General features: G+C 58.5%; 76 protein-coding genes and 2 tRNA genes (1 of these 78 cut by a window edge). 28 read left to right on the top strand and 50 right to left on the bottom strand.

From position 1 onward, the window contains the following. Positions 1 to 74 precede the first annotated feature (74 nt). Positions 75 to 149 (bottom strand) — tRNA-Met (locus QEH54_RS18980). Positions 150 to 237: 88 nt separating this feature from the next. Further along, the gene (locus QEH54_RS18975; RefSeq protein ID WP_309020285.1) at positions 238 to 831 is read right to left on the bottom strand and encodes a TetR/AcrR family transcriptional regulator; all 594 of its coding nucleotides are present in this window, start codon (positions 829 to 831) and stop codon (positions 238 to 240) included. Positions 832 to 925: 94 nt separating this feature from the next. Between QEH54_RS18975 and QEH54_RS18970 the strand changes: the two genes are divergently transcribed. After that, positions 926 to 1,963 (top strand): lipid A deacylase LpxR family protein, encoded by a 1,038-nt coding sequence (locus QEH54_RS18970; RefSeq protein WP_309020284.1) that lies wholly within the window; start codon positions 926 to 928, stop codon positions 1,961 to 1,963. 146 nt (positions 1,964 to 2,109) lie between these two features. Here QEH54_RS18970 and QEH54_RS18965 read toward each other — a convergent pair whose 3' ends face one another. The 4 genes from QEH54_RS18965 to QEH54_RS18950 form a co-directional block, all read right to left on the bottom strand. Next, complete coding sequence (locus tag QEH54_RS18965; RefSeq protein WP_309020283.1) at positions 2,110 to 3,828, bottom strand: tetratricopeptide repeat protein; 1,719 nt, start codon at positions 3,826 to 3,828, stop codon at positions 2,110 to 2,112. Positions 3,829 to 3,869: 41 nt separating this feature from the next. Beyond that, positions 3,870 to 5,156 (bottom strand): VCBS repeat-containing protein, encoded by a 1,287-nt coding sequence (locus QEH54_RS18960; RefSeq protein ID WP_309020282.1) that lies wholly within the window; start codon positions 5,154 to 5,156, stop codon positions 3,870 to 3,872. Between the two features lie 161 nt (positions 5,157 to 5,317). Beyond that, positions 5,318 to 6,607, bottom strand: coding sequence for a glycosyltransferase (locus QEH54_RS18955; protein WP_309020281.1), 1,290 nt, complete (start codon positions 6,605 to 6,607; stop codon positions 5,318 to 5,320). 109 nt (positions 6,608 to 6,716) lie between these two features. After that, positions 6,717 to 7,376: a nitroreductase family protein gene (locus QEH54_RS18950; protein ID WP_309020280.1), complete on the bottom strand. Its 660-nt coding sequence runs from the start codon at positions 7,374 to 7,376 to the stop codon at positions 6,717 to 6,719. Positions 7,377 to 7,508: 132 nt separating this feature from the next. On the opposite strand from QEH54_RS18950, the gene QEH54_RS18945 reads away from it, so the two are divergent. The 3 genes from QEH54_RS18945 to QEH54_RS18935 all read left to right on the top strand — a co-directional run bounded on the left by QEH54_RS18945 (position 7,509) and on the right by QEH54_RS18935 (position 14,707). Next, a complete protein-coding gene (locus QEH54_RS18945; RefSeq protein WP_309020279.1) occupies positions 7,509 to 13,142 on the top strand; it encodes a DUF6531 domain-containing protein in 5,634 nt (1,877 codons plus the stop codon). Positions 13,143 to 13,145: 3 nt separating this feature from the next. Next, positions 13,146 to 13,880 (top strand): hypothetical protein, encoded by a 735-nt coding sequence (locus QEH54_RS18940; RefSeq protein WP_309020278.1) that lies wholly within the window; start codon positions 13,146 to 13,148, stop codon positions 13,878 to 13,880. A 203-nt stretch (positions 13,881 to 14,083) separates the two neighbouring features. Next, complete coding sequence (locus QEH54_RS18935) at positions 14,084 to 14,707, top strand: DUF3793 family protein (protein ID WP_309020277.1); 624 nt, start codon at positions 14,084 to 14,086, stop codon at positions 14,705 to 14,707. A gap of 218 nt (positions 14,708 to 14,925) precedes the next feature. On the opposite strand, the gene QEH54_RS18930 is transcribed toward QEH54_RS18935, so the two are convergent. From QEH54_RS18930 to QEH54_RS18910, 5 genes are all read right to left on the bottom strand, one after another. After that, complete coding sequence (locus QEH54_RS18930) at positions 14,926 to 15,117, bottom strand: 4Fe-4S binding protein (RefSeq protein ID WP_309020276.1); 192 nt, start codon at positions 15,115 to 15,117, stop codon at positions 14,926 to 14,928. Between the two features lie 432 nt (positions 15,118 to 15,549). Further along, the gene (locus QEH54_RS18925; protein ID WP_309020275.1) at positions 15,550 to 16,536 is read right to left on the bottom strand and encodes an ATP-binding cassette domain-containing protein; all 987 of its coding nucleotides are present in this window, start codon (positions 16,534 to 16,536) and stop codon (positions 15,550 to 15,552) included. 206 nt (positions 16,537 to 16,742) lie between these two features. Beyond that, on the bottom strand, positions 16,743 to 17,432 hold the full coding sequence (locus QEH54_RS18920) for a GTP-binding protein (RefSeq protein WP_309020274.1): 690 nt from the start codon (positions 17,430 to 17,432) through the stop codon (positions 16,743 to 16,745). Beyond that, positions 17,423 to 18,463: an ABC transporter substrate-binding protein gene (locus QEH54_RS18915; RefSeq protein ID WP_309020273.1), complete on the bottom strand. Its 1,041-nt coding sequence runs from the start codon at positions 18,461 to 18,463 to the stop codon at positions 17,423 to 17,425. Before QEH54_RS18915 ends, QEH54_RS18920 begins: the two co-directional genes overlap by 10 nt. A 262-nt stretch (positions 18,464 to 18,725) precedes the next feature. Continuing rightward, entirely contained in the window at positions 18,726 to 19,028 is a 303-nt protein-coding gene (locus tag QEH54_RS18910; protein ID WP_309020272.1) for a tetratricopeptide repeat protein, read from the bottom strand. 211 nt (positions 19,029 to 19,239) lie between these two features. Between QEH54_RS18910 and QEH54_RS18905 the strand changes: the two genes are divergently transcribed. Together QEH54_RS18905 and QEH54_RS18900 are read left to right on the top strand one after the other, a co-directional pair. Next, positions 19,240 to 19,806 carry a DUF2975 domain-containing protein gene (locus tag QEH54_RS18905; protein WP_309020271.1) on the top strand — a complete coding sequence of 189 codons (567 nt, stop codon included), beginning with the start codon at positions 19,240 to 19,242 and terminating at the stop codon, positions 19,804 to 19,806. A 3-nt stretch (positions 19,807 to 19,809) separates the two neighbouring features. Beyond that, the gene (locus QEH54_RS18900; RefSeq protein ID WP_309020270.1) at positions 19,810 to 20,016 is read left to right on the top strand and encodes a helix-turn-helix transcriptional regulator; all 207 of its coding nucleotides are present in this window, start codon (positions 19,810 to 19,812) and stop codon (positions 20,014 to 20,016) included. 100 nt (positions 20,017 to 20,116) lie between these two features. On the opposite strand, the gene QEH54_RS18895 is transcribed toward QEH54_RS18900, so the two are convergent. From QEH54_RS18895 to QEH54_RS18865, 7 genes are all read right to left on the bottom strand, one after another. Next, complete coding sequence (locus QEH54_RS18895) at positions 20,117 to 22,222, bottom strand: helicase C-terminal domain-containing protein (RefSeq protein ID WP_309020269.1); 2,106 nt, start codon at positions 22,220 to 22,222, stop codon at positions 20,117 to 20,119. A gap of 168 nt (positions 22,223 to 22,390) precedes the next feature. After that, on the bottom strand, positions 22,391 to 23,467 hold the full coding sequence (locus QEH54_RS18890) for a putative Ig domain-containing protein (protein ID WP_309020268.1): 1,077 nt from the start codon (positions 23,465 to 23,467) through the stop codon (positions 22,391 to 22,393). A 43-nt stretch (positions 23,468 to 23,510) separates the two neighbouring features. Next, positions 23,511 to 23,738, bottom strand: a complete 228-nt coding sequence (locus QEH54_RS18885; protein WP_309020267.1) for a DUF4266 domain-containing protein — start codon at positions 23,736 to 23,738, stop codon at positions 23,511 to 23,513. Continuing rightward, positions 23,735 to 24,739: an FAD:protein FMN transferase gene (locus tag QEH54_RS18880; RefSeq protein ID WP_309020266.1), complete on the bottom strand. Its 1,005-nt coding sequence runs from the start codon at positions 24,737 to 24,739 to the stop codon at positions 23,735 to 23,737. Before QEH54_RS18880 ends, QEH54_RS18885 begins: the two co-directional genes overlap by 4 nt. Continuing rightward, a complete protein-coding gene (locus QEH54_RS18875; RefSeq protein ID WP_309020265.1) occupies positions 24,736 to 25,908 on the bottom strand; it encodes a DUF3570 domain-containing protein in 1,173 nt (390 codons plus the stop codon). Before QEH54_RS18875 ends, QEH54_RS18880 begins: the two co-directional genes overlap by 4 nt. Positions 25,909 to 26,132: 224 nt before the next feature. Further along, positions 26,133 to 26,939 (bottom strand): penicillin-binding transpeptidase domain-containing protein, encoded by an 807-nt coding sequence (locus tag QEH54_RS18870; RefSeq protein WP_309020264.1) that lies wholly within the window; start codon positions 26,937 to 26,939, stop codon positions 26,133 to 26,135. Positions 26,940 to 27,045: 106 nt separating this feature from the next. Next, the gene (locus QEH54_RS18865; RefSeq protein ID WP_309020263.1) at positions 27,046 to 27,582 is read right to left on the bottom strand and encodes a L,D-transpeptidase; all 537 of its coding nucleotides are present in this window, start codon (positions 27,580 to 27,582) and stop codon (positions 27,046 to 27,048) included. A gap of 6 nt (positions 27,583 to 27,588) precedes the next feature. Here QEH54_RS18865 and QEH54_RS18860 point away from each other — a divergent pair, with 6 nt between their 5' ends. Beyond that, the gene (locus QEH54_RS18860; RefSeq protein ID WP_309020262.1) at positions 27,589 to 28,587 is read left to right on the top strand and encodes an aspartate-semialdehyde dehydrogenase; all 999 of its coding nucleotides are present in this window, start codon (positions 27,589 to 27,591) and stop codon (positions 28,585 to 28,587) included. A 448-nt stretch (positions 28,588 to 29,035) separates the two neighbouring features. On the opposite strand, the gene QEH54_RS18855 is transcribed toward QEH54_RS18860, so the two are convergent. Then, entirely contained in the window at positions 29,036 to 31,759 is a 2,724-nt protein-coding gene (locus tag QEH54_RS18855; protein WP_309020261.1) for a response regulator, read from the bottom strand. Positions 31,760 to 32,090: 331 nt separating this feature from the next. After that, positions 32,091 to 32,166: transfer RNA gene (locus QEH54_RS18850), tRNA-Lys, on the bottom strand. Between the two features lie 409 nt (positions 32,167 to 32,575). Here QEH54_RS18850 and QEH54_RS18845 point away from each other — a divergent pair. Then, positions 32,576 to 33,178: a sigma-70 family RNA polymerase sigma factor gene (locus QEH54_RS18845; RefSeq protein ID WP_309020260.1), complete on the top strand. Its 603-nt coding sequence runs from the start codon at positions 32,576 to 32,578 to the stop codon at positions 33,176 to 33,178. Further along, positions 33,175 to 33,927 carry a hypothetical protein gene (locus tag QEH54_RS18840; RefSeq protein WP_309020259.1) on the top strand — a complete coding sequence of 251 codons (753 nt, stop codon included), beginning with the start codon at positions 33,175 to 33,177 and terminating at the stop codon, positions 33,925 to 33,927. The genes QEH54_RS18845 and QEH54_RS18840 overlap by 4 nt, the downstream gene beginning before the upstream one ends. An 85-nt stretch (positions 33,928 to 34,012) precedes the next feature. On the opposite strand, the gene ruvA is transcribed toward QEH54_RS18840, so the two are convergent. From ruvA to dapA, 3 genes are read right to left on the bottom strand one after another with little or no spacing between them, the layout of a single operon-like run. After that, positions 34,013 to 34,633 (bottom strand): Holliday junction branch migration protein RuvA, encoded by a 621-nt coding sequence (gene ruvA / locus QEH54_RS18835; protein ID WP_309020258.1) that lies wholly within the window; start codon positions 34,631 to 34,633, stop codon positions 34,013 to 34,015. Continuing rightward, a complete protein-coding gene (gene dapB / locus QEH54_RS18830) occupies positions 34,633 to 35,364 on the bottom strand; it encodes a 4-hydroxy-tetrahydrodipicolinate reductase (protein WP_309020257.1) in 732 nt (243 codons plus the stop codon). Before dapB ends, ruvA begins: the two co-directional genes overlap by 1 nt. 9 nt (positions 35,365 to 35,373) lie before the next feature. Further along, entirely contained in the window at positions 35,374 to 36,282 is a 909-nt protein-coding gene (gene dapA, locus QEH54_RS18825) for a 4-hydroxy-tetrahydrodipicolinate synthase (RefSeq protein ID WP_309020256.1), read from the bottom strand. Positions 36,283 to 36,383: 101 nt separating this feature from the next. Between dapA and QEH54_RS18820 the strand changes: the two genes are divergently transcribed. Continuing rightward, positions 36,384 to 37,487 (top strand): PilT/PilU family type 4a pilus ATPase, encoded by a 1,104-nt coding sequence (locus QEH54_RS18820; protein WP_309020255.1) that lies wholly within the window; start codon positions 36,384 to 36,386, stop codon positions 37,485 to 37,487. A gap of 144 nt (positions 37,488 to 37,631) precedes the next feature. Here QEH54_RS18820 and hemA read toward each other — a convergent pair whose 3' ends face one another. From hemA to QEH54_RS18805, 3 genes are all read right to left on the bottom strand, one after another. Beyond that, complete coding sequence (gene hemA, locus QEH54_RS18815; RefSeq protein ID WP_309020254.1) at positions 37,632 to 38,669, bottom strand: glutamyl-tRNA reductase; 1,038 nt, start codon at positions 38,667 to 38,669, stop codon at positions 37,632 to 37,634. Next, positions 38,666 to 39,568, bottom strand: coding sequence for a cytochrome c biogenesis protein CcsA (gene ccsA / locus QEH54_RS18810; RefSeq protein ID WP_309020253.1), 903 nt, complete (start codon positions 39,566 to 39,568; stop codon positions 38,666 to 38,668). The genes hemA and ccsA overlap by 4 nt, the downstream gene beginning before the upstream one ends. A 150-nt stretch (positions 39,569 to 39,718) precedes the next feature. After that, positions 39,719 to 39,841: a hypothetical protein gene (locus QEH54_RS18805; protein WP_309020252.1), complete on the bottom strand. Its 123-nt coding sequence runs from the start codon at positions 39,839 to 39,841 to the stop codon at positions 39,719 to 39,721. An 8-nt stretch (positions 39,842 to 39,849) separates the two neighbouring features. Here QEH54_RS18805 and QEH54_RS18800 point away from each other — a divergent pair, with 8 nt between their 5' ends. Further along, positions 39,850 to 41,637 (top strand): CHASE domain-containing protein, encoded by a 1,788-nt coding sequence (locus QEH54_RS18800; RefSeq protein ID WP_309020251.1) that lies wholly within the window; start codon positions 39,850 to 39,852, stop codon positions 41,635 to 41,637. Positions 41,638 to 41,675: 38 nt separating this feature from the next. On the opposite strand, the gene QEH54_RS18795 is transcribed toward QEH54_RS18800, so the two are convergent. Beyond that, positions 41,676 to 42,062 (bottom strand): ApaG domain, encoded by a 387-nt coding sequence (locus tag QEH54_RS18795; protein ID WP_309020250.1) that lies wholly within the window; start codon positions 42,060 to 42,062, stop codon positions 41,676 to 41,678. A gap of 382 nt (positions 42,063 to 42,444) precedes the next feature. Between QEH54_RS18795 and QEH54_RS18790 the strand changes: the two genes are divergently transcribed. Beyond that, positions 42,445 to 45,315, top strand: coding sequence for a PEP/pyruvate-binding domain-containing protein (locus tag QEH54_RS18790; protein WP_309020249.1), 2,871 nt, complete (start codon positions 42,445 to 42,447; stop codon positions 45,313 to 45,315). Positions 45,316 to 45,356: 41 nt separating this feature from the next. On the opposite strand, the gene thiS is transcribed toward QEH54_RS18790, so the two are convergent. From thiS to QEH54_RS18775, 3 genes are all read right to left on the bottom strand, one after another. Next, positions 45,357 to 45,593 carry a sulfur carrier protein ThiS gene (gene thiS / locus QEH54_RS18785; RefSeq protein ID WP_309020286.1) on the bottom strand — a complete coding sequence of 79 codons (237 nt, stop codon included), beginning with the start codon at positions 45,591 to 45,593 and terminating at the stop codon, positions 45,357 to 45,359. A 25-nt stretch (positions 45,594 to 45,618) separates the two neighbouring features. Next, complete coding sequence (gene thiH / locus QEH54_RS18780) at positions 45,619 to 46,767, bottom strand: 2-iminoacetate synthase ThiH (RefSeq protein WP_309020248.1); 1,149 nt, start codon at positions 46,765 to 46,767, stop codon at positions 45,619 to 45,621. Between the two features lie 64 nt (positions 46,768 to 46,831). Beyond that, positions 46,832 to 47,629, bottom strand: a complete 798-nt coding sequence (locus QEH54_RS18775; protein WP_309020247.1) for a thiazole synthase — start codon at positions 47,627 to 47,629, stop codon at positions 46,832 to 46,834. Between the two features lie 142 nt (positions 47,630 to 47,771). Here QEH54_RS18775 and QEH54_RS18770 point away from each other — a divergent pair, with 142 nt between their 5' ends. Further along, a complete protein-coding gene (locus QEH54_RS18770; RefSeq protein ID WP_309020246.1) occupies positions 47,772 to 49,217 on the top strand; it encodes a hypothetical protein in 1,446 nt (481 codons plus the stop codon). Between the two features lie 290 nt (positions 49,218 to 49,507). Here QEH54_RS18770 and gnpA read toward each other — a convergent pair whose 3' ends face one another. The 3 genes from gnpA to QEH54_RS18755 form a co-directional block, all read right to left on the bottom strand. Then, positions 49,508 to 51,688 (bottom strand): 1,3-beta-galactosyl-N-acetylhexosamine phosphorylase, encoded by a 2,181-nt coding sequence (gnpA, locus tag QEH54_RS18765; RefSeq protein WP_309020245.1) that lies wholly within the window; start codon positions 51,686 to 51,688, stop codon positions 49,508 to 49,510. Between the two features lie 191 nt (positions 51,689 to 51,879). Beyond that, positions 51,880 to 53,187 (bottom strand): BNR repeat-containing protein, encoded by a 1,308-nt coding sequence (locus tag QEH54_RS18760; RefSeq protein WP_309020244.1) that lies wholly within the window; start codon positions 53,185 to 53,187, stop codon positions 51,880 to 51,882. Positions 53,188 to 53,208: 21 nt separating this feature from the next. Continuing rightward, the gene (locus QEH54_RS18755) at positions 53,209 to 53,934 is read right to left on the bottom strand and encodes a GPP34 family phosphoprotein (RefSeq protein ID WP_309020243.1); all 726 of its coding nucleotides are present in this window, start codon (positions 53,932 to 53,934) and stop codon (positions 53,209 to 53,211) included. A 24-nt stretch (positions 53,935 to 53,958) separates the two neighbouring features. On the opposite strand from QEH54_RS18755, the gene QEH54_RS18750 reads away from it, so the two are divergent. Then, positions 53,959 to 55,332 carry a dipeptidase gene (locus QEH54_RS18750; protein ID WP_309020242.1) on the top strand — a complete coding sequence of 458 codons (1,374 nt, stop codon included), beginning with the start codon at positions 53,959 to 53,961 and terminating at the stop codon, positions 55,330 to 55,332. 28 nt (positions 55,333 to 55,360) lie between these two features. Here the strand turns inward: QEH54_RS18750 and QEH54_RS18745 are convergent, their stop codons facing one another. Beyond that, positions 55,361 to 56,266, bottom strand: coding sequence for a hypothetical protein (locus QEH54_RS18745; RefSeq protein WP_309020241.1), 906 nt, complete (start codon positions 56,264 to 56,266; stop codon positions 55,361 to 55,363). Between the two features lie 157 nt (positions 56,267 to 56,423). Next, positions 56,424 to 57,362, bottom strand: a complete 939-nt coding sequence (trxB, locus tag QEH54_RS18740) for a thioredoxin-disulfide reductase (protein ID WP_309020240.1) — start codon at positions 57,360 to 57,362, stop codon at positions 56,424 to 56,426. A gap of 174 nt (positions 57,363 to 57,536) precedes the next feature. Here trxB and QEH54_RS18735 point away from each other — a divergent pair, with 174 nt between their 5' ends. After that, positions 57,537 to 58,334, top strand: coding sequence for a TatD family hydrolase (locus QEH54_RS18735; protein WP_309020239.1), 798 nt, complete (start codon positions 57,537 to 57,539; stop codon positions 58,332 to 58,334). 132 nt (positions 58,335 to 58,466) lie between these two features. Here the strand turns inward: QEH54_RS18735 and QEH54_RS18730 are convergent, their stop codons facing one another. The 5 genes from QEH54_RS18730 to QEH54_RS18710 form a co-directional block, all read right to left on the bottom strand. After that, positions 58,467 to 59,966 carry a NapC/NirT family cytochrome c gene (locus QEH54_RS18730; protein WP_309020238.1) on the bottom strand — a complete coding sequence of 500 codons (1,500 nt, stop codon included), beginning with the start codon at positions 59,964 to 59,966 and terminating at the stop codon, positions 58,467 to 58,469. 184 nt (positions 59,967 to 60,150) lie between these two features. Next, positions 60,151 to 60,486, bottom strand: coding sequence for a cytochrome c (locus QEH54_RS18725; protein WP_309020237.1), 336 nt, complete (start codon positions 60,484 to 60,486; stop codon positions 60,151 to 60,153). A gap of 130 nt (positions 60,487 to 60,616) precedes the next feature. Then, positions 60,617 to 62,704, bottom strand: a complete 2,088-nt coding sequence (locus QEH54_RS18720; protein WP_309020236.1) for a hypothetical protein — start codon at positions 62,702 to 62,704, stop codon at positions 60,617 to 60,619. Positions 62,705 to 62,727: 23 nt separating this feature from the next. Beyond that, entirely contained in the window at positions 62,728 to 63,519 is a 792-nt protein-coding gene (locus QEH54_RS18715) for a cytochrome c3 family protein (protein ID WP_309020235.1), read from the bottom strand. A gap of 409 nt (positions 63,520 to 63,928) precedes the next feature. Continuing rightward, the gene (locus tag QEH54_RS18710; RefSeq protein ID WP_309020234.1) at positions 63,929 to 64,228 is read right to left on the bottom strand and encodes an HPr family phosphocarrier protein; all 300 of its coding nucleotides are present in this window, start codon (positions 64,226 to 64,228) and stop codon (positions 63,929 to 63,931) included. Positions 64,229 to 64,324: 96 nt separating this feature from the next. Here QEH54_RS18710 and kdsB point away from each other — a divergent pair, with 96 nt between their 5' ends. Continuing rightward, on the top strand, positions 64,325 to 65,065 hold the full coding sequence (gene kdsB, locus QEH54_RS18705) for a 3-deoxy-manno-octulosonate cytidylyltransferase (protein WP_309020233.1): 741 nt from the start codon (positions 64,325 to 64,327) through the stop codon (positions 65,063 to 65,065). Positions 65,066 to 65,124: 59 nt separating this feature from the next. Here the strand turns inward: kdsB and carA are convergent, their stop codons facing one another. Beyond that, a complete protein-coding gene (gene carA / locus QEH54_RS18700; RefSeq protein WP_309020232.1) occupies positions 65,125 to 66,288 on the bottom strand; it encodes a glutamine-hydrolyzing carbamoyl-phosphate synthase small subunit in 1,164 nt (387 codons plus the stop codon). 129 nt (positions 66,289 to 66,417) lie between these two features. On the opposite strand from carA, the gene QEH54_RS18695 reads away from it, so the two are divergent. Continuing rightward, positions 66,418 to 67,614, top strand: a complete 1,197-nt coding sequence (locus tag QEH54_RS18695; RefSeq protein WP_309020231.1) for a KamA family radical SAM protein — start codon at positions 66,418 to 66,420, stop codon at positions 67,612 to 67,614. A 53-nt stretch (positions 67,615 to 67,667) separates the two neighbouring features. On the opposite strand, the gene QEH54_RS18690 is transcribed toward QEH54_RS18695, so the two are convergent. Then, positions 67,668 to 68,228, bottom strand: a complete 561-nt coding sequence (locus QEH54_RS18690) for a sugar O-acetyltransferase (protein ID WP_345785678.1) — start codon at positions 68,226 to 68,228, stop codon at positions 67,668 to 67,670. Positions 68,229 to 68,310: 82 nt separating this feature from the next. Here QEH54_RS18690 and QEH54_RS18685 point away from each other — a divergent pair, with 82 nt between their 5' ends. Beyond that, on the top strand, positions 68,311 to 68,928 hold the full coding sequence (locus QEH54_RS18685) for a hypothetical protein (protein WP_309020229.1): 618 nt from the start codon (positions 68,311 to 68,313) through the stop codon (positions 68,926 to 68,928). Between the two features lie 54 nt (positions 68,929 to 68,982). Here QEH54_RS18685 and QEH54_RS18680 read toward each other — a convergent pair whose 3' ends face one another. Continuing rightward, the gene (locus QEH54_RS18680; protein ID WP_309020228.1) at positions 68,983 to 69,765 is read right to left on the bottom strand and encodes an EI24 domain-containing protein; all 783 of its coding nucleotides are present in this window, start codon (positions 69,763 to 69,765) and stop codon (positions 68,983 to 68,985) included. Positions 69,766 to 69,885: 120 nt separating this feature from the next. After that, entirely contained in the window at positions 69,886 to 73,731 is a 3,846-nt protein-coding gene (locus tag QEH54_RS18675) for a two-component regulator propeller domain-containing protein (RefSeq protein ID WP_309020227.1), read from the bottom strand. Between the two features lie 265 nt (positions 73,732 to 73,996). On the opposite strand from QEH54_RS18675, the gene QEH54_RS18670 reads away from it, so the two are divergent. The 3 genes from QEH54_RS18670 (at position 73,997) to QEH54_RS18660 (ending at position 76,138) form a co-directional block, all read left to right on the top strand. Next, complete coding sequence (locus QEH54_RS18670) at positions 73,997 to 74,386, top strand: hypothetical protein (protein ID WP_309020226.1); 390 nt, start codon at positions 73,997 to 73,999, stop codon at positions 74,384 to 74,386. A 38-nt stretch (positions 74,387 to 74,424) separates the two neighbouring features. Continuing rightward, a complete protein-coding gene (tal, locus tag QEH54_RS18665) occupies positions 74,425 to 75,585 on the top strand; it encodes a transaldolase (RefSeq protein ID WP_309020225.1) in 1,161 nt (386 codons plus the stop codon). Between the two features lie 103 nt (positions 75,586 to 75,688). After that, positions 75,689 to 76,138: a hypothetical protein gene (locus QEH54_RS18660; protein ID WP_309020224.1), complete on the top strand. Its 450-nt coding sequence runs from the start codon at positions 75,689 to 75,691 to the stop codon at positions 76,136 to 76,138. 258 nt (positions 76,139 to 76,396) lie between these two features. On the opposite strand, the gene QEH54_RS18655 is transcribed toward QEH54_RS18660, so the two are convergent. The 3 genes from QEH54_RS18655 to QEH54_RS18645 form a co-directional block, all read right to left on the bottom strand. Further along, positions 76,397 to 76,900 carry a flavin reductase family protein gene (locus QEH54_RS18655; protein ID WP_309020223.1) on the bottom strand — a complete coding sequence of 168 codons (504 nt, stop codon included), beginning with the start codon at positions 76,898 to 76,900 and terminating at the stop codon, positions 76,397 to 76,399. A gap of 199 nt (positions 76,901 to 77,099) precedes the next feature. Next, a complete protein-coding gene (locus QEH54_RS18650) occupies positions 77,100 to 77,903 on the bottom strand; it encodes a PRC-barrel domain-containing protein (protein ID WP_309020222.1) in 804 nt (267 codons plus the stop codon). Between the two features lie 192 nt (positions 77,904 to 78,095). Next, positions 78,096 to 78,590, bottom strand: a complete 495-nt coding sequence (locus QEH54_RS18645; protein WP_309020221.1) for a ferritin-like domain-containing protein — start codon at positions 78,588 to 78,590, stop codon at positions 78,096 to 78,098. Positions 78,591 to 79,071: 481 nt separating this feature from the next. Here QEH54_RS18645 and QEH54_RS18640 point away from each other — a divergent pair, with 481 nt between their 5' ends. After that, positions 79,072 to 80,868, top strand: coding sequence for an SLC13 family permease (locus QEH54_RS18640; protein ID WP_309020220.1), 1,797 nt, complete (start codon positions 79,072 to 79,074; stop codon positions 80,866 to 80,868). A 42-nt stretch (positions 80,869 to 80,910) separates the two neighbouring features. On the opposite strand, the gene QEH54_RS18635 is transcribed toward QEH54_RS18640, so the two are convergent. Further along, positions 80,911 to 82,329 (bottom strand): MBL fold metallo-hydrolase, encoded by a 1,419-nt coding sequence (locus tag QEH54_RS18635; RefSeq protein WP_309020219.1) that lies wholly within the window; start codon positions 82,327 to 82,329, stop codon positions 80,911 to 80,913. A gap of 286 nt (positions 82,330 to 82,615) precedes the next feature. Between QEH54_RS18635 and QEH54_RS18630 the strand changes: the two genes are divergently transcribed. Then, positions 82,616 to 83,353, top strand: coding sequence for a glutaredoxin (locus QEH54_RS18630; protein ID WP_309020218.1), 738 nt, complete (start codon positions 82,616 to 82,618; stop codon positions 83,351 to 83,353). A gap of 11 nt (positions 83,354 to 83,364) precedes the next feature. Here the strand turns inward: QEH54_RS18630 and QEH54_RS18625 are convergent, their stop codons facing one another. Beyond that, positions 83,365 to 83,826 (bottom strand): MarR family transcriptional regulator, encoded by a 462-nt coding sequence (locus QEH54_RS18625; protein ID WP_309020217.1) that lies wholly within the window; start codon positions 83,824 to 83,826, stop codon positions 83,365 to 83,367. A gap of 103 nt (positions 83,827 to 83,929) precedes the next feature. Here QEH54_RS18625 and QEH54_RS18620 point away from each other — a divergent pair, with 103 nt between their 5' ends. Together QEH54_RS18620 and QEH54_RS18615 are read left to right on the top strand one after the other, a co-directional pair. Further along, positions 83,930 to 84,370: a cupin domain-containing protein gene (locus tag QEH54_RS18620; RefSeq protein ID WP_309020216.1), complete on the top strand. Its 441-nt coding sequence runs from the start codon at positions 83,930 to 83,932 to the stop codon at positions 84,368 to 84,370. A gap of 18 nt (positions 84,371 to 84,388) precedes the next feature. Continuing rightward, positions 84,389 to 85,126, top strand: coding sequence for a hypothetical protein (locus tag QEH54_RS18615; protein ID WP_309020215.1), 738 nt, complete (start codon positions 84,389 to 84,391; stop codon positions 85,124 to 85,126). A gap of 89 nt (positions 85,127 to 85,215) precedes the next feature. On the opposite strand, the gene QEH54_RS18610 is transcribed toward QEH54_RS18615, so the two are convergent. Further along, positions 85,216 to 87,624, bottom strand: a complete 2,409-nt coding sequence (locus tag QEH54_RS18610; protein ID WP_309020214.1) for a glycoside hydrolase family 88 protein — start codon at positions 87,622 to 87,624, stop codon at positions 85,216 to 85,218. 244 nt (positions 87,625 to 87,868) lie between these two features. Here QEH54_RS18610 and QEH54_RS18605 point away from each other — a divergent pair, with 244 nt between their 5' ends. From QEH54_RS18605 to QEH54_RS18595, 3 genes are all read left to right on the top strand, one after another. Continuing rightward, positions 87,869 to 90,781: a glycoside hydrolase family 2 TIM barrel-domain containing protein gene (locus QEH54_RS18605; RefSeq protein ID WP_309020213.1), complete on the top strand. Its 2,913-nt coding sequence runs from the start codon at positions 87,869 to 87,871 to the stop codon at positions 90,779 to 90,781. A gap of 80 nt (positions 90,782 to 90,861) precedes the next feature. Continuing rightward, positions 90,862 to 91,410 carry a sigma-70 family RNA polymerase sigma factor gene (locus QEH54_RS18600; RefSeq protein WP_309020212.1) on the top strand — a complete coding sequence of 183 codons (549 nt, stop codon included), beginning with the start codon at positions 90,862 to 90,864 and terminating at the stop codon, positions 91,408 to 91,410. Then, on the top strand, positions 91,407 to 92,301 hold the 5' portion of the coding sequence (locus QEH54_RS18595; protein ID WP_309020211.1) for a LamG domain-containing protein. Its footprint extends 755 nt past the window's final position; 895 of the gene's 1,650 nt are visible here — the first part of the coding sequence; it begins with the start codon at positions 91,407 to 91,409; its stop codon lies off the right edge, out of view. Before QEH54_RS18600 ends, QEH54_RS18595 begins: the two co-directional genes overlap by 4 nt.

Below are 92,301 nucleotides of genomic sequence, written 5' to 3'. Positions count from 1 at the left end.
CCTTTGGTCGGCAGTTCAAGGGGTTGAGACACAAAAAAGCCGATCCCGCTGGCTGGAATCGGTTGAAAGGAGAGTGGTGCCAGAGGGCAGATTTGAACTGCCGACCAAAGGCTTATGAGTCCTCTGCTCTACCACTGAGCTACTCTGGCGTCCTTTGAAAGAGGAAGCACAAGGTGTAATGCGACTAAGTCAAGTCAAGCCTTGTTTCGTCGGTTTTTTGCCTGCTTGAATTTTACTCTAGCGGGGCTTGAGGCAAGCGATGAAGAGTTCTCGCAGAGCCTCGGTGGCTTTCGCCCGGTCAAGCTGGGTTCCCGCTTCGTCGGCCATGCGCATGCCGTTGATGGCTCCGATGATCACGGTGGCGAACCCGTCGGGAGCGATGTCGGGATTGATGTTTCCCGCTTGCTGGGCTGAGCGAATCATAGAGGCAAACTTATCACGCAGTCGGGCGTCGTGTTCGCGAATGATCTTCGAGATTCGCGGATTGCGGCTGGCTTCGGCCAGCACTTCGGCGTTCAGGGCGGCTCCCATGCGATGATCGTTGTCCCAGATCTCGTGCACGCGAGAGATCATGGCCCCGTAAAGGTCGTCCTCCTGCAGGAGGCTGCTGAGCTTTTCCTCGAGCTGCAGGCTGTCTTCCTGAACGATGGCCTGGATGAGGTCTTCCTTGGCGGAGAAGTAGTGATATAGGTGTCCGGGACTCATCTTGGCCCGTTTGCAGATGGCCGACATGGCAGCCCCGTGGAACCCCTTCTCTCGAAAGCAAATCAACGCGGCGTCAAGAATTTGGCGTCGCCGTTCGTTCAATAAGGCAGGGTCGACTGTTCGCATCAGTTTCGGACTCTGGGGGAAAGACTTGGACCGTGGGATCTTGAATATGTTGACGCAAGACGTTTGTTATAAATAGACTAATCATTCTAAGAAAATGAGGGAAAGAGGGAAATTCGTATCCGCGAGTGTGGGGCTCGCGGCGACGGTGGCGATGCTGGGGACGTGGGCCTCAGCGCTGCCGTTGGAGGATAGATTGAGTTTTGATTTCTATCCGGAGAACCAGAAGGAGATCGTCACTGTGACCATGGAGAACGATGTGGTGAGCAATGCCGATCGTCACTACACGAGTGGGCTGCGAGTCGCTCGCTTGCTGAAGAATGGTGGTGAGCCTGACTGGATGCGCCGTGTTTTGAGGCGAATCGCGGGCGACGAGAGTCCGCTTTATCGTTATGAGGTCGCCTTCGGCCAGCAGCTTTACACGCCTGAGGATCTATTGGCGGAAGAGCGCATCGAGGGCGATCGTCCCTACGCTGGCTGGATCTACGCGTCGATTGGCAGGGTGGAGCGTCGTGGACGTGTGGTGGACCAAGTGGAACTGTCGCTTGGAGTGGTCGGCCCGGCGGCCTTGGGGGAGGAAACGCAAAAGCTCGTGCACGAGTTTTTCGCCTCCAAGGATCCGCAGGGCTGGGACAACCAGCTCGAAAACGAACCGACTTTGCAGCTGTATGGCCAGCGAAACTGGTGGCTGTTGCGAGGGGCGCGTACGGGACCGGTGCAATGGGACCTGGTGCCATACGCGGGGGGAGCCATCGGAAACGTGCACCTCTACGCCAACGGCGGGGTGACGGTTTCGGTGGGCGTTGGAGATCGCGAGCGCTTTGGCACGCCGCGACTCGGAATGCTGTTACCAGGAAATGGATACTTCACGCAAGGTGACGGCATGACCTGGCAGCTCTTCGCTTCCGCCGGTGGGGCGGCGATCGGCAGAAATCTGTTTCTCGATGGTAACACGTTTCGCAGCGAAACCTCCACGGTGGAGAAGGAGCGCTTTGTCAGCGAGGCGCAGATCGGACTGCAATTCATTTGGGGAAACAACCGCTTGTCCTTCGTGCACGTCTATCGGTCCAAAGAATTCGAGCGACAGGAGCGCGCCGAGTCCTACGGAGCGTTGAGCTACTCGCTGGCGTATTAGGTCGGATTCGCTAAACGGCAAATTGGTAGGGTTCGGGCGCCGTCGTGGAGCTTCCCAAAGTGGGGAATTGTTAGGCGTGACTCGGCGGCCACGCTCTACCTGTGGGAATTTGTGTAGTTGAGTGGTCTGGCGATTCGATTTGGAGGTTACTCCACGGTCGCCAGTCTCGCTTTGAGGCTCTCGAGGATCGTTGGATTGCCTCTCGCTTCGGGCAATCGAGCCGCCTTTTCCCAACTCGCTTTCGCGTCGGCGATTTTAGAAAGCTTAAACTGGACGTCGCCCAGGGTTACGAGTAACTGAAGCTGGTCTCCGGCGATTTCAATCATGGCCTGCAAAGTCGATTCAGCCTCTTCGAATCGTTCCAATGAGAGTAGTAACTTCAATTTGGACACAAACGCTTCTTGGGAGGCTGGCCAGATTTCGAGGGCTTGGTTGTATCGATTGACGGCAGAATCGAACTGTCGCTTTAGGAGATCGGCGTCGCCTTGCTGGGCGTAGGCGGCGGCGAGCAGTTCTCGTATATCGTCCTGGGGTTCGATGTCGAAGGCTTCCTGCAAGGACGGGATGGCGTTCTCAGGTTGGCGCTGGTCAAGGTAATGCGCTCCTATCGCCACGCGCGGGTAGAGGTCTCTTGGGGAGACGCGACGCAGGCGTTCTAGGCTCTCGAGCGCTTTTTCTGTTTGGCCGGTGCGGCGGTAGATGCTGGAGAGCATCTGGTTCGCCAAAGCGTGATATGGGTCGAGCTGAGTGGCTCTCTCCATCAGCGACACGGCGGATTCGATGTTGCCGAGGTCCATCTGCACGCCGGCGGCTTCCATGAGGATGTCCAGTGAATCTGGATACGCGTTCAACGCTTCTCTCGCCACGTTCTCCGCTTCGGCTAACTCGCCGATGTGTACCAAAGCCTTTAGAAGGTAGGTGTATGCTCCTTCGGGGGCGTCAGGATTTTGTATCGATTTTCTGAATGCGTCGCGAGCTAGAGCGTAGCGCTCCGTTTCTAGGTAAACTTGTCCCCGCATCATGTGGGCGCGGGCTTCGTTTCCGCTTAAGTTGACAAGGCGATCGAGGATGGCGAGGGCTGCATCGTAGTCTTTGATGCGAATCAAATCTTCGAACTCAACGCCAAGCTGGCGTGGATCGTAGCATCTCTGCCAAACGTCTTCTAGCCAGGGATCGTCGGGCTTCGCGTCCCAAACGCTTTTGTTTTCGTCGCGTAGGGTCTTTGCACTGCTACGATCCCCGCTTCGTTCGTAGAGCTGAGCGAGAAAGGCTCGGGCGGCGACGAAGTCTGGTTGGTCAACGACGAGTTTTTTCAGTTCGGGAAGGGCGGTCTCCGCTTGATCGTTTTGCACGAGGACGCGGATTCGACCGAGCTCGGCGAAACGATTGTCAGGGGCGATCGCGAGGCAGTTGCGGTAGCAGTTTTCAGCGTCCGCCAGCGAACCACGCTTGAGGGCTAAGTCACCCGCTCTCAACCATGCGGGAGCGTAGTCGGATTTTAATGACACGCACGTTTCGAGCAGCTCGGCGCCTGTGGATGCGTTGCCTTTTGAAAGAGCGATGTCGGCCAAGTAGTAGTAAATCTTAGCTTGCTCGCCCATTGTCGAGGTAAGCTGGAGGGCGATCTGGTAGGCCTGTTCTGCTCGCTCCAAGAATCGGTTGGCGTGGTAGACTTGACCGAGTTGCACCCAAGTGGAGTGCGACGAGGGTTCTGCGATGGAGTCGTTTCTTGTTTCCTCTAAGACTTCGAAGAATTTTTGGTGAGCTTGATCAGGCTCGGGAACGCTCGGAAGCGATTCGGTACCCGATTGGGCGGATAGGAAGAAAGCGAGGGATAGGGTCGCGATACCTGTGACGATTTTCAAAACGCGTGGGAGTGATACTGATCCAAAAAGCGGATACATAGCTATTCGGCGGACTCCATGTCCCAAAGCGTAATGCGGCTTAGCCGATCGTAGGGAGGGTAGAAGTGGAAGGCCCCGGTGACGAGTTCGATTTGACCATCAGCGTCGATGTCTGCGGCATCGACCACTACAAGGTGGGTCGGAGAGCTAGCCAGGGTGCGGTGTTCGAAGCGGTTTTCGCCTACGTTTTCGAAGCAAAGCAGCGAAGCTTCCTGAGGATCGGCCCAATCACCAAACCAGACGCAAGCCACCACGTCGTTGTCTCCATCATTGTCGATGTCCACCACGGTCGGGCTGTAGATGCCTCCTTGGTCGCCGATGCGATGGAATTCGAATTCCGCGTCGCCGAGGTTTTCCAGCCATTGCATGCCATGCCAAGGGCGGGAGCCAGGAGTAGCGTAGTCGAAGCCGTCACCGTTGGTGTAGACGATGTCCAGATCGCCATCGAGGTCGAGATCGGCTAGGGTGAGACCGCTGCTGCCGAAGTCGCGATTGGTGGAACCGGAGAGGATCTTCCGATCGAAGGTTCCCGAGCCGTCGTTGACGAGGCAATGAACCTCCTCCCAATCCTGGCTGATCAGCGCCACGATATCGAGATCCCCATCGCCATCAATATTGCCGATAGGGCTATGCACGGTGCCGGCCAAGTCGAGCAAAGGATGTTGTTTGAAGGTCCACCCGCCCAGATTCTCCAGCCATTGGACCTCGCCTTGGAAGTAGCCGAACTGTCCCGCCACCAGATCGAGGTCGCCGTCTCCGTCCAGATCTCCGGCCCGCAGGTCGTTCACCCGCCAGACGTCTTTGAGTATCTCGTGTTTTTCGAAGCTTTGGTCACCTCGGTTTTCCAAGATGGTGACGGTGCCGATCTGCTGGTCGTTTGGAGTGACGATACCCATTTCAGAAATGAGCAAGTCAATGTCTCCATCCTGATCGAAGTCGACCGCTTCCACGTGCACGGGACCGGCCACATTGTCTTCGATCACGGTTTCCTCGAATACGCCGGGTTCGGTCTGGCGGAGCCAGAGGATAAGATTGAGTTTTCCCTCGCAGGCGATCACGTCGAGCCGTCCATCCTGGTCCAAGTCGGCAATGGTCAGATCGGTGATCCATGGCATGCCCTCCACGGGAGCTCCGATCGGTTTTCCGGTGAAGGTGGAGCGATCAATGATCGAGGCGACCCCGGATGCAAGCAGCACGGGGAAGAATGCGAGGACTCCGAAGCGAAGGACTGCCCGAAAGGTGCGCAACGTCGTTGCGGGTGGGGTTTGGACGAGAGAAAGAAAGTTCACGATGCCCAGCATAGGGAGTTGGAAAGGCGGGGAAGTTCAATGGAAAAGAGGTAGGCGTTGAAACGGATTCGTAAGGCGAGCGCTCGCAATTAGCGTCGCTGCTGGTCGCTTGGGCGTGTCTCCTCGTGTCCAAGCAGGCAGGGGAGAGAGGCTGGCTGTTTTTAGAATTCCTCGTCTGGATTGAGGAACTCGCCGATGAGCTGGCTCTTATGGTCGAGGAAGAGCTCGATTTGGTGAACCGCTTCGGCTGGTCCGTCTTCCGTCTCGAGCGTAGCGAGAGCTTCGCGTGCCGCGTCGAGGTAGGCCGGGTCGGACTCGATCTTCTCCACCTTGGCCGCCAGCTTCTCGGGCCAGGTTTTCTTGCGTGCTTTGATGCCGCAGCCGAGCCGCTTCACTTCGGCGCTGAAGAAGTCCTGATCGCCGATGTGCGGCACCACGATGTGGGGTTTGCCTGCGTGCAGCACGGAAGCGGTGGTGCCCGCTCCGCCATGATGGATGACGACGCTGGCGTGCTGGAAGAGCTGGTCGTGCGACATAGCGTCGACTTCGAGAATGTTGGTGGCGGATTCGGGGATTTCGAAGCCGGACCAGCCCGGCTGCACGATGAGTTTCTTGTCGCTCGGCCAATTCGCGATGAGGCGATCGATGAACTCCTTTGGCTTGTCGTAGACCATGCTGCCGAAGGTGAGGATCGGCACTAGCTGGTCGCCGCGAAAAGCCCGGATCTTGGCCTCCGCTTCGTCGCTAGTGGGCGATTGCCAGCGGCAGTAGCCGGTGAACTGGAAGCGCGGATGGAGCTTGATCTTTGGGCGCATGAGGCCGGGTGAAACGGCGACGAGCACCAGCTCCGCGGATTTTGAAAAGAAGTCCTTCACGCCAGGAAGTCCCTTCTTTTTGAAGGAGCGGGAGATGGTGGAGTTGATCGCTGTATCCACTACGACATTACCCATTTTCCAACAGAAACGGTTCCAGCGCAGCTGTATCCAATCGGGCAGACCGCGCAGGCGCGGAAACTCATGCGGTGGATAGAAGCGCGAGGGCACGGTGTTGTGAGCGAAAGCGTAGGAGATGAAAGGGATGTCGTGCTTTTCCGCGATGGCTTTGTTGATGGGAAAGAGGTACGAAGAGATGAGGCAATCCGCTCCGTCGATCGCTTCCTCCATGCCATCGATGATGGCTTCGAGGTGTGGGGTGGCGGCTCGGTACATTTCCTTGAGCTGGGAAACGGGGGACTTCAGTTTCTGCAAGCGTCCCATCCAGTATTGCAGTTCGGACTTCTCCCAATCAGGCGGTATTTGAAAAAAGGGTACGCCCGCGGCTTCGACGTCGGGCTTGAAAGGGCGACTAGTGGCGAAGCGAATGGTATGGCCTGCTTTCTGGAGCTCCAGAGCGAGGCGGATCAGTGGGTAGATGTCTCCGGTAGAACCGTGGGTCGTGATGACGATGGTCATGAATGGACCGCACGATTATGCGGGGGGCTCGGCTTGTCGATAGATGCTGGGTTACGTTTGGGTTAAGAACATCCGAGGGAGGGCGCGAGCTGGCGGATTGCCTGCGCCGTTAGATCGCTATCCATCGAGACCATTGGGAAGGGGCGCCGCGTTTGTCGCGGAGCTTGCCTCCACTGACTTCGGTTTTGCTGAGATCGCTTGGGAAGAGGAAAAGGGCGCCGATGAGGATTTCGCGAGGGGGAATGCCTAGCCACTGGAAAACCTCTGGCGAACGCAGGGCGCCGCCGCTGGACCAATAGTTGGGGAGATCGTGCGCGGTGGCCGCTAGCAGGATGTTTTGGGCCGCGGCTGAGGCGGCGGCTATATGCTCCATGTTTTCCAAGGTCGGGGCGAAGAGCTCTCCCGCTGCCGGCATGGGCTCGGAATTTGGAAGCCAGGTGATCTGTATCAAGATGCTGGATGCAGCGAGAAGCTGGGGGATTTTCGTTTCGTCACCGATTTCGATAAGGCGTTTCCGCAGGTTTTTGCAGGCGGTTTCGTCAAGCAGGTAGGCTCGCCAAGGCACGTTGGAGTTCAGGTCGCGCTTTCCGCGGTGCTCGCGAGACGCCGGTTTGTGAAAAGGAGCCCACGCGGCCTGGGCCACGATTTCCTCCGCGATGGAGCGATCCAGTGGGGCTGGAACGGGCTCGGAAGCGAGGGCTTTGGTGGTGCGTCGCTTCGCGATCACCGACTTCAGGACGGAGAATGAATCAGAGTCTTGGCGTTGCATAGGTTTGGCGTCTGGAAAGATTGGCCGCGATGGCGAGGGTCGCAAGTCTGATGCTGGGAGTGGCGTCGCGTCGTTACGGCTCGACTTAGCGGGCTGAGGCGGTTTTTCTGTTTTTGCCTAACCCTTCCAACTATGCGTATCCCGTTCCTCTTGGGGCTGCTTGTGCCCTGTTGCGTCCTCGCGTCTCCGCGCTCCGGTACCATTCTCGTTGATCAGCTTTTCGGAGGCAACGCCCCGACTGACATCAACTTATCCCTTTCTCCTTCCAGCTCCGAGGGCATTGTGATCGATGAGCAGGCAAGCAATCGAGGCGACTATTGGATTCGATTGGAGGGCGGAAACATCGCCGAAACGGGGGCGTTGATATCCACCCTGGCGGAACATGCCCGCGACAATTCGTCCGTTGGCGGACCGTCTGGAGCCATTTTATCCACCACCGCGATTGTACCGGTGGGACCGGATGCGTATTCGATCGGACTTTTTCGCTTGGGAAACAATGACGAGTTCAACGCCAACGTCTCCTTCGGTCACTTCCCCTTCGATGAGTTTTTAGCAGGAGTGGCATCGGGATCGGTGGATCCGGTCGTGCTCGATACGCTGGTGGCTTCGCAAGGGATCGAGCTAGGGCCAGGCGAACAGGTTCAGCAGCTCTCGGACGGCGATGTGTTGATCGACCTTCGTGAGTTGGGGGGTGATGCGGACAAGGGTGTGCTGCTGGCGTCCAACGCGGAAAACGACGACAACGTGGCCTTGGTTTCCCCCAATGACGATGGCACCTTCACTATCAGCCTGAGAGACAACAATACCAACGCCACCGATGCCTTGGAACCCGGGGCGGTTTCGTTTGCCTACGTGCCTTTTGCGGAAGCGGGCGTTGCGGGCAGTCATGTGCTGGCGGCCGCTCGGATCGCTTCCGGTTCCACGGCGGTGAAGCATGGCGGCAGCTTCTACCTGACAAAAGGAAACACCGGGATTTGGTACCTGAACGTTCCGGGCTACGACGCTTCGAATGCCACGCTCTTAGCGACGCATATTTGGGACAAGAGCGGGGCGAATTCGATCGACAATTTCATCACGACCCGATGGCTGGAGGATGAGAACAGTTGGGAAATCGTCAGCCATGACCTGCCCAATGGCGAAAACCAGAACGGCTCGTCGGACGCGGAGCGGATGTTTTCCTTCGTCGTATTGGCCAAGGATGCTCCTAGCCAGGACCTTGGACCCGAACTCCTCGAGAGCCCGCTGGTCAGCGAGATTCGCCCGCATAGCGATAGCCTGATCGGAAACGGAATCGACACCGCCACCGGCTCCTTCATCCAAGGGCGCGAGCTGCTAGCAGTGGAAGGCGTGCGTCCGTTGTCGTTCGATATCAACTACAACTCTCGATTGACCACGGCATCTGGTCCTTTGGGGACGAGTTGGAGCCACAACTACGAGGCTCGCTTATGGGGGACGCTGGGTACCGACATCGTAATCAAGTGGGATGCTCACCGGTATTCGCGCTTCAGATACATCGAGGAGAAAGTTAACGGCTTGAACTATGTCGGAGTAGACGAGGATGTGCGCTATGCTTCGCTTGCTCCGCAAATACCGCATCCCGCCCTGCCACCGGGAAGTTGGCGGCTCGCGTTGGAAGACGGGACAACGTACTATTTCGGCAAGGACGGTCGTCTGACCGCGGAGTACAACGTGGTGCGCCAAGGGATCGAATGCTACTACGACGAAAACGGACGCTTGGACGAACTGTTGGAGCCCTATTCGGGTGTGCGCGTTTTTCTTGGATACAACGATGACGGCTTGATCGAAACGGTGAGCGACGACCTCGGCCGGATGGTTAATTTGAGTTACGACGAGCAAAGTCGACTCCTCACCGTGCCCGCTCCTTTCTATCCGGAGGAGGATGAATATGAAACGAGTTTCGGGGTGACCGCTATCCCGGATGACGATGGCGACGGAGCGACAATCTATGTGGACGTGGAGGAAGGCGGATCGATCGGCGGCATAGTGACTACGGCCTTCAGCGTATATCATCCACGTGAGACCGATCTGGCCATCACTATCACCTCGCCGGAGGGAACGGTGCTCGAGGTGCCGGCTGTGGCGTCAACCGACGATTCTCGCATCAATTACGATGGAGAGTTCTTCGAAGGTTTCGAGGGCGAGGACCGTCGCGGTCGCTGGTACCTGACGGTGAAAGACGAGGAAGCGGGCGTGACTGGTTCTATCGAGGCCTTTTCGCTCAGTTTCAGCGATTCGACCCGAGCAGTTGCCTACAGCTACGATGAGGCCAATCGCATTTTATCGGCGGAGGATTCGGTCGGCGAAAGCCTTTTAGGCGCGGACTACGATCAGCTCGGTCGCATCGTAAGGCAGAGTGATGGGAGAGTGGATACGCCGGATATGACGGTGGAGTATCTGGAAAACCAACAAGAGGGCACGCTTGAGACGACCTATTACGATCCCCTCGGAGAGCCATGGAGTTTCGTGCACGACGAAGGGTTTCATCTTCTGCAAGCCACCGATCCGCTCGGGAACTCGACCGCGTTCACCTACGATGAAAACGGAGCTCGCCTGTCGGTAGTGGATGCCAAAGGGCGAACGACAAGCTTCACCTACAGCGAGAACGGGGATGTCGCCAGCATGACGGATCCGGCTGGGTATACGACGCAGTTCAACTACACGGGCGAGCACCTAGTGGTGGAGATCATCGATGCGCTTGAGCGCGAGACGAGCATGCTCTACATGAACGGACGCTTACAGGCGGTGACCGATGAGCTCGGAAATCAGGACAAAAAGGAGTACCACAACAATGGCCAAGTCTCCAAGGTGATCGCTGCGGACAACGCTTTCGTCGACTACAAGCTCGATGAGCAAGGCAGAACGGGGAGGATCTCGAATCCAGAATATGGAGACATTGAGCAGAACCTAAACTACGACCTCGCGGGTCGACTGATTCGACGCACCGATTTCGGCGGAAATGAAACGCAGATTTTTTATAACGCTGCAGGCGAGATACGAAAGCAGATCGATCCGGAGGGCAACGTATCCAGATGGGAATACGACAATCGGGGCCGCTTGACCAAGCGCATCGATCAGCGGGGATTCGCGACGACCTTCGAATACGATGGAAACGGGAACATGATTTCTTCGACCAACGCCATCGGAGAGACCACCACCTACACTTACGATGCGGATGATCGCTTGTTGACGACCGTCGATGCCCGTGGCGCCACCGTGACTCGTGAATACGACAAGCTAGGGCGGGTGGTCGCCATCACCGACCCTCTTGGTCGCACCACCAGAACCGAATATGACGAGGTAGGAAATGTGGTGAGAACCATCGACGCCAACGGAGAGACCAACCTGCGTATTCAATATGACGAACGCGACCTGCCAGTGAAGATGACGGACGCCATGGGGCACAGCGTTACTACGACTTACGATGCCATGATGCGGCGTACTCAAACAGTCGATGAGTTGGGACGCGTAACACGCTACGAATACGATGAGCTTGATCGCATCGTGACGGTCACCGGCCCGTCGGGTCGAACCAGTACTGCGGAGTATGCGAAGGACGACATACTGGTTCGCTTGGATCCACCAGGGGAACGGCCAGTCTCCTTGGGTTACGACCGTTCCAACAACCTGACTCGAGTCCTGCTCTACAACGGTTCGCGAACGATTTTCGAATACAATGCCCGCGACCTGCTCTCTCGCAAGTTGACCGAAGGAAACCACAATATCAACTACACCTACGACGATGTCGGGCGCTTGTCGGAGGCGGATCCGACTTCCTCTCCACTCGCTATCCGTGGCTACGAATACGACCAAGCCGGAAACCTGCTGCGAGTCGGCACACGTTTGAGCAACGGGGGCGACCTGAATCCGACAATCACCCGAACCTATGATTCGGTTGGTCGATTGGCGACCTACACCAACGAGCGTGATGAAACGCTTGTCTATGCCTATGACAAGTCGGGCAACCTTTCTGCTTTGATCTATCCCGACGGTAGCGAAGTGAGCTACAGCTATGATTTGGCGAGCCGTTTGACCTCAGTGGAGGACTGGGAAGGACGGGTGACTAATTTTACTTGGGACGAACGCGATCGATTGACGAAGATCGAGTTTCCCAACGGCGCTCGGCGCGAGCTGAACTACGACTCTGCAGGGAATATTCGGATACGAAACGACTATGATGCGAATGGTGAGACCATCCTCTCGTATTTGTATAGCTATGACGCTGCAGGGCAGCTACAATCCGAGTTGACTTCACCCGAGCTGGAGCCCGCCATTCCCACTCCGGCCACTTACACTTACAGCAACGAAGGGGAGATCGAGACGCTCAATGGAGAGGGGCTAGGCGTCGGGAGAGACGGCGAGCTAAACAGAGGTCCGGCGGGAACGCATCTGGAATCGCTCGCTTACAATGTCTGGGGGCAACTGTATCGAACGGCCGACTACTTCCATTTCTATGACGAAGAGGATCAGCTGATCGGTTGGGAACCGCGTGGTGCGGCATCGGTGGCGGAAGGCAACCAGCTCTTCGTCAATCCCGCCTCTGGTCTAAGTCAGATTTTGAGCAACAAGGGTCCAGACGAGGCTTCGAAACGCTACGTCTACGGGGTAGGGCTTTTGTACGAGGAAGATGGGAACACTGGTGAAATACGCGTCTTTCATTACGATCATCGCGGCAGCGCTGTCGCCTTCAGCGGAGACGATGGGCTGCTTCTCGGACGAGTCGGGTATACGCCCTATGGCGAAATCGCTTGGCGTACTGGAGATACGGATACGATTTTCCTCTTCAACGCGTTGTACGGTGTGGTCACCACTCCCGAAGGACTGGTGCACATGCGCTATCGCTGGTATTCGCCCATTGTGAGGCGCTTTTTGACCCGCGACGCTCATTTGGGCAACGTGACCGCTCTCAGTTCCATGAATCGTTATGCCTTCGCGGGAGGAAATCCCGCCATGCGCATCGATCCGGAAGGCGAGTTCTGGTGGGTCGCCGCAGGGGCGGCTATTGGGGCGGCGGTCAATGTGGGAATCACCTTCGCGGTCGACATCAGCGACGGTTCCATCGACGAGTCCGCTGCGACCTATCTCGCCTCCGCTGCCTCGGGCGCGGTCTCTGGGGCCATCATCGCTGCGACGGGTGGACTGGGCGGGGCTGTGGCGGGAGGCATAGCTGGTTCTTTGACCGAGGATCTGGTGTACGCCGGGCTTTCCGGCGAATCGCTGGATGGTCGAGAAGTCGCCACCGGAGCGGCTTTGGGAGGCCTGTTTGGAGCGGCCGGGCACGGAGCGGGCAAGGTCGCCGGAAAGCTGGGATCGAAGGCTTATGCCAAGACGTTCGGCAAGCCGGGCAATTTCGCGAAGTTCGTCAACAAGATGACCATTCCGGACAAAGTGGCCCGCCGTCGGGCGGTGGGAAGCCTGCAAGAGCTCGTGGTGAGAAGCGGCAAGAGGGAGGCGTCCGACGCTCTCAAAAGCTTCGCCTTGGGCGTTGGTGGCCGTTTTCTGGGGCAAGTCGGCGGTACGGTTGTGGAGCAGCTCTCAGGCAAACTATTCCCTTCCAGTGGCGGCGGCAATGGAGGCTCGCAAGGTCAAGGGCATTATTCGGTCACGGTGCGGGCCAATCGAGGCATCAACGCGAACCGCCATCGAGCTTATGGGGAGTACGTCCACTACGACCTCTTTTTGGACGCGGTCCGGCTGGCGGACCGTCCGGTGCCCAATCATCCGAACAACACTCTATCGGGATTCTAGGAAATGAACGCGCGACTCCTCTACAGTTTTGGCCTAGCAATCTTCCTCTGCTCCCTCACGCAGGCTCAGACGAACCTCTACGACGAAGACGGGCGTCTGGTGCAGAGTATCCATCCGACGGGTACAGCAGTGCTCTACGAATACGATGCGGCGGACAACATCATATCTGTCAGCACGGCTGAGGCTCCGGTGGCTCCGACGAACCTATTGGCTGAATTGGAAAGCGCCACCGCCGCTCGCGTGACTTGGGCTGATCAGGCGACATTAGAAACTGGATACAGGATCGAACGACGAAGCGCTTTCGGATATAAATGGTCGGTAGTGGCGGAGCTGGATGCGGACGTTTCCTCGTACCTTGATACGACCTTGTCGGAATATGGAAGCTATGTTTACCGGATCCATGCGTTGGGGAACGATGGCTTGCGTTCGGCCTATTCCGCGGAAGTCGCCGCGGCGGGGGCGGGAAGTTTCACTCCCTTCAAATTAAGCAAGGTGACCTTTGCCGGGGAGTCCGCCAACAATCCACTGGAGGTCGCGTTCGTGAGCGAGGCAGGTGTCGCCTACTCGGTAGAGACCAGCGCCGATTTGAGCGCCGATTCGTGGACTGCCATCACCTTCGCGTTGAGCCCCGATGGTCAGCAGTCCCAGACTGCTATCGAGGGCTCGGGAGGCGCGCTGCTGATCTATCTGCCGGTCGAAGATGGTCCTGTCTTCTATCGTCTGGTGAAGGTCGAGTAGGTAGGCCCCGCTGAGGTGACGAAACCTCCGCTCATGAGGGAACGCGATTTCACTCCGAACGGTTTCCTGCATCCAAGAGCTCCCACGTTTTCAGTAGCCCGACCTACGCGTTTCTTAAAAAAACCGTTCTTCCTTCGCCTCGAGGCAGATTAGGCTTGCGGTTTTTTCTGAATGAGCGATAGCAAGACTCAGTCTCAATAGCTATGACGGCACTGCTACAGAACGTTCCTCAACTGACACGCTTTCTCCCTTGGCGGAAGCGCTTGGAAGTTTTGGGTGAGAAGGGCAAGCGTTTCGAGCAGTGGATGTTTCTCAACGCTTCCAGCGTGCTGCTCAGCGAAAAGACGGGCGAGCTGCTCGCACTCAGTCTGCTTGAGATGGAGATGAGCTTAGCGGAGGTGGAAGCGGGGCTTCAGCGCTTGGCCGATGAATGGGGAATTCATTTTCGTTTACTCTTCGAGAGCAACGGTTTGCTCAAGTTTATCGTGTACCAGGAGGACCGGTTGCAAGAGGTCTTGGACGAAGCTCCCTTCTGCGTAATGGGGGCCCAGCTCAACTACCGCTACCCGTTGCGGGCGGATTCCTTCATCGAGGAGGTGAAGGAGCGCTGGGAGGATTTCGGAACGGTGCCGCATGAGATCGGAATCGCTCTCGGTTATCCGCTCGATGATGTCTTTGGCTACATGGGGCTGCTTCCGCTGGCCTGCAAGGGCGTCTGCGGCTGGCGTGTCTACGGCTGCATGAAGGAATCGCAGCGTCGCAGCAGCGCCTTTAGCAACGCTCGCTGCCAAGCCTTGGCCTTTATCATGAGCCCTAAGGTCGCGTAGGGCTTTTTATCCGCAGAGAACGCGGAGCGGGAAGCTGATGAGGGGAGGCGACTTCTGGGCGGACCTCGTTGCAGGATCGGGGTTGGGCTAAGGCTCGCCCGGAGGTCGAGCCCCACCTGTGGCGGGTGGGTGACGTTTGACCGGGGAGAGGGCGCGAAAAACCGCGAACCCCTCGAGGGAATTCGCGATTTTATGAAAGGTTTGGACGCGTCTGCGTTCTAGCTCTTAGCGATGGCGTCGGTCGGGCACTGCGGCACGCAGCGCACGGCTCCCATGTTGGTGCAGTCGTTGCAGAGATCGCTGTCTATTTCGTAGGTCTTGGCGCTGGCGGCGGCGCTGATGGCGTTGCGAGGACAAACAGGGCGACAGGCGTCGCACATGACGCAGAGGTCTGGCTTGATGAAGTGCATGGTTTCAGTGGGTTGTTTTCGTTTTCTACAGTTGAGATTAGGACTTCGGATACAGTCTCCATTTATGAAGACGAATCAACCCGTTGAGAGCGAAAAATGCGCCATAAGTCGTTAATCAGCTGAATGTTAAGCGGTTTTATCGGCAAATGAGACTCAGTATCTCTCATCTCTTGCTATTGAGACTGAGTTTCGAAGCCCGGCCTGGATGTTCGTTCGATTCGCCTCCAGCGCGAACCGTGCCGAGAGCTGGTATTTGATTCGTTTTGGGTCCCATCCCTCGCCGCTTGCGGCGTTCTGTAGGTCGCCGCAAGCGGCGACAAGCCAGAGTGGCGGGTCAGCGCCCCGCCCTACAGAAGGGCTTGCTTCAAATGTGTAATTGAATTTCCCGCTGCTTGCGGCGGGGATGTTTATGGGGAAAACGCGTCGACGGGTTCAAAGCGTCACGCGTTCGCCGCGTCGCAGGCGTTCGCGGGCGTCGGCGATGGCCCGGTCGAGTGCTTGCAGCTTCTGGCAGGCGCGGCGTTCGGCTTCGTCGGGTATGATGACTTTGCTAACGGCGCCGTTGGCGATGATGAGGCGCTTGTGACCGCTGAGGGCGAGAATCGGGTCGTGGGTGGAGAGCAGCACGATCTTGCCTTTTTCGATGAAGAGTTTGAGGGCGCGATTGCGGTCCACTCCGGCGTTCTCGATTTCGTCGATCAGCACGATGGGCTTGGGGCTGAGGAAGGCGGCGTCGGCGATCATCAGCGAGCGGGATTGGCCGCCGCTAAGCTGGGTGATCTGGCTATTCGGACTGAAGGGCTCGCCGGACATGGAGATGGCTTCCTGCAGGACTTGGGCGACTACCTCTTCGCAGTTTTCGATGCCGCGGCTCTCGGCGTGCATCGTCAGGAAATCGTCGGCGCTGAGGTCCATGATGAAGTTCATGTTCTGAGTGATCTGGGCCACCAAGCCGCTCTCGCCGTTGAATCGGTCGAGGGTTTCCGGCGACGCGCCGTTGATGCGTATCCGACGGCCGGTGGGTGTGTCACCCTGGGCGAGGCACTCGATGTCCGCCAGGAAACGGCTTTTGCCCGAGCCGGTGGGACCGACCAGACAGACGACGTCGCCGGGCTCGAAGCGAAGGTTGTGAGGCTCTGGATTACGGTCCTTGTCGAAGCCGGCCAGCACCTCCAGGGAGGTGAGCGAGCAATCGTCTTCCGTCGAATCGGCGAGCTGCTGATGCTGGAGGCAGGCGTTTTGCAGTCCGTCAAGTGAGAGTCCGCTGGCTTGTTTCGTTTCCCAGGGAAGGGCTTCCCAATAGGCGCTGAGCGAGGCGGGCAACTCGGGGCTGGCGGGCAAGTGCTGCAGTCGCAAAAACGCGTTGAAGGTCTCGAGGGAGGAGAAGGGGAATTGGCTGATTTTGGGCTCGGGATTCATCACTTTGTAGCGGAACGTTGGGCGAGAGGGGCCGAGTAGAGGCGTTTAGGTCGCGGCGTTGGGTTCATGTAGGTCGCCGCGCTGAGGCGACGAGCGAGGTTTGAGCGTCCGGCGGTTCGGCTTCTGTGGTTTCGGCGGCTCGGCGCGCCGCTTTGCAGGATCGTGCTTGGAATTGGCGGCTCGGCGCGCCGCCCTACAGGGGGCGCTCATTCGGGAATACGGATCTTGCGCACCGTGCCTTGCTGGTGTTCTTCGCCGATACGGGTCTCGCCGAAGCAGTAGGAGCAGACCGCGGTGGGTACCGAAAAGCGCATGCGGCCGCCTTCCAGCGTATCGGCGGAATGGGCGCCTTTCCAGATTCGGCTAATCTCCCAGGCGCCTTGTCCGGTGATGCCATTGACGAACTGGATGCGGGCCTTGGGATTGGCCTGACGTATCCTGAAGGCGAATACTTCGCGTTCCGCCTGGCTGACGATGTCGCCTTTGGTGACCGCTACCATATCGGCGGTCTTCAGCATGGGACCCACTTTTCGCGGCGTATTGACGCCCGAGAGGTTGTCCAGCACGCAGACCGAGAGAAAGCCTTTGATATGCGGGGCGCAGCGGTTGCACAGGCCGGCGCTTTCGCTGACCATGAGATCCAGCTTCTCGCGTTGTCCCCAAGCGAAGCAGTCCTCGATATTGGTCACGAAGTAATGGTCCGGGCAGAAGTTCGCCGAAATCCCGGTCAGCACCGGAATGCCCGCCGCATCGAAGGTTTCGGCGTCCTGGGTGCTGAGGCAATCGAACTTGACCACGCCAACGCGCACGCCGTCGTCGACGATGTGCTTGAGCGTCTTTAGGATGACGCTGGTTTTGCCGCACGAAGGCGGTCCTCCCACAGTGATCAGCTGCATGACGTCTGTCTTGCTTCTTTGAATACGGCGTTGAGCTCGTCGCGCAGGGCTTCCAGGTCGTTGTTTCGCAGAAAGTCCCATCCGGTCCAGCTCAGCTTGCCCGGAAGTGGCTTTTGCCCCGGGTAGCTGCGCACGGCGGGAAAGCCTACCGAATCGAGGTACTGGGCCCAGTCTTCGCTGTAGAGATAGTCGATGGGGAGCTGGCTGACGGGACGGCGGCCACGTTTTCCCATCACCATCAGCGGCTGGAAGAAGGCGCCTTCCTCAGGCCAGAGGATCTCCACCTTTTCCGAGCGCCGGCGGCCTTTGGCGAAGAAGTAGTTGAGGCAGTAGATGGAGGTGCCGTCGGGATGGCGGGCTCCGGCTGCTTTCACCATTTGGGCGGGAGACCAGAACTGCTTGGCATTGCGGGCCAGGGCTTCAAGTCCCTCGTTTCCGAAACGTATCCAAGTATTGAATAACATGTTGTCGGAGAGCTTGGAGTCGTCGTGTCCGGCCAGGGTGATGTCGCCTCGATAGATAGGATCGGCGAGGTCCTGCCAGCGCTTGGGAGCGGGCTTGTCGCCCAGCTTCTCGCGGTCCACTAGCAGCACGGTGGGAAAGGTCGCGTAGAGATTCATGGCCCCCAGCGGGTCGTCGATGCCGGCCTCTACGATTTCCGGGCGTAGTTCGAAGCTTGGTTTCTCGATAGGGCCGTAGATTTCGGAATCGATCCAGCGCTGGCGGCCGATGGTTGTGAAGAAGTCGCTGCTGCCGCCGTCGCTCATCACTCCCGGCATTTCCTCTTCCGAGCCGGTTTTCCAGGTTTCGTCGTAAGGGTCATTGTCGGAACCGCCGTGAAAACAGCCATCGGGGGAAAACCAGTCGACCTGCCCGAATTCCGCCTCATGCGCTCGAAAGTAAGCATGCATGCGCCGCTGCATCTCCTTGCGGATGGGACAAGGGGCGTAGCCCAGATAGTCGAGTTTGCGAGGGAGCCCGTCTTCGTTCTCTGGGAAAGAGGGTTCTTCGTCTAGAAGCTCTGTTTGCATGCCACGTCGGGCAGCAGGATATGTTCCCCTAGACGGGATCGGAACCGGTGTGAACTAGGCGTTATGCAGGGTAGAAAGAAGGGTAATGGGAGAGGTGAGAAGGAGGGATGAGAGGCTTAACCACAAAGTTCACGAAGAACACAAAGCTTGGGGAGAAGGCAGAGGGAGGTGTAGGCGCTTGAGATCCGAAAAACCGTCACCGGGGCGAGCATAGTAGGTGGGATGCGGTTGGACGGGCTCGCCCGGAGGTCGAGCCCCACCTTTAGAGGTCCGCGAGGAGTTTGCGGACTTCGGCTTCGGGCGTCTCGTGGTGTTGCTCTACGGCGAGCTGCAGGGCTCGTTCGAGCGTTTGCTTGGCGTCGGTAGGACGCTGCAGGGCGAGCAGGCTCTTGCCTTTGAGAATCTCCGCTACCATCCAGTCCGGCTTCTTCTGGATACAGGTGTCGAGGTGCTCGATGGCTTCCTCGTGGCGATCTTCTTCGATGAGGGCCTGGGCGAGGGAGAAGCGAAACAGCTCGTTGTCAGGATTCTTGGATACGAGGTCTTGGAAGCGTTGGGTTTTCATGGTGGTACGAGGGAAATGAGTCGCCCACGAATTGCACGAATTTTCTCGAATAGGTACAGATCGAAAGGGAGATGAAATTTATCGAGAAACGATAAAAGTTGTTGACGCGGCGGGGGTTATTATCGAAAAACGATAAATGGATGCACGACCTCTTTCCTTTCGGCTACTTAATTTCGTCCTCGGGTTCTGTTGGTGGGGAGCGATTGTTTTGGTGATTTTGTTCCTTCTGGCCATTTCGGTGGAAGTATTGGCGAGTGACGGCTCGTCGGCAGAGATTAGCTACTTCGCTGCTGCCTCCAATGTGGATACCTCGGGATTGAAGGTCTTCGACAAGGACGGAAGGGAAGGAAGAGTGAGCTTCGAGGAGGGAACGGTTTTGATGTTTCACTTTCCTCTCGATTCGCTGGAAGTGAAAGTAAGGATGATGGTCTTGGCGCTTTTCTTTGCCGCGATCGTTCTGGCTCTGTTTCTGCCTCTTGTGAAGCAGTTGAGGGAGATTATGAAGACGGTGTACGCGGGGGACCCGTTTGTGGAATCGAATGCCAAGCGGGTTCGGTGGATCGGGCTGATATTGATCATCGCGACCTTTGCCGAAGCGATTAGCGAGTTAGTCGTTTATGGATACGCGGATGCGACCTTCGTAACCAAGGGCTTCGATCTCGATGGTCGTCTCTCCTTGGACTTCATTCAGCTGATCGCTGGCATGTGCGTGCTGGTTCTTTCGGAAGTGTTTCGACAGGGAACGAGGATGCGCGAGGAACAGGAGCTCACTGTATAAGCTATGCCGATACGTGTGAAGTTGGACGAGCGAATGCGCGAGAAGGGCATGTCGCTGACGGAGCTGGCAGAGCGAGTGGGGCTGACCTTGGCGAATCTTTCGATTCTGAAAACGGGGAAGGCGAAGGCGGTGCGGTTTTCGACGCTGGAGGCGATCTGCGCGGCGTTGGAGTGTAAGCCGGGGGATTTGCTGGATTACGAGGAAGAATGATGGCACCGCGGTGGGAATGGTTCTTCCCACGAATGACACGAATCGACTCGAATCGTTTTGAGGATAATTCGTGAAGATTAGTGGAATTCGGGAGCGGTTCTCATCTCGTCATAGGTGGTTCGTTCCCGAGGTCGCGGCGGCTGGGGAGCGATTCGTTTATATCGACGAAGCGGGCTTCACGGTCGGCTTGGCTGATGCGGATGAATTTTTGCTTGGGCAGGCTTTGCAGGAATTGGCGACCGTAGCTTTTCTGGAGTATCCGAGAGTCCAATACGGTGATGAGGCCTTTGTCGTCCTTGGTGCGAATGAGTCGGCCGATGCCTTGACGGAAGCGGACTAGGGCTTCGGGTAGGGTGAGGTCGGAAAAGGGATGGCCGCCGCGTTCCTTGATGTATTCAGATTTCGCTTCGGTGATTGGATGGGTTGGGACGTCGAAGGGGAGGCGCGTGATGATGACTTGGGAAAGGGCGGGCCCGGGCACGTCGACGCCGGTCCAGAAGCTTTCCGTGCCGAAGAGCACTCCGTTTCCAGCTTCGCGGAAGGCGGCGGTGATGTCGCTGCGGGAGAGGCCTTGGCCTTGGGCGAAGAAGGGGCGGCCGGCGGCTTGGAATTCGGTCTCGAGAGCGGCGGCGACTTGTTTCAGCACCGCGTAGCTGGTGAAGAGAACCAGGCTGCCTCCTGAAACTTTGGATACGCAGAAGCGGACGTAGTCGGTGAGGACTTCGACGGAGCGACTGGCGTCCTGGGGCGAGGGAGCGGGCACGTCGGTGGCGACGTAGATGCGGGTATGGTTTTCGTAATCGAAAGGCGAATCGACGCTCTCGGCCTGCTCGTGCTCAGCCCCCACCTTGAGCTGGAAGGGCTTCATGTCGCGGGCGATGGACAAGGTGGCGCTGGTTAGGGTGACGGAGATCTCCTTATTGAAGAGCTCCTCGCGCAGGTAGGGGGCGATGTCGATGGGGGCGGTGCGCAGGGTACAGATGTGCCCGTGGCGGCCGCTTTTTTCCAACCAATGCACGTGGTCTTCCTCGGCTAGGCCGATGAAGCGGTTGATGTTGGCGTAATAACTATGCAGGCGTCCGCGCTGGTCCTTGAGCTCGTCGTGCATGGGACCGTCCTCGATCTTGGAGAGAATGGAGTCCATGGTTTGCACGGCGGCTCGCAGAGGAGCGATTATTGTGGGTTCGCACCAGCCTTCCTCCGATATGCGGACGACGGGGCGTTTAGCGAGATAGGTGGCGATGAGGTAGCCGAAGAACTCCTGGGCGGCTTCCTGGGCGTCGATGATGGCCTGGATCTGCTGCGGGTAGGCGAACTTGGAGATCATGCCCTTCTTGCGCTTCGGGTTGAAGAGGATCTTCAACTGGCGATCCAGGCCGTAGGAGCTGATGCGGGCCCCGAAGTGCTCGGTGGCGACCTCGGCGGTGGTGTGGCCTTCGTCGATGACCAGAAAGTCGTCCGGCAAAAGGATGCCCTTGGCCCCGGGAGCCAGGCCGCCCGCGTTGATGAGGGCGAAGAGCAGGCTGTGGTTGACGATGACGATCTGGGCCTTGCGGATTTCCGCCCGGGCCCGCTGGTAGTGGCAGCTTTCGTGGGAGCAGTTCTTGCGGTTGCAGGCCGAGCCTTCGGCGTTGACCTGTTCCCAGACTTCCCAGCTCGGCTGCGGGTTGAGCTCCTGGCGCAGACCGGTCTTGGTGTACTCGGCCCAAGCGGCGATGCGTTGCAGCTCCTCGAACTCGTCGGTGGGGAAGAGCTCGGTCTTGTTGCGCACCGCGTTGGCCAGGCGGGTGGGGCAGAGGTAGTTTCCTTTTCCCACCAGCACGGCGGATTTGAATTCGGCGTACTTCTCCAGCTGGGGGATTGAGCCGAAGAGGTTGCGACAGATTTTGAGGTCCTTTTGCTCCAGTTGCTCTTGCAGGGCGATGGTGTTGGAGGAGATGACGCAGGGGCGCTGGGTCTCGGTGGCATGGATGATGCCCGGCAACAGGTAGGCCAGGCTCTTGCCCACGCCAGTGCCCGCTTCGAAGATCAGCGGTTCGTCGAGATGCATACCCGCGGCCACTGAGCGGGCCATCTGCTCCTGCTGGGGACGATGCTCCAAGCCCATGGCGCTTTGCAGCCAGCCGCCCTCCTTGAAGATGCGGGCGACCAGGTCCGGCAGGAAGACGGAGGACTGGGCGCTTTCGCGATCGTTGGGAGAAATCATGGGCGACGTTTCGTTTGGACGCCGCTAGTAGATGAGAATTGGACGCGAGGGGGCGAGGGAAAAGGCGTGCGATTTTTTGACCACGATGAACGCAAAGAACGCGACGGAGGATTCGTGACGGAGTGGGAAAGTAGGGTTCGTCTAGAGGTCGTGCCCTACCTTGACCGTTTAGTCGGTGTCGCTGGTAGAGACGCGCAAGAAGATGGAATCGGGCAGGGAGCCGAGCTCGAGTTCGGCGCGTTGCTGGTCGTTTTCGGTGATAACGTCCGTTTCAAGCGGGGCCCAGCTTTGAGGGTCGATCGGGTTGCTGGTCATTTCGAGGGTGTAGAACAGTCCGTCCACGATGGACCATTTGGCCAGCAGGGTGTTTCCAATGCGTTCCAAAACGAGATCGGTTGCGACGAGGTCGATGGGTTCGGTCACGCTAAGGGAAAACTCGTCCTCGGCGCTCAGCTCGCCGTCGGAGGCAGTGACGCGGATGAGGACGGCTCCGACGTCGTTCGCGCTCGGCGTGCCTGAGAGCACGCCTGTCGAGGGAGTGATTGAGAGCCAGTCTGGAAGGTCGCTTCCATCTGTTTGCTCGGCAGAATAGCTCAGCTCGTCGTTGGGGTCGGGATCGGAGAAGCTGGCGGAGATGTCGAGGCTGAAGCTTTGCCCGGTCGTCGCGCTTTGGTCTTCGATCGGGGCGTCGAGGATTGGCGAGTTGTTGTCCGAATTGATTGTGATGACGAGTTCGTAGGCCTCCGCGGTGGGTCCTGACATTTCGGCGTCGCGCCAGGGCTTGAGAAAGATGGTGAAGGCGCCCGCTACGGTGGGAGTGCCCGAAATGAGCCCGAACTCCGCGTTGAAGTACGTGCCGTCGATCATCGGCTCTCCTTGGGAGCCGCTCACCGCGAGCCCTTCTGGAACAACTCCGCTCACGGACCATGAGGAGGCTCTGGCCATGGTGTTCTGCACTGAGAACGTGAGACTGAAGGGTTCGCCACGGTTAGCGCTGACCGGGGCCTCGGGATTGGTGACGTAGACGGCAGTGGTGGCGCCGCTGATCGCCTGGTAGGAGCCTAGTCCGGCGATGGCGACGGTGGCCTTTTGCGTGATGCGAGCCAAGGGGGCTAGGACCGAACGGTCGAGCTTGGTCAGCGCTTGTATCACCGGGCTTTTCTGTAGCAGCGTGATGAGGGCGATAAGGGCGGTGTTGGCTCTCCAGGAAGCGAGCTTGAAAAGGCTTGGAGCGTATTTGTTCATGGGGCGTTCCGTTGAAGGTTAGCGAGTGGGGGCTCGGGGAAGGTCAGTTGCAGCCGCAACCGCCGCCGCCGAGCCCGCCGCCTCCATGGGTGGCTTCGCGCGAGAAGTGAATGTGGCTAGTCATGGCGTCCTCGAGCGGGTCGCGATCCTCGCGCATGGTGTAGTCGGCGAAGCGGGCTTTCTCCCAAGGCTCTACGGAGGCGCAGCCCGCGAGTCCCGCGAGCAGAGCGAAGAGAAGAGAGAGACGAAGAATGAGGGGGCGAGTGGTCATGGCTGTGTCTGATTGGGGTCGAATACGAGCGTCTGGTAGGCTCCGGAGGTGATCATCTCCTTGTTGGGCAAAAGCAGAATGCCTTCGGACCCGAAGTCCTCTTCGATCCGCTCGAAGGCCGCCTCAGGGGAGAGCATCATGGACTGTGTGGCTAGCAGTCCGGCCTGGAGGGCTGACGCTGCGATGACGGTGGCAGAACGCGTTCGGGTATCGGCGGGTCGTCCGGTTCGTGGATCGATGATGTGGCCGTACTGTTTTCCTTGATACGTGAATTTTCGAATCGAATTGTTCGAAGTCGCGATGGCCATGTCCGTGGCCGCGAGGGAAGCGTAGGGAATTTGTGGCGTATTGGGGTCTTCGATAGCCACGTGCCAGGCAGGCCGGTTTGGCGGCGTACCCAAAACGCGGATATCACGACCGAAATCGACGAGGCCGTTTCGTATCCCATGGGCCACCGCCAGTTCGGCGACTCGGTCCACAGCCCATTCCTTGCCGAATCCGCCAAGGTCGAGGGCCATCCCGGGAACGGTGAGCTCGATGGCGTCGCTCCACTTGTTTACCTTGTCCCATCCGACCAGCTCCCGAGCTTGCTCGATCTGGCTTTCGGTCGGCGGTTTCCGGTCTTTGAGGTGATAGTCCCATAGCCGTATCAGCGGAAGGCTGGTGGCGTCGATCAATCCGTTCGTTGAGCTGGCGATGGCCCCTGCCAGGTCGAGCAGCTGGCTTGCCTCGCGATCGAGCGCGACGGCTGAGCGGCCAGCGGAAGCGTTGATTTGAGAGATGAGACTGTGGGGAAGGAAGCGCGAATACTTGGACTCGAAGTGTGAAACCCACTGGTAGGCGGATTGCGCGAAAACGCTGGCGTGTTCGTTGTCGGAGGCTTGGAAGAGGATTCGGCACAGAGTGCCCATGGCCTTGAACGACAGGTCATAGAGCTGCGTCTCGGGGGTGTAGCGAAGTCGGGCTGTCGCCAGCTTGGGGGATTGGCTGGTCGTTGTCATTTCGATATGGATACGCCAACGGTGAAGATCGAAGCGTCGGGGTAGGCTTGGGGCGAGGTCAGTTCGTCTTCGCCTGACATGTCGTAACGCTCGAAGTTGAGGTCGAGCGTCGCCCATTCGCTTAGCTGGTAGATGGCCTTGAGGCCGTAGGTGAGAGAGGAGAGCGACGAGAGCCGATAGTCGGAAGAGTAGAAGGGCGTGTCAGGGCCGGGGGAGCTTTCCGGAATGATGTCGGTCTGGTTCAGGTCGGGACTGTAAAATTCGGCGGCGGATTGGCGGTAGTATCGCAAATGCGGCCGTAGGGTCCATTTCTCCCCAAGCTTCTGGTACCAGGCGAGGTCGAGGGTGTGGCTTTCTATGTCCCAGTTGTCGTCAAAGAATCGATACGTCGCGTCGAGGCTGGCATCGAGAGTGTCGAAATACCGCTTGGCATTGGTCTGAAAAATGTATCGCTCGCGTTTTTCGGGCCTTCGCTCAGCGAAGATGAGCGGAAGCGTGAGCCCGTTCACGATCTCGATGTCCTTGAGAACCTGCTTGTATGGGTCGGTGAGATACCCGTCGATGTCGCTGTAGGTTAGATCGATGCTGAGAGTGGTTTTCGGATCGAGCAGCTGGGCGATTCCGAAGAGAAACTCGTGGGACTCCTTCTTCTGCGGATCGATTGCGGGAGGGGTGATGTCGTCGTCGATAAACGAATACGCGGTGCGCAGGGTGGTGTTTCGTTTGTTTAGGTACCGCGAATAGCGAATCGTGTAGCTGTTCGAGAGGTAGTCGTCCTCGTCGCTGCGAGCGTACTCGAAGCCGAGAATCGTTTCGCCGGGCCGGTACTCGAGACTGAAGGCGCCAGCCTCGCGTTCCTCCACCAGGTCGGAGAGCGGAAGCTCTCCCGAGTCTTCGTCGGCAGGAACGCCAGTGGGCGTCGCTCCCGCAATGGCGTCCACCACGCCTTGAAAGCGAGCAGTGGTGAAAGTGTTTATCTCCTTCTGAGCGAAGAGGTAGTGGGATTTGACGCGGATGCGGCCGTCGTCTTCCGCGTAGTCCTGCCACTTGTACTCCAGCCTGTCCTCCGCGCGGGCCGAGCGAGGCGAGGCGAGCTGGAGGGTGAGCCCCAACAAGAGGGCCCGAGATAGCATCGAACGATGCGGGATGCAGGTCGCTTCTAGCTGCATGTTAGATAAGGTAGGTGAGTTCTCTTAGTTTTTACGTAGCGAGAACCCTGTTGGATTCTGATGCTTATGAGTTTTATAAGGAAACTTAATCGAATAGGTCGATGGTAAATTCGGGCCGCGGGGAGCGATCTGCCGTTGGGCGCACGCGGGGACGGGAAGCCCGTGTTTGGGGGCGTTCTATTGTTCCAAGGCTCCGATTGCCTCGGTGGAGGTGACGCAGCTGCTTAGAGGGCGTCGAGGGTTCGGCGGGTAACGGTTTTACGAGCTTCGAAGAAGGCGCTATTGGCTTCTGGCGAGAAGAGCATGGTGGCGAAGAAGATCGGGCCGCTGTCGGCTTGTTTCCAGCCAACCCACCAGCCGACGTAGAGCTCGTCGTCGCTTTTGGTGAGGCCGGTCTTGGCGTGGATTTGAAAACCGTCGCCGGACTCGGTGAGCATCATGTCTCTGACCATTGCCATGTGGGCGGGTTTGGAGGGAAGCTGGTCGTGGTAGAGACGGGTGAGGAAATCGATTTGCTGGCGCGGACTGATACGGAGATCGCCGCTGAGCCAAAAGTGGTCGGGACGTCCGCTGATGGTTTGGTTTCCGTACTGGGCGGCGTCGATGAGAGACTGCATGGGTTTGGTTCCGATCTGGCGCACGAGCTGTTGAAAATGGGGAACGGCTGAGAGGGCGAAGGCCTCGCGGAAGGTGAGATCGCGATTGAGCTCGGTACGCTCGCGGGGGACGCCATCCCATTCGATGATGGAGTCCGGTCCTTCGATGACTCCGGTCTGCAGAGCGGCGAGCGAACTGAAGATCTTGAAGGTGGAGGCTGGAAGGCGAGCGTCGTCGATAAGCAGCGGGTTGCTGGCGAGGCTACGTTGGTTGGCTTCGTCGAATATGAAAACGACTCCCGGATAGCTCGACGCTTGTACGGCTTGAGCGGCTGGGGCGAAGACTTCGATGTCTGTATCGGCTTTTGTGTTACAGATCGCGCAGGCGAGGACGAGGAGGCAGGAAAGCAGTCGGACCATAAATAGAGGCTTCATGGCGAAAAGGCTGGAGAGCGATCGGATGGAGGCAATTCGCTGTTTGCGTGAGTTGCTTTTTTTATAGCGACCCATCGGCTCGCCCGGAGGTCGAGCCCCACCTTGGCTACTGGATGTAGACGAGATCGCCTTCGGAAACGGAGTCGAAGAGCTCGATCATCTCTTCGTTGCGCAATTGCACGCAGCCAGCGCTGGCGGGTTGGCCGATCTTGTCTTCGTGGTTGGTGCCGTGGAAATAGACGTAGCGCTGAAAGGTGTCGCGGCCAGGGCCTTGGTTGTGTCCCGGTTCCAGGCCTTCCAGCCAGAGGATGCGGCTGGTGATGAGGTTTTTCCGTTGTTCCTCAGCGTCGAGTTCCCAGTAGCGTTTTCCGATATCGATGCGGCCTTTGAAAACAGTGCCGATGGGCGAACCGTCGCCGATCTTGCGGGCGATGCGATGCAGACCGGTCGGAGTGCCGAAGGAGTTTTCGATGCAGGAAGGAGGGTTCCTGCTGGTGGAGACCGCGTACTCGCGGGCGGTTTGATCGTTTTCCAGGACTGATAGTCGCTGCTTTTCGATCGATACCAGCAATAGACGCGGTGTTTGCTTGATATTGAGCTCTTGAAGTTTATGGGTGACCGGTTTCAGTAAATCCGAGGACATCAGAAAATGGGTTACAAAGTTGGCATCGTAGGCGCGACCGGAGCGGTCGGGCAGGAATTTATCAAGCTTCTGGGCGACAGGGAATTTCCTCTGTCGGAGCTGAAGCTATTTGCCTCTGCCAGATCTGCAGGAAAGCAGGTCGAGGCGCTTGGGCAAACCATTACCATCGAAGAAGCCACGGAAACCTGTTTCGAAGGACTCGACTTCGTGCTTTTCAGCGCCAGCGGCACGGTCTCGAAGGCCCTTTGCCCTGCGGCCGCCAAGGCGGGCGCGGTAGCGATCGACAACAGCTCGGCGTTCCGTATGGATCCGGACGTTCCTCTAGTGGTGCCCGAAATCAATGGCGAGGCTGCCAAGTCGCATAAAGGCATCATCGCCAATCCGAATTGCTCGACTGCGATCTCTTTGATGGGCGCTTACCCGCTGCACAAGGCGTTCGGCTTGAAGCGTATGTTCGCCTCCACCTATCAAGCGGTGAGCGGCACCGGCGCGGAGGCGATGCAGGAACTCGAAGACCAGCTCAAGGCGTGGGCTAAGGGCGAGGAAGTGACGCACAGCGTTTATCCTTATCAGATCGCCTTCAACGCTCTCCCGCACGTCGACGCGTTCTTGGAAGATGGATACACCAAGGAAGAGATGAAGATGCTCAACGAGGGGCGAAAGATCATGAGTCTGCCCGAGTTGAAGGTCTCTTGCACCTGCGTTCGCGTCCCTGTGATGCGTTCGCACTCCATTTCCATCAACGCGGAATTCGAGCGCCCGGTATCGGTGGAAGAGGCTCGCAAGGCCATCGCAGCCTTCCCAGGCGTGGACGTGGTGGACGACCCGGCAAACAAGGTCTATCCGATGCCGCTGGACTACGCTGGCAAGGTGAACTGTGGCGTAGGTCGTATTCGCAAGGACAGCGCGTTCGAGAATGGCTTGGCGTTCTGGGTAGTGGGCGATCAGCTCTGGAAAGGGGCGGCTCTCAATGCGATCCAGATCGCGGAGCACTTGATTAAGTAGTTGACGGTCGGATACGTGAAATAAACACTTGCGAACGTCGCCCCCCTCGGACTCGGACGGGGGCGTCGTTTTTGTTGGTGGCTCGCTTGTCAGAGGTGGACGAAACCCAGCCGTTGCTCACGCAGAGTTCCAATTGAGTGTTCTAAGGGGTTTCAGGAGGTATATGGAGAACGTCACCCATGAATGCACGTGATGCAGGATGACAACGGGCTTCCTTTGTTGCCAAAGCCTGTGGATGAATTGGAAGCGGAATGATGGGCGATCGCGGAGAAGGCGATAGACTATACTCACGAAGCGTTCGTGACGCCGGCTTTGGTATGTGTCCAACAAACGGTATGGCAGCCAGCGCGGCACGAGGGGCGTCCTGTGGCGTGTCGGGTCAGAATGCCGATTGTTTTCACTCCCTAGCGCTCAGCCCGTCATCAGCGTGCTGACGCCGATTAGGCGATCAGGCAAAGCGCTCTGCTTCTGACAGATTCTCCAGCCGCTGGTAGATGCGTTCCGGAACGATCGGTTTGGTCATCACCTCGACCGCTCCGTTTTCGAGGCATCGCTCTTTAGTCTGATTGTCGGCGTGGGCCGTGATCACGAAGATAGGCGTATCCCTGTTTTGCTGCGATTCGCTTTTGATTTTTCGCATGGCGGTTAGGCCGTCCATGCGCGGCATGCTGAGATCCATGAGTATGGCATCGAATCGTTTCTCTTGAGCTCGGGCGCAGCCATCCACGCCGTCTGCGGCATGTTCGACATGGGTGCCGGCCCGTTCAAGGCATCGCTTGATGTAGTGCGCGTTGTCTTCGTTGTCTTCCACCAGCAGAACCGCGTATCGGACAGCTTGGGAGCGAGGGGGCTCGGGCAGCGTGTTCGCGGTGTCGTTTTTGCCTTCCTGGTTCGCTTTGGCCAAGGGCAGAATGACCTGAAACTTCGAACCCTTGCCCAGCTCGCTTTGCACGGTGACGGTTCCTCGCAGTTTCTTGACCAGTTCGCTGGCGATGGACAGCCCGAGTCCCGCACCCTCGAATTTTCGGGTATAGCAGCGCTCGACCTGCGTGAAGGGATTGAAGATCTTGGTCTGCAGATCCTTGGGGATTCCAATGCCGCTGTCCTCCACGCTGAGTACGCAGATGATCTCGCGATCGGAGTCAGGACTTTGGTCGAGGGCGCAGGCGATTCGCACGGAGCCCTTTTTCGTGAATTTGCAGGCGTTTGAGACCAGATTGTCGAGGATTTGCCGGAGCATCGTCGGGTCCGACCAGACCTGGAGCGAGTCGTCGAGGTTTCCGGAACTCTCTATCGCGAGCTGGATGGCGTTTTCGTTCGGGTAGGTCCGGTATTCGTGCATCGCTTCGTCCAGAAGCGCTTTCATGCAGATGGGCGTGGGTTTGGGGCGGGCGCTCTTCGATCGCAGGTTGGTGAAGCTGAGAATGTTGTCGATGAGCTTGAGCATGCGCTCCGCGGAGTGGATGATCGTTTCCAGGCTTTCCCTCGCTTCGGGATCCGGATTGTCGCTGAGCAGCAGGGAAGCGAAGCCCATGATAGGGTTCAGGGGTGTTCTCAGCTCATGGCTCATGACTGCAAGAAACTGCTCCTTGGCTCGATTGGCCTCCTCCAACGCTTCCTTGGAGTTCAGCAGGTCGCGCTGGGCTTGATTCCGGCTGGTCACGTCCTGCACGATCGCAAAGAGGTAGGGAAGGGAACCTCGATAGATGAGGGTGAGGATGACTTCGACTTCCAGACGCTCCCCGCTCGATCGGGTGTGTTTGGTCTGGATCACGAATTTCGAGCCCTCTTGGAGCTTTCTGATGTTATCGTCGAAGACGTTCGAATCGGTATCGCTGATATCTAACCAGTTCTTGGAGAGCAGCGCGTCGCGACTGTATCCGTAGAACGCGGACGCGGCGGGATTTGCGTCGACGATGTTCTTGTTTTCCGTCTCCACTATCAGCATTGGGGCGTAGCTGTTGGCGAACAAGCTGGACATGCGCTCCTCGCTCTCCTTGAGGCGTCGAAGCGTCTTTTTCTGGTTCAAGTAAAGCAGGGTGATGACTGCAGCGAATACGGCTAGGCTGACCACGATGGCGGCGCAAAGAAGGATCAGTCTCCAGTGTCGGTGCCAGAACGTGTTCGGCGGGTTCAGCAGCCTAGCTCCTTCAGGGATCTTCGAAAGATCGGCGTTGGCGTTCGCGAGCTCCAGATAGTCGAACATGTGGTAGCTGGCGGGATTTTCGATCAGAGGAAGCGAGGATACCGGCTCGCCCGAGAGAATGCGTTGCGCGTAGTCAACCGCCAGCCTCGCCATGTCGCTATGGGAGGTCACTTTTCCTCCAGCGACGCCTTCTCCGATTCCCCATCCGCCGACGCTCAGAAAGATCGGTCTTGAGGTATGGGTCTTTATCCAGTTGAGCGACTGCCAGAAGCTAAGCCTGCTAGCCTCCTTGTCCTGGTATGCGGAAATCAAGTAGACCGCATCGCTCTCGCCCAAAGCGATGAGCGATTTCGCCGCCTCTTCGTAGGATAGTCGCCCGAGATCGAGAAGCGTGCAGCGATCAAGAAGCCCTGCTGGCACTTCCTCCAGAAAAGCGGCCTTTTCGCCGAGAGCCGTGGTGGTGGTATCGACCAGAACCCAGAGCGTGCGCAGCTGTGGCAGCAGCGAAAACGCGGACTCGACGGTTTCTCGGATTGGCTCCTTTTCGATGATGCCGGTGTACTCCGGCTCCAAGACGCTTTCGCGAGCGAAGGCTTTGTCGTTTACGCCGAAGAAAACAACGGGCGTGCTTTCGCCAAACAAGGCGTCCTTTTCCTTCCTGAGGAAATGCAGGGCGTTGTCGTCCGCGGAGATAATCAGGTCGTAGGCTCCGTGATTCGCGACGAGACCTTTCAGCTGCTCCCGAGCGATAGGGAATTGTCCGGCAGGCGCGTAGCGCTTGGTGTCCATCATGTGCACCTCGAGCGAGACGCCTCGGCCCCGATAGTCGAAGTGAGTCAGTTGCAGCACTCCCTCGAGCTGGTGGCTCACCACGGGAAAATCGTGGTTGTACGAGCTGAGGAAAAGCACGCGGTGTGGACCGGTCTGCGTCGCTTCTGTAGCGTGGCTGGCCAGGGGAGTGGCGAGGAGGCAGGCCAAGGAGAGCAAAGACAGCAGGGCCTTGGACGCATTCGAGAAGAGATGCATGGGCAAACGTTAGAAGCTCAGCAAGTTATGTCAATCGCCTTGCATCGCTTCGCGCTTTTGGCGCTTGGAGACCCTAGGTCTTCTTGCAAGGAACCAGCCTGCCGCGTTTCGCCGATACAGGAACGAGATGCAGGAAGAGCTATCGTGGCGTGCCCTGCAGTCTTGTCACGGGGCTCACGACTGACGATCGATTCCGAATTGCTCGTTGTCCGCAGGGAGTTGGCTGTTTTAGGGGTGCAACTGAGCTGGGGGACGCAGAAGTTTAGAGCCGACTCGTTCGCGGCCGAGAACCGAAAGATACAAAAAAACCGCTGATAATCAGCGGTTTATTTGGTAGGCCGACTGGGACTCGAACCCAGAACCAATTGCTTAAAAGGCAACTGCTCTACCGATTGAGCTATCGACCCATCTGCCCGGAGGGCGTTTCGAAAGTGGGGGAATACAGGCCTTCGGTCGGGGATTGGCAAGTCCTAATTTTTCCGCGCGCTTTTCGGGCTTGATTCAGCCGAAACCGCCCTGAGAATCGGGCTTCGTAGTGAGGGGCGATCAGCTAAAACGCTGGAATCTGAGCAACCGAGATCGGTCACGGCGCGTATAGATCATTAGGAGAGCGACCCGACTTTATTTTGAACGAAAGGCGGGTCAATTGGATCAAAACCGCAACAACTGCTATGGATAAGCTCGAAAAGACTGCTGAGGGGCGGAGGTTTGACGGCGTAATGCGCTGGAGAACAGGGCTTTATCCTGGGTGTGTAAAAAGGAGGAAAAATGGGAACTCTAGTCGAAAAGGGACGTCCCAAAGCGACAACAACTGCTATGTCATCTAAAGCTCAAGAAGTCGCCTTAGACAAAGCGCTCATCGCGCGCTTCAAGGCCGGAGACGATTCGGCCTTCGAAGAGATGGTTTCTCGCTATTGGGATCGCATTTACGCGATGGTGCACAAGCTCCTGCGCAATACGCAGGACGCAGAGGAGGTCACGCAGGACGCTTTCATCCGCGCCCACCGGGGCTTGGACAAGTTCCGTGGCGATTCCAGCTTCTCGACCTGGCTCTACCAGATCGCGACCAATTTAGCCCGGAATCGCTACTGGTATTGGTGGCGCCGCAAGCGCGACAAGTCGGTCTCGTTCGATCAGCCGATCGCAGCCGAGTCGAGCACGACCTTGGCTGAAGTGTTTCCGGCCGAAGTGGAGTCGCCGGAGGACATCGCGGTGACGAACGAGTTCAAGGACCGGGTGGCTGCCGCCATGCAGGAGCTGAACGAAAAGCATCGCGAGGCCCTGGTTTTGCGAAACGTTAAGAATCTTTCCTATGAGGAAATCGCCGACGAGTTGCAAATCAGCATCGGCACGGTCAAAAGCAGGATCGCCCGAGCGCGGGAAAGCCTGCGCGAAAAGATGGGTCACGAGCTTCTATGAATAAAGAGCGCTTCATCGAAAAGCTGAATCTCTACCTTGATGATGAACTGTCGTCGGAAGAATCGGAGAAACTGATCGCTGCGGTTCGCCGCAACCCCGAGTATCATCGAATCTATCTGCAATATCGCCAGATCCATCAGGCCTGCGCTCAGCTCGGTGACGCGTATTCCAATCCTGAAAAGGCAGCCCCTGCTTGGCGTCAGAAAGTGTACGCCCTGGGGGGGATGGCGGCGGCGGTGGGACTGCTCGCTTTGGCCGCCCAGAATCTCTCTCCCTTCGTCTCAAGGCCGGCCTTGGCGGAGCCGCTGATTGCGGAAACGCCGCCTGCCAAGACCAGCGTGAACGTGGCGCAGGCCGAACCGCTGCAGGTGATGAAGGTCGAAGAGATCGATGGGAAAAGCTATCGTTTGGAGGATTCCTTCGAAGTGGTTTCCTTCGATTTGGAATCCATCTTCCAGGAGGCAAAGACCGCGACCTCCTTCGCTCCACCTCTCGGAGTGGAGTTCGCTCGTTTCGAAGTGGGCTCCAAGAGCAAGCCGGAGCACAAGTGGCAGCAGAATTTCGCGTTCGGCGAGCCGGTGCAGGCATCTACCTTCGAGCACGAGGCGGTGAGCTCTCAGGAGCGAGCGGCCAACGACTACGGTCTGCAGGCGGTCGACGCTCGCGAAGATGGCATCGTTGCGGATAGCAGCGTGCGTTTCGATCTCGAGCGAGCTGCGGCGACCTTGCGGGAACGGAGTCGCCCCTAGGGGAGGCTCGCAATCTCGATTCGCTTCGCGATTTTTTTGATGCCAAGCAAGGCCTTGGCAACGTTGGCGAGTCGCGAGCGCTTCGTCAGCTGAGGGCAGCCTTGATGAGCTGCTCGGTTGTGGCGGATGGGCCGAGAGCCTGTACTGCCTTTCCGATCGATTTGCTGGCTTCGGTCTGCTTGTAGCCAAGGGCCACCAGAGCGGCGACCGCGTCGTCTTCCGCCTTGGGAGCAGGAAGGGTGACGGAATTGGGGCCAGACTGGAGCTCGAAGGCGGTTTCCGTATCGGAGGGCTTGGCGAAGACGAGCAGCTTGTCTTTCAGCTCGATGATGACCCGTTCCGCCGTTTTCTTTCCGATGCCTGGAGTTTTGGCGAGCAGGACCGCGTCACCGCTGGAGATGGCGGAAATGAGCGAGCCAAGCTCCAGCTTGCTCATCATGCTGATACCGACTTTAGGGCCGACGCCGGAAACCTTGTCGATGAGAAGGGCGAAGAAATCGCGCTCCGCTTCGCTGGCGAATCCGTACAAGGACTGCGAGTCCTCGCGGTAGACGGCGTGGGTGTGCAGTTTCACCGATTTCCCCACCGAGGGAAGCTTTGCGGCGGTGGTCACCGGGATGTTGACCAGGTAGCCCAGTCCGCCGGCGCTGATGATAGCGGTCAGCGGCGTGGCTCGTTCTAGGATGCCCTCGATGGTGACGATCATCAGGCCAGTCCGAGGACTTCGCGAATGCTGTAGATGCCAGGCTTCTTGCCCACGGCCCACTCGGCGGCCTTGACGGCGCCGCGAGCGAAAATGGCTCGACTGGAGGCCTTGTGAGTGAGCTCTACGCGTTCCCCGATTTCGGAAAAGATCACCGTATGGTCTCCGACCACGTCGCCACCGCGCAGCGAGTGCATGCCCACTTCGCGCTGGGTGCGCTCGCCGGTGATGCCCTCCCGACCGTGTCGCAGATCGTCGTAGCTCAGTCCGCGCGGTTCCAGCACGGCGTCGGCTAGCATGAGGGCGGTGCCGCTGGGCGCGTCCTTCTTCAGGCGGTGGTGCATTTCCACGATTTCCGCGTTGTAGTCGGCGGGCAGGGCGGCAGCCGCTTTTTCCACCAGGTAGCAAAGCAGATTGACGCCGATGGAGAAGTTGCCCGCCCAGACCGTGGCGGTTTTTTCCGCGATCTTGAGCAGCTCGGCCTTTTCCTCCTGCGAGTGTCCGGTAGTGCCGCAGATGACCGGTTTGCCGAATTCGACGGCGGCCCGAAATACGGACTTGGTCACAGTGTGGAAGGAGAAATCGATCACCACGTCCGCAGCTGCGATGCCAGCGGCGAGGTCGTCGCCTACATCCACCTTGCTGGAGACCTGGTGTCCGGCTTCGATCGCCGCTTCGGCGATGGCTTGACCCATGCGGCCCTTGGAGCCGACGATGCAAATCTTGAGTGACATGGCTTTAGGCTACGCTTGAGCGGAAAGCTCCGACTGCAAGGATTCGAAAATGGAAAGAACCTGCTGCTTGTTTTCTGGGGTCATTTCGCAGAGCGGCAGGCGTACGCGGCTGCTTTCCAGCAGGCCGACCTGCTTCATGCATGCCTTCACCGGGACTGGATTGGGCTCGATGAAAAGATTCTTGAAGAGCGGGTAGAGCTTCTGGTGCAGCTTGCTGGCGGTGGTGAGATCTCCCGAGCGGGCGGCCTTGACCAGAGCGACCACCTGTTCGGGGATCACGTTGGAGGCCACCGAAATCACGCCTTCGGCGCCGGAGCAGATGAAGGGAAGGGTCAGGCTGTCGTCGCCGCTGAGCACCACAAGATCGTCCCCCATGGCCTTTTTGAGCTCGTCGACGCGCTCCACGCTGCCGCCGGCTTCCTTGATGTGGTTGACGTGCGGGTACTTGGAGAGCAATCGCTCCACCGTTTCCACTTCGATCTGAATGCCGCAACGGCCTGGGATGGAGTAGAGAACGACAGGACGGTCGGTGGCCTCCGCGATGGCGGAAAAGTGGCGAAACAGGCCTTCCTGACTTGGCTTGTTGTAGTAGGGAGCGACCTGGAGCACCGCGGCGGCGCCGGCCTTGTGGGCGAACTTGGTCAACGAGACCGCTTCCCGGGTCGAGTTGGATCCAGCTCCGGCGATGACGGGGACGCGTCCTGCGGCGGTTTCGATGGTCAGCTCGACCACCCGCTGATGCTCGTCGTGATTGAGTGTCGGGCATTCTCCAGTGGTGCCGACCGGCACGAGGGCGTCGATGCCCGCCTGGATCTGAGCGTCGACCAGTTTTTTGAGATCGGCTTCGGCTAAGGACCCGTTCGCGAGGAACGGAGTCGCCATGGCAGTGATCGATCCGGTGTACTTTGTTACGCTCATAATTCGAAAGTGAAGGAATCGTGTTCCAAGCCGATTTATAAGGGCGGTCAACCTTTTAGAAGGGGGAATCCGCTTTTCTGCTAACCCTCCCACCTACGCAAATGGCATACGAAATTTTCGACGAACTACTTTACCTCGCAGTGGACAATGGCGCCTCGGACATTGTGGTGAAGTCCGACAAGCCCGGCTACCTGCGCTTGCATGGAGCCCTCGAACCGGTGGAAATGCCGCCAATCGACGGCGAAACGGTCTTGGGGTTCGTGGACGAGAACGTGCCAGGCAACTATCGGGAGACTTGGGAAATGGAAGGACAGGTCGACTTCGCCTACTTTCTGGAGCGGGCGGGCCGATTTCGTGTGAACGCCTTTTTGCAGCGCGGGACGGTCAGCATCGTTTTCCGTCACATCAAGAGCAAGATCCCGAACTTCGAGGATCTTTCGCTCGACCAGGACGTATTGCTGAACCTGGCTCAGAAGAAGGATGGCATCGTCTTTCTGTGCGGAGCGACGGGGTCGGGCAAGTCCACCACGCTGGCCTGCTTGCTGAACTGGATCAACCACAACATGGATAAGCATGTGGTGACGCTGGAGGATCCGATCGAGTTCAATTTCATCGATGCCCAGTCCGTCTTCCAGCAGCGCGAGGTCGGTATCGACGCGCCTAGTTTCGGCAAGGCTCTCAAGGCGGTGCTGCGTCAGAATCCCGACATCATTCTGATCGGCGAAATGCGCGACAAGGAAACCTTCGAGACGGCCCTTTCGGCGGCGGAAACCGGTCACCTCGTGTTCACCACGCTGCACGCGGCCAGCGCTCAGCAGGCTATAACGCGACTTTTCGAATACTATCCCGCCGAGCAGCATCCGTTGGTGCAGCGCAAATTGTCCGAAACCCTGCGCGGGGTCATCGTGCAGAAGCTCCTTCCCAATCTGGAAGGGGATGGACGCGTGCCGGCGCAGGAGATTCTCATCGGTGACAGCGTCGCCAGAACCATGATACGCGACGGCAAGTTCGACAAGATCGGGGCCATCCTCGACGTTTCATCGGACAATGGCTCGCGTTCCTTCAACAGGGAGCTGTTGCGCCTCATCAAGGCAGGCAAGATCAGCAAGAAGGTCGCCATGAAGAACTCGCCCAATCAGCAGGCTCTGGAAATGAATCTGAAGGGCATCTTCCTCAGCGATTCGAATCGCATCCTTGGCAACTAGAGCGCGGATCCGAAGGCGAATTCCGCTCGGGTCAAAGTCTAGCGTTGGACCGTTCTGCCTGCTTGCACGACGGTCGAGCCTGGAGTTTCGGTTCGCCGTCGAGGCGCATGGCTTCGTGGAAGCTGCGGTAGTTGAAAACTGGATTCAGCCAAGGCCGCGCTTCATCAGGGCGTCCCAGATGTAGCCGGACTTGGTTTTCGCGATCACGACGCATTCCTGCATGGCCTGTTTGCGCTGGTTGAGGTTTTCCTCAGCGATGGCCGCCAAGTCGTCGAGGTTGTAGAGGAAAACGTTGTCCAAGTCCTCGCAGCGTTTCTCGACGTTGCGGGGCAGTCCGAGGTCGATGAGGAAGAGCGGGCGGTCGTTTCGCTTGCTGGCGCAACGGTTGAGCAATCCCTCGGTGATGATCGGATCGTCGCTGCCGACCGAAGCGATCACGATGTCGTATTGAGGGAGATAGTTCTGCAGGTCCGCCACCGTATGCGGCGTGCCGCCCCATTCGCTGGCGACGCTTTGGGCCCTCTCGAGGGAACGACTGGCGACGCCGAATCGTTTGGCCCCGCGGCTTCGCAAAGCTTTGACGGTTTTTTCTCCGATCTCGCCGGTGCCCAGCGAAAGCACCGCCGCCTTGCTCAAGGAGCCGAAGATCTTGGACGCCAGTTCGACCGCGACGTTGGAGATGTTGATCTGGCCTTGTCCGACTGAGGTCGAGTTTCGAATGAACTTGGCCGCCTGGAAGCCCTTCTGGAAAACGCGATTGATGACTTTCCCTGCGTATCCGGATTTCTGAGACAGAGCGTAGGCGCTTTTCACTTGGCCGAAGATCTCCGCCTCGCCGGTTATTTGGGAACGCAGACCCGCCGACACTTCGATCAGGTGCTGCACCGCTTCGCGTCCTTGGCGCAGGTGCAGGTGCTTCTTGAGATCGTCTTCGCCGTGCCCGTAGAAGGCGGATATCAGGCGAACCACGTCGTTGGTCTCGACGCCGTCGCCCAGCTTCGCGTAGAGCTCGAAGCGGTTGCAGGTGTTGAGCACCAGGGATTCGTCCGCGATTCTCTGGTGGAGTTTTTGATAGAGTTCGTCCACTCGCCGCTCGTCCACGGAGTAGCGCTCCCTCACTTCCAAGGAGGCCTTTTCGTGGTTGATGCTCAGTACGATGAAAGCGTCGTTTCCTTGGCTCATGAGGCAATCGAATCGTAGCGGTCAGGCCATGAGGCGCTCTGGGCCTCGGATTGGTTACGATTGACCGCGGCGAGAGACAGCAGTGCGGCGAGGAAGATGACGATGCATACCCATGAGAAGCGTTTCGAACTAAGGATGTGGCGCAGGCGCAGGAAGAGCGTTATGCCGTAGGCTACCCAAACCAGCAGGGTGGAGGTGAGCTTTATAGCGATGACCGAGCTATGGTCTTGGGCGAAGTACTGGTATCCGATTCCCAAGGACACGGTGAGGATGATTACCCCCATGCTGAGCAGGCGCTGATTGATTGAGTTGAGCTCCACGATGGAGGGAAGAAACGGAAACAGGCCGCCCACCACCTTTTTCTTTTTCAGACTGCGGCTTTGCAGCAGGTACATGGCCGAGGTCAAGGTCAGCACTCCAAACACGCCGTAGCTGAAGAGCGCCAGGGCGGCGTGAGTCTCGATCCATGGCGAATCGCCGAAGATGGGCTCGCGGCTTGGCGAGTCCCAGTGGGTGAACACCAGAGAGAGGATGGAAAAGAGGCAGGCGAAACCGGAGGTGAAAACGCCGAGCAAACTCACCCGAAAGGCGGGGCCGACAAAGATGTAGATCGCGATCGCGGACCACACCATGAACTGGACCAGCTCGAACTGGTTGGCCAGCGGGCAGCCGCCGTATTGCAGGCCTCGAGCGTAGAGCCCGATGGTTTGCAGGATCCAGCCGAAGGAGACGAGGCTGAGGATGTAGGGGCGCCCGGTCTTTCGGCGAAGCTTGAGGGCGGAGTAGGTTCCCAGCACGAAGCTCGAAGCGAAGACCACCGTGGCGAGCCAGATCCATTGCCGGTCAGCGAGACCGAATAGGGAGGGCGATTGTGAGGCGACGTCTGCGATGGTGACCACGTGCTTGGAAAGTCAGGGTTGAGCGTTCGGTTCGTTGTTCGGCGAGCGGGTGTTACCCCTTAAAAACCTGTGTTATTCCCGCGCCGCGCAGGGAGGTCAAGCGGATCCTATCGCTCGGGCTCGGGCTGTGGCGCGTGAACCATTTCTGAATCATTCCTTGTCGAGGTGACTTGCGTGAACGCTCTTCTCCGGTAGCTTGGCGTCGAGATCCTGCTCGACCGCGCTGCCGAAAGCGGAGTCAGGGAGGGCGGTCTCCGTTTTTTCGCCTGGCAAGATGATCTATGATTTCCTCGGACAACGACACCGCAGCTGAATCTAGCGAGCCTGCTAGACCCCGCTCGGCGGAGCGAACCTGGTACAGTAGCCTGCACTGGATGCACTGGATGATCATCGTCGGGTCTCTGATGGTCACCTTGTACGGCTGGTACCTCACGACGGAGCAGATCGAGGAAAAAGGCCGACTGCGCTACGAGCGTTCCACTAGCCGGTTCCTCAATCTAGTCGTGGAGCGCTTGCAGCGCTATGAGGACGCTCTGTGGGCCGGGGCGGCCCATGTCGAAAGCATGGGCGGAGGGGTGAGTGTCGAGGAGTGGAAGGACTATGCCGAGCGCATTGGCATCGTGCGCAAGTATCCAGGGATCAATGGCATGGGCCTGATTCACTACGTGCCTGCGGAAGAGTTCGAAGGCTACCTGGCCGAGCAGCGGAGGCTGCGTCCCGACTATGAGGTGCATCCGCCTGTGGAGAACAGTTCCGAGATCGGCTACTGGCCTATCAGCTACATCCAGCCGTTGAGGGGCAACCAGAAGGCGGTCGGCCTGGATATGGCCCACGAGACCAACCGTTTCAGAGCAGCTCGACTGACTCGAGAGACGGGGCGGGCCCACATCACTGGCCCCATTGTGCTGGTGCAGGACGCTCAGCAAACGCCCGGATTTCTCTTTTTCGTTCCCTTCTATCGCGAAACCGAAAGTTCAATGGAGTTCGAGGGGCTCGTCTACGCCCCGTTTATCATGAAAAAGCTGCTCGAAGGGGTTCTTGCTCGTGAGAATCGCCACGTGCGGGTGAAGATCTTCGACGACGAACAACTGATTTTTTCGGATCAGAACAACGGGGAGCTCAAGACCGACCCGGACCCGCTTTTCCAGTCCGAGGCCTCTCTTCCCATCTACGGTCGCTCCTGGCGGTTCGAATTCGAGAGCGATTTGCAGTTTCGGCACGACGTTTCCTCCTCGCAGCCGTATTTCATCCTGCTGGCTGGCGGTTTGGTCGACACCCTGCTGCTGATGCTTTTTGTTCAAATCACTCGGGCCAATCGCGACGCTCGCCAGCAAGCGAAGGAGTTGCGACAGGCCCAGAAGCAGCTCGCTCGGGCCAACGACGAGCTATCGCAGTTCAACTACCGCGCCTCGCACGATCTGGTTTCGCCACTGAAGACGATCCGGGGCCTTTGCGAGTTGGTGGGCATGGAGCTGGCGAGTGGCGATACCGATGCCGTGAAGGACCTGGCGCAGCGCATCCGCCAGCAGACCGAGCGTTTGGAGAAACTGGTCAAGGACCTGCTGGATCTGTGTCGCGTGGACCGCTTCGATACGCAGCTGGCGCCCATCGATTGCGAGAAGATGGTGAGCACGGTCTTCGAATCCCTGCGTGCGATCATCGAGGAGGAAGGCGTGCGGACTCGCCTTAGCTGTAGGCTCACCGGAGCGTTTTACTCCCAGGAGGTCCGAATTCAGCAGATCCTGGAGAACCTGGTTTCCAATTCGGTTAAGTACTCCCATCCGGAGCGAGAGGAGAAATTCGTCGAAGTGCGGATTTCGGAGCTTCGCTACGGCTGGGTTCGCATCGAGGTGGAGGACAACGGAATCGGTATTCCGGATGAAGCGAAAGAGCGGGTGTTCGACATGTTCTATCGCGTGGGAAACAGCTCCCAGTACGGTAGCGGGCTTGGCACCTACTTGGTCAAAAAGCACGTTATCGCCCTCGGGGGGCAGATCAGCCTCGAGAGCAGCCCTCAAGGTTCCTGCTTCACCGTCGACCTTCCCAATGGCAAGGCGAACGACGGCTAGGCAGCCGTTGTCTTCCTATCACCGAGCTCGCCAAAGAATCATTCCCCGGGGATTCGCATCTCGAATTCCGGGATGAGGCAGTGGATCTTTTCGCCGAATTGATCGACGCCATGGAAGCTGCCGCGGGCCGTGGCGCTGCAGGAGCCGACGTGAAAGCTGTTGTAGGAGAAATGCTCGCCCGGTAGCAGTTTCGGCTCCTCGCCCACGATCTTGTCGCCTTCGACCACGATGGTTTCCCCGCCTTCCTCCTGGATGATCCACTTCCGGCCGAGCAGGTGCACCGCTCGGTCGGAAAGGTTGGTGATGGTCAGAAAATAGATGAACACGTGCGGCGTGCGCGCCGGCACGCCCGGTCCGCCGTACTGGTAGCGAAGGTCGTCGAGCTGGACTAACAATCCGGGAAGCTGCTGTGAAGAATTGGGCATGAAGAATCGAAGGTGAAATAGTTGAATCCTTGTACTTGCTGGCTACGTAATTGTCGCAGCGTTAGTAAGTATCTATTCAGGTCTTGTACGAGAAGGTAGTGCTATGGTTCGTTTAGTCGTGTTGCGTTGCGCTTTGCTAGCTTCGATTTCGCTTTTCTTCGCGATCGGCTACTCGCAGGTCCCTGAAATCTCGATCGAGCGAGTCCGGACGGGTTTAGAGATCGATGGGAAAACACCTCCGGATGAGGTCACGGTGCTAGAGTCAAGCGGCGATCTAGTCCTATGGTCGCCAGATTGGGCAACGGATAATGTCCAGTGGCGATTTCGGGAGGATACGGATGCGTTTCCGAGAAGTCCGGTCTTCTTTCGGGCGAGAAGCGCCATGCCTCCGGTCGTGCCTGCGGATGATTCGTTGGATACGCGGCTGACGCTGCCCGGCGATGCTCTTTTCTCCGAACCCTTCGAGCAGGGGGATCGCACGGTGACCTTCGCCAAGTTCACCATCTTGATGGACGATCTGACGACGGTGTACTTTCAGGACACGAAAGAGTACGCGTTTCACTACGAGTTCGCAGTGGACAAGATTCCCATGTTTGCCGGTATGACGCGATCCGAGTTCGATGAGGTAACCCTGGCGCTTCGAAAGGACGAGCGGGACCGACGCCAAGCGGTGCTGGGATCGGTCATCTTGGACGAGGAAAACGGGCATTACTATATTGAGTTTGAAGGAAGTGGGTTCGAGTCACCTCGATTTGTGGCACTGCTGTACCATTTGGTGGATACAAGCCTGGAGGCGCCGGGAACCTTTGTCGGCTTTTTGAATCAAGGTGGAAACCTGTATTTCTCGGCCGTGGATTTGGAGTATCTGGACGGAGAGGGGATTGCGTTTTCTAGTAACGACGCTTGGGGAGCTGAGGATAACGTTTGCTATGTCAAAGGCTGGACCCTAGGGCGTCTGAATTTCGTAAGGTCGGAAGACGTCCTGGCGGCGTACGAAAATGGCGAGCTTCTGTCGACCGATATCCTGATTACGGATACAGTGCCCGGCGAGGTGCCCTACGTTTCCGGGATCGTTACCCTGGAGCCAGCGACGCCGAATAGTCATGTGGCCATTCTCGCTCGGGCGTACGACATCCCGTTCCTCTATGCGGGAGACGTCGAGTTTGAGAATCGGCTTCTCTCATTGATCGATCAGGAGGTGCTCGTCTGGACAGGCAAGTTTTGTGAATGGGAAGTCCACAGGGTGGACGATCTGAATATGGATGCGGAAACGCTGGCCTATTTCAAAGGGCTCAAAACTGCCGCCCCGTTGGATTTCGAGAAAAAACGAAGCTACGGAAGCTACTCGGAAAACGTGATTGGACTCACGCCTGACGACATCGCGAGCTTTGGGGGAAAGGCGGCGAACTTCGGATTCCTGCTGCGGGAGATTCCTGAGAACACACGGCCCTATGCGGTGGCATTCTCGATGGACCTCTGGGATGACTACATGGCTCAGGAAATCGAAGCTGGCCTGGATCTGGGTAGTTGGATCGAGGATACGTTATCGGGATACACTTGGGCGAACTTGGATTTGCCCTCGCTCAATGCTGACTTGAAAAAGGTGCGAGACACGATCGAAGATGTGGCGGATTTTTCCCCTTCCCAGCGAGCTGAGGTGCTAGCTGCGCTGGATGAATTCGATGAGATGAGGCGTATCCGTTTTCGTAGTTCGACCAATGTGGAGGACGCGGAGAATTATTCGGGCGCTGGTCTCTACGATAGCAAAAGCGGTTGTCTGGCTGATGAGCTCGATGGAGACGACAGCGGGCCGTCAATCTGCGAGCCGGATGAGGAAAAGGAGCGCGGCGTCTTTCGGGCCATGCGCAAGGTCTACGCGAGTTTCTACAATGAAAACGCGTTTATGGAGCGCCTGCGGTTGGGGGTCGACGAATCGAAGGTGGGGATGGGGGTTCTCGCCCACTATTCATATCCGGACGAAAGCGAGATGGCGAACGGGGTATTGGTCTACGATGAATCGGAATGGCCCTGGGAGCGATTGAAGATCGTCTCGCAGGTCGGTGCGGAATCGGTAGCGAACCCTGAACCGGGATCGGCCCCAGAGGTGGTTTATGCATGGGGTGATTCAGTGGATCGCGATCAGTCTTCCGGCTTGGTAGATAACCAGGATGACTGGGTGCTGGGAAACCAAGAGCGCTATTTGGAGCTGGCGGAACTGGTGCGGAAAGTAGTGTCGGCGTATCGAGCGTTTCACGACGATATTCCAGAAAACGAAGAAATCGCCCTCGATTTGGAGTACAAGCTGGTCAGTCCCGGTGTCCTCGAAATCAAGCAGGTGCGCCGGGTGCCAACCTACAATGCGAGCACGGAAAAGGTCGCTTACATTGGTGGAGATCGGGAAGTGAACTTCATCACCAACGAAGGGTCTTTGGATACGGCGCTGGGATTTCACTACATCAAGAGCGCCTTTGAGTTTCAGGAAAGAAGCGCTCGTATCGATACTTTGGATGCGAAGCAGACGCCTTTGATCGAGTCGATGCGTTGGACGCGCGTCAAAGATGGTGAAGTGGTGACCTACGAAGGAGACCCGTTGGATCTTCCGAACGCCAGTTTCATCTACGAAGAAGGGAACGGAATCTATCGGTGGAGCGAGGAAAGCGATGGAGAGACCAACGTCTACACACTGACACATCTGAGTAATGCTGCAGGGACCAGCGATCAAGGCGGTCTCATCCCTCGGTCTTGGTCGAGCTATTTTCTCAGCGTGACCTTCGAGCAGCCGCGTTTCGCTGGACATGAAAGAATCAACGGAGAGCTCGCGCCGATGTATCGAGACGAGTTTTCATCCTATGGAAGGGAACCGAGCCCTCAGGTTCTCTGGGACTATGCTGTGCGGGATCGGTTCGAGGTTTCTGACGAAGAGAGTGTTTCGGTGTTAATCGACTATTGGCGAGAGTCTCAATACACGGCCGACTTCATTATAAAAACGGGACATCTGCTGCGCTGGAACAAGACCGAGGTACGTGGATTGCTCGCTGATCCAATCGAGTTTACCACCGATTTTTCGCGAACCCAATCGCAAGGTCACCACAACTTCTGGGCGACGTTCGTGTTCGATCCGTGGTTGGAGCCATCCGTTTCCCAGGATAGTCTCGAAGAGTTGGAGGCCATCGATGTCCGGCTGATTCTGAGCGGACACACGGGGTTGATAGGCTACGTCGGCTTGGACGGAAGTTTTCGGGAGGAGCTTTGAGGAAAGAGCGTGCCCGGAGGTCCTGCTCCACCTTGGATCGATTAGCCGCCGGCTACGATCTTTACGATCTCCAGGGTGTCGCCGTCTTCCAAAATGACATCCTTGGCTTCGCTGGGCGAGAGGGCCTGTTTGTTGCGCTCGACGATGACAAGGCCGACTTGATGGCCGATCGACTCTAGGAAAGCGGGCAGCGTGGTGCCGGACTCGAGGTCGAAGGAATTGCCGTTGGCGGTGATGGTCATGGGTGAAAGGAAGAAGTGAAAAGGAAGAAGAACGATCTAAGAAGGAAGAAGTCTTAGAGCGTTAGGCTTGGATGAGCGATTGGTCGAAGTCTTTCCAAACGGCTTCGTAGCCGAGCCGATTGAGCACCGCTGCCACTTCTTTGGGCGAGCGCTCGTCGGCGATGTGAAACTGCTCGCCCTCCTGCTCGCGGGTTTGCTGAAAGGTGGTCTCGTCGAAGCTGCTGTAGCCGCCTGGTTCGGTGCTGGATCCGGCTGACATGCTGGTGATGCCCAGCGGGATGAGGCCGTCGCGCAAGCTGGCCGGCTCGCGCGTGGATAGGGTGATGCCCACGTGCGGCAGGAAGATGCGCATGGCGGTGATGACCTGCACGAAGTGGTGGTCCCTGAGGAATTCCACTTGTTCGAATTCGCCAGCTGCAGGACGCATCCGAGGCATGGATACGTTGAGCTGGGCCTTCCAGCAGGTCTTAAGCAGGTGGTCGGCGTGCGCTGCCACTGCCAAGGCTTCCTTGTGCCAGTCGTGAAGTCCGAAAAGCGCTCCAATGCCGAGGCGACGGAAGCCCGCTGCGTAGGCGCGATCCGCGGTGTCCATGCGCCAGTGGAAATGCTTCTTCGGACCCGCCGTATGGAGCCACTTGTAGGTGTCTTCGTCATAGGTTTCCTGATACACGATTAGGGCCTCGCAGCCAGCGTCGACCAGCGGCTTGTAGCGTTCCGACTCCAGCGGACCTAGCTCCAGGGCTATGCTGGGGAAAAATCGAGAGAGACGTCGCACGCACTCTTCCACGTATCCATTTGAAACATACTTCGGGTGCTCGCCAGCGACGAGGAGGATGGAGCGAAATCCTTGCCGGTGCAGGATGCGGGCTTCGTGCTCCATCTTGTCCAGCGACAGAGTGATGCGCGGGATGTCGTTGTGGCGTGAGAAGCCGCAGTACTTGCACACGTTCACGCACTCGTTCGACAGGTACAGCGGAGCGAACATGCGCATGGTCTTGCCGAAATGTCGCTGCGTGATCTGCTGGGAGAGCTTGCAGAGCGGCTCCAGGTAGGCTTCCGCGGCAGGCGAAAGCAGGGCGGCGAAGTCGTTGAGCGTGCGGGCGCGTCCTTGTTTCAGAATCCGCTCGATGGCGCCGGCCGAAGCGGTGGCGGCGATGTCCAGCGGACGGTCGAAGTCGAGCTGCTTAAACGTTTCGGAAAAGGTTGGCATTGAGCTTATTTAAGAAGTGAGGATGAGGAATGCAGGAGTGGGATGCTTCTGAATCCTTGCTTTTTCATTCCGCATTCAGAAAGGCGGTGAGCGGGCTGGTGGGTTCCGCTTTTGCGGACGAGCTGCCGAGACCGATCTCGAAGGCTTCGCGCCCGCATTCGACCGCTTTGGCGAACGCTCGAGCCATGGCTGCCGGGTCCGGAGCGATGGCGATGGCGGTATTCACCAGGACCGCGTCGGCTCCCATTTCCATGGCGGCCGCGGCGTGGGATGGGGCGCCGATGCCGGCGTCGACCACTACCGGCACGCGGGCCTGCTCGATGATGATTTCGATTTGCGAGCGCGTATCGAGCCCGCGGTTCGAGCCGATGGGCGAGCCCAGAGGCATCACCGTGGCGCAGCCGACGTCCTGCAGCCGCTGGGCGAGGACGGGATCGGCGTTGATGTAGGGCATGACGGTGAAGCCTTCCTTCACCAGGATTTCCGCTGCGGCGAGGGTTTCGATGGGATCGGGCAGCAGGTAGTTGGGATCCGGATGAATCTCCAGTTTCACCCACTTTGGCAGTCCGGCAGCCACAGCGAGGCGAGCGATGCGCACGGCTTCCTCGGCATTCATGGCGCCGGAGGTGTTGGGCAGAATCAGGTAGCGCTCTGGCTCCAGGAAATCGAGAATGTTGGCGAAGGGGTCGGACCCGCCGGACAGGTTTGCCCGCTTGAGGGCGACGGTCACCAGTTTGGTGCCCGATGCCCGGGCCGCGTCGCGCATGGCCTCGTTGTTGCTGAATTTGCCGGTGCCGACAAACAGGCGAGAGCTGAACTCTCGGTCTCCGATCTTAAGTGGCGTTGTGCTTTGCTGGGTCATGCTTGTGGAAACCCGACATATCAGACGAGGGCTGGACGAGTTCAATAGGAAAACGGGTGCGAAATCGGTTCCGGGAGGGAAGAGAGCCGGCGGATTTCGCTTTATGCTTGAATGAGTGGGGAGGGGCTTCGTGATGGAGGGCATGGATAAGAGGGCAATTTTCGCGGTGAAAGACGTTTCCGGAATCGCCGAATTCGGAGAGAAGCTGGTGGAGCGGTACGGGTACCAGCTCCATGGCAACGAAGCCGCGAAGGAGGTATTCGACGCGAAAGAGATCGCCTGTCAGGCGCTGGATCCGGCCGATGCTCCGGCGTTTTTCTCGGATCGCTCGAACGGCGTCAGCTTGCTGGTGGCGAATTTTCTGGATGTCGAGTCGGCGGGGAGGTCCTTGCTGTCGTGGAAGTCCGCCATGAGGGCTTTCGACCGTGAGATCGTGGACGCGATCCGGGCCGCCGCTTGGTTGGCGGACCACATCGCGGTGCTGGGAAACGCGGGCGACTACGGCGCTGCCTTGGAGGACATGCAGGAACGTGGCGGGCGGTTCAGTCAGGCGTTTCGCGTGGATCGAGCGGTGGCGGCGCTCAGAGCGGCCAGCGAGTTCGATTTCGCGGTGGCCCAATACCTCGAGGTGCAGGGGGCCGACGCTCCGGACATGGGGGCGTTGAGCGGCTACTCAAAAGCCATGCGCTTCGCCTGGCCGCGAGCCCAGCTGTTCAAACAGGGGGAAAACCGCCACCAGAAAGCCGCCTTGTACGGAAACTTCTTCGATCATTTCGAACTGGTCGCCGGTGGAGATCTGGATTTCGAGTCGACGCTGACGCTTTCCCGGGCCGCCTACCTGATCGGCGAGTTCGAACGACCGGCAACCGCGCTGCTGCGCCACGGCAAGGTGGTTCATGCGGCTTTTGGGGCGGATCACGCGGAGGCCTTGCAGCGTGGCTTGTCGTCTCCGGACGCGTCAGGAAGCTGGCTGGTGGTCAATGGCAACCTTGGCGAGCAGGGACTGGAATTTGCCCTGAAGCATGGGGTTTTCGGCATCCTCGCCCCGGATTTCACCGAGCCGGAACGCGCCGTCCTGAAGGAGGCCTCCCCGGCGGTGAAAGCGGTGGTTTCGACCTCGGGACTGGGATACGACGCTTTGCACGAGGCGAGAACCGTGATTGGCGGGGCCTTGGTGCAAGACAAGGACCGCTCCGCCATCAATCCCATGGAGTGGACGGTTGGCAGCCTCGCTCAGCCGCTAGTCGAGGACTGGGAAATTCTGCTATTCGCTGCCAAAGTGGCTCGGCACGTGGACTCCATCGCTCTGGTAGTCGCCAACGCAGAGGGCTTGGTCGGCTTCGAATCGGGCCACTACTCGACCCGCCGAGCCTGGGACGCTTTGCGCCGTCGCGACCTGGAAATGAAGGACGCGGTGGCGGTGGTGGACACGGAGGAGATCGCTCCGGCTATCCTGACCGAGATGAAGCAGCGCGGGATTCGGGCCGTGATCAAGCCAGTGGGCGGCAAGGAAGCGGAGCACCTTTCTGCCGCTAACGAGGCCGGTCTGGTGCTGCTTTCGATGAGCAAGTCGCTGAAACGCTGGTAGCTCGCCTCCGAGGGCCTAGCCCCACAGGACCGAAGGCTTGCAACTCCTTTTTGCAACGTTGCAAAAAGGAGTTGCAAGCTAAGCGACGGCGCGTGAGGCGGTCCGGCTCCCTGGGAAGGCGCCTTAGGTCCGAGGCGGCTCCTTGGCCTTGCCCTGTGTCGCCTTGCGAAAAGAAGAGCGTTCGAGATGCCCAGAGTTTCTGCGGGGGAGGAACGAATGACTTGGCGGAGCGAAAAAACGTCCGGGTGGAGGCCCGGACGTCTTGAAAGGTCGTTCGCTGAGCGAGCGGTCTACAGCTTTTCGATCAAGGTGGCGAATGGCTCGAGTTCGAAGCTCTTTTGTCCTTGATCGGTGGATACGCTCGTTGATTGCTTCTCTTCCGTGTTGTTGACTACCACCAGCGTTTTCGACGCTGGGTAGTAGGCGCATTCGGTGTTGGCATTGGAGCAGATCCAGCTTTGGAGTTGGGCTTCGTTTTTGGACGCCCAAAGGATGGCCCGAAGCAGCAGTCTCACATTGGCTGGGGAGTATTTGTATCCAGCCAAATAGACGCTGCGCCCTTTCTGGAACTCCTTGACGGCGAGGGTCGGCGTCGCCGCGTTGGCGGCGAGCACCATGGTGTCGGGATTGGTGATGTAGACGCGGTCGATGGTCTTGCCCAGCTCAAGCGGTCCCGAAGCGTCTTCCAGAATGAAGTGTTCGGATTTCGCTTCGAATGGGTAGCGATTGAAGGCAGAGGTGAGTCCGAGCTCGCGATCCACGCCTAGAGCGTCGGAAAGCTGAAAATACTGGGTGCTATGGCGCTGAGCGCTGGGTTCGCCCACGCCGATCAGTCCGCCGCCTTGGGCCACGAATTCGCTCACGGCTTCGATGATCTTTGCGTTTTTCCAATACTCGCCGCCGGACCATGAGTCGTCGACCAAACCGGCGTTGACGATCACGTCGATGCTCGGGTCGATGCCGCCGTCTAGAATGTCCTCGAAGGAGATGAAAACGGTTTCGATGGGCAGACCGGAAACCGCTTCCATGACTTCATTGTAGTAGTTGCCATGGTTGTAGTGGCCGCAGCAGGCCCAAGCCCGAGTGTTGCCCCAGGCGGTCAGGAGCGCCACCTTGACAGGCATTTCTCGCGGGGCTCCGTCGTGGTGCAGGTTGCGCAGCTGGCGAAACTCCTTGCCGAGCTCCTCGATGTAGTCGACGAAGTCGGGATGGTTCTCCACCAGGTGGAGGTAGCCGCCGAAGCCGATGCGGTCCACGCCCTTGCGCAAGATGGCTCTGCGAATGTCGACCCAGTAGCTCTTGCATTCCAAGGTTGGCGTGCCGCCCGGCAGGAAGGAGGGAGCCCCGTTCACCCCGGTGGGGAAGAGATAGGGGTGCATGCGTAGTTCACGCACGGATACAGCAGGGCACTCCGCTACCTTGCGAGCTTCGAAGCCGCTGAAGATCCCGTCGATGATGCCATCGAAACCGAAATCCTTGAAGCGTTCGTTGTAGGGCTCGATACCGATCCAGTGGTCGTTGTAGAAAACGAATGCCAGCTTGTCGCGCTGATGGATCATCTCGATGCATTCCTTGCCGAATTCCACGACGAACGCGTTGATGAAGTCCATCCAGTCGCGATAGAACTTGGATGGCACCTTGTAGGAGTTGTTGTAGAGCCCGGCGTTGACGAAGTCCTCGCTGCTAGGGCGATAGCCGAATTTCGCTTCGAACTGGCGTATGGACTCGGTGGATACTGAAAACTCGTAGGACCCCCAGTCGTTTACGATGAACTTCTGCTGAGCTGGGTCGCCCCAGAACCACCAGAAGTTGTAGAACATGGAGGTGAGGCGAACGACTTTGGTGTGGGGATGGGAGTCGAGCCACTTGGTCAGGTAGTCGCGAATCTGGTCGCGCGCTTCCGGGTGGATGGGATCGATCGGCATGAGGTGCTCCTTGTCTCCCCAGTCGTTGGTGACGTGGTTGTACATGGAGATCTCCTCCCAGATGCGGTAGCAGAAGAAGTTGACCGTGTAGCGGTGCCACTTGGTGGTGCCATCGATGGTGACAGTGCCGCTGTCCTTGTCGAAGGACCACTTGTCCGCTGGCACTTCCTCGCCGCTGGTGCGATCGAAGACTTGCCACCACTCCTTGGGGGCGTCGTCTGAGTTGATGACCAGCTGCTCCTTAAAATACCCCTCGAGAAGGTCGATCTCGACCGTAGCCGTGGCGGCGGTGACCGGTTTGCTCATCACGCAGCACTGTTGGAGCTTCGTCGGATTGGCCTTGGCCCATTCGTTGTCGGCCCGCACCAGACAGAGCGTGCTGTAGATGTCGTAGTCCGACTCGATGATCTCGTCCGAAAGCTGGGTACCGTCGGAATCGCGGATCACGTCGGCGCCCCATTTTTTCGCGAGCTCCAGGGTGAGCGTTTCGTAGCCGGCCTCGCCGGGAAGGGTGAAGCCGCCAGTTGAGAGGGATTTGTTGTCCATACGAATAGGGGAGTGAGAGTTTCTTCTAGAAAGGGGTGGGCTGCGAGGCGACTGCTATGCTGCCGAGCAGGTAGGGATAAGTCTCGCCAGTGGGTCCGAGGATGAGAAACAAATACTGAGGTCTCGAAATCAGACCGTCAGAATGAGTGGGTTCCAGAGCGGGAGCGAATGCTGTGATGGAAACGGTTCGTTCAGTCGCTCCATCGCAGCACCGAGACCATCTGAGGCGGGATCTCTCCGGAGGTTTCCCCATCCCCTTGGTCGACGCGCTGCACGAAGAGGTGCAGGACTTTCTCTCGATGCCAAAGGCCGATATCGTAGGAGGGTTCCCATTGTCCTAGATCGATGTCGGCCAGGTCTTCCACGACCCAGCTGGGACTGGACAGGTCGTCGCAGATCGCGATCGAAGGGCGCTTGCTTCGTTCCTCGTCCCTAAAAATCAAATACGCCTTGTTGTTCTGGCCGCTGGAGTCGGCGAGGATCTGAGGGCGCGAGATGGGGATGCGCTTGGTGCCGCCCCCGCTGAGGGAGAACGGCGTTTTCCGGTCGCTGACTTGGGAAGCTCGCCAAGATTCGCCGTCGTGGAAGACGATGTGGTACTGGGGGACGGTCTCTCCCTTTGGAGTCCAATAGGAGGCGATGTAAGGGTGGCCGTTCAGGTCCGCGCACATGGAGGTTTGGTTGATGAGCTCGCTGTTTTGCGGGATTTCCCAGGCGATTTCCGCGTTTTCGATGGTGATGGGGAGCTGGTAGGAAACGCCTGCGGAAGTCTGCCAGCTCTTGCCGCCGTCGCGCGACACGGCGTAGGAAAGGTCATGATTTGTGGATACGTCCCAAGTCTCTCTCCAGACCCAGGATAGGTGTATGGTCTCGGAGTTGGGATCGACGCTGGCCTGAATGTAGGCGTTTCGCTGATCCTCGCCGTCGATCAGTTTGTTCTGCACTCGAGACCAGGTCTGGGCGCGGTGGTCGTAGCGGTTGATGATCAGGTTTCCACGACCGGATTCGCCATCGCGGTAGAAGAACATGAGGTCGCCGTTTGCGATGTTGTAGAACTCAGGGTAGGTGACGTCGCTCTCGTTCGCTCCAATCATCGTTTGCTTCGCTGTCAGCTCGAGCGAACCGGGAGCGATGCTGCGGCAGTAGTTCAGCTGGTCGCCATGGTGGTCCCAGGACATGTGCAGGATGCCGTTTCCGTCCACTATGATGCTGATTGAATTGTGAGCGTCCCGAACGTTTCCGGTGTATCCGGTTTTCCGTACGGTCCAGTCGCCGCTTGGCAGCTGGCGCTTCGCCAGCACGACATAGCCCTCCGCGTCGTAGTAGGCGGTGTATTGGATGCCTTGATGCGAAGCGATCGAGTTCTTGCGAAAGATGACGGCGTTGACCGAATTGTTCGCCCAGCCAGGTCCGACTGGGGAGAGCTTGGGCGAGCAGGCTTGGAAGGCCAAGGCGCCGGTTGAGACGATAAGGATCGCGAGGAGTCGAGCGAGTTTCATCGAAGAGAAGGGCGGAGGCGACTAGGTGGCGGTGACCACGGCGCTTGCGACCACCGCCCCCACCACGACGGCGGCTTGGATGGACTCGATGACTTCGCGAGTGGCGTTTCCGACAAGGTCGCCCTCGACGATTTGCTTGATGCGCTGCCGGCGCTGCTTGATGCGTTTGCGACCGAAGGCGAGCTCCAGAATCCGATTTGCGTTCGCCAGTGAGACGATGACGGCATCCTCCGGCTCCACCTCGGGGGCATCGGAGAAAATGATCGTTTCCAGGCGCTTCAAAAGGGCCTGTTCTGGCGCGGGATCGATTTCGGGATAAACGGTTCGGGAAAAGACGAACAAGACTTTGGCGTGCTCCTTATTTAGGATCCCTCGCTGGCAGAGGCCGCGTGTGGCCTTCTCCTGCAAGTCCTTGATGCTAGCGAAGCGTCCGATCCAGGTTTTGAGGTTTCTCGCTTTCTTGTCCTCCGCGATGAGCCCCATGCACTCGTCAAGGAGGTGGTTTTCGAGGGGCGCTGAGCTTGCCAGGTCCACTAGGCGTTTCTTGTCTGAGCTGACGCGGACACGGCCTCGAAGGATGAGCTCCGCGATCAAGGCTCCCGCGAGGGCGTGATTGAAGAAGGAGACCGCGATGGTGCCTTCTTCGTCTCGAAGGGCCAGGAGGCAGAATCTTTCGTAGAGGCGCAGGTCAGTCAAGTGGGGCGAAAGCATGCTGGAATACAAAACGGCTTCCGGATTGCTTTTCAACCCTCGTCTGCTTGGAATGCCCCCATGTTCGATCCAGTTGAGAAGCTTAAGGAATACATTGCCTGCCGAAGCGTATCCGCGGACTCCGCGTTCAAGGAAGACATGTTGAAAACGCGAGACTTCGTGGCGGACATGTTCAGCGGAATGGGACTGAGTGTTGAGATTGTGAATACGAACAAGCACCCGGTGGTACTCGCCAAGCGCGAGGGCGACCCCGAGTGGCCGCATGTGGTGATCTATGGCCACTACGATGTTCAGCCGGTCGATCCGATCGAGCTTTGGGAGACCCAGCCCTTCGAAGCGATCGTCAAAGGCGACCGTATCTATGGTCGCGGAGCGGCGGACAACAAGGGACCGCAGATGGCTCACGTCGCGGCCGTCGGGCAACTGCTGGAGGAGCATCCCGATTTGCCGCTGCGGATTACTTTTCTGATCGAGGGCGAGGAGGAGATCGGAAGCCCCAGCTTGCTGCCCCTGCTGGTGGAGCGAAAGGAGATTTTCAGCGAGGCGGATTTCGTGCTGCTTTCCGATACCTTGAGCCCGAGTCCCGAGCAGATCGCGGTCACCGTGGGTTTGCGAGGAATCGTGGAGTTGGAGTTCGAATTGACCGGGCCGAAATCGGACCTGCACTCGGGCTTGCACGGCGGGGCGGTCTACAATCCGTTGCAAGCTATTTCGGAGCTATGCGCGTCGCTGCACACCGCGGAGAATCGTGTGAACATCGATGGGTTCTACGACGATGTGACTGAGGTGGAGCAGTGGGAACGCGACGAGCTGGCGGCGCTTGGTTTCGACGAGGAGCAGTACAAGCGGACCCTTAAGGTCGATAGCTTGCATCCGCTAGACGGATACACTGCCCAGGAAGCGATCCGCTATTTGCCGACGCTCGAATTCAATGGTCTCTGGGGTGGCTACCAGGGAGAAGGCAGCAAAACCATCGTGCCTTCTAAGGCCTCGTGCAAAATCACTTGTCGCCTTGTGGGCAACCAGAAGCCCGACGTCGTTGGCAAGCTGGTGGCGGAGGCGATCAAGCAGCGCGCTCCTAAAGGCTTTCAGCTCAAGTTTCGCATGGGCCATGCAGGTGTGCCCTATCAGGTGGTGCCGCCGGATCGACCCAATACGCCGAGCGATCAGCCGGAGTTGCTTGCCAAGGCGTTCAGAGCTACCGAGAAGGCGATCGAGAAGAGCTTCGGCAAGCGACCATTGTTTCTTCGCGAGGGCGGAAGCATCCCCATCATCGCGGATGTGAAGCGAGTGACGGGGCTGGACTCGGTGATGATCGGCCTGTTTCTGCCGGAAGACAATCTGCATGCCCCGAACGAAAGCATGAACCTGGATGTGTTGAAGAAAGGGATACAGGCGTCGAAGGAGATTTTGAAGGAAGTCGCTGGCGTCTGATGAAGGTCGGAGCGACGTTTGCGTTTAGCTATTCCTCGATTTCGTCTTCCGCGCTCTTGCCGCTTTCGACCACCTCGACTTCGCCCATCTCGACTTTGTATTCCTGTCTCCGATACACGTGGTTTTGCAGGCCTCCGCTTTCTTGGCCAAAGTAGGGCGCGGCGGCGCCGCTCATCAGAGCGACCGCTTCATCGAAGCTTGATCCGAGAGCTCGCATGCTGATGCGGGTGGACCAAAGGAGGTTTTTCTCCCCCTTTTCGCTGAGGGCTCGATTGTCCCAAGCCATTACGATGACCAGATAGCGCTCATCTTGCATCTGATGGAGCAGGGTCTCTTCGAGGGTGGAGGGGAACGCCTTTTCGCGCTCACGAGCGAGATCTTCGTCGAAGCCGAGAATTCGCGCGATGCGGGCGTCGCTCATTTGCTCCGCCATCATGTCCGTGTTGTGCTGAAGCAATTCGAAACGCGTGTCCGAAGGATCGAAGGTGTTGTAGGGCGAATTGGCCGCCGCGCCATCGCCGGAGATGCTGAGTTGGGCCTGCTCGCGAAGTCCTTCGAAAGCCCGCTCGAGTGCCATGAATTTGGTGGGGTCCTCAAGCCGCTCGATGCCGCCCCAGTGGACCACGATCAGCATGTCGGCCGACTTCGTGTCGGTCGTGGGGTAGAAGTTCTGCACCGCGAAGTCCTCCGCTAGGGTTTCGAGGATGCTGCGGAGGCTGACCTCCTTGATTTGGGTGCCACGGGTGGAGTCGCCGAAGAATTCACCTTCGGCGAAAATGTAGGAGAGCGGGCGATCGCCAGCTTCTCCTCTGAAGGCTTCGAAAGCGGGCGACGCGTCGGCTTTCACTGCGACACGCTTTTTCGCGTAGGCGTGCGGGCTCAACGCTAGGCTGCACATTGCAGCGATCAGAGTGGTTTGAAGAAGTGCTCGCATAGGATTCCAAAACCCTTGTGACCCAGGTGGGCTCTCTTCTCAACCAAATCAGACGTGAGGATGAAAAATCGCCCTGGGAAGGATCGCGGGTTTGAAAAAAGCCGCGTCCCGTGGAGAGGCGCGGCTGAGGAATTATGCTGTGGGAGTTTCTGGCCGCCTATTGCTCAGCCAGCCAGCGTTCCGCTTCGATGGCGGCTTGGCATCCCATGCCGGCGGCGGTGATGGCCTGGCGGTACACGTGGTCCGCGCAGTCGCCGGCCACGTAGACTCCGGGAAGCTTGGTCTTCACCTGGCTGCCGGCCGCCGGGACGAAGTACCCGTTTTCATCCGTGTCGATGGCGTTGGCGAAAGGCTCGGTGTTGGGGATGTGACCGATGGCGATGAACACCCCCTTGGCGTCGATGGACGAGGATGCCCCCGTCTTGCGGTTGGTGACCTTAACCGCGGTGGCGTAGCCTTGCTCGTCGGCTACCACTTCATCGACCACCGTGTCCCAGACCATTTCGATCTTCTCGTGCTCGATGGTGCGGTCGGCCATGACCTTGGAGGCGCGCAGCTCGTCGCGGCGGTGGATGAGGTAGACCTTGGAGGCGAAACGCGTCAGAAAGAGCGCTTCTTCGCAGGCGGTGTCGCCGCCGCCCACGACCACCACGTCCATGTTGCGGTAGAAAGCCCCGTCGCAGGTGGCGCAGGTGGTGACGCCCTTGCCGCCGTACATTTCCTTTTCGCCCGGCACGTCGAGCAGGCGCGGCGAGGCCCCGGTGGAAATGATCACCGACTTGGCTTTGTACTCTTTGTCGCCCGCTTTCAGAGTGTAGGGCGAGGAGGAGAAATCGACGCTGTCAATGATCGCCTGGGCGAAACGCGTGCCGAACTTGCTGGCCTGCTTGCGCAGATTGTCCATCAGCATGAAACCGTCCACGCCCTCGGGAAAGCCAGGGAAGTTTTCCACTTCGCTGGTCTGGGTGAGCTGTCCGCCTGGAAGGCTGCCCTCCAGCACCAGGGGCTCCAAATTCGCTCTGGCGGTGTAGATGGCGGCGGTGAGGCCGGAGCAGCCAGTTCCGATAATGATGACGTTTTCGATTTCTGAAGACATGGTTAGATATGAAATACTGCAACGAGGAGTGAGGGGGAAGAAATGCAGCAAAGCGATCGCGACCGCTTTGGCAATGGGAGAATTGGCGTTTCGAAATAGAGGAGCCAGCGCGGGGATTTACGGGGACGGCAAAAAGGGTTGAAGGCGGAAGCGAGATGGGTTGGAAGCTAGGCCATGTCGGGCATCATCGATACGCACACCCATCTGGAAAGTTTCGCTCGCAAGGGTCGATTGGAGGAGGCTCTGAGCGCTGCGGCGGAGGCCGGCTTGTCGCGTCTGGTGACGGTGGGCACGGATACGGACGACTGGACGCTCTACGCCGAGATGGCGGAAACTCATTCCCAGGTCGACTACACGGTGGGGATCCATCCCTGCTCGGTGGATGCGGGCTGGGAGAAATCGATCCCGCAAATCGAGCCGTTCTGGGGGCGGGAGCTAAAGCCGGTCGCGCTAGGCGAAATCGGTCTCGATCGCTTTCACCTTCCCAAGGACGAGGCTGCAGCGAAAACGGTTTTCGCTGCCCAAGTCGCCGCTTTCGAGGCTCAACTCGAGATCGCCAGACGTCTCGACTGCCCGGTGGTCATCCACTCGCGCGGAGCGTTCGCGGAGAGCGTGGAGGTGATCGACCGCAGCGGGGTGGACTGGACCAAGGTGGTTTTTCACTGCTTTTCCGAAGGTCCGGGCGAGATGAAGCAGCTGCTTGATCGCGGCGGCTTCGGGAGCTTCACCGGCATCATCACTTTCAAGAATGCGGAAGCCGTTCGCGACGCCGCCAAACTGCAGGGCCTGGATCGGCTGATGATCGAAACCGACGCTCCGTACCTCGCTCCCATGCCGCATCGTGGCAAACCCAACGAGCCCGCGTTCCTGGCGCATACCGCGGCGTATTGCGCGGAGCTGTTTGGGGTGACGGGAGAAGAGCTGGCGGAAAAGACGAGCACCGTTGCGAAGGCGTTTTACGGTCTCGCCTGATGGTGTCCGCAAGTTGTTTACCCAAAGAACTTGGGGATATCTAAACGCGTCCGGAGGTCGCGTTCCACCTTTGTGGAGCATCATGAGGGTGGAGCGTGACCTCCGGGCACGCTCTGGAAGAGTCGACTCTGCCTACTCGAGCTGCAGTCCGCCGGTGTGGCATTCGGCGCAGGTGAAGCCGAGGTAGGAGCCGTCTGGGTGGTCGAATTCGGTTTCGGGCGAATTGGCGAAGGTCATGTTGCCCGGTTCGCCTTGAGAAATGACATCGTGGCAGGTGTGGCAGTTTTTCGCGGAAAGGGTCTTGGAGCCGTCGAAGGTGCTGTGCTTGTCGTCGTGGCATCGGAAGCAGCCGAGCGTGTCCTTGTGTCCGATGTAGTCCGGATAGGCCCGCCAGTCGGCGTTCATATGCGGGAAGACGTTGTTGGCGTAGAAGTCATTCACGGTATCGATGGCTTGCTCGACTGCGGGAGCGGGGCCTTCCAGCTCGTCGCGCAGCATCTTCGTAATCGACGCGTGGGCTTCTTCGCTTGTTTCGTAGTCGGGATCGAGGGCGCGAGCGACGATGTATTTGATCTCGGGAATCCGGTTGGAAAGCTGGCCGCGATGGAGGGCTCGCTCGACGAGGTCGTTTGGCTTTTTGAAGCCGTGGGCGGGGCGGCTGTGGCAGTCGATGCAATCCATGGTTTTAGGATCGCTGACGTGGTTGAGGTCGGGCACGTTTTCCGCGTCCTCGTCCGGGGTGAAGGTGTATTCGGTCACGCTGCCGTCGGACTTGGTGACTTTGATCCAAGGGATGACATCGGGATTTTCCAAGGCAGTGGTGAACTCGATCTGGTTGTCGTCCTTGGCGTGCCAATGGATGCCGTTCGTTTCGTAGTTTCCTGATCTCTCCGGTCCCAGCTTAAGTCGGAGCGTGACGGAGAAAGGCGTGTTCTCGTCGTCGCTGAGGTAGTGGTGGTAGGTTTTGGCGACGTCCTTGAAATCGGGCCCGTCTTCGTGGCACTTGTTGCAGCTCTCTTGGGTGGTCGGCAGGTAGTGAGGGTCGGCTCGAAGCGGTTTTGGGTATTTGTCGAAGACGAGTGAATACAGCTTATAGATGCCGTGCCACTTCGCTTTGAAGGCTCCCTTCGCTCCTTCGCCGACGTGGCAGTCCACGCAATTGAGCATGGCGTGTACATCGTCGGGATAGGCGTCGTATTGCGGCTCCATGACGGAGTGGCAGAGCACGCCGCAGAATTGGTTGGAGCTGGTGTAGGTGTAGGTCTGGTAGCTGCCCATGCTGGTGGCGAACATGAAGACCATGGCTGCGCCGATGAATGCTCCGAAGATCCGTCGGTCCTTGAGCCGCGAGAGATCGAAGGTGAGCGTGACGCCGCGGTCGCGACGTTTTCGCCAGCTCCAGAGCCAGCCCACAAAGGCGAGCAGGGAGCCGAAGCCGAAGAACAGCGGGGCGACGATGTAGCTGAGAATGCCGACGTAGGGATTCGATCCACCGGTGACGAGATCGAAGCCGATCAGCAGTAGGAAGGCGAAGAAGCTGCCTCCGACGACGATGAGGCCTGCGAGACTGAGCCAATTGCGGAAGTGCAGGAGAAGTCCGTGCTCTTTTTCGTCGTTCGGTTCGCGAGGCATATTCGATCTTTGGATACGGTTCGCTTAAGACTCTTCGTTGGAGAGCGCGAGGCGATGTGGGTTGGGGTATGATAACTCTTGTTGTTGAAATGGATTTCGGGACGGCCGTGGGGCAATGTCGCGAAGGGGGGGGCTGCCGCCTTTCTCAGCGGCAGACCAGCGGCAGAAGTCGGGCGGCGTGACGCTACTTCGCTAAGGAGCGCACGTAGGCGAGGAAGGCGTTGATTTCCTCTTCGGTGTAGTCTTCTCCGTAGGCGTTCATAGTGAATTCGCCATCCTCTTTGACGCCTTCGTTGATGGCTTTGACGATTTCCTCGTCGCTCATCTTGGCCTGGACTTCCGGATCCCGGTAGTCCTTCAGCCGGAGCTTGCGGCCTTTTTTGGTGAGGCCGCTTCCGTCTTCGGCGTGGCATTTTTGGCAGTCCTTTTCCCAAGCGGCGACGACGTCGAATTCGTCAGCTACGAGGGAACTGCCGATCATGGCGGCGAGCGAAAGCATGAAGTAAGGTGTTCGTTTCATAAGGAATTTTAGTTCGTTTTAAGCGAGAGTGGCGGGTCAACGCCCCGCTCAACAGAGGGGCGCTGGCTTGTTTTGTATGAGGAATTGAATACTCCGTTGCTTGCGGCGAGGGCTTCGATTTGTCATGGCGCTAAAAGCGGTAGCGAATCGAGCTGTAGAGAATCTGGGCGTCGTAGTCGTTGAAGCCGCCGGAGGCCATGTCTTCGCTGTCGTAGTAGGCGTAGCGAAGGGTGAGCTGGGCGTTGTCGGTCAGCTTTCGGGTATAGGTGGCGGTCAGACCGATCTCGCGCAGATCGTCTCCGTAGGGCTGGGCGAATGCGCTATTGTCGACGTAGTTGTCGGTGCGGTTGTAGAAGAGGGTGACGCCGGCGTTCGAGTCCTCGTCGATACCCCAGTGGGCGCCGAGGTTGGCGTTGAAGAAATCGCCATCGAGCACGATCACCGTATCCGCCACACCGCCGCCGATGGTGCTGACGGGAGACTCTCGGCTGTCGTCCGCGTAGACGGCTGTGGCTTGCAGGTAGAGGTTTTCGAAGGCGTAGGTTAAGGACTGGCTGAGGACCAGCGCTTTTCGATCGTAGGAGTGAGCCCATTCCAGCCCTTGTCCATGCGAGTCGATGGTGGACTTTTGATAGTCGACCCGCGTCATTCCGCTCAAGCCGCCAGGGCCTTTGTAGCGCACGGAGACGTTTATATCATCGGTGGTGAAGTCCTGCCCGTCGGTGTAGGCGGGAAATCGGTCTCCGCCATCGGGTTCGGTCGGATCGATGATGTGGTTGTATTTGTTGTCTCGATCCTTGTGGTAGTACTGGATGTACCATCGCCCGGCCGCGGCGGAGTAGATTTTCGCTCCGACGGCGAGCTTGAGCACGTCCCTTTCGGTGTTTGACAAGCGTTCGAGCAGTTGGCTGCCGCTTTCCGCATCGAACTCCTCTTCGAGGAAATCTCCATCGCCGCTAGTGTAGAGGATGGAGCCATTGTAGACCACATTCTCGACGCCCGTGTAGATAAGCTCGGCGGAGGCCGCGGCGTCCTTCCAGTCCCGCTCGGCTTGCAGCTCCATGTCGTGGACTTCGAAGGTATTGCTCGAGGTTGAAAACTCCGTTTCGGTGAAGTCGCTGACGATGCCGGTATTCATTTCTTCGAGACGGATAGCGTATATCGCCTTCCAGTGTTCGGCGGGGCGGTTGACCCAGTTGGCGTTGAGCAGCCATTGGTCGATCTGGCTTTCCGCCATGAGGTCGATCCAGCCGTGGTCGCGGCGCTGCCCTTGGTAGTCGACGTCGAACGGCACATCGAAATCGTCGCCGTAGATGCGCGATCCGGTGGTATTCACGTCGATCTCGGTGTAGGCGATGCCGGTGGTGAAGGTGTTCTTCTCGTCCACTTCGGTGATGGTGGAGAAGCGAGCGCTGAAGAGATCCGTATCGTAGATTTCGCGGTGGGTGATTCGCCGGAAGCTGGACTCTCCAGGTCGACGTGTGATCTTGCGTGCGTCGTCCACGTCGCTCTGCTCGGCGCGCAGCGAGAGAGCGAGTTTGGTTTTGTCGATCTTCTTGCTGGCGCCCACTTCGAAGATGTCTCGGCTCTCGTCGATGTCGAGAAAGGTGGGCACGATGTTTCGGGTGCCGTATTCGCCGGTGAGGGTGGTGTCGGCGAGCGCCGATGAGGACTTCAGCCCTTCTCGGGTGAGGCGAGTGTAGGAGAAGTCGAGGTCGAGCCCGCCATCGAGGAAGAGTCCGCCTTCGATCTGCAGTTTTCCTCGATCGAGAGCGAGCTCGTCGTCGTAGATGTCGATCCAGGTGTCGCTGCCCGGGAAGTACTTTCCGCTGCCGTCGTAGAAGATCCGATACTCTTCCCAGCGGAATTTGAAGTAGCCGACGTCCTCGTTCAAAAACTCGACTCCGAAAAGGTAGTCGTTGTTGTCGAACATGGCCCGGCCTTCCGTTTTAAACTCGGTGTAGCGTCCGATGTACCCGGAGTACTGGAAGCGTTCGATGCCGCCGAAGGCGTGCTTTTTGATGGGGTGTCGAGCGAGGTAGGCCGCTTCGTTCCCGTCGTGGGAAGCATGGCCGAGGGTGATATCGATATAGTTGCCCGAGTCAGGCAGGCGATCCTCCTCTTGGGCGTGGAGGCTGGAGAGAGCGAAGGGGAGGGCGACGAGGGCGCCCACGCAGGCCGACTTTCGAGGGAAGTCGCGGTCGATTGGGAATTTCATGATGACTCCTTGTGCTGATGAGCTTAGTACCTGAGTGAGGAGTTCACGTGCGAGCCGTGTACCGATTCGTGGCAGCCAGCGGTCCAACAGGTGCCGCGGCTAACAAAGGAGGCGTGATTGCGCCCTCCGATCAGGATCTCGTCAGGAGCCGTCTGCGTTTGGAAGTGGCACTGCAGGCAGAGCATCTGGTTGTTGGTCTTGAGCAGCTTCTCGCTCGGCGAGCCGTGCGGCGAATGGCAGACCGTGCAGCCATCCCGCGTAGCCTCGTGCTCGAAGACGAAAGGCCCGGCCTGCGCCTGGTGGCACTGGAGGCAGGTTTCCGCCTCTCCCATCATGGCGACGCCGCCACCCTGGACCGCGTTGCCCTTGTGCGGATCGTGACAATCGTTGCAGGTGATGTTGTCTCCGATGGGGTGGGCGTGGGCGAGGTTGAAGGAGCCTTTCACGTCCAAGTGGCACTGGTAGCAGGTTTCGGGGTCGGCCTTTGGATTGTGGATGGTGCCGAGTTCGCCGCCGGATTCGTTGTGAATGCTGCCCGGTCCGTGGCAGGCCTCGCAGCCGACTCCGACTGCGTGGTTCCCGTCGGCCATGAGCTTGGAATGGGTGGCGGAATCGAATTCCTTCACGATCTCCTCGTGACACTCTTCGCAGCTCCCTATGCCTTCGAAACTCGCTCCGGGGATTTGAGGGGGACGGAAATAGCTTTCGTAGCTGATGCTACAAGCGGCAAACACCATGATGGAGGCGATGCCGCCGATAACGGCGACTCTGGTTCTTCGCGAGCCGCTTTGGGGAGAAGCGATTGGCTCTTTCATTTTGGGGTACTTCGGATTGCAGGAGATTTATACCATCGAAGTTTAAGAAAAGCTAATGCAAAACAAACAAAAGCATCAGGTATGCTAATGTTTTGCGTTTTATTAACACCAGAGTCACGGCTCGTTAGAGCGAACCCCTAGTGGGAAGCGGCGAAACCTAACGTGGGGTACTGCGGTGGGGTTCTCGCGGGCTTTCGTATTCTAGCGCCGGATAAGAATATGTTCAATCTCAGCGGCGATTTCTGCCTCGAAGTCCGGACTCGGACCGGATCCGTAAAACGAAGCCTCCCGGAACGAAGTGACCGTGTTGGCGGGGTATTAGGGCGTCCACCGGAAGGCGTTGGCGCTCATGAGGCGCATCTCCTTTTGGTGGGTGAAGATGAGTGGGAGAAGTGGGCTTCCGTGGAGCCTACTTTTCGTCGAACTTGCTGGCGAAGAGGTTTTCCAGCTCGGTGAGCACGTCGGTGGCGTCCGGTCCATTGGCGATGGCCTTGATCTTGGAGCCCTTGCCGGCGGCCAGCATCATGAGTCCCATGATTGATTTGCCGTTCACCTGTTCGTCGTCCTTTTCGAAAAACACTTCCGAAGTGAAGCGATTGGTCACACGCACGATCATTGCGGCCGGCCGGGCGTGGATACCCATCTGATTCTGTACGGTGAGTACTTTTTCAGTGGCGTTGCCGTCGGATCTGAGATTTGCGGAGTCCATAGTTTCGCTTAGAAAAGGAATTTTTTAGGTGAAGCGATAGAATATTTAACAAGACTGCTTCGAGTACAAGTTCGGATCTTATAACCTATATCTTAAATGTTTGCCATCATCGCTCCTGCGCGTCTCGCCTCAACTCGCTTTCCGGAAAAGCTGCTTCACCCGATTTTGGGCAAGCCGCTCATCCTCTGGGTGGCGGAAAGAATCAAGCAACAGGTTCCGGAGGCGGAAGCCTTTTTCGCGGTGGACGACGAGCGACTGCGCTCCGTGGTCGAGAAGGCGGGCTTTCGGGCCATCATGACCAGCAAGGACCACCAGAGCGGCACGGATCGGCTGGCAGAGGCCAACGAACAGATCGGCGCCGACATCGTGGTCAACGTGCAAGCGGACGAGCCGCTGGTGGCGGCCTCGCAGATCCAAGCCTTGCGTCGCTTCATCGAAGAGAGAGCGGAGATGGCGACGCTCGCCACGCCCTTCAAGACGAGAAAGGACTTCCTTGATCCCAATCAGGTGAAGGTGGTGATGGGCGATCAGGGCGACGCCCTGTACTTTTCCCGTTCCGCCATTCCTCACTATCGAGATGGCTTCGCGACCTTCGACGACCAATGGGTGGCTAATTCGCCGGTCTATCGCCATCTAGGGCTCTACGCCTATCGAGCGGAGTTTTTGAAACGGTTCTGCCAGCTGCCGCAGGGAAAGCTGGAGGCGATCGAAAAACTGGAGCAGCTGCGAGCCTTGGAAAACGGAGTTTCCATCAAGGTCGGCCTGACCGACGAGCCATCCATCGGAATCGATACGGCGGAGGATGCGAAAAACTTCGCGGCCTACCTTTCGAAGTAACGTTTTCGCGGACATGAAAAAGGCGGGTCGTCGACCCGCCTTTGACTTGGAAACTTGTTTCAGCTCGCGGCCCGCTTCTGCTGGGCGATGAGCTGGTAGAACTTTTCGAAGTTCGGGTTGGCGTCGCTGGGCCCAGGGCCAGCTTCCGGGTGGTACTGCACCGAGAACACCGGCTTGTCCTTCAGGCGGATGCCGGAAATGGTGTTGTCGTTGAGATTCACCTCGGTGATGACGGCGCCGCAGGCTTCCAGTCCCTCGGCGGAGGTGGCGAAGCCGTGGTTGTGGGCGGTGATGGCGACGAAGTCGTTCTCCAGGTTCTTCACCGGCTGGTTGCCGCCGCGGTGGCCGAACTTCAGCTTGAAGGTCTTGGCTCCGATGGCGTGGGTGATGATCTGGTGACCGAGGCAGATGCCGAAGATCGGGTGCTTGTCGATGAGGGCACGCACCGTTTCGTGCACGTACTTGACCGGTTCCGGGTCGCCGGGACCGTTGGAGAGGAAAATGCCGTCCGGGTTGATGGCTTCGATTTCCGCCGCGGTCGCGGTGGCGGGGAAGACGTGCACTTCGAAGCCGTGGAAGGCGAGCTCGCGGAAAATGGATTTCTTGGCTCCGAGGTCGAGAGCGGCGATCTTGAAGATCTCGCGCTTGCGAGCAGGCTTGCGGATGACGGACTGGACCGGATTGTAGGGCCAGTTCAAATCGGTGGGCGAGTAGACGAAGGGAGCGGAGCAGGTGACCTCCTTCACGTAGTCGGCGCCGACGATGCCTTCCCAGTCCTTGGCTTTCTGCACCGCTTCCTCGTCGGAAATGTCTTCCGTGCTGAGGCAGCACTTCATGGCGCCCACCTCGCGCAGCTTTTTGGTCAGGGCCCGTGTGTCGATGCCTTCCAGTCCGGGAATGCCATGCTTTTCCAGGTAGTCCGGCAGGGTTGACGTCGAGCGCCAGTTGCTGGAGATCGGGCTGAGTTCGCGGACCACGAATCCGGAGCACATCGGCTTTTCCGCCTCGAGGTCCTCCTCGTTGACGCCGTAGTTGCCGATCATGGGCGCAGTCATGGTCACAATTTGGCCGTAGTAGGAAGGATCGGTAAGGATCTCCTGATAACCAGTCATGCTAGTATTGAAAACCGCTTCACCGACAACTGTCTTCTTGGCGCCGAAGGCGATTCCACGGAAAACTGATCCGTCTTCTAATGCGAGAACACCTATCTGGGAGTCATTCATTAGGTTTGGGACAAAAGTTGTTTTGCGGTTGGGCTACAATCCCTTTTTGTGACTTAAACGTAATTTACCCAACTTATCTCGGAAGCGAGGGTGCGTCCCGCTACGAGAGACCTTTATTGACAACGCTTTATGCCGTATACTGACGACCGAACGCATTGGTTTGCCGGACAAGGCCTTTGGGATGACGTCCCGGAGGAAAAATGGAACAACTGGACCTGGCAGCTCAAGAACCGCATCACCACGCTCGAGCAGCTGGAAGAGCTGATCGAGCTCACCGACGAGGAGAGAGCGGGGGCCAAGCACGCCAATACCAAGTTGGCCATGGCCATCACCCCGTACTTCTTCAACCTCATCGATCGCGAGGACCCGAACTGCCCGATCCGCCGTCAGGTCATCCCGCGTGACGGCGAGATGAAGGTCGGGGCGGAGGAAATGCTCGATCCGGTCGGAGAGGACGGGCATTCGCCGGTGCCGGGTCTGGTGCACCGCTACCCGGACCGCGTGCTGTTTCTCGTGACCGATCGCTGCGCCGCGTACTGCCGCTACTGCACGCGCAGCCGTCTGGTCAGCAACGCTCAGGATTACAATTTCCACCCGGAGTTCGAGCAGGGACTCAAGTACATCGAGGAGCATCCCGAAGTGCGCGACGTGCTGCTCAGCGGCGGCGATCCGCTGCTGTTGTCCGATCGGAAAATCGATTACTTGCTCGGGCGCCTGCGTCAGATCGAGCACGTGGAGTTCATCCGCATCGGCTCGCGCATACCGGTATTCCTGCCGCAGCGCATCACGCCGGAGCTGTGCGAGATCTTCAAGAAGCACGGTCCCATTTGGATGAGCATCCATGCCAATCATCCGAAGGAATGCACGCAGACCCTGAAAGACGCCTGCGAACGCCTTTCCTACGCCGGGGTTCCGCTGGGAAATCAATCCGTGCTGCTCAAGGACGTGAACGACGACGCGGAGGTGATGAAGGCTCTCGTGCATCGCCTCGTGCGCATGCGCGTGCGGCCGTACTACATCTACCAGTGCGATCTCATCACCGGCAGCGCTCACCTCAGAGCCAACGTGTGCAAAGGCATCGAAATCATGAAGCAGCTACGTGGCCATACCACTGGCTATGCGGTGCCGCAGTTCGTGATCGATGCGCCAGGTGGGGGAGGCAAGGTGCCCATCAATCCGCAGTACATCACCAAGATCGACGACGAAGCGATCCATTTCAAAAACTTCGAAGGCAAGCTCTATCGGTATCCGCTTAAGACCTACGGTCCCATCGAATCTGAGGACGATGACGACTGCAAGTGCGACGCTGAGGAGATCATGCTGTAGCAGTGGGCGAGCCGGGGAGAGCTCGCCGATTCGGCGCGCGAGCCCTTGCTCTGCTAAAGTTCGCGAATCACGCGACAAGGATTGCCCGCGGCCATAACGTTCGCGGGTATGTCTTTTGTCACTACGCTGCCAGCTCCGATCACGGCGTTTTCTCCGATGGTGACGCCGGGGCAAACGATGGCGCCTCCGCCGATCCATACGTTTGCGCCGATGCGAATCGGTTTTCCAAACTCCTTATAGGCTTTGCGGTCTTCGGGATCGGTGGGATGGGCAGCCGTGTAAAGATGAACCCCGGGGCCCAGCTTCACATGCTCCCCGATCTCGATGCGATTCACGTCGAGAAAGACGCAGTCGAAATTGGCGTAGAAGGCTTTGCCGACAAAAACGTTGTAGCCGTAGTCGCAGCGAAACGGCGGCTCGATGTACGCGGTCTTGTGGGTGCCTCCGAAAAGCTCCCTGAGGAGCTGGGCTCGCTGCGCGAAGGCGTTTGGAGGAGTGGCGTTGTAGGCGTGGATGAGCTCTCGGCAGCGAAGACGTTCGCCGCTAAGCTGCGGATCCATGGCCTGGTAGAACTCCCCCGCTAGCATTTTTTCTTTCTCGCTGCGCCTTTCCATCAGCCGGGAAGTGTGAACCGCTCGGATCCCATAGCAAAGCGCGAATTGCAGAGAATCGGTCGAGGGTCGACGCCTCGAAACGATGCAGCTTGCAGCTTGGCAGTTGCGGGAGGCATCGAGAAACGAGCTGGGCCAAGCGTACCGATGGGCGCAGGCCAGCGTGGCATGTTTTGTGCGATCGGGTTTCGGCATGGGGGTGTCACGGGCTATTTTCTTATCAACCTGTCTGTTTGGGGTCGTTTTCCTGAACAGCGCCGACGATCGCCCAAACATGGTCACCGTGGCCAGTGGAGCAGGGTTTGCCGCGACGGTGCAGGAGTTGGAGACGCGCCTCGACCGGAGAGGGTTCACCATCATGGCAAAGCTCGATCAGGCCCCACCCGACTCCTCAAGCAAGAGCCTGCTCTTCGTTTTCGGCCTACCCGATCGCGTGGATGAAGAGGGTTGGCTGGTGATGGATTCGCCGTACGCGATAGTGGTCTGGGAGACGGAGGAAGGGGAAACGAAGCTTTCGTTTGAACCGGGTCAACCATCAGACGCTGCAGGGGATACCGAATCAGTTTCTCGAAGCGCTTCGACGGATCTGTCTGCTTTGGTGGAAAACATAGGCCGGAGTCCGCAGCCGACCGTCAGAACCCCCGGCCCGCCCGCCAGTCCTAGCGGCCTGTCGGTGGTGAATGCCGACGCGCTCGGCGAGTGACGACTGGCAGGCTCTCGTTTTCAGCCTTGAGCCGATATCAGGTGTAGGCGCGAATCAACTACGCGAACGCTTTCGACTCAGTTCGTCGTCGTACATGGTGTCCACCCCGCTGACCGCTGCGGCGATGATTCCGTAGGAAGGGGCCAGAAACCAGCCGACGATGGGCACGAGCATCATGATCATGAATCCGGCGCCATTGCCCATGGCATGCCACTTATGTCGATAGGAATGGGCGAGACTGGACCGGATGCCGACGCGGCGACGTTCGAGTACCGGGTCCATGAAGCCGGCTCCCGCGAAGTAGGCTTGGATGATCAGCATGCCGACGAAATAGATGGCGGCGCCTGCGACCGGCAGGAGCCAAAGAAGCCAGCAGACCACGGTGAGAAACAGCGAAATGGCGAGGGTCATGAGGCTCACCATGGTGCCGCGATAGATGTCGTAGACCAGTCCTCCGACAGTGAAGCCAGGACCTTTGCTGCCGTGAAACTTCTCTTCCGCGGTCTCTGAGATGAATCCGATGAACGGGGCGTAGATGATCATCACCACGCTGCGATAGAGCAGAAAGGCCAGGTAGATCGCCAGCAGCCCCACGATGATGCTCAGCCCCCAGGCCGCCCATTCCGCCACCTCGGCGGGCAGCCACTTCTCGCTGATGAGCTCGCTGAGCTCTTGAACCCCAAAGAAGGTGCCTCCGAACAGTCCGCCGATGACCAAAGGAAAATACAGCATGCTGAGAAGTCCCGGGATGATGAGGTGCTTCCACATGCCTTCCTTCCAGACCAGATGATGGGCGTGCTTGTAGGCGCCGAGGCCTCGCATAAAGGGTTTGATCATACCGCTCTAGAATGGAGAAAAACGGGTTCTCTTGTCGACGGTTTCGTGAAAGCGGATTTCGCGGGACGCCCTGTTTCCCATTCGCTCGGGGGCATTTCTACCGACGCAAGCGCTCTCTATCTAAGACGGGCTGTCCGACGATCTCGGCGGATTTCGAGCTAGGGTGGCCTTCTTCAAGGCGTTTCCGATCGCCTCGCGCAGCTCGAGAGGGCTGAAGGGCTTGCGGAGAACGAGATCCGCCCCGGCGTCGATGCAGTCTCGCCGGGCGCTGGGCTGGATGTGGGCGGTTTGGACAAGAATGGGGCTCTGGACCCCATTTCTTCGAATCTCCCGAGTGGCCTGGAGCCCGTCCATTTCTGGCATGTTCAGGTCCATGAGAATGAGGTCGTAGGAGCGGGATTGCGCGAAGTCGACCGCTTCCGCTCCATTGGAGGCTCTGTCCACCACGCTGGCGCAAGATGACAAGGCTTCCGAAATGTATTCGAAATTTGGATCCTCATCCTCGGCGACTAGGATTTTCAGGTCGGCTTGATCTCGCCGGTTCGCGTTTGTCCGTTCCGCAGCTTTCTCCATCGAAGAGCCGCTGGGGAGGTAGGGCAAAGTGAAGGAAAAGCTCGAGCCCTGTCCCAGGGTCGAGCTGACTCGGATCTCGCCATTCATCAGTTCGACCAAGTTGCGCGTGATGGCCAGCCCTAGACCGGTGCCGCGGTACAAGCGCGACTTGTCCGACTCGACCTTTCTGAAGCGCTCGAAGATGTTGGCCTGATCTTCCTGCGAAATGCCGATGCCGGTATCGGAAACGTAGGCGTGGATCATCGAGTCGCCGTTCGGACTAGTAGCGATTCCGTATCCAAATCGTATGACGCCTTTGTCGGTGAACTTTGTCGCGTTGGAGAGCAGGTTGTTGAGGATTTGCCTGATTCTGGTGGGATCGAGCTGGGCGACCGCGTCTTGCTCGAAGGGGCTAGAAGGTTTTTCGTAGTCGATCTGAAGGTCGATCTTTCCGGAGCTGCGCAGGATGGTCCGATGGGCCGATTCCAGCTCCGCGAACAGCGCGTCGAGCGGTACGGACTCGGGCCTGATGGTGGCGGTTCCGCTTTCCAGGGTGGAGAGATCTAGGATGTCGTCGATGAGCGTTAGCAGCGAGTCGCTGCTGCTGTTGATGATCTTGAAGAAGGCCTGCTTCTCTTCTTCGGAGTGCTCGCGCTCCTGCAGGATGCTTAGAAATCCTATGATCGCGTTCATCGGAGTGCGGATCTCATGCGACATGTTTTCCAGAAACGATGACTTGAGCTGGTCGGCACGTCGTGCCTCCGCCAGAGCGACCTTGAGATCGCGGGTGCGTTGGTCGACTCGAAGCTCGAGATCCGCTTTGTTGGCTATAAGCTCTTCGTTTTGGCACTGGATCTCTTCGCGTTGGGCGGCGAGCTCCTCGTTGGCTCTGGCGAGCTGGTTGGTGCGGGCGGCCACCGTTTTTTCCAGTTTCTCATTTTGTATTCGGATGTTTCTTACACGAAGCCGATGGATTGCGGAGAGGAGTGAAGCCGCGAGCAGAATCGATGAAAAGCGAAACCATGCCGTCGACCAGAAGGGGGGAGTGATGGTGAAGGAAAAGGCGGCGTGCCCCTCGCTCCAGATCCCGTCGCTGTTCGCTGCCTTGACTTTGAAGGTGTAGTCCCCAGGTGGCAGGTTGGTGTAGGTGGCGCTCGCGTTAGCCGAGGGACGCGACCAATCGGGGTCGAAGCCGGCAAGCTGATAGCTGTAGCTCAGGCTATCGGGACGATTGAAATTGAGCGTGACGAATTCGAAGGCGAAGGAGTCCGTTTGATGCGGAAAGGATACTGGTGTATCGACCAGATGGGGAGGCGTTGGTAGCTGCCAGTCCGGCTCTTTCAGGTTCGAAAGCTTGGTGATGATAGGGGCGGGAGAGAAGGCGCTGTCGATGATCTGATTCGGGAAAAAGGTAGTTACGCCATTGATACCGCCGAAGTAGAGGCGTCCCGCTTTGTCTCGATGGGAGCTTCTGGTCAGGAAGTCGCTGGAACGGAGGCCGTCGTGAGCGCCGTAGCTCTTGCCGGTCCAGGTATCCGTATCCAAGCGCATCAGACCGCGATCCGTAGAGAACCAGATTTCTCCTGTGGCGGCATGTTCTATCGATCGTACCGATGTGGAATCGCCAATGGACAAGGCGGGATCGTTGGCGGTCTTGTAGGCGCGAAACGAGTCGGTTCTTGTATCGTATTTGTTGATACCGTCGAGCGTTCCAACCCATAGGGTTCCATCTTCGTCCACGTGCAGGTCGTACACTGGCACTCGACTGAGGCTGGATGGGTCCCGGCTTCTTGGCCGATAGTTGCGAAAGCGCTCCTGTATCGGGTCGAATCGGCACAAACCGGTGCCCGAGCCCATCCAAAGGACGCCTGCGTGATCCCGCACGATGCAAGTAGCCCAATTGTCGATCAGGGTGTTGTCGCCTTTGCTCGGATCGTTTTGGTACAGCTTCAGGCTGCCATTCGCCCGATCGTAGCGGATCAGACCTTGACCGTGAGCGATGGCCCAGAGCTGACCGGAGCCGTCTTCCGCGATGTCGCGAATGTCGGAGTATGGTGACGGGAGCACGTTTTCGAATTCGTTGCGAAGCGGATCGTAGCGCCGCAAGCCGCCCTCGAAGGAGCCAGTCCAGATGGTTCCGTCGCGAGTCGCCTTGATGAAATGGATGGTGCCCTGGCCCGGCCCTCTGGGATTGTCGGTCTGATAGGGAAACGAGAGCAGGCGTTCGCCATTTGCCCGGTCCAGAATATCCAGCTGACCGCTGAAATAGCCGATCCAGAGCCTGTCCTGGGAATCGGTGAAGAGGGCCGAAGCGGAGGTGTCGCTGATCGAGGTGGTGGGGCTTGGCTTGGGTCCGTAGTGGCTGAAGGCTTTGTGAGCGGTCGCTTTGCAGAGGCCGCGTTCGGTGCCGACCCAGAGATTGCTTTGTCGGTCGATGGTGGAGCAACGGGTCGCTCGGGAAGCGATGCTGTAGGGATTTGACAGATCGAATTGGTATTCGGCGATCGCTCCGGTCTCGGGGTGCGAAACGAACAGCCCCTGAGTGGAGGTCGCGATGATGGCGCCTTGCTCGGTGAGCGTGAGGTCGTTTACCCAAAGCTCGTCCGGAGCGAACGGATACTGGGAAAACGTTTCCGACTCGCGATCGAAGCTCAGGATCCCAGCGTGGCTGGTGGCGATGAGGATGACCTTGGTTCCGATCGGCTCGAAGTCTTCCGCGTATTGATAGGCCGAACGATCATCTTGGATTCGAGGGAGGGGAAAGTTCGCCGTACGACCGGTTTCGAGATCGAGCAGCGCGATCTGGCCGTTGGCCCCGACCAGCAATCGGCCGTCCGGAAGCCCCAGCAAACTGCGGATATCCGGTATTTGAATACCTACGAGCTGCTCGAAGGAATCGCCGAGCGGGTCGTAGCGATGCAGGGTGCCCTGTTGGGTTGCGGCGATAAGGCCGCCGTTGGGGAACTCGCAGAAGGCGGTGACGCGGTTGGATACCGGATTGGGATCTACCGTGGGATTTGGAACGTAGTTTTTGAAGGAGCGACTGGCAGGGAGGTAGCGAGAAATGCCTTCGCTGGTGCCGATCCATAGGCGAGACTTGGAGTCTTTGAACAAGGAGACCACGGCGTCGGAAACGATGGATGCCGGATCGTTGTCCCGACGGAAGAAGGTCGGGAAGTCTCGACCGTCGAAACGATTCAAGCCGTTGTTGGTGCCGATCCAAAGGAAGCCTTGGTCGTCCTGAAGGATTTGCGTGATGGAGCTGGTGGAGAGTCCGTCGGATGAGTCGAACGTTTCGAACCGCAGGTTCGCCAGCTCCAGGAAATCCGATGCTTGCAGGGCGATCGGGAGGAGGAGTCCGATCAGGAAGACCTTGACCGTCCGAGGCCTGAGGAGTTGGGGGAGTATACGCATGAACGGATCCGAAAGATAGCCACCCTAGCGTATTTGCCCGCAAGGGCAAGAGGCGGCTGGCGATACTCGTCAGGTGGGCGAGAGGGAGCGTCCAACGGACGTCTCGTCGGAGCCGAGCGCCCACATGATTTGCTGCGTTCTGCACTGTCCGTTCTTGCATGCCGCACGGGTCGGAGGCTTTCCCAAACGGGCCTGTGGCGGAGCGGAGCCGGATCGATCCCTGCTGCTCGTTTGGCGCGGATTGGGCAGAAGGTAGGATTTGATTATGAAAAAAGAACCAAGAGAAATCGAATTTGAAGTGGAAGACGGCCAGTGGGTTCGCATCGTGGGCACTGAGCTGGGCGAACCGGAAAAGACCCAGATTGTGAGAAGAGCCTTGGAGCTAGCTGCCGAGGACAATCGCCCCAACGCCGCCAACCGTCTCGACTACGAACGGGCGGCCCGGGAGTACAGTTCCGACGCCAAGCTGATGGAGCGAGGGGACATGGACGCGATCGAGGCTCCGGAAGCGCGAGATCCCCGCGAGATCCAGGGCGCTGGAAGGGTGCCCGAAACGGAGACGACCGATGAGGCCAACCAATCGGAGCAGTTGGCCCGCGAAGGAGTGGAGGACGCCGAGAGCGACCAGAGAGACGCTGCCCGAACCCTGCGGTAGCGAAAGAGAGAAATCCAGAAGGAGAAAGGAGACGAACGATGAGCGCTGTTGCAGAAAAGGAATCGAAGCTGCGTGAGCTTCGCGACTACGGCCAAAGCTATTGGCTGGATAACCTGACTCGAGAGATGATCGAGACGGGAGAGCTTGAACGCCGGGTGAACGAAGAGGGGCTGCTGGGTATCACCAGCAATCCCAAGACCTTCGCGGACTCGGTGAAGTCCGGCGATCGCTACGACCAGGATATCGAAAGGCTCGCCACTAGCGGGAAGTCCGACGTGGAAATCTACGAGTCGCTGATGATCGAGGACGTGAGGAACGGTTGCGACGCTTTGATGCCGGTCTATGAGGAAACGAGAGGCGGCGATGGCTTCGTGAGCATCGAGGTCGATCCTAGGCTGGCTCGACAATCGGAAGCGACCCTAGCGGCCGCATGCTCGCTGTGGGAGCGTGTGGATCGTCCGAATGTCATGATCAAGATTCCCGGCACTGAGGAAGGGTTGGACGCCATCGAGGAAGCGTTGTTTCGAGGCATCAACGTGAACATCACGTTGCTTTTCTCAAACGAGCGTTATCGACGCGTGGTCGCTCGCTACCTTTGGGCCATGGAGCGTCGCCTCAAGCATGGTCTCCCAGTCGACGGCATTGCCTCGGTAGCCAGCTTCTTTCTCAGCCGTATCGACAGTTTGGTGGACGAGCTGCTGGAACAGCGCGCGTTGCCCGCGTGCCACGATCACGAGCACATGGCGAAGGCCCTGAAGGGACATTCAGCCATCGCTCAGGCCTGCCTCGCCTACCGGAGTTTCCGAGAAGCCTTCAGCGGCAGAGCGTGGGAAGCCATGGAAGAGCGTGGAGCTCAGATCCAGCGTCCTCTGTGGGCGAGCACGAGCGTGAAGTCGGATGACTATCCCGATACGCTTTACGTGGACTCGCTCATCGCTCGCGATACGGTCAATACCATGCCTGAAAAGACCATCGATGCCTTCACCGATCATGGGGCGCTCGAAGCGGATTCCATTCGAAAGCCCTCCGAGCAAGCGGATCTCATCATGGAGCAGCTCGAAGCGATGGGGGTGGATATGGCTTACGTCGCTCAGCGGCTGGAAGATGAGGGTATCCAAAAATTCATACAACCGTTCGAAGACGGCTTAGCAGCGGTGTCGAAACAGGCCAAGAAGGCTAGGTCGAAAAAGAAGGCCTAGAAAACAGGAGGCGTATCCACAGAAAAGGTACGCGGCTATATGATGCCCTTTCGCCGCGTTGTGGCTTAGGCCTAGGTCGGAAAGGGCTTCCGGAATTCAGTTTATGAATCATTTCAAACGGTACATCTACCGCATCTTCATTCCGGCAGCGATCGTGGTGGCGTGCACGATCGTAGTGCGATTGAGCATGCAGCGCGAGTTCGTGCAGAGGAATGTCGCCCCCTCATCGTCCATGCCCGCTCCGGGAGTGACGGAAGGCATGGATTCGATGTCTGCTCCGTACGAAAAGCAGGAGAGGGTGGTGGAGAATCTGCGGCATTCGAAGGCGAAACTTGATCGATCGCTGGAATTGAGCAGCGAGCTGTTGAGCTCTCAAGAGGTAGCTGCGGCGCGAGAGGCGGCCAAACGCTTGTCTGACAGCATCGAGCGTCTGAGCTCGGCGGAGGCAGAAAACTGGGAAACGCGTCGCGCGACCGCGTTCGAGGATTTGCAGGCCTACGCCCGTCTTGTTTCTAGAGATCAAACCGCCAGCGCCGCAGCGGCGGATGGCTAATGCGGGCGATCAGCCCAAGGAAGTAAAAAAAGACGCAGGAAAAGCAGGCGCCGCAGGCGGGGGGATTTCGCTTTTTCGCAACGATTCACGTGAAAACGAAAAGCCCCATCCCTTTGCAGGATGGGGGCTTTGTTTTCGTAATACGATTGCCTGGTTAGAAAGACCCGGTATCTGATAGACGGTTACATGGTACTGAGGCGTGTCGTGGCGACGGCGCCTTCTGGCCTATCAAAAAGAGCGGTCGGGGACGGCTGGAGCCTAGCCCGCGTAATGCCAGCCGATGTCGGCGCAGGTGAGTGGCTCTTCGTCGCTGTTCTGTTCAGCGTTGACCGCTTCTCCTACCACCAACACGTGTCCGCCGGTTTGCAGGGTGTCGACCACTCTGCATTCGATGTAGCTCAGGCAAAGGTTTAGAATGGGGGCTCCGGTGACGCCGCTTCGATGGCTGACGCCCTCCAGCTTGTCGTCCACCCGATGCTGCGGTCTCACCAGCTTGCGAGCGATTTCCTCTTGATCCTTGCTCAGCAGGTTCACGGAAAAGACGCCGTCGGACTCGATCAGCTGGTAGCTTTTGGAATCCTTCTGCACGGCGATCGCTAGCATGGGAGGATCGAAGGAGCACTGGGTGACCCAGCTGCCAATGAAAGCGTTTTCCTCGCCTCCCGAGCTGCCTACGCCGATAGCGAAAAGGTTGTAGGGGATCTGCCGCAACGTTTCGTGCAGGGCCTTAGGATCGTTGGTTTTTACGTCTGTTTGGTTCATGCTTCAAGAGGGTTGCATGGGCCGCGCCAGCGCTGTCGCGGCTTGGCGGCGAGAACCCGTCGAACGCGCAGCTGGCGTTCACCCCAGCTGCAAAGCGGTCGTTTTTTCTCCGTGGGTGAGCAAGGGCGAGTGTCGAGCGTCCTGCAGATTGCCGCGCGAAGCGGTTTCGCGGTGTGCAAGTTGCAGCGGCCGCCGCCGCTCAGTGGATGTAGGCATCGGTTTGCGACCAAGGCGCCGGGCGTCCGTAGTAGTCGTAAATCTCGTTTTCGTAGTCGCGGTTGATTGGCGTCTTGGGATCGTACTGCGGGGCCGATTCGATCTGGCTCCGCGAAAGGGAGATCTGGGCGCTCTTGCTGGCCCAGTCAAAGGTTTCGATCCAATCGATATCCACGAGGAACTTTTTGCCAGGCAACCAGTTGCGAGTCGCGACCACCAAGTAGGCGAGACGCCAGTCCTCGTCGTCGAGTATGAAATCCTCCACATGCCCGAAGGAGTCGTCGCGAGCGTCGATGGTGTAGTTTATGATTTCGTGGGCGGAGCGCAGGTGACTGTGCTCGATCTTTTTGAGCTCGGTCCGGTGCTGTTTTTCGACTTCGGGCGGCATCTGTGAGCCCATGGCGTCCGCGGAGGGATAGGTCGGTGTCGGACCAAGGCCCCAAGCGTAGGGACCGGCCCAGTAGGGATGGATCTGCGTGAAGTGCTTGGCGTACTCCTCCTCGTACTGAGCGGAGACCGGCTCGTCCTCCTCCAATCGGGGCGATTCCTCTATCTCTTTCTTGGTGAGACTGATAGGGAAATCGCGTCCGTGCCAGCCGAGTCCGGGTTGCTTGGCGTGCAGCGGACTGATGATAACCTTGCGTCCCGGCAGCCATTTTCCGGTATCCACCACCACGTAGCGCAGGCGCCAATGGCGATCGTCAAACAAGCAGTCCTTCACTTTGCCGATCGACCCATCGAGGGCTTCGATCGGGTAGCCGAAAATGTCTTTTGTGCTTCGTAGCATCGTAGTTAGGGGGTCGGGGGTTGTGGTTGGTGTTTTTTTGAGAATGCTTCAGGTTTTTCGTCGCACAGCTCGCGCCAAATCCGGCCGCCAGGCGGACGCGAAAAAACGCCCTCTCTGAGGAAAGGGCGTCGAGGGCGATTCCGAGCGCCTACGGGTTTCACCCGGGGATGGCGCCGAATGGGGCGATGAATCTTAGCGGATGGCCTCCGCGACGAGGTTCGATTCGGTTTTCGCCTCGGCGGTCAGCTTGCTGTCGGCCTCCTTCTCCTCGCTGAGCGAATCCTTCAGGATGGCTGCGATATGGGAGTGGCCCATTTGCTTGGCCCAAGTGAAAAGGCAGCCGTAGGTGGCGATTTCGTAGTGCTCCACCTTCTGTCCGGCGCAGACGATGGCCGCGTCGATCGCTTTGGTGCCACGGAAGGTTTCGAGCAGTTCGTTGGCCTCAGTCAGCAGGCCTTTGGTCGCTTGGCAGGTGCTGCGCTCCGGGGTTTCGCCCAGTTCCTCGAAGACGCGCTCGAGACGAGCGATGTGGTCCTTCGTTTCCTGCAGATGCCCCTCGAGGCTGAGCTTCAAGTCAGGGGACTGGGCAGCGTCGATCTTTTGGGGGATCGCTTCCGCGATGCGGTGCTCAGCGTCGTAGATGTCCTGTAGTTGGTCGATGAATAGCTTGTGTAAATCGGTGTCCATATGCGGGTTGTTTGCGGGTTAGTTTCGTTCGTCTTTCGAACAGCCAAAGCGGCTGATCGTCGTTTGGGAATTGGTTTTGCATAGCCCGCGCCTTCGAGCGCTGAGAGCCGACCTTTTTTCCGTGTCCCCGCAGTCAGTCGGGTCCGAAGCTTGTCATTCCGATTCTGATACAGGGTCTATGGGTAGTCGCTTCGTTGTATTTCGCAGAGGGACCTTTGCGCATTGCATAGCCCGACGGTCGGTCTCGGATGGCGGGTTTCTCAGCTGCTTGCACTGAATCGAGAGGGCGTTTGCGCCATGCTCGATGGCGCGTATCGTGCGGGAGTGGGGAGCATCTCGTGGTTCGTTCCTCCGCGGATCGCGTCAGGCGCGGCCCCGCGGGCAGCGCCAGCTGATGGACTGTTCAAGCTGGAAGGCATGCGTGGAGGTTCGATGTCGTCAGCCGGAATGTGGTGGGCGGAAGCGTGAGAACTGAAACTGAATGAGTTGGGAAATCATAGTGATGCTAGCGCTGCTCGTGGCCATGACGGTGTCGTTCGTGAGCGAGCGGATTCCAACCGAGTTGACCGGCATGACGGGTTTCGCCTTGGTCCTTTTGCTGGGAATGCTTTCGCCGCAGGATGCTTTGGCGGTCTTTTCCAATCAGGGGCCGATCGCCATCGCGGCAATGTTCATCATCAGCGCCACTTTGGAGAAATGCGGGGCGATTCGGATGGCGGCGTCCTCGTTGCAACGCCTGCCCAAATTGCCTATTGTAGCGCTGCTACCGATACTGACCATCAGTGTGGCGGCGATCTCCGCCTTCATCAACAACACCGCGGTGGTAGTCGTCTTCCTCCCGATCGTGATCAGCCTGGCCCGCCGCATGGAGTTAAGCGCCTCCAAGCTGCTTATTCCGCTTTCCTACGCATCGATCTTCGGCGGCACGTGCACCTTGGTGGGCACCAGCACCAATTTGCTGGTCAGCTCCATGGCCAGGGAAGCGGGCAGGGAGCCGTTTGGCATGTTCGAACTCGCCTGGGTCGGCCTGCCGCTATTGATGGCGGGCATGCTCTATCTCGCGCTGGCCGCCCCGAAACTCCTGCCGGATCACGACCTGCTGACCGATTCCTACGCGGACGAGAATCCCCGCGAGTACATCGTCGAAGCTTTCGTTCAATCGGGCTCTCCGCTGGTCGGGGTGAAGGTATCAGAGTCGACCTTGGCGGAAATGGAGCACGGGCGTGTATTGGAAATTCACCGACATGGCGTTCCCATGAGACGAGCCCTGTCTCAGGTCGAGCTCAAGTCGGGCGACCGTCTCCTGCTCGCGGTGTCCCCGCAGGACGTTCCCTCGACCCAAGAGGAGGAGGGCATCGACTTGCGTGGTTCGTTGGGCGATGGTCTGGAAGGGATCACGCAATCGCAGGGGGTGATCGTGGAAGGAATCATCAGTCCGGACTCGAAAATGATCGGCAAGACGCTCGACCGGGTGGAATCGCTGGAGCGGCTGGGACTTGTGCCGCTGGGGCTGAATCGGCGCGAGCGCAGCATTCGCAGCGACTTGGAAAGCGTGACCTTGGAACAGGGCGATACCTTGCTATTGCTGGGAACGGCGGAGGCCATCGACGAACTCGGCGAACTCGATGACATCATCGTCCTGGACAAACCGTCCGTGGTGATGCCCGCTCGGAGAAGGAAGCTGCCGATCATCATCGCGGTCATTGCAGGAGTCATCGCTTCCTCTTCGATGGGGCTGATGCCGATCGCGCCCGCCGGAATCATCGGTTGCGTCGTTCTCTTCCTCACTGGCTGCATCACCCTGAAGGGAGCCTACGACTCCATTCACTGGCCGATACTGTTTCTCATCTTTTCCATGCTGGGCGTAGGGGCGGCGATGGAGAGCACCGGAACCAGTCAGCTTTTGGCGGATGGCATGGTTTCCGTGGTCTCAGGCCTCGTATCGGAAAGCTGGCAACCTTTTGCTCTTCTGGTCGCAGTGTATCTCATGACGACGTTGTTGACCGAGATCCTGTCTAACAACGCCGCCGCCGTTCTGCTCGTTTCCTTATCCCTGGGCTTGACCGAGTCCATAGGCGTGGACGCCAAACCTTTTCTGGTCGCGATCTCTATCGCCGCCTCGGCGAGCTTCGCCACGCCGATCGGGTATCAGACAAACACCTACGTTTACAGCGTAGGCGGGTATCGCTTTGTCGATTTCTTTAGAATCGGTATCTGGATCAACGTGATCGGTTTCGTTGTATCGATGATCGTGATACCGATGGTGTGGGAATTCTAGGTCGATATCAGATAAATGGCAGCGAACGCGAACGCCCCCGAATCATGCCGGCTGCAGTTCCTCTTCGTCCGTTTCAATGGGCATGTCGGCCTGTTTCCAAGCGATCCAGCTTCCGGGGAGCGTACCGACCCGTGTGACGCCGACGCGTTTCAGAACGCTGGCCGCGATGCTAGCCCGAAAACCGCTGGCGCAGTAGGTGACGACGGGGCGATTGGGATCGAGACGGTCCAAGGCGTTTTCAGCGATCTCCGGAAGGAAGAGGTGCTTCGACCCGGGGATGAAGCCGTTTTCTCGCTCGCTGGCGGAGCGCACATCGAGGACTTGCAGGGCGTCGCGTTCCCGATGGAGCTGCTCGACGCTGTAGGTCTTGATAGAGCTGATCGGCTTGCCTTCCATTATCCAATTCATGATGCCGCCTACAAGGTAGCCCACCACGTTGTGGTGCCCGGTTCTCCAGAGCAGCGCGCGGACCTTTTCCAGGTCCGAATCCTTTTCCAAGACCAGAATCAACGGCTCGTCGAAATTCAGTGTCCAGCCGGACCAGACGGAAAGCTCGCCTTTCGCTTCGATGTTTAGCGAGTCGGGAATGTGGGCGCTGGAAAAGGATATGGACGATCGCGTATCGAGGACAGTCGCCTCCTTCTCACGTATCCAGTTTTCTAGAGTGGATGCGTCCATCGCTTGCGGAGTGTTGGTGTACGTTCGTGAATTCTTGACGCTACGGTTGAGCATCTTGAGCGGTCGGTAGTGACTTGGCTCCTCGGGAGCGGCTTTCAACGTTTTCTCGATGAATGCGTCTTTGTCAGCGACAGCGAAATACGGGTTGTTTTTTCGCTCGTAGCCGACGGTGGAGAACATGCGATCGCCAATGTCCGGACCGCAGGCCGAACCCGCTCCATGACCGGGATAGACCATGATTCCGTCATCCAAGTCGGCGTAGAATCCATGGATGCTTTCGAAAAGCTGTCCCGCAAGTTTTTGCGTTTCGTCATCTCCGAGCAGATCAGGGCGGCCCACCGAGTTTACGAAAAGGGTGTCCCCTGAGAAAAGGGCGAACGCGGTGTCATTGGATCCATGATACGCAAGATAGGTCAAGTGCTCGGGAGTGTGTCCTGGCGTGTGGCGAGCCACCAACCGCAGTTCGCCGAAGCGGTCTTCGCTGCCATCCGACACTTTTTCGTGCTTGAAGTCGTAGTCCGCATCGCCCTCCGAACTGACGCGAATGGGCGTCTTGCCTCCGAGGCGCTGCTGCAGGGCCAGCGAGCCGCTCATGAAATCGGCGTGAATATGCGTTTCGTAGATCGCGGCGATCTTCAGCCCGCGATCCTTAGCGACTCGAAGGTACGCGTCGCAATCCGGTCTCGGATCGATCACCGCCGCTACGCCCTCGGTGTCGTCGCCTACCAGATAGGACAGTTGAGCGATTCCTTCCGCATAGATCGGTTCTACTATCAAAGCCATCGATTTGCACTCCTTTCTCGTTCTTCCGAATAGGTCGCATCGATTGCGCCATCATATCGCAGGTGAGATTTCGACCGACGTGCAGTGCAGATTGAAACGCAATGAAAGGAGAAGCTTGCGCATTGCATGCCAATTCAGCGCTTATTCCGCCTGGATGGTTGTGGCGCTGCTCATGCACCATGTCATCTAATCGAAAATGTCGACGGGTCGCCGCAGGCGTTTCGTACAGGAAACGACAAGTATTGGGAAACCCACTACGAAAATTGGAATAGAAGGAGAAGGAAATATGAGCAAGCATGCGACAATCTACCGAATGGTGACGGAGGATCATCTGTGCCCCTGGGGCATCAAAGCCAAGGACCTGCTCAATCGAAACGGTTACGAAGTGGAAGATCGCCACCTCGAAACGATGGAGGAGAACGAGACCTACAAGAAAGAGAACGGCTTCGACGAGACGCCTCAAATCTTCGTGGACGGGGAGCGACTAGGAACCTATGACGATTTGCGCGAGGAACTCGGCAAGGGGCCGGATCCCAAGGAGGGCAAGACCTATCAGCCGGTGATTGCGGTTTTTGGAGTGGCAGCCGCCATGGCGGTGACCACCACTTGGGCAAGCTTAGGCGAGTTGTCCTTGATCCGAGTGGCAGAGCTCTTCATCGCGTTCAGCATGTGCGTGCTCGGTATTTTGAAGCTGCAGGATTTGAAGTCGTACGCGACCGGTTTCGTGCAGTACGATCTAGTAGCTCGCCACTACGTGCCCTACGCCTACGTCTACGCGTTTATCGAGGCCGCAGGAGGGGCGCTCATGATCGCTTCTATCGCCACTTTGGTGGTCGCGCCCATTGTCTTGATCGCAAGCTCCATCGGGGCAGTCTCCATCATCAACGCTGTCTACGTGAAGAAGCGCGATCTGAATTGCGCCTGCGTGGGCGGGGGAAGCAGCGTGCCGCTGGGCTTCATATCGCTCAGCGAAAACCTGCTGATGATGGCCATGGCGATTTGGATGCTGGCGAAAACGCTGTAGCGCCGCGGCGGTCATTCCTCGGAGCTTTGTGCCAGAAACTCGTCGAGCAGGCGCAGTTTCTGCCGGAGGTCGCGAACGAATTCCGGGCCATGCGTCTTGCTTAGGGCGGCTTCGAAGGAGTTGGACGAATCCAACAAGGCATTGAGCACACGGTTACCCTTGGCGGTCAGCAGTACCAGCTTCGCTCGCCCATCTTCCGGGTCAGGCTTCAAACGCACGTACCCCGCCTTCTGGAGCGTGTCGACCAGATAGCCCATGCTCTGCTTGGTCATATCGGCCATTTCCGCCATCTCTGTGACTCGGTTGCCCTCAGGACCGATATTGCGGAATACGGCGCTGTGCGAGGGGCGAATGTCCCCGAAACCGCGATCGGCCAAGGACCCGTAAATCGCCTTGGAGAGCTTTTGATACGGAGATCTTAGACTGTAGCCCAAAGAGCTCGATCGCTTGGTGTAGGTTTCTTTTTCGGACATGAGCGAGCAGTCTTGACATAGACAGAAGTTCTGTCGATAAAAGACAGGAAAACTTACTAAATGGGCCTGCTCGCGTGGAGCGGGCGATGAAATCGATCGGCTTATGAAAGACGCAATTTTGGTTACGCGCAGGGACGAAGTCCCTTTGTTGAACGTGCTTGGAGTTGGGGTCCAGGTTCTCCTCGATGAAAGGGATACCGATGGGCAAGGAGTGGTCGGCTTGTGCGTGTGCGAACCGGGCGAGGGTGCTCCTCCGCACACCCACGATCAGATCGAGCTTTTCTACGTGATCGAAGGGACGGTATCCTTTTTCGATGGAGTGGATTGGCTCTCGGCGTCGCAGGGGGACGCCGTAAAGGTTCCGGCTGGACGGGTGCATGGCTTTCGCAACGATACTGAGGAAACGGTCAGATTCTTGACGATATCGTCGCCCGCCGCCCATGCCCGATTCTTCAGGGAAGCGGATGCGACGTTTCGTAGTGGAAAAATGGATCCGGACGCAGTTGGTTCTCTGTGCAGATCCAATGGTATCGCCCTCGCGTAGCCACTCGTGCTCTTGGCGATGAAAGCGCGGTTCTGGGGCATCTACGTTTTCACGATCGTCGCGACGTCTTCCGTTTCAGCGGAACCGATCGCGCCGGTCGTCTACGATCAGCTGCACGCGGATTCGGACGTGTACGAGCTGTTTCACAACATCGAGATCTACGAACCGTTTGGACAAAGCTTTCGGCCCGGCTTCGGAGCGGTGGATTTCGTGGACCTTTGGTTGCTGGACATCGGGAACTGGGAAAGCGAAGAGGGGAGTCTTGTCAAAGTGGTCCTGCGGTTTGACGATCTACAGGGCGAGATTTTGGGCGAGAGCGCTCCCGTCCGCGTCCCTAGCGGCTACGACGGCGTTTTGCGATTCGTATTCAGAAAACGGATTCAGACTGAATTGGACCAGCGCTATTTGGTCGAGCTGATTCATCTGGAAGGCGAGCCCGCAGCGGCCCGGAACTACGGCGAACTTTTTTCTCCCTACGAAAGAGGCAGCTTGTTTTTGGGCGGAAGGGAGTCGCAGGCATCGGATCTATGGTTTCGCACTGGCGTTGTCATCGATACCATCGATGTCATAGAAACCGCCGTTGATCGCATGGTTTGGGCGGGGGTGACTCCTCTTGTCTTCGAGGTTTGGGGCAGCTCCGATCTTAGGCGGTGGGAGTTCGTGCAATACGTGGCCTCGGAGAGCAATGTCTACGAATTCGAGTTTCCAAAGTGGTCCGGGAAGGCGCGTTTTTTCCAAGCGCGCTTCTCCCAGTAGGAGGAAGCAACGCTTGGATTGTTCGTTTCGAGGCCGATAACCTGCCGCTTGCGGCTGGGTCGTTGCGGCCTCCTGTGGTGGATAGGTTCCTAGTCGCTGTCGGACTTTTCGAGGATGCCGACGATGGCGGTGTCGTAGTCTTCGTAGGTGGTGTAGCGCCCGCGCACCCAGAGGGCGATTTTGTCGAAGTCGTGATCGCGCGGGACGATGGGACGGATGTTATCGACCTGGGCGTCGTGAGTGAGCTGCTGGAAGGTCCAAGAGCCGTCTTGGTAGGTTCCCCGGAACATCTGGTAGCGGCCGGTGGCGTTGGGCTTTCCGGTGGCGGGGTCGACGTCGGTGGAGAGATAGATTTGGTCGGTGTTCTGCGGGTCGATGGCGATGCCGCCGGCGTAGTGTTCCTCGCGGTCGTAGAGGTGGGTGCCGGCGTAGGCGATTTGGCGTTGTGTCCACTTTTTGGATGCGTCGTCCCAGCGGGCGATGCGGTAGCGCAGGTCGTTGCCGATTTCGTTATCCACGGAGTTTATGAAGGCGACGACTGGGTGTCCATTCTCGTCGTATTCAAGATCCCATACCCAGCCGCGACCGGCTTCGGTGCCGTCGTAGATGAGGGTGGCTTCGGAGGGGACCAGCGGCTGCTCTTTTATGTCTTCCAAGGTGCGGATGAGGCTGCCGTCGCTCTTGTGGAAGGCGCCGTCCTGGTAGTACATGTGGTAGACGTTGTTTTCGTGGTCCTTGCGCGGGTGGGCGTCGGTGAAGATGAGGTCGATGCGGTCTTGGCCGTTGTTGCTGTACTTGACGTAGGGGCGGGTCCGGTCGTTGCCCGAGCGCACGAGCTCGATAGGTTCGCTCCACGTTTTTCCGTTGTCTTCGGAAAGCACTAGGGTCGGGTTCCAGCCGATTACCCGCATGAAGTTGAAGACGCGTCCGTTCTCTTCCGAGAGCTGCACGAGGTTGTTGTAGGTCGTGTAGGCGGGGGCTTCGATGGCTTGTTCCTCGGACCATTCCACGGTGCGCCAATTGTCGGGCCCTTTCTTTTTGCCGTGGCGGGTGTACCACACGGGCTCGAGGTGGTGCTTGGAGTAGGCGGCGAGCAGGTCGCCGGTTTCGAGCTCGATGATGGCGGGGTTGTTGTGGTCGTCCTTGCTCTTCCAGCTACTCAGGGGCATGGGCTGGTAGGCGAAGGGGCTTTGGGTGAGAATGGTGCTGTAGTAGTCGATTCGGCTGACGCCTTCCGAGTCGATGGAACCGATGTAGAGGCCGGCTCCGTCGTAGAGCACGCGTTCGTCGTTGAACCAGGTCCAGACGCCGTCGCGGGCGAGCGTCTTGATTTCGTAGGGATCTTCCAGCGCCGCGAAGTCTTGGTTGTCCAGGTCCATCTTGTAGAGTTCGCTAGCGGCCAGCAGGAAGGCGCCGTGGGCGTAGTCGATGGAATCGCTGGGGCGAACGTGGGCAGGGCCCCCGGCGACGAGCTGGGCGTAGCCGAGGCGGCCGTCGGTGTTGATGCAACCGACGAGGCCTTCCCAGGCTTTGAGCGCTACGGGCAGGTAGGCTTGCTTGTCGAGGAAGCCGCGGTTGATGCCGCCGAGCAGGCCGTAGGTGAAGAAGGAGGTGCCGCTGCTTTCCTTCGACGGTTTCCAGTCCGGATCGTTGAGGGCAGGGCGCCAGAGGCCGTCTTCCTGCTGCAGGTCGACGAGGGCGCGGGTCATTTCGACGAAGAGGTCGATGTAGTCCTGGCGGTGGGGATCGTCTTCGGGCAAGTGGTCGAGAAGGCGGATCAAGCCCGCGTAGACCCAACCGTTTCCGCGGGACCAGTAGACGGGATTGCCGTTGGGCGTCTTCTTATCGAAGTAGGTTTCGTCGCGAGCGAAGAGGCCGTCGTCTTCCTTGTAGAGGAAGTCGACCGTATCCCAATAGAAATCGTTCAGCAGGTCGAGGTAGCGCTGGTCTCCGGTCGCTGAATACAGACGGGTGAGCACTGGCGGGGCCATGTAGAGGGAGTCGCACCACCACCAGACGTTTCGACCGGTGAAGGGGCGGCTTTCGTCGCGCCAGACAGCGTGGCCGAGCTGCTCGCGGCGAATGGTCTCCTGGGTGAAGTAGGGCTCGAGCGCCGCCACGGTGTCGGCGATCATTTCGGGATCCTTCTCGTCGAGGTAGACGTCGAGGAAAGTTTGGGCAGCGCAGATGTCGTCGGCGAAGAAGTGGTTTTCCGAGAGCTCCCAGTCCGCGTTTTCGCACCAGGCGATGGCTTGGCGGCGAAAGTCTTCGTCACCCGTGGCCTGATACGCGGCGTAGAGGCCGGAGTAGTAGGTGCCCGCTTTCCAGTCGGTGCGAATTTGACCGCCGAAGTCGCGCTCCTGGTAGTCGGCGACGCGGAGCATGATCTCCTTGACCGAGTCGGGACGGGTGAGGATTTGCTGAGCGGTATTGATAGGCTCGGCGGAACCGAAGGCGGCGAGGCCGAGGGTGAGTGTGAACAACAGTGAACTTCGCATAGGGTTTAAAAGGGTGATGTGACCGGGGTGGGCTCGATGAGCTACAGTTACGATGAACCTGAAGGAAAGGGAGTCAGCAAAATTTTGGAAGTTAATCAAACTGTTTGATTAATTACGGAACCGTAACAGCTTGATGCGATCCGTCCCTAATTGCCATCTTGCTGCCCTGCCCAGTCAACGGCAGGCCAGTGTGCCGACAGGGCTGTGCCAGTGATCCAAACCCTATCAAGAATTTTTTCTGAAAATGACAAAGACGCGTCGATCCCTCTTTCGCGCCAGCTTAGCTGGCTGTTTCGTTTCAATCCTGGCAACGCTGTCGAGAGCCGCGTTTCCCTCCGCCGAGCCGGATCCCATCAATTTCGGGTGGCGCTTCGCGGAAGGGGAAAACGCCAAGGCGATGCAGCCGGGCTTCGACGATTCGACCTGGGAAGCGGTCGACTTGCCGCACGATTGGGCGATCCACAAGAATTTCGATCCGGAGGGCGATCCGAATACCGCAAAGCTGGAATGGAAGGGCGAGGGCTGGTACCGCAAGACTTTCAAGCTGCCCGCCGACGCCCGCGGGAAGCGGTTGCAGTTTCTCTTCGACGGCGTGATGGCCAACCCGACGGTCTACCTCAATGGCGAGGCAGTCGGATCATGGATCTATGGATACAACTCCTTCCATATCGATGCGACCGATGCGGCGAACTTCGGCGGCGAAAACGTGCTGGCGGTGCATGTGGATACCCAAGCTCACCACTCGCGCTGGTATCCGGGGGCAGGCATCTATCGCAAGGTCTCGATGCGTCTGGTCGATCCGGTGCACATTCCCTACTGGGGAGTCGCGGTCACGACGCCCCGAGTCGAGGGCGATGAAGCGTCGGTGCAGGTTGACGTGGAGTTGGCGAACGAAACCGGAAAGGCTCAATCCGCTGAGGTCGTGGTGGAAATCTTGGACCCGCTGGGCGAGGTAGTGCGAGCGGAAACCCGAGCGGTAGAGGTGCCGGTCGCTGGAATCAAAGCAACTCTCCAATTCGAGCTCGATGCGGTCAAGCGCTGGGACGTGGAGCACCCGTACCTTTACACGGCGAAGACCGCTATACTCGCCGATGCAGGAATGTCAGACAACTTGGATACGAATTTTGGCATCCGCACTTACGAATGGACGGCCGACGACGGGTTTCACCTTAACGGGCGACGCGTGGACTTGCAGGGGGTGAACGAGCACCACACGCATGGCATGCTGGGAGCGGCGTTTTTTCCGCGAGCGGTGGAGCGCAAGTTCGAGATCCTGCGGGACATGGGCGTCAACGCCCTGCGCACTTCGCACAATCCGGAAGCGCCGGAAGTTTTGGAGCTGTGCGACCGTTTGGGAATCGTCGTCTTCAACGAGCTCTACGACAAGTGGGATCGTACCGGCGGGGTGGATGTGGATACGGCGACCTTCGTCAACGAGTACGCGGAACGCGAGGTGCGCAACTTCGTGCGACGCGATCGCAACCATCCGTCGGTGATGCTTTGGTCGGTGGCCAACGAGGATGGCGCAGTGCTGACCAACCGCGATGGGAAGTCGGCGGAGCACGTGGCCAAGATGGTCTCGTATTTCGAAAAGTACGACAACACCCGTCCCACCACCATGGGCTGTCACGTGGCGAGCGGAGCCCGACGCGAGTGGGGAATCTTCGAGGCGCTCGACAGCTCTGGTTGGAACTACTCCCAGCGCTACATGAACTTCCGCAAGAACTACCCCGAGAAGCCGATCATCTACAGCGAAACCGCATCGGCCTTCGGCACCCGCGGCCACTACGAGCTGGATCTGCCCGAGTCGAAGATCGATTTCGGCGACGACGGATTTCAGAACGGCTTCATCCTGACCGCTGCTCCTTGGGGAGACATCCCGGAGCATGAATTCGAGCGCATGCGCAAGCACCGTTTTCTCAATGGCGACTTCGTTTGGACCGGGTTCGACTACCTCGGCGAACCGACGCCCGCTCGTGGCGTGAATTCGCCGCCAGAGCTGAAACTCGAGGCTCGCAGCAGCTATTTTGGCATCGTCGATCTGGCGGGACTGCCGAAGGACACTTTCTACCTCTACCGCAGCCAGTGGAACAAGGCGGAACGCACGGTGCGCCTTTCCCCGCACTGGAACTGGTCGGAGGGCGATCAGGTGCCGGCCATCATCTATACCGATGGCGACGAGGCGGAGCTGTTTCTCAATGGCCGAAGCATCGGGCGGAAGTCGAAGGTCGACCCCGATCAGATGCAGACCGCGAATATCGCGTATCAGAAAACCAGTTACGCTAGCAGCTCGCAGGTGGTGCAGGACCAAGGTGGAAACGTGTTGACGGACAATACCACCGACAAGGCCTTCGACGGAAATCCGAACACGCGCTGGGCCGCTGCGGATGGGACCACGCCGCAGTTTCTGAAGGTAGACCTGGGAGAAGAGCGTTCCTTTAAGCAGATCCGTATCCAGTGGGAGAGCGCAGCGGAGATCTACGACTACGCGGTCTTGATCTCGAGCGATGATGAAAACTGGACCCCAGTGGGCGGCGAGGAGAGCCGTATCGGCGAGCTCACTACTATCGAGTTCGATTGGGTTGACGCCCGCTTCGTGAAGCTGGAGGTGAACGAGATCGAAGGAAACCGCTGGGCGAGCGTGCGGGAGCTTGAGGTTTTGGATAAGGAGACGGCCAACCGAAATCCCTACTACGACGTTGTCGACGCCTATCGTATCCGCTTTTTCGATATTCCCTACGAGCCTGGCGAACTGAAGGTCGTGGCCTATCGTGACGGACAGCGGATTGGCGAGGACGTGGTCCAGACGGCAGGGCCCCCGGCAACGCTGGAGCTCACGCCCGACCGAAGGGTCATGAAGGCGGATGGTATGGATCTCTGCTACGTGGCGATCAAGCTGCTCGACGACGAGGGCCGCCTGTGTCCTTGGGCCATGGACGAGCTTAGTTTCGAGACCGAAGGGGCTGCCACCTTCATGGGGGTCGCCAACGGAAACTCGATCGGCTTCGACGCCCTCACGGACGAGACCCATCCCTTGTTCTACGGACAAGCGGTCGCGGTGCTGCGGAGCAAACCCGGTGAGGCCGGACGAGCGACGCTCACGGTGAAAGCGGAAGGCTATCCAGAGGCGAAGGCCGAGCTGCTTTTCGCCGAATGAACGATGCTCCATTCCGGGGCGAACGCTTTTTTTTGAAGAAAACTTGTCCAAAAACTGGGAGCGGTCGGAAGTAGATATGAATGGTTGAATCTGGAAAGCAGGGCGACGACGCGTTGGAGCGGCAGCGATTCCTTTCGCTTTTTCTGCGAAGCGAGAGGGAAATCTTCCGCTACGTGGCGGCCCTAGTGCCCAATGCTTCCGACGCGGAGGATATCGTCCAGCAGACGGCCATCGCCCTTTGGGAGAAGTTCGATTCCTACGACTCGACCCGACCGTTCACCCCGTGGGCCTGTCGTTTCGCCCTCAATAAAGCCCGTCAGTGGACGGAGCGACGCAAGCGCTGGCAGGCGTTGCTAGAGAATGGCCTGGCCGAGGAAATCGTGGCCCGACGTGAGGAGCTGAAGCCGCAGTTGGAGCGTCGCTTGAGCCGGTTGGAGGGCTGTTTGGAAAAGCTTCCCGAGGACAAGCGGTCCTTGGTGGAAGGCTATTACTACAAGCGCCAAACTATCGAGGCCTTGGCGGAAGCGTCGGGGCGGACAGTGGAAGCGACTTATAAGGCCTTGCAGCGCGTACGCCAGTCGTTGCAAATGTGCATCGAGGGCGCGAATCGGACGGAGGGGGCGACATGAAGCTCGCATTTCCGTCTCCAGAATTTGATGACGCGGTGGCGTCGGTTTGCCACGGCGAGGCCGACGAGGCTCTGTGCCGGGCCCTGAATGAGCTGTTGCGAAACGATGCGTCAGCGCTCGATGAATACATCTTGCGGACCGAACTGCATTCGCGGCTGGGGTCCGATGAGGACTTGTTCGTCCCCGCGAACCAGCTCGCGTCAGAGGAGACCGAAAGCGAGGAGCTAAGGTTTCGCGAGAGGGGAGACCTCGATTCCGACGCGTCGCCGAAGCGTCAGCTATGGTGGGCTTGGGGAGTTGTGGCGGCCTTGCTGGCGCTTGCCGCTTTGGGCGTCTGGCAAAGCGGGATTCGCGAGCAAGCGCCTGTTTCGCAAGTCGGCAGCCAAGCGGTAGCGATGCTGGACCGTACGGTTCGCGCTCGATGGGCGGATGCAGAAAAGCATCCTGTGGCGGGCGATCCTCTGGAGCCGGGGTGGCTGACGCTCGAGTCGGGCCTTGCTCAGATCGTTTTTTACAAAGGGGCCCGTTTGATCGTGGAAGGGCCCGCGGAGATCAACCTCCTCGCCCCGAACCACGTTTCCGTACGAAAGGGTAAGATCACTGCTGACATACCATCGCAGTCGAGCGGATTTCGCATCGATGGACCGCATGCCAGCGTCGACGCCGCTGTGGCAAACGTTGGCTTTGAGGCGGAGGGCAGCGGGACAGCAGTTCACGTGTTCTCCGGCCAGGCCGCGGTGCGTCCAGGGAACGCTTCTGCCGAGGAATCTGTCGAAAGCGGTATCGGAATTTTGGTGACGGAGACAGGGGATGTTCAACGGATACAGCCCGACGGCTCCGCGTTCGCGTCTCTCTATGATTTTCACGCGGAATCCTCCGCGGCTCTGGCGC

Source organism: Pelagicoccus sp. SDUM812003 (assembly GCF_031127815.1).
Taxonomy (GTDB): domain Bacteria; phylum Verrucomicrobiota; class Verrucomicrobiia; order Opitutales; family Opitutaceae; genus Pelagicoccus.
This window is presented reverse-complemented; position numbering and strand designations above follow the sequence as displayed.

Excerpts from the sequence above, each read along its gene's own strand:
- QEH54_RS18975 (WP_309020285.1), bottom strand. The coding sequence starts at position 831 with ATGCGAACAGTCGACCCTGCCTTATTGAACGAACGGCGACGCCAAATT.
- QEH54_RS18970 (WP_309020284.1), top strand. The coding sequence starts at position 926 with ATGAGGGAAAGAGGGAAATTCGTATCCGCGAGTGTGGGGCTCGCGGCG.
- QEH54_RS18955 (WP_309020281.1), bottom strand. The coding sequence starts at position 6,607 with ATGACCATCGTCATCACGACCCACGGTTCTACCGGAGACATCTACCCA.
- QEH54_RS18950 (WP_309020280.1), bottom strand. The coding sequence starts at position 7,376 with ATGCAACGCCAAGACTCTGATTCATTCTCCGTCCTGAAGTCGGTGATC.
- QEH54_RS18945 (WP_309020279.1), top strand. The coding sequence starts at position 7,509 with ATGCGTATCCCGTTCCTCTTGGGGCTGCTTGTGCCCTGTTGCGTCCTC.
- QEH54_RS18940 (WP_309020278.1), top strand. The coding sequence starts at position 13,146 with ATGAACGCGCGACTCCTCTACAGTTTTGGCCTAGCAATCTTCCTCTGC.
- QEH54_RS18935 (WP_309020277.1), top strand. The coding sequence starts at position 14,084 with ATGACGGCACTGCTACAGAACGTTCCTCAACTGACACGCTTTCTCCCT.
- QEH54_RS18930 (WP_309020276.1), bottom strand. The coding sequence starts at position 15,117 with ATGCACTTCATCAAGCCAGACCTCTGCGTCATGTGCGACGCCTGTCGC.
- QEH54_RS18925 (WP_309020275.1), bottom strand. The coding sequence starts at position 16,536 with ATGAATCCCGAGCCCAAAATCAGCCAATTCCCCTTCTCCTCCCTCGAG.
- QEH54_RS18920 (WP_309020274.1), bottom strand. The coding sequence starts at position 17,432 with ATGCAGCTGATCACTGTGGGAGGACCGCCTTCGTGCGGCAAAACCAGC.
- QEH54_RS18915 (WP_309020273.1), bottom strand. The coding sequence starts at position 18,463 with ATGCAAACAGAGCTTCTAGACGAAGAACCCTCTTTCCCAGAGAACGAA.
- QEH54_RS18910 (WP_309020272.1), bottom strand. The coding sequence starts at position 19,028 with ATGAAAACCCAACGCTTCCAAGACCTCGTATCCAAGAATCCTGACAAC.
- QEH54_RS18900 (WP_309020270.1), top strand. The coding sequence starts at position 19,810 with ATGCCGATACGTGTGAAGTTGGACGAGCGAATGCGCGAGAAGGGCATG.
- QEH54_RS18895 (WP_309020269.1), bottom strand. The coding sequence starts at position 22,222 with ATGATTTCTCCCAACGATCGCGAAAGCGCCCAGTCCTCCGTCTTCCTG.
- QEH54_RS18890 (WP_309020268.1), bottom strand. The coding sequence starts at position 23,467 with ATGAACAAATACGCTCCAAGCCTTTTCAAGCTCGCTTCCTGGAGAGCC.
- QEH54_RS18885 (WP_309020267.1), bottom strand. The coding sequence starts at position 23,738 with ATGACCACTCGCCCCCTCATTCTTCGTCTCTCTCTTCTCTTCGCTCTG.
- QEH54_RS18880 (WP_309020266.1), bottom strand. The coding sequence starts at position 24,739 with ATGACAACGACCAGCCAATCCCCCAAGCTGGCGACAGCCCGACTTCGC.
- QEH54_RS18875 (WP_309020265.1), bottom strand. The coding sequence starts at position 25,908 with ATGCAGCTAGAAGCGACCTGCATCCCGCATCGTTCGATGCTATCTCGG.
- QEH54_RS18870 (WP_309020264.1), bottom strand. The coding sequence starts at position 26,939 with ATGAAGCCTCTATTTATGGTCCGACTGCTTTCCTGCCTCCTCGTCCTC.
- QEH54_RS18865 (WP_309020263.1), bottom strand. The coding sequence starts at position 27,582 with ATGTCCTCGGATTTACTGAAACCGGTCACCCATAAACTTCAAGAGCTC.
- QEH54_RS18860 (WP_309020262.1), top strand. The coding sequence starts at position 27,589 with ATGGGTTACAAAGTTGGCATCGTAGGCGCGACCGGAGCGGTCGGGCAG.
- QEH54_RS18855 (WP_309020261.1), bottom strand. The coding sequence starts at position 31,759 with ATGCATCTCTTCTCGAATGCGTCCAAGGCCCTGCTGTCTTTGCTCTCC.
- QEH54_RS18845 (WP_309020260.1), top strand. The coding sequence starts at position 32,576 with ATGTCATCTAAAGCTCAAGAAGTCGCCTTAGACAAAGCGCTCATCGCG.
- QEH54_RS18840 (WP_309020259.1), top strand. The coding sequence starts at position 33,175 with ATGAATAAAGAGCGCTTCATCGAAAAGCTGAATCTCTACCTTGATGAT.
- ruvA (WP_309020258.1), bottom strand. The coding sequence starts at position 34,633 with ATGATCGTCACCATCGAGGGCATCCTAGAACGAGCCACGCCGCTGACC.
- dapB (WP_309020257.1), bottom strand. The coding sequence starts at position 35,364 with ATGTCACTCAAGATTTGCATCGTCGGCTCCAAGGGCCGCATGGGTCAA.
- dapA (WP_309020256.1), bottom strand. The coding sequence starts at position 36,282 with ATGAGCGTAACAAAGTACACCGGATCGATCACTGCCATGGCGACTCCG.
- QEH54_RS18820 (WP_309020255.1), top strand. The coding sequence starts at position 36,384 with ATGGCATACGAAATTTTCGACGAACTACTTTACCTCGCAGTGGACAAT.
- hemA (WP_309020254.1), bottom strand. The coding sequence starts at position 38,669 with ATGAGCCAAGGAAACGACGCTTTCATCGTACTGAGCATCAACCACGAA.
- QEH54_RS18800 (WP_309020251.1), top strand. The coding sequence starts at position 39,850 with ATGATTTCCTCGGACAACGACACCGCAGCTGAATCTAGCGAGCCTGCT.
- QEH54_RS18795 (WP_309020250.1), bottom strand. The coding sequence starts at position 42,062 with ATGCCCAATTCTTCACAGCAGCTTCCCGGATTGTTAGTCCAGCTCGAC.
- QEH54_RS18790 (WP_309020249.1), top strand. The coding sequence starts at position 42,445 with ATGCCTCCGGTCGTGCCTGCGGATGATTCGTTGGATACGCGGCTGACG.
- thiH (WP_309020248.1), bottom strand. The coding sequence starts at position 46,767 with ATGCCAACCTTTTCCGAAACGTTTAAGCAGCTCGACTTCGACCGTCCG.
- QEH54_RS18775 (WP_309020247.1), bottom strand. The coding sequence starts at position 47,629 with ATGACCCAGCAAAGCACAACGCCACTTAAGATCGGAGACCGAGAGTTC.
- QEH54_RS18770 (WP_309020246.1), top strand. The coding sequence starts at position 47,772 with ATGGATAAGAGGGCAATTTTCGCGGTGAAAGACGTTTCCGGAATCGCC.
- gnpA (WP_309020245.1), bottom strand. The coding sequence starts at position 51,688 with ATGGACAACAAATCCCTCTCAACTGGCGGCTTCACCCTTCCCGGCGAG.
- QEH54_RS18760 (WP_309020244.1), bottom strand. The coding sequence starts at position 53,187 with ATGAAACTCGCTCGACTCCTCGCGATCCTTATCGTCTCAACCGGCGCC.
- QEH54_RS18750 (WP_309020242.1), top strand. The coding sequence starts at position 53,959 with ATGTTCGATCCAGTTGAGAAGCTTAAGGAATACATTGCCTGCCGAAGC.
- QEH54_RS18745 (WP_309020241.1), bottom strand. The coding sequence starts at position 56,266 with ATGCGAGCACTTCTTCAAACCACTCTGATCGCTGCAATGTGCAGCCTA.
- trxB (WP_309020240.1), bottom strand. The coding sequence starts at position 57,362 with ATGTCTTCAGAAATCGAAAACGTCATCATTATCGGAACTGGCTGCTCC.
- QEH54_RS18735 (WP_309020239.1), top strand. The coding sequence starts at position 57,537 with ATGTCGGGCATCATCGATACGCACACCCATCTGGAAAGTTTCGCTCGC.
- QEH54_RS18730 (WP_309020238.1), bottom strand. The coding sequence starts at position 59,966 with ATGCCTCGCGAACCGAACGACGAAAAAGAGCACGGACTTCTCCTGCAC.
- QEH54_RS18725 (WP_309020237.1), bottom strand. The coding sequence starts at position 60,486 with ATGAAACGAACACCTTACTTCATGCTTTCGCTCGCCGCCATGATCGGC.
- QEH54_RS18720 (WP_309020236.1), bottom strand. The coding sequence starts at position 62,704 with ATGAAATTCCCAATCGACCGCGACTTCCCTCGAAAGTCGGCCTGCGTG.
- QEH54_RS18715 (WP_309020235.1), bottom strand. The coding sequence starts at position 63,519 with ATGAAAGAGCCAATCGCTTCTCCCCAAAGCGGCTCGCGAAGAACCAGA.
- QEH54_RS18710 (WP_309020234.1), bottom strand. The coding sequence starts at position 64,228 with ATGGACTCCGCAAATCTCAGATCCGACGGCAACGCCACTGAAAAAGTA.
- kdsB (WP_309020233.1), top strand. The coding sequence starts at position 64,325 with ATGTTTGCCATCATCGCTCCTGCGCGTCTCGCCTCAACTCGCTTTCCG.
- carA (WP_309020232.1), bottom strand. The coding sequence starts at position 66,288 with ATGAATGACTCCCAGATAGGTGTTCTCGCATTAGAAGACGGATCAGTT.
- QEH54_RS18695 (WP_309020231.1), top strand. The coding sequence starts at position 66,418 with ATGCCGTATACTGACGACCGAACGCATTGGTTTGCCGGACAAGGCCTT.
- QEH54_RS18690 (WP_345785678.1), bottom strand. The coding sequence starts at position 68,228 with ATGGAAAGGCGCAGCGAGAAAGAAAAAATGCTAGCGGGGGAGTTCTAC.
- QEH54_RS18685 (WP_309020229.1), top strand. The coding sequence starts at position 68,311 with ATGCAGCTTGCAGCTTGGCAGTTGCGGGAGGCATCGAGAAACGAGCTG.
- QEH54_RS18680 (WP_309020228.1), bottom strand. The coding sequence starts at position 69,765 with ATGATCAAACCCTTTATGCGAGGCCTCGGCGCCTACAAGCACGCCCAT.
- QEH54_RS18675 (WP_309020227.1), bottom strand. The coding sequence starts at position 73,731 with ATGCGTATACTCCCCCAACTCCTCAGGCCTCGGACGGTCAAGGTCTTC.
- QEH54_RS18670 (WP_309020226.1), top strand. The coding sequence starts at position 73,997 with ATGAAAAAAGAACCAAGAGAAATCGAATTTGAAGTGGAAGACGGCCAG.
- tal (WP_309020225.1), top strand. The coding sequence starts at position 74,425 with ATGAGCGCTGTTGCAGAAAAGGAATCGAAGCTGCGTGAGCTTCGCGAC.
- QEH54_RS18660 (WP_309020224.1), top strand. The coding sequence starts at position 75,689 with ATGAATCATTTCAAACGGTACATCTACCGCATCTTCATTCCGGCAGCG.
- QEH54_RS18655 (WP_309020223.1), bottom strand. The coding sequence starts at position 76,900 with ATGAACCAAACAGACGTAAAAACCAACGATCCTAAGGCCCTGCACGAA.
- QEH54_RS18650 (WP_309020222.1), bottom strand. The coding sequence starts at position 77,903 with ATGCTACGAAGCACAAAAGACATTTTCGGCTACCCGATCGAAGCCCTC.
- QEH54_RS18645 (WP_309020221.1), bottom strand. The coding sequence starts at position 78,590 with ATGGACACCGATTTACACAAGCTATTCATCGACCAACTACAGGACATC.
- QEH54_RS18640 (WP_309020220.1), top strand. The coding sequence starts at position 79,072 with ATGAGTTGGGAAATCATAGTGATGCTAGCGCTGCTCGTGGCCATGACG.
- QEH54_RS18635 (WP_309020219.1), bottom strand. The coding sequence starts at position 82,329 with ATGGCTTTGATAGTAGAACCGATCTATGCGGAAGGAATCGCTCAACTG.
- QEH54_RS18630 (WP_309020218.1), top strand. The coding sequence starts at position 82,616 with ATGAGCAAGCATGCGACAATCTACCGAATGGTGACGGAGGATCATCTG.
- QEH54_RS18625 (WP_309020217.1), bottom strand. The coding sequence starts at position 83,826 with ATGTCCGAAAAAGAAACCTACACCAAGCGATCGAGCTCTTTGGGCTAC.
- QEH54_RS18620 (WP_309020216.1), top strand. The coding sequence starts at position 83,930 with ATGAAAGACGCAATTTTGGTTACGCGCAGGGACGAAGTCCCTTTGTTG.
- QEH54_RS18615 (WP_309020215.1), top strand. The coding sequence starts at position 84,389 with ATGAAAGCGCGGTTCTGGGGCATCTACGTTTTCACGATCGTCGCGACG.
- QEH54_RS18610 (WP_309020214.1), bottom strand. The coding sequence starts at position 87,624 with ATGCGAAGTTCACTGTTGTTCACACTCACCCTCGGCCTCGCCGCCTTC.
- QEH54_RS18605 (WP_309020213.1), top strand. The coding sequence starts at position 87,869 with ATGACAAAGACGCGTCGATCCCTCTTTCGCGCCAGCTTAGCTGGCTGT.
- QEH54_RS18600 (WP_309020212.1), top strand. The coding sequence starts at position 90,862 with ATGGTTGAATCTGGAAAGCAGGGCGACGACGCGTTGGAGCGGCAGCGA.